Source organism: Streptosporangium sp. NPDC002544 (assembly GCF_040295965.1).
In the GTDB taxonomy this organism is placed as follows: domain Bacteria; phylum Actinomycetota; class Actinomycetes; order Streptosporangiales; family Streptosporangiaceae; genus Streptosporangium.
Genome location: NZ_JBEOWJ010000020.1, coordinates 22,373 through 135,741 on the forward strand (window position 1 = coordinate 22,373; position 113,369 = coordinate 135,741).

Here is a 113,369-nt window from a genome sequence, read left to right on the forward strand (position 1 = left end):
GGCGAGGTCACCGACCCCGACGGCCGATCCATCACCATGACCGTCGAAGTCGAACACGACCCCACCGCCACCGGCCAAGGCAGCGGAGCCATCTGGACGGGAACCAGCACCACGGCCGTCCCCTCCGGTAACTACACCGGCGTCGCCGTCCCCTCGGGCAAACTCACCAACGGCTGGAAAGTCCGCTGGCGCGCCCGCGCCACCGCAGCCGGCGTCAACGGCGCCTGGACCACCTGGCACGCCTTGACCATCGCCGTCTCCAGCGTCGCTCCGGCCGCCGCGCGAACCGGAGTGGCCCTGACCTCGGACCCGAACACCAGCGGCCCGTTCGACTACCAGCGCATGAGCCCCGCGGACTGCAACGCGGAGCGGCGCAAGTCACCGCGCCCCTGGCATGGATTCGGATGGACTGTCCTGCGGCCCTACACCGGTTGCTACAGCCGGATCGCCGGATGGGGCGACTGGGAAGTCGACCAGCTCACCGGGATCCCGACGTCGGAGTGCCCGAAGACCGAAGGCGTCAGGATGACGGTCAACGTCATCATGTACACCAACCTCGGCACCAAGAAGGGCGAGCCCGTCGTCTACGGGGAGAACGACCGCGAACTGCAGGCCAGGGACATCAGCATCTGGATCGACATCACCGAGCTCATCGTCATGGACTCCAACTGCAACCAGACGAACATGCTCGACGGGCGCAACATCACAGTCAGAGTGGAGGCCGTGGGCTCCGACAACGCCGACTGCAACCAGATCAAGGGCCCTGAAGACGGGAAGCGGCTCGCTCCCATCGGGGACTTCAAGCGAAGCGGCCGGACCGCCTGGATCTTCCGATCCGAGGGCACCAGGTGGGGCAACTGCACCCTGCGACCCAAGCTCTACCCCGGCGTGAGCATCGACTTCCTCGATCCGGAGCCGTTCAAGCTCTGGCATCACCTCGGAACCGAGCAGATCCCCACCCGCCCGAAGGGCGACTTCCCGTTCGTCGCCCGCTGCGACAGCATCCGCCTCTCCTATCCGGTGCCCAAGGCCAATGGGCAGCCCGGAAACGACTGGATCGGCTACTCCGGCGGGTGCCGAATTCTGGGTGCGGACCGCGTCTACACCATGTACGCGGACGACCCGTTCCGCAGTGAGGTGGCGAGGCACATCAGGGACGCCTTCCAAAACCCGCAGGCGACCGATCCGAAGCTGGACCGGAACGGCAATCCGATCACCAAGAGCTTCCCCGGCAACTATGACGTGATACCCAGACCGCCCCTGACCAGGCGGGCGAGAAACGGGCGCGCACCCGACGGCCCTCTCCTCAACTCGAAGAACCGCACGCAGATGACCTGGTACTGCCCGAACCTCCCCGGGGCCGGCCCGGGCAAGCAGTGCGACGAGTATCCGTTCGCCTCCACCAACCAGGCGATCGGTGTCGAAGGCCAGCTCATCAACAACGTCTGGACGCCCACCTTCAACGCCTCACTTCGTCAGGTGAGCACCGACCACAACCAAGCCGCAGGACGCGACCTGGCGGCCTTCTACGCCCGCTACCGCGTCTTCACCTCTGGCCAGCTCGAAGGCGGCGCGGGCAACTGGCCGTCCAATGCCTTCTGGGTCAGAATCCGCAACGGCGCACCACCGTCATAACGTCATAGCCGGGAGAGGGCCTCGCCCTCTCCCGGCTCCTCCACCATCGGAAGGTGAGCATGCAGTCGCCGACGCACCTGCACGATCTCCTAGTTTCGACCATCTTCACCGAGGGACTCGATGACGAGATGGACCTCTGGACGCTGGGATTCAGCGCCCTCTGGGTCAAAGGAATGGATCGCGACGCCGTCGCCGAGGCCTTCTCCCTGGACCTCGTCACCAGCACGCCGAGCCACCTGAACGAATTGCTCGACAACAGTGAGGAAGGCGGGCCCACCTGGGTGGGCGAGGCCGGAGGGTGGACCTGCATCATTCCGGGGCCGACCGACGACGATTTCCTGCTGCCGTTGACGGCGGGCGGGCGGGAGGCGCTCTGCTTCAGTATGGATATGGGCGGCCATGACCATTTCAAGTATCTGAAGGACGGGGAGGTGGTTGTCGCCTTCCAGCCCACCTGGCCCGACCCCGTGCACGGGAGCGATCCGCACGCGCTCGACCACCTCATGGAAGGGCTGCGCTTCCAGACCAGCGGCGACGACGTCATCGAGGATCGCGTGGACGAGGGCGAGAGCATCAGCTCCGTCCTGACGCTGATCGGCCGGATCACGGGGACGGACATCGCCGCTGACTGGCTTGAGGCGACGCACTCGCTCATCTACCCTCGCTAGTGCGTTGACCACGATGGTTCGCCGGGTGCGGTGGTCAGGCTGCTCGGGATCGTGGTCGCCCCAGCGTTGCTGGCGTTCGCTGCGGATGCGGGCTCGTTCTTTGCGTTGAGCTTCCAGCAGTGCGGGGTCGCGCCGGTGGTGGTCGCGCCAGCGCAGGTATGCCTGTAGCTCGCGGGCCAGGACGGGGTGGTTGGCCGGGTCGCTGTTACCCAGGACGAAGCGGCGAAGCGGGCCGAAGTGTGGCTCGTCGGGTAACCCCGGCGCATTGCTGCGCCGGGGTCCCCTCAGAACCGGCCGTGCCCGCTTTCCAGGCAACCGGCTCAACCAAAGCGACTCCACGAAAGCCGGGGTACATCATCTTGGACCTGATGGCCGCTGTCGAGCTGAATGGTTCGCCGGACGAACGCTCGGCCGCCACCCTCGCATAGTTCGTAGACCGTGGCACGGCACCAACAGGTCCAGGCCACCGAGCGTGTCCGTTCAAACGTCGGGTACGGCTCTCGCCAATCCAGACGGAGGTGATCTCGCTGCGGCATCACAACATGCGGGCTCAGGCACTCGTCGAGCAGAGTCACGGCGTGTGCTCCGCGATGCCTCCGCATCGGTAGGACGCTTTGAGGAGCTCTTCGTACCGCTGGGCGACGCAGTGGGCGACGGTGATCGGGTTGTCCACGCCATAGACCCTGTACAAGCGGCGGCCCGTCTTCGCTGAGATCTTCCCCGTCCACCAGCGGTAGGCACGTCCGTCCGTCCAGACCAGGAGGTCGGTCCAGACGGAGACCAGGGCGACACCGTGGCCCTCATGGACGTCGGCCGAGACACCACAGTGTTCGAGGCCGATGCGCAGGCGTTCAGCAGCCAGGGCCGCCGGGCATCGTTGATGCCGGCCTTTTCCCGCCGAGGGTGCTCATAACTCCAGCTCCTCCTGGTCGCGGAGCTGTTGGGCGAGTTCGGTGACGTCGTTGGCGTCGATTGTCCGGTAGAGGCCCTTATTTATCTCTTCGTTAGTGAGGTGTCGGCCATTCCGGGTTGCCCACAAACGGCCCGCAGAGCTACGCCAAATGCACCATCCGGGAAATGCTACCTGGAGGTCTTCCAGAATCACGGGTGTTGACATGGAGTAAGCATCATTCCATTTGAGTGACGAGCCCACCGCGTTCCAGAGACGTCCAGGACGTTTCAAAGTTAGAGTCGAAAACGTCCTTGACGTCCTCACTCCCCGAGGTACACCGTGGCCAACGTCCCCTTACGCCGCGCCATTCTCGATGCGAAGCTGAGCAACCAGAACCTGGCGGATCGCTGCGAGGTGGATGTTAAGACGGTGGAACGCTGGTTGCAGGATGAGCGCGAGTCCCGCACCTCCGGCACCAGTTGGTGGCTGCCGAGGCATTAGGAGTTGATACGTCCGTGTTGTGGCCAGAGGCTATCCGTAACACCGTGAAAACCGGCCCGGATCGAGAGGTTCTGACCGTCTATCCGTACCGGTCGGCGTGTCCCAAGTCGATCTGGCGCAACCTGATCACCTCGGCCCGCAACGAGATCGTCTTCGCCGGGTACACCAACTACTTCCTGTGGCTGGAACACCCCAACCTCGCCAAGGTCCTCAAGCGCAAGGCCGAGCAGGGGTGCAAGATCCGGTTCCTCATCGGTGACCCGGACAGCGAGGTCACCCGCCGCCGGGAGGAGGTGGAGAACGTCCCGCTGACGGTCTCCACCCGCATTCGGATCACTCTCTCGGAGATCGAGCAGGTTCGGGACGTGCCCGGCATCGAGGCGCGCTTCGGAGACGAGCACATCGCGATGAGCGTCTTCCGCTTCGACTCCGAGATGCTCGTGACGCCGCACCTGGCCAAGCTGGTCGGCCACGACTCGCCGATGATGCACCTGCGCCGCTACCAGGACGACGGCCTGTTCGACCGGTTCGGCTACCACGCCTCGGAGCTGTGGAGTAACGGCCGGGACGTCTGGGCAGACGACCCGCGAGAGAGCGCGAGTTCTAGGTGACGAATTGGACGGCAGTCACCCTGAGCAGCGGTAGATCGCATGGCGGCGGGGTCGTGGAGACCTTTTCTCCGCTGTCTGAACCCCTGCTGTCTGAACCCTGAGCAGAACTCCGGGTTTCCGGCACTCTGTGCTTATCGAGATCCATGGATAGGATTCGCGTGGATCATGAGATGCCTTGATCGCCCCTGGTTGGAGTTGCCGTGATTTCGAAAGAGCGGACCCCGCGGAGTTCGATCGGCGCGCCGGGTTTTCCGTTGATCGGCTCGCTGGTGGTCATTGGACTGCTGCTCCTGTACGGGGCAAGCTTTCCCAGTGGCGGCCCTCTGTGGGTGCTGCCTGTTCTCCTGGCGTTCTTCGTACTAGGTGTGATCTGGTTCGTGCGCCTCGCCGTGGAGGTTTTCAATCCGGAAGGTCGGCCTGGTGTCAAACGAAACCTGTTGCGCTGGGCAGCACCGGCGATCGTCGGAATTCTGGTGTTCGGGCTGGCTGCCATGGGCCCGGGGAGATTCAGATTCTCTCTGTCCGAGGAGGACTTCGAGAAGGTCGCACGGTCAGCGGTAGCGGGAAGCGGCGACTGGAGGATGGATGCCGCGACGCTCGGGCTGTTCGAGATCTCCTGGGCCGAACGGCATGAGGGCACGGTGCGCTTCGCGCTGGCGGGCGGAGGAAACGGCATTCACGCCCATGGCTTCATCTGGAGCCCGAACGGGGAACCTCCGTTGCCGGAAGAAGAGGAATACGAACCCGACGTCGAGCACTACTACGGCCCCTGGTACCTGTGGAGTGAGAACTTCTGAATCCTGAGTGACCAACTGGGTGACAACGACCCCGGACGAGGCCGGACACCGGTGGATCGCCGTGGACGGTACGCCCAGGTCAGGGACGGTATACGCCCTGGTCACGCCCCTGCTCGGATCGCCTTACAAGCGAGATGTCACTGGTTCGAACCCAGTAGTGCCCACCAGCCAAAACGCCCCGTATCCGATCTTCGGAACGGGGCGTGAGTGACTAAGGGGTCGCGCAGATAGACGCAGGCTCCCCTGGCAGAACGTCTTCCGTCGCCTCGGCCGGCTGCTACGGACGCCGCGCCATCGTCGCGATCCAGGCTACGGCAGGGACGGTCTCTCGGGCGCGCTAAATCTAGTGGCCCGGAGGAAGCGGGCGCCCCACTCCTGGACATGCGCGGCGAACTCCGGCGGCCCCAGCACCTCGAACTCGGCGCCCACGTTGCCCAGCGCCTGGGTCGGCCAATCGAGGGAGGTCGAAGTCATGGTGAGCCGGCAGGTGTCGTGGTCGAGCGGTTCGACGGTGCCCCACTGACCGACCGCCTGCCGTACCCGGGTCGCGGGGGCGTGGACGAGCGCCTCGACCTGGTACGGGGCCGGGGCGTCGCTCGCTGCCTGGACGAAGGCCGCGGCGTCCTCGGCCGGGAGCGGACGCGGCCGGAAGCGCGTGCCGGTCGCGGTCGGCTCGATCAACCTGTCGAGGCGGAAACTGCGCCAGTCGTGCCGGGACAGGTCGTAGGCGACCAGGTACCAGCGTCCGCCGAGTGCGACGACGCGGTGCGGCTCGACCTCGCGGTCGGTGGGTGCGGAGCCTCTGGCCGTGTAGCCGAACCGCAGCCGCTCCTGGTCCCGGCAAGCCTGGGCGACCGCGGTGAGCACCCCCGCCGTGACGACCGGCCCGGACACGGCGATGGAGAGGGTCATCGCCCGCAGGGCGTCCACCCTGGCCCGCAGCCGGGGCGGCAGGACCCGTACCACCTTGGTGAGCGCGCGCAGCGACGCCTCCTGCATCCCGGCGATCCCGCTCTGTGCCGCGTCGCCGATGCCCACCGCGAGGGCCACCGCCTCCTCGTCGTCCAGCAGCAGCGGCGGCAGGATGGCACCGGGCGCGAGCTGGTAGCCGCCGTCGGTGCCCCGGGCCGCGCCGACCGGGTAGCCGAGCTCGCGCAGCCGGTCAACGTCACGGCGCAGCGTCCGCTCGGAGACCCCGAGCCGCTCGGCCAATTCCAGGCCGGGCCAGTGGCGGTGGGTCTGCAGCAGCGAGAGCAGTCTGAGGGTCCGTGAGCTGGTGTTCGCCATACCGCCATCCTCGCCCACCTTCCGGTCAAAAAGTGACCGGAAGCCTCTTTAGAGTCGATCTCGAAGGCCGTACCGACATAAGGACCAAGAAATGATCACCCGTGAGATCCAGTTGGCCGCGCAGATCGCCGGCGCACCGGCACTCGGCAACTTCACCGTCGCCACGACCGAGGTGGACGGCGAGGTTCTGGTGCGCACTGACCAGGTAGGGCTCGCCGCGACCTATCTGGAGTTGATGCGCGCGGACTGCACCATCCCGGTACCGGCCTGGCAGCCGGGCCAGCGGGTGGGCGTGGCCGCCATCGGCACCGTCATCCGGTCCGACAGCCCCGAGCTCGCGGTTGGCGACCTGGTCCAGTCGATGACCGGCTGGAGCGAGTACTCGGCGGGCCCAGCCGCCCAGTACATCAAGCTTGATCCCATCGCGGACCCCGGCTACTACCTCGGTCAGGGGCCGACCGCCTACTACGGGATGGCCGATGTGGCGGCCGTCGGCGAGGGCGACGTGGTGTTCGTCTCCGGTGCGGCGGGCGGGGTCGGCTCGCTGGCCGGGCAGATCGCCAAGTGCCTGGGCGCGGCGCGGGTGATCGGCAGCGCCGGCAGCCCGGCCAAGGTCGACTATCTGGTGAACGAGCTCGGCTACCACGCCGCCTTCGACTATCACGACGGCTCGGCGGCCGACCGGCTCCGAGAGCTCGCGCCCGAGGGCATTTCGGTGTTCTTCGACGTCGTGGGCGGCGAGCAGTATCAGGCCGCGCTGCAGACGGCCAGGCCCGGCGCCCGCTTCGCGCTGTGCGGCTCACTGTCCAGCCAGCTCGGCGATGCGGCGGAGCGTTTCCCCAAGCCCGATCACGCCGCGGCCCAGGCCCGGGGCATCGAGCTGCTGCCGTTCTCCTGCTACCACACCCCCGACCAGATCGCCGCCTGGCGGGAACACTTCAGCACCTGGCTGGGCGAGGGCCGCTTCGTCTACCCGCAGACGGTCGTCAAGGGCGGGATCGAGGACGTGCCGCAGGCGTTCTTGTCCCTGCTCCAGGGGTCCTACCGGGGCAATGTCTCGGTGCGGCTGTCGTGACAACCCTCTCGAGCAGGGCCCTGAACCGGGCCCTGCTGGGCCGCCAGTTCCTGCTGGCCCGCACCGATCACACCCCGCTGGAGGTGATCGGGCGCCTGGTCGCGCTGCAGGCGCAAGAGCCCAACTGGCCCTATGTCGGGCTGTGGAGCAGGATCCACGGCTTCACCCACTCCCAGCTCACCACACTGCTGCAGGATCGGAAGGTGGTCCGCTCCGGCCTGCTCCGCAGCACCCAGCACCTCGCCGCGGCCGACGACTTCCGCCGGCTGCGGCCGCTGCTGCAGCCTGTGCTCGACCGCACCGCCCGCTCGGCGTACTTTGCCCGCAACAGCGCGGGCCTGGACACCGCCTCGCTGGTCGCCACCGGGCTTGAACTGCTGGCGGGCGGAACGACACCGCGAAAGGAGCTGGCCCGACGGCTGGCCGAACACCACCCAGGCCGCGACGGGCGCATCCTCGCCGGAGAGGTCGAGCTCAGAGCCCCCCTCATCCACAGCCCGGCCACCGGCACATGGGGCTCCTGGGGCACCCGGTCGGCCGTCTCTGTCACGCCCGCCGAGACCTGGCTCGGCCAGCCCATGGCCCCGGCGACCGCCAAGGACCTGATCCGCCGCTATCTGGCAGCGTTCGGCCCAGCCGGGACCATGGACATACAGGCCTGGTCCGGGCTGACCCGCCTCGGCGAGATCGTCTCCGACATGCGCGCCGAACTGCGCCACTACCACGACCACGACGGCAGGGAACTGATCGACCTGGCCAACGCGGAACTGCCCGATCCCGACACGCCCGCGCCCGTGCGACTGCTGCCCGCCTTCGACAACGCCCTGCTCGGCCACGCCGACCGGACCCGCATCATCAGCCATGAGGACCGAAAGCGCGTGATGCCCGGCCAGGCACAGGTACGGCCCACCTTCCTCGTGGGCGGCCACGTGCACGGAAGCTGGTCCCTCGAAGGCGACACCCTGCGCCTCACTCCGTTCCGCCCGCTGTCCGCGATCGATCGGGCGGCCTTGGAGCAGGAGACGGAGCGCCTGCTGCTGTTCGTGGGAGGCGAGAATGTGTCCTACAGCAGCCCGATCGCGATCAGGTCGTCCTGAGCATCCACCCCGGCATCGACCGCTGGACCCAAGCCAGGCAAGGTAAGCACGGGTCAACAGAGCACAAGCTGCGGCGTCATCGCAATCGCCCGAAGGAGTTCCCAAACTCCACGTTGGCGGTCTCGCGGCCAACGCAGGGCAGCGTGACCAGGTCCTCCGGCGTCGGGTACTTCGCGAATAACGAAGACATCAGCGCGGATAGGTGGGGACTTACGGGCGTCGCCTCGGGCGGCTGTCCCAGCGGTGGGTTGTCCAGGATCGTCTGCTCAGCTCGTCCGCCTTGCCCGCCGGCCACCGGTCAACGTCTTCCACCGACGGGTCACGCAGCTTGCGCGCACCCACCGTGCGGGGATCACATGCTTGTCGGCGAACGTCGTGTACATCTTCACCGTGGTCGCCGAGCGCCCGGCCAGGCCGTGCTGCAGCCAGTACTTCACAGCGTCAGCCACTGTGTAGTGGGCCGGAGCGATGGCCAGGCCGTCGTCGTAGTCGCGGTGATCTCTTTGAGCTTGTCCTTGGCTTCGGTCGAGGATCGCCCCCAGCGCCCCGCGCACCATGTGGACGTCCTCTGCCAGGAGGACCTTCAGGCTGCGATCGCCCTCCCCCCGGACCTCGGCGACCCTGCTCCTCCGGGAGGCGATTCGTGAGCCTTCGCGCGTGGTTCACCTTTCGACCGTCGCCGATACATGTTGGCGTCATTTGATCTAAGGACCTTGATCAGGCGTCGGTTCCGTGGTGCCGTGAAAGTGCGAGGCGTGCTCACATCGGCGCGGAGAACGTCGCCGACGCCCCACCACGCCGGCGCGTCGTCAGGTCATGGAGCCAGTCCTTCGAGAAAGCGGAAGAATGCGAAAGCTGTCGTCATTCACGTCCACCGCGAGGGCATCGAAGTCAGCGACCGTGTCAGAGAGGAGCACATCCTCCCCTACGTTCTTCACGCGCAAGCGTTCCCGGCTCGGGATCGTGCTCAGCGCCACCGCTCTGGGGGTCGTGATCCCCGCGTCGGCGGCCTATGCGGCTCCGCCGCAAAACCTGCCTCAGTCGGCCGGAGGGTACGAGGCTTCGTTCTCGCCGGCCTACGACTACGACGGCGACGGCTGCTACGCCACCCCCGCCATCGGGCCGGACGGGACCCTCGCTTCGGGGCTGAACCCGACCGGCGCGGTCAACGGCAACTGCCGTGACCAGTCGGACCTGGACAACTCGCAGACCTACGCCCGTTCCAAGTGCAACAACGGCTGGTGCGCCGTCGTGTACGCCAGCTACTTTGAGAAGGACCAGGCTCTGCCCGGCATCAGCCTCGGCGGCCACCGTCACGACTGGGAGCATGTCATCTCCTGGGTCAACCAGGCGTCCAACCAGGTGGAGTACCTTTCGACCACGCAACACAGCAGCGTCGTGACCTATACGCGCTCGCAGGTGCGCTTCGACGGGTCGCACCCCAAGGTCGTCTATCACAAGGACGGGGTGTCCACGCACTTCTTCCGGCTCGCCAACGGCAATGACGAGCCGCCGGAGAACCACTACCACAACTGGCGCTATCCCCCGCTCGTGGACTGGAACGGCTGGCCCAGCACCTGGTTGCGCGACAGGCTGATGAACGCGGACTTCGGCGCCGCGACCATCAAGATCAATGACGGCAGGTTCGGGGACCTCCTCTCGCGCGCCAAGCCGAGTGGCATCCCCTTCGACCCCTGGGCCTGACGAGCCCTCCTACCAGGGCATCCGCGGCTCGGCCGCCTGATCGGCCGACCCGGTGAGCGCTCGTGGTGGCCGCACCGGCTGTTCCCGCCTTGTGACAGATGATCAAAACGAGGTGATAGGTTCCGCCTTTCCACGCAACGTGTTCACTCATGCGATCCAGTGGACGTTTTCCACCCGGCCTCGCCGGTCTGAAGCATGAGGATCGCTTTGACCGATTGACCTGCGCGAAGAGGGCAAGGGTGATTGTGTCCATGATGGATGCCGTGGTTCCGGTGTTCTGATGTGCCCCGAGTTCTGTGAGTCAGGGTATGAGCAGGACACGGCCGAGCTGGGAGCGGCTCTCCATGATCCGGTGCGCTTCGGCCGCCTCGTCGAGCGGCAGCCGGGCGTGCAGCGCGGCGCGCAGTCTGCCCTCAACCGCGTGCCGCGCGACCTGGTCCATGTCCTCGCGTGCCTGCTGCGGCGCGGCCGCGCGCCAGGCGAGCAGCGAGAACCCGGCCACCGATCTCATCGCGAACAGGCTGGTCAGCGGGATGTCGGTGGCCTCGCCGCTGGCCGCTCCGTAGACGACGGCTCGGCCGAACGGCGTCAGAAGGTCGAGGCTGCGCAGCAGGATGCGGCCGCCGACGGAGTCCAGGACGACGTCGACTCCTCCTGGCGCGGCCTCGCGCACCTGTTCTGGCCAGTCCTCCGCGGAGTAGTCGACGGCCACGTCGGCGCCGAGTGTGCGGGTGAAGTCCAGCTTGGCGGGGGAGCCGGCCGTGGCGATCACGGTGCCGGCGCCAGCGATCTTGGCGAGTTGCACGGCCAGATGGCCGATGCCTCCAGCGGCGGCGTGGACGAGTACGGTCTCGCCGGGTGACAGCCGGGCGGCGCGCAACGTGCCCAGCGCCACGGGGGCGCCCATCGGCAGCATGCTCGCGGTGGCGTCGTCGATTCCCTCCGGCACGGGCGCGAGCCACCCGGCGTCGGCGAGGACGTGGTCGGCGAAGGCGTCCTCGGCCAGCGTGGCGACCCGCCGGCCGGTGAGGGCGGGGTCGACGCCCGGCCCCACCGCGTCGACCGTGCCGACCACGTCGCCGGTGAGCACGGCGGGCAGTTCGCGCCGATAGATTCCGCCGGTGTCCGGCCCCTGACGGAACTTCACGTCGACGAAGTTGGCGCCGATCGCCTCGGCGCGGATGCGCACCTGGCCGGGGCCCGGGCTTGGGGTCTCCGTCTCCTCCATGGTGAGCACCTCGGGGCCGCCGTAGGCGTGGTAACGGATTCGGCGCATGTCGTCCTCCCGTATCGAGGGTAAAGTGGACCTGCGGTCAAGTTCGGTGCGAGCGTACTTGACCGCTGGTCCAGTTGTCCATGGGAAAGAGGAGCCGATGATCGAGGAGCGTCGCGAACGCGCTGACGCGGCACGCAACCGTCGCGCCATCCTGCGTGCCACCGAGGACCTTCTCGCCCGGCACCGGCCCGAGCAGATCTCCATGGAACAGGTCGCCGCCGCGGCCGGGGTCGGTAAGGGCACGGTGTTCCACCGTTTCGGCAGCCGGATGGGGCTGATGGTCGCGCTGATGCAGGAGCGGGCCTACGCCCTGGAGGAGGCCGTGGCGAGCGGACCTCCGCCGCTGGGGCCCGGTGTCCCGCCCGAGGAGCGACTGATGGCCTTTCTGGACGCGATCGTCGATGTCGTCGGCCGCAACAAGGGGCTCCTCGCGGCGCTCGGCCACGCCGCTACGGCGGCGCCCAGGCCGGAGTGGAAGGAGCACGGCGAGCACCGGGACGAAGACGGCGACCACCCCGTATACCGGTTCTGGCACGGTCACACCAGTGCGCTGATCGCCGCGCGGCGCCCCGACCTGGACGGGGAGTTGCTGGCTCACATCCTGCTGGGCAGCCTCCAGAGCGAGCCGGTTCTGCGGCTGCTGGAGCGCGGAGAGGCGACGCGGCTGGCCGCGTCGCTGCGCGTCATGGCCTCTGGGATGCTCGCCGCCCCCGACCTCGCCTGAGGCCGAACCGGTCGAGAGGCCGGGTGCTCACCGGCGTCGGACAGTGGGGCGCCTACGGTCCTGTCATCGCAGGCCGGGGGGTGGCGAGATGAGCAACGGGTGGCGCGGCTGAAGCCGTGGGAGGTCGGTGACGAGCCGCGGGCTGTCGTCGAACAGACCGCTACCGAAGAAGCAGCGCCGGACCCGCCGGCCGGGCCGTAAACGGCTGGGGGGCCACCTCGCGTTACACCGATCATCCGGCGGTGAGGACTCGTTCCAGGCCTTGTTCAAGGACGGTGTCCAGCGGGATCCAAGCCGGAGACAAGTGATGATCGGTAACTTGCCCGGAATGAGAAAACGATCTTCTGCCCTCGTCGTATTGGCCACGGCCGCCCTGCTCGCTGCTCCCACCGCCGCCCTGGCCGCGGCGAACTCGCCGGCGGCGGCTCCGGCGGCCGCGTCGGCTTCCGGGACCAAGACCCTCTCCTTCCGGGGGATGAACCTGAAGATTCCCGCCACCTGGAAGGTGTACGACTACACGGACCGGGTCCTGGTGGCGACCGGTAGCTGCAAGATTCCCGAGCCCTTCGCCCCGAACTGCCGGGGGTTCTGGCTGTACGGCCCGAAGGTGATCGCCTACGGCGCCGAGGGCCGCCGTTACACCGGTGAGAAGCCGTTCGTCCCGGCCAGTGGGGCGCCGGCGGGCTGCCCCTTCGAGTACGGAAGCATCCAGGTGATCGGCAAGGCCACCTCGACGGGGCTGCGCCAGGTCGGGCGCGGGCACAAGGCGAAGTACACCGCCTGGGCCGGCCGGTGCGTGAAGCAGAGTAGCGGCCGGCAGACGGAGAGTTTCACCCAGCGGGAGTGGTTCCTGCCCGAGTCGAAGATCGTCGTAGTGGACGTATGGGGCGACCAGAAGCTGCCGGGCCTGCTGAAGGACGCCGCTTGGAACTGACCAGAGAACAGGGAGCGGTCCGTACCTCCTGCTCCCCGCCGGGCCCGCTCTCCCACTCCCCGTCGCCTGAGGCCGAACCGATCGAGAAGCCGGTGCTCACCGGCGTCGGCCAGTGGGTCCTACGGTCCTGTCATCGCAGGCCGGGGGCGAGTCACCGTCATCGCCGCCGGTATCACTCGCGCTCCGTACGGAACGACTCGCTGCAGGGCTCGTCACGCGTCCCTTCGGGCAGGTCCTAGTCCCGAGGGCGGCCGTCGTGGGAAATCACCAGTACCTGCTCCGGATTGGCATAGGTGTTCGCGTACCTCAAGAGTGAATCCAGAGCACCCGAACCGGAGTTTTCGGATGGGATGGGAAGCGGGATTTCCTCCTGGTAGCTATGGAAAAGATCCTGGTCACCCAGATTCTGGAGGGCATGGTTCCTCCAGCCGGGAACGGGGTTGTCCGCCCTGGCTTGCAATCCCATGACTGAATATCCCCGCGGAGTAAAGACGCGGTGCAATCCCGCGACAGTGGCGCCGGTACCGAATCCGCACATCAAATAGCGAATTTCTGGCCAATTCGCACGGACTTCCCGCAAAAGCTGCGACCCCCATAGCTCCACGCACCTCACCAAATCCGCGTTGGTGAACTGCCTCGGCCAGAACCAACCCTCCTGCTCGCGCTGAAGGCAAAGCTCGTGAGCCTCCTTGAGGCTCATGATCGTCTGCACCTCGCCACGGAATCCGCGCCTCATGAGATGATCGTGACCGGAGGCATCCGTGATGGCGACGGTCGGCAGTCCTCTTTCCCTTCCGAGCAGATCCAGGGCAAGCGCGGTTGACGAACCGGAGATCTCAACGAATCCTCGGACATCTTTCGGAACCTCTTCAAGGAAGAGCTCGTACGTCAGGTATTTGAGGCTTCCCGATTCGCACATGCCACCCCAAAGCACGGCCGGACCATTCTCGTCGGGTCGGGTGAGGGCGAAAGGTGCATTCATGGCGTTCATGCGGGGACGACCGAGCCTCGGACATAATGGTGGTCAAAGAAATCCACGTACAGGTACTCGGGGTAGGACACCATCTGATCCCGCCCCAGGAGGATGGCACGCATGATCTCGCTCACCATCATCCCGGCTGCGGTGGTGGCTCCGATCACGCACGTGGGAGCGTGCCCGCGCCCGGCGAAGCAGGCATCCCAATGCTTCTGTACGACATAGTCGCCGAGCCTGGGGATGATCTTGGGTAAATCGATGCGCCCATCCGGAAGCATGTAGAGATCCTGGTAAGGAGGTGCTTCGGGCTGGAAAACATGCAAAGCGGCCCCGAAGCCCAGCATCAAGCCGGTCATGATGACGACCCGCTGCTCCCTGCATGCTTGGTGCAGCCATTCTTTCGCCCTGAGGCCGGCGATGTCGATGACTTCCACGACGTAATCCACCGGTTTTCCGTCGAACCCCGAAAGCAAGGAGTCGATATTGCTTTCCGTCACGCCCTCCGCCGCTTTACGGATTCGCAGCTCCGGGTTGATGTCCTGGCACATTCTCCCGACGACCTCGATCTTTGGCTGACCGACGGTGCTGTCAAAGCTGCCGATCTGGCGATTGGAATTGTGCACTTCGTAAACGTCGAAATCTGCGAGTGTCACCCAACCGAAGCCGAGGCGGGCCAGATCCACCGCGCACTGCCCACCGGCGCCGCCCACTCCGGCCACGAGAACATGGGTGTCCGCGACCCTCTTCATCGATTCTTCGTCCAGAATCCCCAGGTTGCGCTGAAACCTGGGATTGACCTTGGAGCCTTCCACCGGAAACCTCACTTCATTTCTGCATGCAAACGTAATAATTCTCGCCGAAGTAGTCGTCGCCATCCGCGACCAGGGGGCGCGAGAAACCCAGGCGTCGCAGGGTGTCCACCAGCTCGTCCACCTCGAAGAATGTCACCATCTCATTGGGGTCGGTGGTCAGTTTCTGAGCGCAGGTCGAATGATGGGCCAGCGCGGCCTGGAGATCCTCGGTGAAACGCCCCTCCGCCTGCCACTCCGCGATGGAGTGTCGAAGCACCTTCTGCAGGTCGGGCCGGCGTTTCGGACCGGTGGCGATCATCACGCCCCCCGGCTTCAAGTGGGAGAAAACCTCGTGCAGCGCCGATTCGACGTCTTGGACGTAGAAAAGGACGTTGTTGAGCAGGACCGCGTCCGCGTCGGAAACAACCCGGGCGGGAAAGCGCTCCACGCTTCCCTCCATGACCGTCCATCGGTCGCGGGCCTCGCCCGACGCGGCCGCCTTCTTGTCATGAGCCCGCTGAAGCATGGCGGAGTTGTTGTCGAAGCCGATGACCCGGTGGCCGCGGTCAATCAGTGCCTGGCTGACCAGGCCGGTTCCACACCCGGCGTCGGTCACGATCCGACGGCCCTCCGTGTCGCGAAGGATCTTGCTGAGCATCCGCTGATAACAGTTCAGCTCGGGAATCATTTGGTCATAACTCTTGGCGAACTCGGTCCAGATGTTATCGTTCATACCGCTTTCAATTCCCTCGAATCCTTGTTCATGGGCAACGGAGAGGATTCCACTCGCGGCGAAACAAAACAGTTAACGCGGAGATCGGAACCAACGCTTAAGTGATTTCGGCGTACCGGTCGGCAGGAGGATCGTCTGCGGGTATGCGGGGGCGCAGCTTCGTGATCGCATGCGGCATCAGGGACAGGGTCTGCGCCCGGCTGCTGTAGGTCAGAAAAAGGGTGTCGTCACGGTGGGCGGGGGGAAACGAGCCGGAATAGCAGAGCACCGTGTTCGCGAAACCATAGGCGTCCACGAGGCTTTGCCTGACCGCGTTCTTCGAGAACACGATCCCCGTGTCCCAGTCGCTTCTGAACAGGTCCAAGGTGAGTATCTTGGCCAGCGGAAGCAGGAGGCCGGGGATTTCCCTTCCCCGCCAGCTCGGATGCACCCAGTGTCCGCCATAGTGCGCCACCCTGCCGGATATGATGGGTGTCTCCGCCGGCAGAACGAGGTCCAGCGACTGTTCCATCCCGAGGGGTGGCGGATCGAACCACAGCCGCATGGAGCTTATGTAACGGCTGAAGTCCGCCGTGTATATCATTCGCACGGCGATGCACGCGACCGTCGATCCGCCGCGGTCCCTGATATCCAACCAGTAGCTGTTCTGGGCGGAGACGGGACTGTGCGCCGGGTCAAAAGTCGGATTGATGCCGTCGGCGTGAACCGCAGTCCGCATGTGGCGGACCCAACTTGAAATATCCGTATGGTATTCTAGAGTCAGGCCCCGTCGATTCAGCCAGCCTTCGGACTCGTTCAGGAACTCGTTCAATGTGGCGGCGACGGCAGCCGAACTGCGACCTATCTCAAGAACCTGACCCACCAAGATTCCAACCTCCGACCGGGGTATGGCTCGACGGACTGCTTTCGCTGGGCAGGTCAACGTTCCATGTGCTCCCGCCGGGCTCCGTGACCTGGCGGGGACGGTGAGGTTTCCTTGCCGGGGTCACGTACCACGGCAGGACCGTCATGAACTTCCTGCGGGCTTCGGCCTGCTCCATGGCCGAAGCCCGCGGTGCGCATGTCATCGAATGCCGGGAGACATTGTGAAGGTGCCTGTCCGGCACCGCATGGTCTTCCGGCATGGGAGCTCGCTGAAACACATTCTTTTCCACGCGGCGAATCCCAGGTCTCCCCTGATTCGCTTGATGATGATCGTTTCCAGGGCCTGTCTGGTTCTTCGTGCAGGAAAGCCATCATCGTTCTCTTTCTTGCAATAATTGATTTACCTGCCGCGATGGTCTGATCTGCATTGGAATTTCGATCGGCTTTGCCGTGGCGTGAAACCGGTCACTTCGCGGCAAGATTGTCCAGCCCTGGTTGAGGAATACTTGGAGTCTTCTTGAGGGAGCTCCGTATGCCCTGGTCATAGGGGGACAGGCGAGGCGGAACCACGGACGGGGTGGGGGTTGTTAGACGTGCCTCCCCCTCGTACCGTGAAGATCTGATGATCTATCCGTACCGGTCGATCTGGCGCGATCCGATCACCTCGGTCCGCAACGAGATCGTGTTCGCCGGATACACCGACTACCTGCCGGGACTGCGTTCTCCCTGTTCAACGGCCTGTTCGCGAGAGGTTTGGAGCTGGATGTGGCAACGATGATCGTGTACGAGACGCACTCGATCACGACCGACAACGAGGTCGGAATCGCGACCGGCTGGTTACCGGGAGAGCTGTCGTCGCGAGGCCGTGAGCTGGCTCGGGAGCTTGGTGAACGCCGCCGCCATGATGGCTTGGCCGCGGTGTTCACCTCTGATCTTCGTCGTGCCGTGCAGACCGCGGAGCTCGCTTTCGCGGGCACCGACATTCCGATCTATCAGGATGAACGGCTGCGCGAATGCGACTACGGCGAGTGGAACGGAATGCCCGTGGCGCGGCTGGCCGTCGAAAGATCCCGGCATATCGACGTGCCGTGGCCGGGCGGGCAGAGCTACCGGCAGGTCGTCGAGCACACCCGTGATTTCCTGACGGATCTTGCCGGGCCATGGGACGGCAGGAGGGTGCTGGTGATCGCACACTCGGCCAACCGGTGGGCGCTGGACCATCTGCTCGGCGGGCGGACACTGGAGGATCTGGTGGACGAGGAGTTCGCCTGGCGGGAGGGCTGGGTCTACGAGTTGCCCGGGAGATGGTGAGGCGAAGCCGCGCCGCGTCTCACGGACTCCCGTCCTTTCGATGATCTTTCGCGTGTCGCCCGGCACCCTCCGGAGACACGCCGGAGGGATCACCGGTGTCCTTCCTGCGGTGTGTCATCCCAGGCCGGGATGTTGAGTATCGCGTCCATGCGCCGTAACTCGTCGCGGTGCAGCGCGCTCAGGCGGGTCAGGACCTGTTCTCCCTCCGGTGTCAGCGACACCCGCACCGCCCTGCCGTCACTCGGGTGCGCGCTCCGCTCCACGAGGCCCTGTGCCTGTGCCCGATTGACCAGTTCGACCACGCTGTGGTGGCGTAGCTGGAGAGAGTCGGCGAGCTCTCGCACGGTCGCCCACCCGCGGCCGGGAAACCCCTTCAGCGCCAGCATCAGCTGGTACTGCTGCGGGGTGAGGCCGTTCCTCCGTGCTGTCTCCTCGCTGAAACGTAGATAGCGGCGGATCTCAAAACGGAACCGGGCCAACACCTCGAAATCCCGCTTCGTCAGGGGTTCGAGTCCCGCCCCGTCGTCCTCGGCCGCCGCCGCGTCATGACGCGGCGGCTTCTCGGTCTCACGATCCGCCATGTCACAAATATATCGTGATACGACATGTTTGTGCCGCGGCCGTACGTCCGGGCCACCCTCCTGGAACGTACCTCGTGGAGATCGTCGGCCTGTCGCGGGCAAGTCGCCGAGTTCCATGTGCGGGCGCGGTGATGCAGGTGATGCAGGCGTGATCCGGGTGAGAGGGAGGCCGGATCTGCTCGGCGAAAAGGTGCATATCAGACACTTTGTATCGCGCTACGATAGAAAGGTCCGAACAGGGAGGTAGTTAGGCCGCGCCTGACGGACAGGCACCTCTGGGAGGTGTGTCGTGCCCAGTGACCGTGAACGCGAGGCGGCGCGCGAGATCCAGCGCCGGTTACCGGTCGAGGACCCGGGCTTCGCACGGCCCTTTGCCGCCGACGCGCGGCACCCGCACCGCGCGCCGTCCGGCCTGATCCGGGGGAGTCGCCCGATATCGCCGGTACTCGGGATGACGCTCCAGATGATCCCGCCCGGTGATGAGATCACTGATCGGCGCCGATCTGGGAGGCGTGGCACCGGGTGCGGCGAGCGGGATCCGCGAATCGGTCATCGATCCAAGAGGTCTTTGGAACGGCGGGACCCAGGGGAGACGTAGGAGGATGAAATGATCACTACCGTCATCTATGTGCTGATCGCGATCATGGTGCTGGGTGCGATATGGCTGAAGGCCGGTGTGCGGATCGTCAAACAGTTCGAGCGGGGCGTCGTCTTCCGGTTCGGACAGGTCCGCCCCGAGCTCCGCGCTCCCGGACTCGCCCTGATAATGCCGGTCGCCGACCGTCTGCAGAAGGTCAACATGCAGGTCATCACCATGCCGGTGCCCGCCCAGGACGCCATCACCCGGGACAACGTGACGGTTCACGTGGACGCCGTCATCTACTTCCGGGTCGTCGACCCGGTGCGCGTGGTGGTCGGTGTCCAGGACTACGAATCCGCCATTCGCCAGGTCGCGCTGGCCTCGCTGCGGTCGATCATCGGCAAGAGCGAGCTGGACGATCTGCTGTCCAATCGGGAGCGGCTCAACCAGGGCCTGGAGCTGATGATCGACAGTCCGGCTGTGGGCTGGGGCGTGCACATCGACCGCGTCGAGATCAAGGACGTGGTGCTCCCCGAGTCGATGAAGCGGTCCATGTCGCGACAGGCCGAAGCGGAACGTGAGCGGCGCTCCCGCATCATCACCGCCGAGGGCGAGTTGCAGGCCTCGAAGAAGCTGGCCCAAGCCGCCGAGACGATGGCCCTGCACCCCGCCGCACTGCAGCTACGCCTACTCCAGACCGTCGTCGAAGTCGCCGCCGAGAAGAACTCCACCCTGGTGTTGCCCTTCCCGGTCGAACTGCTTCGCTTCCTGGAACGGGCAACACCTCCCGAGTCCGGCCAGGCCGCCGCGCACTTCAGCCCGGCGCTGTCCGGGGGCTTGCCGGCACCGGTCGGCCAGCACCTTCCAGGCACCCGCATCCCCAACCAGGTCGCCCCCAACGCCGCGGAAGCCGGCCGGTAGGCCGTACCCGACTTCGCCACCGGGCGCCGCCCCCGAAGCGCCGGTCATCGGGGGCAGATGGAGGGCTCGCGGTCGTCAGTTCTGGTCGAGGTGGACGGCCTGGGCGATGTAGTCGCGCAGGGCCGTTTCGTTCATCCCGTCCAGCGTCTTGATCTTGATGTGCCGGGTCTTCTTGCCGACTCCCTCCAGCAGCCCGTGGGCGTCCTCGAACTCCGCGCCCCGCTCGAAGGCGAAGGTGAGGTGGGTCTTGCTCTGGCTGATGACCGCGAGGTTCCTCGTCGCGCGCCAGGCGGGGGAGCCGTGGGTGAGGCACTCGACGGCGTCCGGGGCGCAGTCGGCCATCAGCTTCCGCAGGGCCGCGACGATCTCCTGATACTTCGGCTGAAGTTTGGTCTCGACGTAGGCGTCGACCTCGGTGCTGCTCATGATCTGCGTCTCCCTTACTGCGCGGTCGAGAAGTTCATGTGGGTGGCCTCCCGGAGGTGGCCGGCGAACCGGTCGTCGAAGGCGAACCCGGGCTCGGTGAGGAAGCGCCGGGAGATGGCCAGGTCTTTCACGGGGAGGTCGATGAACGGCATCGGAACCCCCGTTCTCGATTTCAGTACTGGACCGTGCAGTACTGATTTGGAGGTATGAAAGAAGTGCCGGCCGTCTCCGCCGGGAGCGCGGCGACGATCCGTGCTCACGCCTGATAGTGATCACTGATCGCGACCCCGCGGATGGATGCCTGCAGTTCGGCCTCCTCCTCGTCGCCGAGCGCCGCCATGGCCGAGGGAAAGGTCGCCGACAGATCCACCATGATGTCGAGGACCACCTCATCCAGGAGCTCGTCGAGGGCCGACGGTCCCACCTTGGATCGCGCGCCGGCCAGTCGCGGCCCGTTGACCATGGCCCGGGCGACCTGGCGTAGTTCCTCGGGAGTAAGGATCACCTGCGGGTCCCAGGGGCGGCTCTGGTCGAAACGTTGCTCGTCGAACTCCTCGATCTTCAGCTTGACGGTCGGCCTGCGGTCGGGAGGCAGGGGGGCGTCAGGCCGCAGGACGATCCCCTCGGCCAGGTTGTCCGGCACGCCGGGCAGGCCGAGTGCCTGCGGCACCCGGCTGGGGAACCGGACCGGCAGGGCATCGAGCTCCGACCGGGTCCCTCTGCCGAGAATCGGCACAACGTCGAGCTCGGCGTCGGCGGCGATCGAGGCGACGTCCGCGTACGGCAGGAAGACGCCGGGATCTCCGGGATCCCGGTGGCGCAGCACGTCGAAAAGGGCAAAACGGATTTCCGGGCTGTACCAGACCCCCGTTTGAACCGGAGTGATGCCCGGCATCGGCGAGACGTCGGGGTGGGGGTAGTGGCCTCCGTACAGCTCGCCGTAGACGCGTACGGCCGCGCCGCCCCGAGCCAGGGCGGCCTTCGCGGCCTTTTCGAGGTGACCGCGCAGAAGTTGCCAGCCGAAGAACGGCTCGTCGTCGCGCAGCCATGCCTTGCGCTTGCCCACGAGCGTGTTCCGGCCGTCGTGGGCGATCACCATTTGAGCTCCGTGCACCTTCTCGGTCGCCACCCAGGGGCCGCCGACAACCGCCCCGCCGGACCGCTCGGTCGTAGGGATCTTGGGGTATGCCAGGTGTCGCATTGGAGCAGTATGACCAAGACGAGCTCAGAGGGCACCCGATATACCGAGCCGAACGGCGGCTCGGGATCGCGGGCGCCGTACGGGATGACGGACGCCGGCTGCTTCCGCAGGCGTGACCGCGTAGACCCCCGCCCGCTCCGCCGTACGCGCGGATGACGAGGAGCCGGCGGGGGTCGTCGTTCAGCCGCCGGCGGTCAGGTGCGTGTCAGGCGGCCCTCGCCAGCTTCGGCCGGGTGATGCCGAGATGGTCGCGGAGCGTCGTCGTCGCGTACTCGGTCCGGAAGAGCCCACGTCGCTGCAGGACGGGGATGACCTGGTCGACGAACGCGTCGAGCTGCCGGGTGTGCTGTGGGACGAGGACGTTGAAGCCGTCGGCCGCGCCACCGCGGAACCAGGCCTCCAGCTCGTCGGCGATCTGCTCGGGGGTGCCGACCGGGGTCCAGTGGATGACACCGAGGCTGCGGTACACCGTGTTGGCGAAGCGGCGCAGGCTCACACCCTCCTCCAGCGCCCACGCCCTGAGCCGTACCAGCCGGGTGACACCGCCCTGGTAGCCCTCGACGGCGGGGAAGTCGTCGACGGGCACCGGACCTTCGGGGTCGGCGGCGCTGAGGTCGAGCCCCAGTTCCCGACCGAGCCGCGCGATGTTGCCGCCGTCGTCCAGGATCAGTTCCTCGAGCTCGCCGTGGACGCGGCGGGCCTCGGCCTCGGTCGAGCCGACGTAGGGGACGACGCCCGGCAGGACGGCGAGATCGGTGGACGGGCGGCTGCCGGCCACGACGCGGGCCTTGAGGTCGTCGTAGAGCAGCGCGCCCGCCGGAATGTCGCTGGAACCGGCGAACACGGCCTCGGCGAACCGCCCGGCGAGCGCCCGCCCGGACTCCGAGGCCCCTGCCTGCACGATGACCGGGCGCCCCTGCGGGCTGCCGGCGATGTCGAGGGCGCCGGCGACGTCGAAGTGGTTCCCGTGATGCTCGACGGGCTCGCCCGCCGCGTCCCACAGGGCGTTCAGCACGGCGATGAACTCTCCGGCCCGCTCGTACCGCAGCTCGTGCTCGGTGTGCCTGTCCCAGCCGAACTGCCGGGCCACGGCGTCACCGGTGGAGGTGACGAGGTTGACCCCGGCCCGGCCGCCGCTCAGCTGGTCGAGCGCCGCGACCTTGCGGGCGACCGCGTAGGGATCGTTGTACGTCGTCGACAACGTCCCGATGAGCCCGATGTGCTCGGTGTGCGGGGCGACGCCGGCGAGCATCGTGAACGGGTCGAGCGGCCAGGCCAGCTCGTTCTGCCCGGACCCGCTCTGGGGGAAGGTCATCATGTCGGCCAGGAACACCGAGTCGAACAGGCCGCGTTCGGCGGCCCGGACGAGCTCGACGTAGTAGTCGAGATCGTGGACGCGGTGCGGAGTGCTGTCGGGGTGCCGCCACGCGGCGGTGTGGAACCCGACGCCGCGCAGGTTCAGGTTGATGCGCATGTGCCGCTGATCGCTCATGGTCAGTCTCTCAGGGTGGGAAGGGCGTAGGTGCCGCGCAGGCCGGGACCGCCGGGCCGGCCGGAGGGGAGGGCGGCCGACAGCGTCGCGACGGTCGCGGCGAGCGCGTCGAGATCGGGCCGGCCGCCGACCACCAGGTCGATCCCGTCGATGCCGGACGCAAGCGGTTCGGCTGGGGCGAGGTCGTTCAGCGCCAGCGAGGTGAGCACGACGGGTGTGCGTCCGGCGGCCGCGCGGACCCGGTCCCCGAGCGCGGCCCGGGAGACGAGGGCGACATCGGCGACCGCGCCGGCCAGCTCGACGTCGGCATCGTCGTCCAGCACGGCGAGATCGTCGAGACCGGGCCGGCGTCGCAGGTCTTCGGCGCGCCCGGGCACGACTACACCGCCGAGCTCGTCCGCGTCGCACCGACACTGGAGGGAGCGCGCCTGCGGGCCGTACGCGGCGGTGGCGAACCTGTGGTTCGCGCCGAGAACCTCGTGAAGACGTTCGCGTCGCGCGGGTTCGGACGCCGGCCGGGCGCACGCCGGGCGGTCGACGACGTCACGCTGAGCGTCGCCCGCGGGACGACGCTCGGGATCGTCGGCGAGTCCGGCTCCGGCAAGAGCACGACCGCGCGGATGCTGCTCCGGCTTGAGCGACCGGACTCCGGCTCGGTGGAGCTGGCCGGGCGCGACGTCACCCGGCTGCGGGGCGAGGAACTGCGCCAGGTGCGGCGGCGCATCCAGCTCGTGCAGCAGGACCCCTACTCCTCGCTCGACCCGCGCCGCACGGTCGGCGACAACATCGCGACCTCGCTCGACGCGTTCGGCATCGGCACGCCGGCCGAGCGACGTGCCCGCGTCGCCGCGCTGATCGCCGACGTCGCGCTGCCGATGGACGTCATCGACCGCAGACCCCGGGAGCTGTCCGGTGGCCAGCGCCAGCGGGTCGCCATCGCGCGTGCCCTGGCGGTCGGCCCCGAGATCGTCGTGCTGGACGAGCCGGTCTCCGCGCTGGACGTGTCGGTGCAGGACCAGGTGCTGCGGTTGCTCCTGCGGCTGCAGCAGGAACACGACCTCACCTACCTGTTCATCTCCCACAACCTCGCCGTGGTGCGCCAGTTCTGCGACGAGGTGGTGGTCATGCAGGCAGGCCGCGTCGTGGAGGCGGGTCCCGCGGACACGATCCTCGAACGCGCACGACACCCGTACACCAAGGCACTCGTGAGCGCGGTGCCCCGGCCCAGGGGACTCGTCTAGATGTACTGACCTGAGAGGTCAGGTACGCGGCTGGCGGGTGGGTGGCCGCCGGTGCGGAAACCTGTTTCCCGCCCGGGGCGGTTTCAGTATGCTCGCCACGAATCACACGCTGCCGCGACATCGCGGTGTGCGCCTTGACGAGTGAGGGGAGCCGGCCGTGCGTCACAGCACCGCTGTTGTCATTCCCCGGTCACGGTATGAGGTGATCCTGGTGTCTTCGTTGGTGCCCGGTGCCGGCCGCGCGGCCGGCACCGGACGTCCGTGACGAACGTCTGACCCCTGTCTGTCCGACGCCGATGCGGTCACGCCGCATCGGGGGTCTTTTCGTCCGGGAAGCGCGCTGTCCTCTGTGGAGCGTCCCGAAGGGCCATAGGCCGTGCGTACCAACCTGAACCATCGCCTCACCGACCAGCTGACCGGCGTCCGTAATCTGGGCATCCTCGCCCATGTCGATGCGGGCAAGACCACCATCACCGAACGGATCCTGTACATCACCGGCGCCACCTACAAGCGTGGCGAGGTACATGACGGGACGACCGTCACCGACTTCGACTCCCAGGAACGCGATCGCGGGATCACCATCTTCGCCGCGGCGGTGAGCTGCGCCTGGGACGGCCATCGGATCAATCTGATCGACACACCGGGTCACGTCGACTTCTCCGACGAGGTGGAGCGCTCGCTGCGGGTGCTCGACGGCGCGATCGCAGTGTTCGACGGTGTCGCCGGAGTCGAACCGCAGAGCGAGTCGGTGTGGCGGCAGGCCGACCGGTACGGAGTGCCCCGGATCGCCTTCGTCAACAAGCTGGATCGCGCCGGTGCCGACCTCGACACGGCGGTCGAGTCGATCCGCGAGCGGTTGCGGGTGGTCCCGCTGGTGGTCCAGCTGCCGATCGGACGCGAGGACGGGTTCACCGGAGTGGTGGATCTGCTGCGCATGCGATCGCTGGTCTGGACCGGCGACCGCGACACGCCCAGGGAGGGCACGGTGCCGGACACCCTGCGAGAGGAGGCGTACCGGCGCCGCCGGCTGCTGGAGGAGGCGGTGGCCGAACTGCACCCGATCGCGCTGGAGGAGTTCTGCGCGGAGTCGGCGATCTCCGCGCAGACCCTCGCCGTCGCGCTGCGCGACCTGGCCCGTACGGGGGAGGGTGTGCCGGTGCTGTGCGGATCGGCCTACCGCAACCGCGGGATCGAACCGCTGCTGGACGCCGTCACGGCCTACCTGCCCTCGCCGACGAACGTGCCCGCGGTACGCGGCACCTGGGACGGCGCGGTGCGGGAGCGGGCCGCCGACCCGGCGGCGCCGTTCGCCGCGCTGGCTTTCAAGGTGAGTTCGACCGCCACCGGGCGGCTGACCTACCTGCGGGTGTACTCGGGGACGATCAGCAGGGGAGACGCGGTGCTGGACGCCGGCGCGCGGCGCACCGAGCGGGTCGGCCGCATCCTGCGGGTACAGGCCGACCGGCACACGGAGGTGGACCTGGCGGTGGCCGGGGACATCGTCGCGGTGGTCGGGTTGAAGGCGGTCCGCACCGGTGCCACCCTGTGCGCCCCCGCGGAGCCGTTGCTCCTCGAACCGCCGAGTGTGGCCGATCCGGTGGTCTCCATGGCGGTCGAGGCCCGGAGGAGCACCGATACCGACCGCTTCGCGTCGGCGCTGGCCCGGCTGGCCGAGGAGGATCCCTCGCTGGTGGTCAGAACCGACCCCGAGACCGGCCAGACGGTGCTGTCGGGGATGGGGGAACTGCATCTGGAGGTCGCGGTGGAGAAGATCCGCCGTGCCCACGGGCTCGATGTCAGCGCCGGCCGGCCACAGGTGGCCTACCGGGAGACGGTCGTCCGCGGGGTGTCCGGGCTGCTGTACCGGCACGTCAAGCAGGAGGGAGGCGCCGGTCAGTTCGCCCACGTCGTCCTTGACGTGGAGCCGCTGGACGCCACCGGCGGCGCGGCGGACTTCGTGTTCCACTCGACCGTCGTCGGTGGACGGGTACCGCGGGAGTACGTCCGGGCGGTGGAGGCCGGTTGCCGGGACGCCCTGGTCGAGGGGCCACTCGGCGGGCATCCGGTGACCGGCCTGCGGGTCACGCTGACCGACGGAGCCACCCACGCCAAGGACTCCTCGGAGATGGCGTTCCGGACGGCAGGCCGGCTCGCGCTGCGGGAGGCGCTGCGGACCGGCGTGATGGCGTTGCTGGAACCGCTGGCCGAGGTCACGGTCACCGTGCCGGACGACGCCGTCGGCGGGGTGCTGGGCGATCTGTCGGCACGGCGCGGCCGGGTCTCCGGCTCGACCGCGCGGGCAGGCACAGTGGTGATCACCGCGACCGTGCCGCTGGCCGAGCTGTTCGGCTACGCGACCCGGCTGCGCAGCCGCACCCAGGGCAGGGGAACCTTCACCACCCGGCCCAGCGGGTACGCCCCGGTGCCGAGCACGGTGTCATACGGGACGCCGTCCCGGTAGAGCCCGGGGGTGGCCCCGCCCGCACACGGGCGGGGCCACCCCCGGATCCTGGATCAGGCGGCCCCGCTGGTGCACTTCATGAACACCTACGGCCGGGGAGAGGTCATGTTCGGCACCGACCGGCCGCGCCCTCGCGCAGGTCGAGCGGCTCGGCCTGAACGATGAGGCCCGGGCGGCTTCCCCAGGGGAGCCGTCCGGCGCGCCTTCCGGCCGCGCCGGTGGCGGAAGGCTGACGGACGGGTCTTCGGGGGGAATCGTTGACATGCAGCCAATTGGCTGCCTATATTTTTTTTGGCAGCCAGATGGCTGCATGTTTGGGGTGGCATGAGATGGACGAGGTTTTCAAGGCGCTGGCCGATGCCAGCCGCCGCCGGCTGCTCGACAGTTTGAACGCCCGCAACGGGCAGAGCCTGCGTGAGCTGTGTGCCGGGCTGGACATGGCCCGGCAGTCGGTCAGCAAGCACCTGGCGGTGCTGGAGGCGGCCGACCTGGTGACCACGGTGCGGAGTGGCCGGGAGAAGTTGCACTACCTCAACGCCGCGCCGATCAACGCCATCGCCGAGCGCTGGATCGACCGGTACGACCGTGGCCGGGTGCGCGCGCTCGCCGACCTGAAGAGAGCATTGGAGCAGGAACCGATGGGCAACCCCGAGTTCGTCTACACGACCTACATCAGCACCACGCCGGAACGGCTCTGGCAGGCGCTGACCGACCCCGCCTTCACCCGTCGCTACTGGGGGGTCGGCTTCGAGTCGGACTGGAAGGTGGGATCGACGATGACCTGGGAGGAGCGCGGGGTGAAGATCGCCGACCCCGAGCAGGTCGTTCTCGAATCCGACCCCTACCGCCGGCTGGCCTACTCCTGGCACACCTTCACCCCGGAGTTCGCCGAGGTCTGGGAGCTGGGTGCGGAGGTCGCCGCCCAGTGGGCCAAGGAGCGCAGGTCGAAGGTGACCTTCGACATCGAACCGCTCGGCCGGATGGTCAAGCTGACCGTCGTCCACGACGGCTTCGACCCCGGCAGCACCCTGCTGGAGGGCGTCGGCGAGGGCTGGCCGCACATCCTGTCCGGCCTCAAGACGCTGCTGGAGACCGGCGAGCCCCTCCCCGGCGAGGGTGACTGATTCAGCGGGTCTCCGCCCGGCGTGCGCGGGCCGCCAGGGTCAGTACCTCGTCGAGTGGCCACTGGTCGTAGGCGTGCTCGCCGTACTTACCCGCGACCACCCGGCCGTCGGGGGCGATCAGGAAGTCGGCGGGAAGTCCGAGCCGCCCGCCGCGCGGCCGGATGGACGGTAGGCGCTCCTGCCCGCGGGCGACCGTCCAGATGCCGCGTACGACGGCCAGGACGATCGTCGCCCAGACCCGGGGGTCGAGCAGCGCGCGGGGCGCCTGTTCCACGCCGAACTCCGCGTACAGCTTCTTGTCCGGGTCGGCGACGACGGCGAACGGCAGGCCCGTGGCGTGCTCGGCCAGTTCCTCGGCGGGGGAGTGGAACACCACCACCTCGCGGATTCCGGCGGCCTCGATCTCGGCGTGCCGGGTGACGAAGGAGCGCAGGTGCAGGTTGCAGACCGGGCAGCCGGCGAAGCGCCGGAACTGCAGGTGAACGAGACGGTCCCGGTCCGGGACGGGGGCCGCGGGGCCGGTGACGGAGGACAGTTCGCGGGCGGAGACGGTGGAGCCAGGCTGGAGACGCATCGGAACTCCCTCGTAGGCGTACGGTATATACCTACGATTGTAGGCGTATGCCGTACACTTTCAACCGCCATGCCACGCCCGCGTTCGCTCACCCAGGACCAGATCGCCGCCGCCGCCCTCGCCGTCATCGACCGCGACGGCCTCGCGGCCCTGTCGATGCGCGCGGTCGCCGCGGAGCTCGGCATGAGCGCGATGGCGCTCTACCGCTATGTCGGCGACCGCCAGGAAGTGGAGGGGCTCGTGGTCGAGCTGGTGCTCGGCGGCGTCGACGTCTCACCGCCGCCGGGGACGTCATGGCGCGAACGGGTCACCACACTGGTCGGCAGGTTGCGCGACCAGGTGGGCGCGCACCCGCACGTCGTGCCGCTGACGATGACTCATCGGCACCGTTCCGCGGGGGTGCTGCGCTGGTCGGAGGCGGTGCTCGGCATCCTCACCGAGGCCGGCCTGGCGGGTGCGGACCGGGTCATCGCGCTGCGCGGCCTGCTGAGCTACGTGATCGGCGCGGTCCAGCTGGAGCATCTGGGCCCGCTGTCGGGCGCGGGCACGACCGTCATCGCCGGGCTCGCCCCTGCCGACTTCCCGTATATGGCCGAGACGGCGGGTCACGCGCGTCTCGTCGGCGCCGACGAGGAGTTCTACGGTGGCCTCGCCATCGTGCTGCGTGGAATGTGCGATACCTGATCCGAGTGGGTGGCGGGTGCGCGAGAGGCTGAGGGGGCCGTCCATCCGCCGCGTGTGTCCCGGCCCAGGCCGTGCCCGCGGTGGCCTTCGACAGCGGGGCGGTTTCGCGGGATTGTCGGAGCGCTCTGATAGACGTGGCCCATGGGTGTGAGTGTTGGTGAATTCCTGGAGATGCTCGACAGGCTTCCCGAGGTTCAGCAGAGCGACTCCGGCAGCTGGACCTCGTTGAAGGTCCGAGGCAAGGGTTTCGGCTACATCTGGGGAGACACGGAGACCGTGGGTCTCAAGGCGACGATCGATGAGCAGATCGCGCTGGTGGCGGAGCGGCCGGAGGTGTTCGAGGTCCAGTTCACCGCGGGCCGGTTCGGCTGGATCGTGGTGCATCTCGCGAAGATCGATCCAGATGAGCTGTTCGAGCTGGTCACCGAGGCGTGGTGCCTGACGGCCCCCAAGCGGCTGGTCGACGCGCACGAGGCCGGGCGGTAGTTCTGCGACATGTCGGGGGCCGGCCTGTGATGGGGCTTGATCGACTCGATGTGCCGGTCGAGGTGCTGGATTTCGTGGCCGAACAGCTCGGCATCACCGGTCCGTCGCAGGTGAAGAAGTACACCGAGCGGACCGAGACCCGGTTCGACCATCAGTGGGAGATCCGCCGGGTACGCGGATGGAAGGCGAGCTGTACCACCGTTACGAACGCGGCCTGGAAAACCAGTTCGGCGTTCTCGGACTCGTCCTGAACTGCGTCGTTCTGTGGACCACGGTCTACCTGGACGCCGAGGTCCGCCAACTGCGCGCCCAGGGCTACCCGGTCCGGGAGGAGGACATGGCCCGGCTGTCGCCGTTCGTCAACCGACACCTCGGGGTGCACGGCGGCTCCGCCATCGCCCGCGCCGACCTCGCAGACGCCGTGCTCCGCGTCCTGCCCGACCCAGGCACCCACCGCCACACCGTCGACGTGGCCTACTGATCAGCGTGGGCGGCTGAGGGCGGCCTCGGCCAGATCCGTCCATTTCTCGGCCGAGGAGTGGGGCACGACCACCCAGTCCTTTATCGTCCTGCCCTGCCCCGAGGGGTCAAACAGGGACGCCCCGGCCAGCTGGAGCGCGGCTGTGTGTTCGGGGGTGTCCCTGACCAGCCGGAACACCATCGCGCCGTCGCGCTGCAGGCTCGCGAACACCTTCCCCGCCTGATCTTTGAGCGCGGGACTCCCCATCATCCTGGAGATCCCTACACCCAGGTCGGCCAGCTCGGCGCCGACCTGCTTGAAATCCTCTTCCGCGCTCATCGTCAGTCGGTCCCAAACTCCATGGCGGCGTGGTCGGGGCTCTTCCCGCGTGACGCGATCGCCTCGGCCCCGCCTTCCGGCAGCACGGCGATCAGGCTAGTCGTCCTGGCGGCACCGATCAAGGCCGGATGCGGGGTGCCGACCATGCCGAGCCCGGCGTACCTCTCCAGCTTGGCGCGGGAGTCGGCGATGTCGAGGTGCGTATGGTCGGCTGGCCGATGCGGTCGACGGGGCCGAACACGGAGTCAGGGGTCGGAGAACAACGGACCGGAAACGTACGTTAAGGGGCAACAGCGCAGTTCAGTGGCAGTGTGAGGATGGTTGAGCGCATCGCGGTAACCGTACGTTTCGATGTGGAAAGTACTCGATTGCGCCACAGCCTGGCCCCCGCGCAGCCCCTACCGTACGTTTCCGGTCCGTTGTGAACCGATCCAGCTTTCATGGAGGCTCTGATGTGCCTCCTGACGCGCGGCTGAGCGAACCGCGCCGCCTGCCGGCACGTCTACCGATCATGAGGATGCTTCCAGCCGCACTGCTCATCGTGCTCGCGACGGCCTGCGGTTCCACCCGAGCACCGGTCACTGCCGACGAGTTCACGGACCGCGCCCATGAGGTCGCCGAACGCTGGCAGAGTTCGGCGGAGAGAGAGCCCTGGATCGTGGGGTTCGTCCCGCTGCGGAACCTGACCTTGGAGCCCGATTGGGAACACATGCCCCGCTGGGTCGGACAGAGCATGATCAACAGCGCCTGGAAGCTGGAGACCGAGCTTCCGGTCGAGGTGCCCGCCCCGGCCAAGCTACGCTGGGCCGATGAGAGCACGCTAAGCGTGGCGGTGCTGACGGCCACAGCCGCCTACGCCGGGCTCAGCAAGCCCAAGTCCTTCGTCGACGAGAAGTGCCCGGCCAAGGGCTGCCGGCCACTGCGCGTGATCGCGGTGGCGCGGGGCAAGGCCACGATGCCCAGCAGTCGGGGGGACGTGCAGGTACCGACGTGGGACTTCACCGTGAAGGGCGTGCCGGAACCGTTCCGGCGGGTGGCGGTGGACCCCGCCGCGATGGGCGGACCGCCCCGACCACTGGACGACGGGATCCAGGAGGTGCACACCTACGAGGTGCGCACGCCGACTGAGCTCCAGTTGAGTTACGTGCACGGCACTTGCGACACGACGTACGGCTCGCGCGCCCATGAGACGCCCGAGGCAGTGGTCGTGGACGTCGACGTCCGGCGCGACGACAACGTGGAGGTCTGCAACGCGATGGGGAAGACGGACCGGATCGGCGTCACGCTGCGCGAGCCCTTGGGCCGCCGGGTGGTGCTGGACTCCAGCAGCGGGGTGCCCCTGCTGCCGCAGAGCGACATCCGCCTGGTCGAGTTCCAGAACTATGACCCGCGCCGCTCCTAGCCCGGCGACACGTACTTGCGGGGCTGCAGCGTGTGGCTCTGCGGTCGAGCTATTCGCAGCGTGACTCGCAGAAGGTGACGAGCGACCGAGGCGAACCTGGCGCAACGCCCGAGCCCAGCCCACGACGAACTTCGCCGCCAGCTCGCCGATCAGAGGCTGGACCGGTTACCCGACCAAGGTCGCATGACGGGCCACTAGCAGCGGCGTGCACCTCGCACTGCCTGCGACGTGGTCGGATCATGGAAGAGAGGGGGATGTCCACCGCCCTACGATGGCTGCATGTCAGAGCGCGAGCGCCCTTCGTCCTCCTCTGCCGTTCATCGGCACCAGCGGACTCCTGATCGGGAACAGTTGGAGAAGGCGAGTGCGGTGTTCGCCCTGCTGTCCGATCCCACGCGACTGCATCTGTTGTGGCTGTTGGCCGCGGGGGAGGCGGACGTGACCGACCTGGCTACGGCCAGTGGCGCGGCCCGGCCCGCTGTCAGCCAGCATCTGGCCAAACTCCGTCTGGCGAACCTGGTGCAGTTCAGGAAGGAGGGCCGCCGCGTGGTGTACTCGCTGCGCGACGGGCACCTGCGCAGCCTTGTGGTGGAGGCGCTGAACCATGCCGACCATAAGGTGACCGGCGAACCCTGGCACTCCTGAGGCCCGAACGGGGAATTCCTCCGCCCTCCCTACTGTTCAACGCGTGCATAACTGCGCACATAAGCACGTTGAAGGCCGCTGTGGCCTGAGAGGGCGGGGTCATGTTCTTCGTACTACGTAATCGCACCTACCGGCACCTGTTCGCCGCGCAGGCCATCGCCCTGGTGGGCACCGGGCTGGCGACCGTGGCGCTGAGCCTGCTCGCCTACGACCTGGCCGGGGCGAGCGCCTCCGCGGTGCTCGGTACCGCTCTGGCCATCAAGATGGTCGCCTTTGTCGGCATAGCCCCAGTGATCAGCGCTCTCGCCGACCGCATCCCGCGCCGGACCCTGCTGGTGGCCGCCGACCTCATCCGCGGCGGCGTCGCGCTGGCCCTGCCGTTCGTCACCGAGGTGTGGCAGATCTACGTCCTGATCTTCCTCCTTCAGGCCGCCTCGGCGGCCTTCACCCCGACCTTCCAGGCGACCATCCCCGAGGTGCTGCCGGCCGAGCGTGACTACACCCGGGCGCTGTCGCTGTCTCGGCTCGCCTACGACATGGAGAGCCTGTTCAGCCCCGTGCTCGCGGCCGGGCTGCTGACCCTGATCAGCTACAACTGGCTGTTCTTCGGAACCGTCCTGGGGTTCTTGGCCTCGGCCGCGCTGGTCGTATCCGTCGTCCTGCCCAGGCCGACACCGGCCCGGCGCAGCGGCGGCGCCTTCGCCAAGGCCACCTACGGCGCCCGGCTCTTTGGGGCCACGCCGCAGCTGCGCGCCCTGCTCGCCCTGAACATGAGCGTCGCGGCCGCCGGCGCCATGGTCATCGTCAATACCGTCGTCCTGGTCCGCGATCACCTGGACCGCACCGCAGGTGACGTCTCGATCGCACTCGGCGCGTTCGGGGCCGGATCGATGGCCGTCGCCCTGCTGCTGCCCCGCGTGCTGGACAGGCTCAGTGACCGCAGGGTGATGCTGCCCGCGGCTGTCGCTCTCTTCGTGGTCCTGGGCGCGTTCACCGTCGGCCTGGCGGCAGGCGTCCTGTCGTGGTCATGGCTGCTGATCGCATGGGCGCTGCTGGGCGCCGCGACATCCGCGGCGCTTACTCCGACCGGTCGCCTGATCCGGCGCGCCGTGCCGTCCGCCGACCTGCCGGCCGCCTTCGCGGCGCAGTTCTCCCTCTCCCACGCGGCCTGGCTGCTCACCTATCCACTGGCCGGGTGGTTGGCCTTCAGCGTCGGGATGGTCGCGGCCGCCGCCGTACTTTCCGCGATCGGTTCCGTCGCCACCGCAGCGGCCTGGGCTCTTTGGCCCACTGAGGCGGCAGTCCGCTCCGCCGCCGCGCCCAGCCACCAGCTCACCCGAAGTGACACCGAGGAGGAGCATCAGCTGGCCGCTTGATGGGGTGTCGGTAAGAAATGTGTCCTGCGCCCCAACAAGCCCCGTGATCTCGCGGACCGGCTGGCCGGCCCATGGCTTTATGCCGTGGGTGCCGTGACGTTCCTCAACGGAAGTATCGGTCCACACCGGCCCGGGACGCCGCATGTTCGTGGCCCGCGCCGAGGAACGCGGCAGTGCCTCGCGAGCCGCCCATGCTCCCGTCAGTTGTCGATCCCCGCCCCGCCTCTGTTGCCGGGAGCCCTGTTGTCGCTGATGCCGCCACCGATACCGACCTTGCCGCGGCCGCCGCCGATGCCGACGCCGTCACGGCCGATGTTGCCGTGGTCGCCGCCGTGACCGCGCCGGGCGCGGCACCTCTCGGGGTGCCTGTGCTTGTGGCAGGGCTTCTGGGCGGAGGTGAGAATGGTCGAGGCGTTCGAGGTCACGGTGTCCGCGATGGCGGACGGAGCCGGCGTCGTCATGGGGGCGAGGAGGACGGAGGCCGTCATCGTCCCGGCTGCGAGAGCGTTCCTGACCTTGATCATCGAATCTCCTCGCGGGTGGAGATCTCCAGCTCTGGCTCTGGGAGAAAGCGTGGTCGGGCATGGTGTCCGGCGGTCGGCACGGCAGGGAACCTGTTCCCACGGTAAGCAGAGGGACCCGAGGCGGTCGGTCACAGGACTTCAAAACCTCGGGGCGGTCCGATGGCCCGCCGGTGGTGGACGGGAACCGGAAGGGGGTTTCCCGTCACGCCGGGTTATGATTCCCCGCTCGGGGCTGATCCTGCGGACAAGTGAGTCGCTTCCATGTACTATGCGATTCGCCGTAGTTACTCGCTAGTAGCGTCGTTGCTGACGCAAGCTCCTGCCGGTCTTCGAGGTCAGGAAGGTGTTCATGTTCGACGGCTCGCTCGTCGCGGGTGCGGCTGCCGGCCCCCGCCGGGCCGGGTCAGGTGCGCATGAGCGACAGCCGCGAAAGGAATCAGTCATGCCCACGCTCGACCGTCAGGACGACGTCTTCATCCTCGACATCGGGGATACCGAGAACCGTTTCCACCCCGACTGGATCGCCTCCGTCAACGCCGCGCTGGACGAGGTGGAGAAGGCGGAGGGGCCCCGTGCCCTGGTGACCGTCGCGACCGGCAAGTTCTTCTCCAACGGCCTGGACCTGGACTGGCTGTTCGCCCATGCCGACCGGCACCAGGACTATGTGGTCGGCGTCCACGAGCTCCTGGCGCGGATGCTGGCCCTGCCGGTGGTCACCGTGGCCGCCCTGCAGGGGCACACCTTCGCGGCCGGCGCCATGTTCTCCCTGGCCCACGACTTCCGCGTGATGCGCGCCGACCGGGGCTACTGGTGCCTGCCGGAAGCCGACATCAACATCCCGTTCACCCCGGGTATGTCCGCGCTGATCCAGGCTCGGCTGACCCCACAGACCGCGCACGAGGCGATGACCACCGCACGTCGCTACGGCGGCCATGACGCCCTGGCCGCCGCCATCGTCGACCGCGCGGTGGCCGAGGACGCCGTGCGGCAGACCGCCATGGAGATCGCTCGCGCCCAGACGGCCAAGAGCGGCCCCACCCTCGGCACCATCAAGGCCCGCATGTACGGGCCCGCCATGGAGAGGCTGCTGGAGAAGGACAACCCCCTCGGCTGAGCGGTCGAGGTCCAGCGGCCGGCGGCCGGACGCTCACCGAGGAGGGCGTCGTCCAGGCCCGCCGTAGCACGGGTATCGCCGGCAGGCGGGGACCCTCCGGCCGGAGGGTCCCCGCCCGAGCGGTTCTCAGCGCTTGTTCACCCGCAGGGACACGATCGTGCCCGGGGGGAGGGTGGCGGTGGAGGTGACCCCCGCGGGCTGCCACGGCCCCACGTTGTAGACGTATCCGACGGCCGGGTTGACGTGGAGGACGGTCACGGCGACCTGATGCTCTCCGGTGCCGCTCGCGCAGTAGCTGGAAACCGTCGATCCCGCTACCTGGGTGGTGCAGTTGTCCGGGATCGCGTGGGCGGTGGAGGCCGTGCTCATCAGAATGGCGGTGGTGAGCAGTGCGGTGCTGGAAAGGGCCGTGGCCCACTTCCTTGGTTTCACGTGTGCTTCCTCCGTGCTTCTCGGTGCGGCGGAAGTGTCCCGCAAGGTTTCCTTTAGGAAACTTTCCTATAGAAAAAGATACCTGCCTGCGAGAATGCGTCAATAGTCACCTGTGACGCTGCTGTCCCCCTCAGTGCGGGACACCGGCTCCGAAAGCGGTGTGCCGGGTGGACGAGGCCACGACCCGGCCCGCGACGACGACGTGGCGGGGCGGCGAGTGCCGGGTCAGGGCCTCACGAAGGGTCCGCCCCTCAAGGACGACGAGGTCGGCGGGAGCCCCGGGTTCCAGACGGTGGGCGGGCAGGCCGACGACCCGCGCGGCATCGACGGTCACCATGTCGTACAGCCGTTCCAGGGCGGCGTCGGTGCGGGCGTCGAGCAGGTGCGCGGCCAGGAACGCCACCTCCAGCAGGTTGTGCCGCCCGAACGGGTAGTAGGCGTCCTCGATGTCGTCCTGCCCCAGCGCGACCGGAACCCCGGCGCCGGCCAGTTCGAAGACCGGTAGATGGAGCGGTCCGGTGTGCGGGTCGCTGACGAAACCGAGCCCCGCCGCACGGCACAGTCCGGCCAGGCGCCGCAGGTACGGCTCGGGGTAGAGCGCCATCGCCCGCGCGTGCTGGGCGCTGCCACGCCCGATCATGTTCCGCTCCAGCAGCTCCCGCGCGAGCATCTCGGTCGTCCGCAGCCCCGGGTCTCCGGCGTCGTCGACCAGCATGGCGACGCGCAGCCCGTGCCGCCGTGCGAGATCGACCATGCGTCGTACGTGCTCGGCGGCGTCGGCGTCGGTCCACTCGATCCACGGGATGCCGCCCACCACGTCGGCGCCGAGCCGTACGGCCTCGGTGACCAGTTCCTCGGTGCCTGGCTCGCGGAGCAGGCCGTCCTGCGGGAACGCCACCACCCGCACGTCGACCACGCCGCGGAACTCCTCGCGCAGCGCCAGCAGCGCCTCCACCCCGGTCAGCCCCGCCGCCGGATCGATGTCGGCGAATGCCTGCACGGCCCGGACACCGTGCCGCACGGACTCCACCAGCACCGGCCGGGCCCGCTCCAGGACGGCCTCCCGCGTCTGACCGGCCTTGACGGCGGCGGCCGTCTCGATGGCTCCCATCGCGGCCCCCATGGTGCCGTCGGTGTACTCCGACAGCGCGACGGGACCGGCCGCGTCGAGGGTGTGCGCCTTGCACAGGTGCAGGTGGGCGTCCACGAAGGGCTCGGTGACCAGGGCGCCGTCGGCATCGATGGTCACCTCGGCCGCCGGGCCGAGATCGGGGTCGTCCTCGGCGACGAGGCTGAGCAGCCCGCCTGTCGCCGCCAGCGACCACCTGCCGGGACGGCCACGGAGGGAGGCGTTGCGGATGAGGAGATCTGGGGTGTCCATACGACAGCACGGTAGAAGCGCACCCACGAGCTCCGGGACGGCCAGACCTGCCAAGCCGCGTATCGCGAAGCGACAGGTGTGGGTGACGGTCGAACCGTCCCCGTCGGCCTCAGTCTACGGGGGTCACGTCGCGGATGATCCGGCCCACCAGGTAGAGCGCCGGGTCCACGTCCATCGCAACGCGGCGGGGGGAGTCCCAGTACTCCTGGTTCCGCTCCTGGAAGCTCTCCGGACCGTCGTACGAGAGCACCCAGATGAACTGGTTCCGCTCGTGATCCAGCCAGGCGCCGTGGACCTCGAACCCGAATTCGCGGCGGAGCGGCACGACCTGCGAGTGCCACTTCTCCACCCACTCCTCCAGCAGGCCCTCCTGGATCGTGTAGATGCGATGCTGAAAGGTCCTGGCCATGTCGTCGCCTTCCGTGTCGGGTCGGATACGGGGCCGCCTGTGATGAAGATCGTACGACTACCGAGCCGGATCACGCGCGGGACCACTCCGGCCCGGTCCAGACCCGACGCGAGGTCGGGAGCGGAAGATCGGCTTACGCCGGCTCCGCCGGCCCGCCCTCGGCGGGTGCCGGTGTCAGCGGCCGAGCCGGTCCAGGTTCTCCAGCAGGGTCTGGACATGCAGGGTCTCGACGTGGTCGGTGCCGAAGACGAAGGTGATGCCCCGATCCTTCACCCCGTGCCGGAGCACCTCAGGGGACCCGCGCGTACACGCTGCACTATCGGGTGCGGATGGGACCGGTTCACCGAGCGGTGCGATAGCGGTTCCCGGCGGTCTCCTCACCCCTGATTCGTGAGCGGGAGGCGGAGGATGAAGCGCGCGCCGCGGGTGGGCGGGGCTTCTACGTGCAGGGTCCCGTGGTGGGCGTGGGCGATGTCGCGGGCGATGGCCAGGCCGAGGCCGGTGCCTCCTGTGTCGCGGCTGCGGGCGGTGTCCAGCCGGGCGAAACGCTGGAAGATGTTCTCGCGTTCTGACGCTGGGACTCCCGGGCCGTCGTCGGTGACGGTGAGCTCGGCGCTGTCACCGCTGCGGCGCAGCCCGACCTCGACGCGGCCTACCGCGTGGCGCTGGGCGTTGTCGAGCAGGTTGGTCAGTATCCGGCCGATCTGCCCGGGGACGGCGTCGACCATCACGCCGGGTTCGAGCCGGAGCCGCACCGGGTGCAGATCGTGCATGCGGCGGGGCACCTCGGTCTCGATCAGCCGTGCCAGGTCGACGTTCTCCAGCGCGGAGGCCTGGTCGGCCCCTTGCCTGGCCAGTTGGAGGAGGTCGGTGGTGATGGCCTGCAATCGGTCCACATCGCCCAAGGTGTGTTCGAGCAGTTCGCCGAGGTCGGTCTCCTCGGGGTGGAGTTGCGCCTCCTCCAGCTGGGCTCGTAGCCCGGCCAGCGGGGTGCGCAGCTCGTGGGAGGCGTCGGCGGTGAAGCACCGCTGCCGTTCGAGGGACTCCCGCAGCCCCGCCTGCAGGTGTTGCAGCTCCTGGACGCGGGTGTGCTCCACCTCGTAGAGGCGGGCTCGTACCAGGGCCTGGGAGATCAGCCCGCTGAGCGCCGTGAGCAGCGTACGCTCCTCGCCGGGGAAGTGGTGGGGCCGGTCGAAGGAGATCACGCAGCACCCCCGGTACTGGCCGGGCACGAGCAGCGGCAGGATCGCCCAGGCGTGCTTCTCCGAGTCGTCGACGCTCCTGCGGGCCATCCAGCGGGTGAGGTTCGGATAGCGCTTGTCGTGCTCGGCCCTGGAGGTGATGAAGACCGGGGCACGCGATCGCAGGGCGTCGGAGAGGGGGGACGGCTCCATGAGCACCTGGTCCTCCAGCCGGTCAAGGATGTCCGCGGCGTGGTTGAAGGCTCCGGCCACGTGCAGGCGATCGTGGTCGACGGTCAGCACGATCAGTCCCGCCGCGCCGAACGGCGGCAGCACCCGCTCGGCGATGACCCGCACCAGGTCACGGGCGGTCACGGCGTCGCCGAGGGCTCGGGTCAGCTCCTGGACCCAGGCGGTTCGCTCGGCGGCGGCCTGCTCGGCGGCCTCGCGCTCGGCGTCGCGCAGGCGCTTGTCGGTGACGTCGGCGAGATAGAGGGTCAGGCCGTCGGGCACCGGCACCAGTCGCACGTGGTACCAGCGACTGTCGGTCGGCCACTGCACGTCGAGAGTGGCGGGCTCCCGCTCGGCGGCGGCCCGGTGGCACGCCGCCCGCAGGTCGGGCGACTTTCCTGTCGGCAGGTCCCACAGCACCTGACCGTAGGGGTCGGTGACCCCCAGGAGGCGCTCGGCGTCGAGGTTGACGAAGGTGATCCGCCAGTCGCGGTCCACCGCGAGGAAGGCGTCGCTCATGTAGCGCAGCGCGTGGCTGACCGACTCGCGGGCGATACGGCTCTCCGTGGTGTCCCAGACCGTGCCGATCATGTGTGTCGGCTCGCCGGCCTCATCCAGCACCAACCGGCCGCGTTCCTGCACCCAGCCCGTGGTTCCGTCCGGGCGGCGGGCACGATACTCGATCTCGAACAGTCCCCTGGTGCGGACGGCCTCCTCGGTTGCGGTCATCACCCGGGGATAGTCATCTGGGTGAATGAGGTTGACCCAGTAGTCAATGGTGTGGGGGCCGCTGTCCACATCGATCCCCATCACGGTTAGGCCGGCCTCGTCCCAGCGCAGTTCGCCGGTCAGGATGTTCCAGTCCCAAGATCCGATCCTGGTCGCCTTCAGCGCCTGCCGGAGATGAGAGTCGGTGGAGAGGTCCTGCCGCCGCGGGTATCCGCTGTCTGAGTCGGTGCCGGATCCGGCCAGCCGCTGGGCCAGCCAGTCGGCCAGCGATCGCAGGAACGCCCGCTGGCGGCCGGTGGGCTTGGCGGGCCCGCAGGATAGTACGGACAGTACGCCGACCGGCGCGTCGCGGACGCGCAGCGGCACGGCCGTCAGGGTCGCGGTGGGCGGTATGGCCGCGGACGTCTCCTCAGCGCTCTCGCGCCCGGCGTCTGGGGCGACGGACGTGCACACGGGCGCTCCGTCGCGCAGCGCCCGGACGATGACGTCCCGGATCTCCTCCCCCCACGTCTGCAACTGGGCGGGAGGCACCCCGGAGGCCACCAGCAGGCGCGGCCCTCCGCGGACGACCCGCGCTCCGGACCAGTGCACCATCCCGCTCAACCCACGCAGTTCGGCGACCGCCTGGTCCAGCGCGTACTTCAGCACCTCGATCTCGCCGAGGCCGACGGAGGCGAGCGCGAGAGTACGCAGCCGCTGGTCCTCCTCGGAATCGGCGCCCCAGGTTTCGTTCCTCGCCATCCTCTTGCCCCCCAACTGTCACAACAGAGGCACGGCGTCGGACAGATGTTCTTTGCGCTCCCGACAGCGGACGAACTATTTTCCGAATTTATCATAGTAACGACTGATTTTCGGAAAAAAGCAAAGCCTCTGGCGAGCGGAGACCCGGCCAGTTCCGACCTTGCCATTTCAAGACGGATTTTTTGCGAATCCATCATTGACACTCCCAGCGGCGAGCCTGCGAGTCGGATCAGACGTCTCATGGAAGCGCAGCGTTTGCCTCCTTAAGCGCCTAAGAGATGGTGAATCGCCCGATCCATTCGGTAGCCTGCGCGCCCGACTTGTGCTCTTTGCAGACGGCTTCCCGATGAGGAGAAATTCGACTTCTTATTGTTCGACCGGCACGCGGCATTGATCCATGGTTATGGTGAGATCGGCCTCCATCCGGTGGATGGATGACGCACGATCCCGTCGTCGTCTCCGCATTGGAGAAGAAGGCGATCGGGCTTCGGGCGACGGCGGTCCCGTTCGAGGAATTTCTTGTGGGCGTATGAAATCTCGCCTCACTGGCCATCCTGTTGGTCTTCGCTGAGAGTGAGGTCGATGTCGGTCGTGCTGTCGCTTTCCGCCAGGTCGTCGGTGCTCTCCCGATCCTTGAACCCTCAGCCTCCACCCCGCGCTCGTCGGTATCTCCAGCATCCGGTAGTCAAGGTGCCCACACATCGGAGGGAAGGCCCTGGCGAACCTTCCCCTTCCAGGGGCCACCTGGGTCTGCGGCTCAGCTGGGTGCTGCGGCCTCGATCGCCTGCTTCATCTCCACTGCGCCGTGTTCCATGCGAATGCGGATCTCGGCGGCCTGCCCGTGTGGCAGCACGTTGGTAGTCCAGATCAGCCGACCCGCTCCGGCACCCTCCGGGCGAACTTCAAACGAGGCGTGGTGGTGTTCGAGCGGGGGCCTGGCGCCTTCGACAACGGAATAGGCCAGGCGGCGGGAATCATCATCGATCGCGACAATCAGCTCGCGGATGACGTGTCCATCGGGAAAGGTCAGGAACCGCTGGTCGCCCTCCAGCCGGGTGTCGATGACACGGCCCGGCAGCAGGCGCTCGTGCACGGCTCCGACGTCGCGCAGCACATCCCAGATGTGCTCAGGGGACGCGTCGATGACGATCTCGTGGCGGATGGAGGCCATGACGTCGAAAACTCCTCTTGGGATGGGATAGGTCCCTCGCCGGCAGGCAAGGACCGCGACCCATGGCTGGCATCTTCTTCAGCTGCCCTGGGCACCACGCCCGGCGCAGGCCAGAACAGCCGTATCCGTCCTGTGACGGCTGCGAACCTGTACTCGCGTTCAGCTCTGTACGGCCCTCGGCACACCGACACCAACCACCGGCGATGCGGCCGCCGCGGACACCTCGCCGCGGAAGCGGGCCTCGTGATAGCCGCGCACGGTGCGACGGGTCTGTTCCTGAGCTGTCGTGGTCATGGCTGCTGTCCGATCTGGCGCAGGTGATCGGCGAGGCGATGCTGGTTGGCGGCCAGCCGCAGGCACAGGTCGCGCAGCACGACCAGTTCTTCGGGAGCGAACCCGTTGAACATCGCCCGCATGGCAAGCTGCGACGGCCTGCGGAACGCCTCCATCCACGCCCGCCCGGCAGGTGTGATCTCGGCCAGAACCGAACGTCGATCCTTCGGGTCGGGGACCCGGCGGGCCAGCCCGTCGTGCTCCAGAGTGTCGACCAAGCCGGTGACATTGCGGGAGCTGACCCCGGCGGCCCGGGCCAACTCGCCGATGCTGATGCCCTGCTCGCTGCTGTTGAGGCGGATCAGCAGGTCGAGCGCGCCCGCGCTGACCCCCCGTCCCTGGGAGCCGTGGGCGCGCATGCGCTCGACGGCGTGGTTGGCGGTGCGGACGGCGGCGCCTGCCTCGAAGGTGAGCAGGTCTCCGTCGTCATCGGTGAACTGGGTCATCGCGGCCCTGACCCGAGGGTCGTAGAGGAAGCCGTCAGGGTCGCTCTCGTAGATTGTTACGTCCTTCATTATGAAGGAGGATAATAGTACGTGCTTCCAGTCTTTGCTATCCGTTGCTTGCCGCCCCTCTCGTGTAGATCGACAAGGGCCGCCACCGTGCCTTGCTCAGGTCAAGGTTTTTCCTTCATGTCGTTCTGGGAGTTCTCGTCGGTGGACGGCCGGACGGCGCCGTGGGTCAGGCCGTCGGATATCAGCTGGAGCAGATCCTCGCCGAGGGCGGCGGCCCGGCGCAGCGAAGCCTCGAATTCCGCCAGCTTCCGGAACGCCTCGCCGTACCCGCGCTGCTCCTCGATCGGCAGCAGCGGGAGTTCCGCGCGGCGTACGTCCACCTGGGCGCGGCTGCCCACGGTGGTGTAGTTGCGCAGGTTGACCGAGCCGCTCAGGAAGCCCGCCACGAAATGGGGGTCGAGCAGGGCCGGGTCGGGGCGGAGCAGGGAGAGGCGGAGGCCGAGGAGGGGGCCGCCCTCCCCGGCGACCCGCGCCACCGGACGCCGCGCGACGCCCGGCACCAGCACGTCACCGGGCCGCACGATGATCTCGTGCTGCACGGCGATGTCCGGCGTGGTCGCGGTCGGCGGGGTGCCGTCGACGACGTCCTCGGCGGTGAGGACGGTCAGCCCGTCCGCGACCTCGGACGGCTCGCCGGGTCTGGCCGGGCTCTGGTGGTGGATCGTCAGCATGCCGCGCCGCAGGAGTTCGGCGAGCGGGACCATCGGGAGGTCCTTCGGTCCCCGGGCCGACTCGACGGTCGGCACCAGCTCCGCGGCGAGGCGGAGGAGGTCGGCCACCCGGTTCCGCTGCCCGGTGACGCGCTCGGGCGACAGGTCCGCAGGCGGCGGCGCGAGGTATCGGGCGGGGGTGAGGTCGACGTCGTCGTCGAGCAGTTCGACGGCGGGGACGGCCCGGCTCACGCCCGGTTCATCGATGTCCGCACCGGCCTCGAAGCGTTCCCAGGCATCCGCGGCGACCCGCGCGAAGTCCTCCGGCCGGTCGGAGGTGTCGACCATCAGGACATGGCCGGGCGTACGGGAGTCCGCCGGTCTGCGCAGCACCCACAGGGCCAGGGCGACCGCCATGTTGGGGATGCTGCCGAGCGGGAGCGTGATCACCGCGCTGAGTGCTCCCCGGCGGATCAGCTGGGCGCGGATGCGGCGGCCGGATCTGCGGCCGGCGACGGCGGGCGGCATGAGCATGACGGCGGTGCCGCCGGGTTTCAGATGGCAGAGGGCGTGCTGGATCCAGGCGAGTTCCGACTCCATCCGGGGCGGTAGACCGTACTCCCAGCGGGGGTCGGCGGTCAGCTCCTCGTATCCCCAGGCGCGGTCGTTGAACGGCGGGTTGCACACGACCGCGTCCACCAGCGTGCCGGGGAACGCGTCCTGGCGGAGTGAGTCGCCATGCGAGACGCGTACGGTGGCGGCGTGCAGCGCGAGATGCGCGGCGGTCAGCCGGGCGGTCGCCGCGTCGGCGTCCTGGCCGAGGAGCAGGTGTACATCGCGGTCGCGCAGTGCCTTCAGCAGCGCTCCCGAGCCGCAGGCCGGGTCGAGGATGACCTCGGGGGAGGGGCCGCAGAGCTGCGCCATGAGCCGGGCGACCGGCTCGGGGGTGGCGTACATCCGCTTGGTGTGCAGTTCGAAGTAGCGCTCGCGCAGGAAGGCGAAGGTCCTCTTCGTGCCGTTCTCGACGGCGAGGGCGGCCACCCGGCGCAGCAGCGGCAGCCGGTCCCGGATGAGGCATTCCGGCGGCAACGGGCTCCGCATCGGCCCGGCGCACGCTTCTCGGACGCGGTCGGGAAGCACGGCGGCCACGGCCGCGTCGTCGGCGGCGGAGAGGGCCGTCCAGTCGCCGCCCTCCCGGTCCAGGTAGACCAGGAAGGCGCCGAGGTCGGCGATCAGGTCGGCGAGATCCTCCTCCGGCACGCCCGCGCGCAGGTCCTGCCAGAGCCACTCGCGCGCCGGGAGCACCCTGCCCTCGCTGTGGCCGAGCAGCCACTCCTTGATCTCGCCGAGGGAGAAGGCGGGGCTGGTCGCGGTGCCGCCGACGGGCTGGGGGAAGTCGTCGTGCCGGCGGCGCCAGTTGCTCACCGCGGCCCGGCCCACATCACCCAGCCGGGCGATGTCCGCCGCGGTCACCTGGACGTCCCTGTCCACCTGGTCCTCCGTGTCGGTCGCGGTCGCCCGGACGTCCTTGTCCACCGGCTCCCCATTATCCGCCGTGGTCACCCGGACGTCCCTGTCCATCCGGTCCTCCGGCCGGCCGGGCATCCCGGTTCATCGGCTCTTTCATCGATTACCTCCAGCGTGGAAACCTGGTCCTTCAGGGCTGGGAGGAAACGCGGCACGGCGCCGCGCTTCTGGTCGGGTCGCGTAACCATAACCGTCGGCTCGCTGGAGCAGACGCACATGGCGGTGGCCGATGCCCTGCACGGTGCCGTGCCCGGTGGTGATGTTGAAGCTGCCGGTGGAGCGGACCGCGACGCGGCCGGTGTGGACGCCCGCTTTCTTGCCGCTCGGTACGACGGCGCGGACCAGGTCGCCGGTGGCGAACCCCTTGACCTGCTTGATCCGAGGTAACCGTAGCCGGGGGAATCCGTACTTGTCGGTGCGGGTGCGGCAGTAGGTGCCGCGCCCGGTCGCTCGGACGACCAGGACCGTCGACGGCCAGACGATGACGACCTCCAACTCGCCGACGTGCAGCGCGTCCAGGGTGTGGGACTTCGATGCGCCAGTACGAGACCGGTTCCACTTCGTGCGGCCACCGGAGGCGGCGTGTACGGGCAGCCCGGTGGCGTCCAGGGCCCGCCACAGCGCCCACCGGGTGGCGTTGATCGCCGCGGCGTCCCGTAAGGGAGCCTTCGCCTGCTTGAGGATTGTCGCCAGGAGCGCGGGCTTGGCCTTCAAGAACTCCTCGACCGAGGTGGCGTTCTTGGTCTGATTACAGCCGATGCAGGCCAGGGCGAGGTTGCTGATCCGGTCGGAGCCGCCCCGGCTGCGCGGGTGGATGTGGTCGATGTTCAGCGGCACACCGGTCGCTCCGCAGTAGGCGCACGCCCGGCCCCACTTGGTCAGCAGGTACTCGCGCACCTCGTACCCGGCCAGGGTGCCCTGCTGGTACTCCACCCCTTCCAGCGGCCTGCCGGCCGACAGGGCGTGGGTGTCGAACGCGACCCGCTCCACCTGGACGGCCCGCACCGGCGCCCAGCGGGTCAGCCGCGACACCCACGACAGGGTGGTGTCGACGCGGTGGCGCAGCGACGGCGCCGGCCACCCCTGCGGCCGGGTGCGATTGTTGAAGCGGGGGGCGCGGTAGCGCAGGTTCCGCGACCGGCGGCTGCGCCGGTAGGCGGCCCGCGCGGCGAGCCGGTCGCGGATCGCCGCGCCCCGATGGTCGAGCTGGATCGCATACTTCCCGGCCCGGCTGCCGCCGTGTTCGGTGAACACCGCGATGCCGGTGTGCTTGCTACCGGGGTCGATGCCGACCGTGACGCCTTGGACGGCGGAGTCGGCGGCGGCGCGGTCGCGCAACCGGATGACGAACGGGGTATGGCGGTGAACCACGGCCCGGCCGGATGCCAGCAGGCGGCGGGCACGGGCCGGATGGCACGGGTCAAGCGGGTGGCCGCGGGCGTCGAGGACGAACACGGCCGGGTGAACCTCACGGCTGGCTCCCTCAGGCGCCGTGGCGCCCTCGGGGTGACGCCGGTGCGGGCGGGTGCCGCCCGGACCGGTCTCCCCTCGCCCATGTTCCACGCCGGTGCCCGGCATGGCCGGGAGTCCGCAGGCCGTTTCGTCCCCACCCTCGGGGTTGTCTGCTCCTGCGGATTCCAGAGCGGCAGGCTGAGGAAGCACCTGCCGGTGGGTCTGCTCACCTACGTGAAACGTAGTCATCGAAATGCACCTCCTTGAGCTGATGACTCAGGCTGGTCAACGCGGGGCTTCAAGGCGCATCACCGCACCTCAAGCCCCCTCCTTCAGGAGAGGGTCGTTGACATCGGTCTCGGTCTGCCCGGTCGTCCCGTTCATCGGTTCTTCGGGCTCGGTGTCCGTGTCGATTGGAACGTACCTGAGTGTGTCACCTCCATGCAGCGTCCTCAAAGATATTGGTCGATTCCATCAACACGTGTTTTACTGAACTTCATTGGACACTAAAAATCATCATCATGGAAGGAACCGATGACTCGTGATCACCCCCACCACGCGCATCGACCGGTTCCAGGCCCCCACGTCACGCGGCAGACGGCGCCTTCGCTCAGGGCGGGCCATGCACCTGCTGGACATCGAGAACCTGACAGGGGCCAGTCGCCCCACCACCCCTGAGGTCGCCGAGGTCATGGTCCTCTACCGGCGTATCGTCCCGATCGGCCCGATGGACCAGTTCGTCGTCGCGGTCAACCACGGCGCGCTCGTCGCGGTCGGGATCGCCTTCCACGGTGTGCAGTTGCTGGCCCGTTCCGGCCCCGACGGTGCGGACCAGGCCCTGGCCGAGGCCGCCCGGGGCGACCGGATGGACCAGCGGTTCGACCGGGTCGTGATCGGCTCGGGCGACGGCTACTTCGCCGACCTGGCCTGCTGGCTCGCCGAGTGCGGTGTGCACGTCACCGTCGTCTCCCAGCGTGAGTCACTCAGCCGCCGCCTGCGCGCCGAGGTGTCCGCCGTCATCACGCTGGAACCGCCGGTGGCACAGGTGGCCTGACCTTCGGGAGCGTCGTCACGACTGGGGCGCGGCCGATTCCAGGATCTTCGCGATTCTGCCGACGTCGGCCTCGGTGGTGCGCCAGTTGCTGAACGCGGCACGCAACGCGGGCACCCCGGCGTAGACCGTCGGGGTGAGGAAGGCCTCGCCGGACTCGGTGATCGAGTCGACCACCTCCCCGATCCGTTCGGGGGAGGGAGCGGAGGCGAGGGTGAAGCAGACCACGTTGAGCCGTACCGGGGCGAGCAGTCGGTAGGCGGCCATCGAGGCGATCCGCTCGCCGAGCCCGGCGGCGAGGGCGATGTCGCGGCGGACGATCTCCGCGTGCCCCTCGCGCCCGTAGGCGGCCAGCGTGAACCAGGCCGGTAGCGCACGCAGGCGCCGCGAGTTCTGCGGGGTCAGGTGCGCGAAGTCGGGCTCCTCGCTCAGCGGGGTGAGATAGGCCGCCGAGTTCAAAAAGACGCGGGCCTGCAGGTCGCGGCGGCGGGTGAACTGGATCGCGCTGTCGTAGGGCACGTTCAGCCACTTGTGCAGGTCCGCGCAGACCGAGTCGGCCTCGCCGAGGCCCGCGACGAGGTGGGCGTGCTCGGGGGAGAGCGCGGCGAAGGCGCCGAAGGCGGCGTCCACGTGCAGCCAGAAGGGATGACGCTCGCGCAGGGCGGCGATGGCGCGCAGGTCGTCGAAGTCGACGGTGTTCACCGTGCCGGCATTGGCGACCACGATCGCCGGTGCGCCGTCCAGTCGGTCGAGTTCCTCGGCGAGCAGGGCCACGTCCACCGCCTCCCGCCCCGGCAGGACGCCGACGCGCCGGATCGCCGACCGTCCCAGTCCGAGCATGGACAGCGACTTGACGATGCTGGAGTGCGGGCTCGCCGACAGCACCGTCACCGGCCCGAGCGCGGCCGCGCCCGCCTCGGCCACCGACACGCCGCGCAGTTCGCCCAGCCACTCCCTGGCGATCGCCAGGCCCGCGAAGTTGGACATGGTCGCGCCGCTGACGAACGTCCCCTCGTGCTCCGGCGGCAGGCCGAAGAGGTCACGCAGCCAGGCGACCGTCTCCCGTTCGAGGTCCGGGGCGAGGGAGTCCAGGCCGGAGGTGGGGTTCTGGTCGAGGGTGCCGGTCAGCCAGTCGCCCGCCAGCGCGGCGGGTGTCGCGCCACCCGTGACGAAGCCCAGGTAGCGGGGGCCCGCGCTGGCCGCGAAGCCCGGTTCCCAGCGTCGCGCGAACAGCTCCATCGCCCCCTCCAGGCCGATCCCCGTCTCCGGCAGGGACTCGGGCGCCGGTCGCACCGGCGTCCGCGCCGCCGGGCGGTCGTCGAGCCCGGCGAGGAGACGCACGGCGTACGCGCGGGTGGCCTCCATCAGTTCGGGTACGCGGGCGCGATCGGCTCCCAGGGGCCCGCGGATGTGATCGGCCTCCGGCACCCCGGACAGGTGGTCGCCCCCGCCGCCGGACGGTCCGGGCTGCTGGTCGCCGTTGGTGTTCGTTGGTCCGGGCCGGGGGTCGCCGCCGAGGTGCGGAGGGCCGGGAATGGGAGCGGTGCCCGCGTCGGGTCTGGTGTTCATGCTTCGACGCTAGGAAGCGGAGCATGTTCGCGTCGTGGTCCAATCACGGCAAACTGGACCAGTGCTCAAGGACGTTCTGGCAGGATGGCGGCGATTCGGCGGCCCCCTCGCGGGTGCGCTGGCCACCGCGCTGCGCGAGGCGGTGCTCGACGGGCGCGTACGCGTCGGGGACCGGCTGCCCTCGGAGCGGCGCCTGGCCGGTGAGCTCGGAGTGAGCCGGGGAACGGTCGTCGCCGCCCTGTCCCGGCTGCGCGAGGAGGGCTGGCTCGTCACCGAGCACGGCAGCGGCAGCAGGGTGCGGCTGCCGCGGAACCTCGGTGAGCGCTACGCGCCCCTGTCGGTGGACGGCCGGGGCTCGCTCCTCGACCTGCGGCGCGCCGTCCCCGCCGCCCCGCGCGCGATCGTCACCGACGCCGTCACCCGCGCGCTCGGCAGGTCGGCGGGGCTGCTGCTGGAGAGCGGCGAGCCCGGACCCGGCCTGCCCGAGCTGCGCGAGCTGATCGCCCGGCGTCACACCGGAGAGGGATCGGCCACCCGCCCCGAACAGATCCTGGTCACCTCGGGAGCCCGTGCCGCGCTGGCGCTGCTCGTCACCCATCTCGGCCCGCGCAGAATCGTGGTGGAGAACCCCACCTTCTTCGACACCCTCGCCACGCTCAGGCGCTTCGGCATCCGTACCGTCCCCGCGCGGGTCACCGCGGCGGGATGGGACGGCGACCAGCTCGCCACCGCGTTCCGCGAGGCCGCGGGGGGAGCCGCCCTGCTGACCCCCGACTTCCAGAACCCGACCGGGGTGCTGATGGGTTCCGAGGACCGCCGGAAGGTCGCGGAGCTGGCGGCCAGGTACGGGGTGACCGTGATCGTGGACGAGACCGTGCGCGACCTGGACCTGCGCGACCATCCGGTGCCCGAGCCCCGGATCGGCCGGGCCGTCACGATCGGTTCCCTGAGCAAGACCGTGTGGGGAGGGTTGCGGGTGGGATGGATCCGGGGTCCGGCCGCGCTGATCCGTGAACTCCTCCTCGACCCGATCAGCGGTCTGTACGCCCCGCCGCCCATGGAGCAGCTCGTGGCCTGCGAGATCTTACCCCTCATGGGCCGCTTGCTGGGCCAGCGCAGGAGCGAGCTGCGGCGCCAGCGCGACCATCTGGCCGGAAGCCTGGACGGGGACGACGCCTGGAGCTTCTCCCTCCCGCAGGGCGGCCTGGCGCTCTGGCTGCGCCTGAACGGTGTGTCCGGTGAGGCACTCGCGGGGAAGGCGGCCGAGGCAGGGCTCAACCTGCTCCCGGGGCCGGTGTTCTCACCTGACGGCACCCGGGCCGACCGGCTGCGGGTGCCGTACACCGCCCCGATCGAGACCCTCGACCGGGTCGTCGAGCAGCTCAGGCGAGCCCACCGGTCCTGAAAGGCAGGTGTCGACGCCCGGTGCCTGCGGCGTGGTTCGGCTCCGGGATCGTCCTGCCGACCGGTGGCGGGGGCCGGTGCCTTTCGCGCGGCGCCCCGGCCAACCGGTGGCCGGTGCCTTCAGCGCGGCGGCCCGGCTAACGAGTTCCAACAGGCGTGGTGGGGGCGCAGGCGGTTTCACATGGTTGTCCGTCCTCGACTCGCAGGATGGGTGCGCCGGCGAGATGCCGTAGCGCGCTCCTCAGCGCCGCCCGTACCGGGGCGTCGAGATCGGCCGGCAGCCGGTCCTCGATCCCACAGGCCCACCGGCGTGCTGTTGCGGATCATCAGCGGCCTGCTCTCCCGCCGGGACGCGACCTGGTGGCGGCGGAGCGACTCCTCGCGGAAGACCTTGTTGGGAACCCTGCCGGTCACGACCAGTGCCACTCGATCGAGGCCGTGGCGCGGCGCTCGGCCAGCCATTCGGTGAACGCCACCCGCCCGGCCGCGGCCAGGGTCCGCTCGTCCGCCGACGAGGCCGCACGCCCCAGGATGACCCCGGCGAGGAAGGCGGTGCCATGGGCCGTCGGCCCGACGACGTCTCCGGGCGCGCCCTCCTGCAACGGTTCGGGCAGCTCGAAGGCGAAACGCTCGGCGATCGTGGTCTCCACCTCGCCTGCCGGACCCGCGAGCGCGGGGAGGAGGCCCTCCGGTGAGTCACCGCCGAGGTCCGCGAGGACCTGCTCCGGCCCGATGCTCCAGAGCGCACGCACCCGGTCGAAGCGCTCGGCGTGCGCGGCCAGGTAGGCCGGGCCGAGCTCGGCCTCCCTGCGGCGGCGGAAGCTCCGGCGCCTGGCGATATCGCCGATGTAGGCGTCGAACTGCTGGAGGGTCATCCCCATCTCGGCCGGCCAGTCCGGCGTCGTCGCGCGGTCGTGCAGGCCCCGCTCCCGGCGGAACTCCTCGGAAGCGGCCTGCAGGTCCTCGTCGCCGACCGGCGTGTCGTCGTGCTGGATCTCGTTCAGGATCAGGCACTGGTCGACGATCTCGTCGTGCGGCGTCGCGTCGCGGCGTGACAGTGAGTGGATCATGGTGAGTGCCTGGGCGACCGACAGGTGTATCTCGTCCACGCTGACCAGCCGGCCCGCCGCCCAGTGCGTGGAGTGGTCGATCAGCCAGGGGACGCCGTCGCCGGCCCGCGCGGTGAGCGCGATAGTCCCGCCTTCCGGGTCCTGGAGCAGCAGGTCGAAGTCGACCACCGAGGTGCCGGGACGCTCGTCGACGACGAGTTCCGCCTTCAGCTCGGGGTGGTCGGCCGCCCACGCGGCGGCCGTCTGACGGGCCTGCTGCACCTGTGCGTGGCCGCGAGGCAGGCCGCGCAGCAGCCGCACCCCGGAGGCGAGCGTCGTTCCGAGGTCGATCATCGAATACCTCCAGCGTGGAGATCCCGAGCCTTGGCTCCGGGAAATCAGGCTCGTCTCGTCATGAAGGCGCGGCGGAACGGGAATCCCGCTCCGCCGCGCCAGATCGATCAATATCCCGTCCGGCCGGCACGGGCCGGGAGAGCGGCGTGTGCCGCGCCTTCCCCTCTCCCGGCCCGGCCGGTTCGGCGCCCTTCCGAAAGGAAGGGCGCCGGGTCGCTTGTCAGCTGATGTACCTCCGGCGGGTCTGGCACGCCGGAAGAGGTTTCTCTCCCGGGCGCCCGATGTACCTTTCGGCACCCTCAGCCGGTGGAGCACCGCCCCGGGCGGGGTCTGATCCCACCCGGGGCGGTGAGCCGATCGTCAGCTGACCCACCACTCGCCGACCTGGCCCTTGCTGTTGCGCCAGGACACGGTCATCCGGCCGCCGGCGACCTCGTCCAGCTCGGCACCCTCGAACGGGATGTCGTCAATATTGATCCTGGACATGCTCGGTCCCCTCCGTGGACCGGGTGCGGCGTGCGGCGCCCGGTGTTCTCCGTTACGTCGAGGACGCTAGGTACCGGCTCTTGTGGTCATCTGAAAAATAACTTGGTAACCACTAGCCGCGCTGGTCACGACGGCGAACCGGCCCGTGGCGGGCCGTGGTGGGGCGGTGCGGCGAGGGTGACGCCGGAGTGGGCCGGAGCCCCGAGGGCGGGTGATCCTTACTCGTCCCCACCACAACTGTGTTCTCTTCTGTCACTCGCGTGAGCGCCCGTTTGGCGAACAGCGCGCCGACATTCTGGAATGATCGCGTAGATATCCTGTCGGACATCGAGACTGACGGACAGTGACTGATGCCCCCCATCGATCAAATCACCACCTTCGCATCCGACCAGCCGGTGTTGACGAGCCTCATCGGCGTGTTCGCTCTCGTCCTCCTGGTCGCGGCCTACTTCGCGCTCCGCGCCATCCAGCGAATGGCGGTTCGCTTCTTCCATTCTCATGTCGCGCCCCGTCCGGTGGAGGACATCCTCACCATCGTCGCCGCCAGCATCGCGACGGGTGTCTCCGCCCAGGGCATGTGGCGCTTCTCCGGTGACGTGCTCGGCTTCGACGGTCCGCTGCGGCTGCTGCTCTTCGCCTTCATAGAGGTCGCCGTCATCACCAGCGCGGTGCGGGCCCGCCGCAACATGCGGGAGAACTTCTCGGCAGGCATCGACGGCATCGCCGTGTGGGCGCTCACCGGCCTGACCGCGGTGCTGTCCAGCATGGACGCCCGCAGCATGGCCGAGGCCATCTTCCGGCTCGCCGCACCCCTGGTGGCGGCGTGGCTCTGGGAGCGCGGCATGGCGATCGAACGCCACCGGATCAGCGGGCGCTCGCGCATCAACTGGCGGCTCACCCCCGAGCGGGCGCTGGTCCGCATCGGGCTGGCCGAGGTCAGCGACCGTACGGCGAGTGAGGTCGACGCCCACCGCAGGCTGACCCGGGTCGCGCTGGCGGCCAAGCGCGCCCGCGCGCTCCGCGAGTCCGGGGCGTCCGACCGGAAGATGCGCGCGGCCCTCACCAAGCTGGACCGTGCCATGGACCGGGCGGTGGAGCACACCGGCCTGGCCGTCGACTCGGTACGCCAGGAGGCCCTGCTCTCCCAGATCGGCGCCCTCTACAACACCTCCGCGCTGATCGACCTGACCCCGCCGGTGCCGTGGGACCCGGAGCCTGAGCCGGTGCGTCCCGCGGTGGCCGCGGGGCGATCGGTCATCGACGATGACGATGACGAGGTCCAGGTGCTGGACGGCCCGCCGCCGGTCGTCGACACGGCACAGCGCGCGGCCCTGATGCGTGCCGCGCGGGAGTACTGGGACAAGCAGATCGAGCGGAAGTTCGTGCCCCGGGCGACGGACATCGCCCACGAGACCGGCGTCTCCCTGGCCACCGCCCGCGAGTACCGGGCGCTGTGGAAGCTGGAGCCCAAGGCTCACGCGTTGCTGGAGGCGGCCTTCCACGAGCACGGGATCATCGACACCGGCACCTTCCCCGCCATCGAGACCGAGCAGGTCCTGACCGTGAACGGCTCGTCCGCCGCTCGCTGACCTCGCGCGGAACGACGTACAGCACGACACACCGCACGACTCGCCACCGCCCTCCGTCCGCGTACCCCGGCCGGGGGGCGGTCCGCGTCGCGGGCCGCCCGCTCACATCGGCTCAGGCCGACTCACGGACGATGAGGTCGGTGGGCAGTATCACCGGCTCCACCTGCTCGGCGCCGTCGATCAGGGCGAGCAGCAGACGGACCGTCTCCTCGGCGACCTGCTCCAGGGGCTGGCGGATGGTGGTGAGCGGCGGATGGGTGGTGAGTGCCACCGCCGAGTCGTCGAAGCCGCCCACCGCGACGTCCTCGGGCACCCGCCGCCCGGCGGCGCGCAGCGCGGAGAGCGCGCCCGCGGCCATCAGGTCGGAGGCGACGAACACCGCGTCGATGTCGGGGGCACGTTCCAGCAGCCGGGCCATCGCGCTCTCCCCGCCCAGCTGGGTGTAGTCGCCGTGCTCGATGAGCCTCCTGCTCGCCTTCCTGCCGAGGATGTCGGCGAAGCCCTCCAGCCGCAGCGCGCCGCCGGGGGTGTCGAGCGGGCCGGTGATGGTGGCGATCCGCCTGCGGCCCCGCTCGACCAGGTAGCGCGTCATCTGCCGGGCGCCCTCGCGGTCGTCCGCCGCCGCGTAGGGGATCACGTTCTCCCTGCCGATGACCGCCCCCTGGGCGACGGCGGCCACACCGATGTCCACCAGCGCGTCCACCAGCCTGTCGCCCGCGTGGGTGGAGACCAGGAAGACCCCGTCGGCGTGGCCGCCGCGCAGGTAGCGGACCACCCGGTCGCGGTCGCCGTCGTTCCCGGCGATCATCATCACCAGCGATATGTCCCGCTCGGCGAGCCGCCGGGTGGCGGTGCGCAGCAGCACGCTGTAGTTGGGGTCCTCGAACAGTCGCTCCTGCGGCTCCGACAGGACCATCACCACCGAACCGGTCCGCTGGGTGACCAGGCTGCGGGCGGCCCGGTTGAGCACGTAGCCGGTCTCGGCGATGGCCCGCTTGACCGCAGCGTGCGCCGCGGGGCTGACGTACCGGTCGTCGTTGAGCACCCGGGAGACCGTTCCCCGGGAGACCCCCGCCACCGCCGCGACGTCATGGATGGTCGGACGCTTCGCCATGCTCCCATTTTCCCCTCGACCGGCCGCGTACCGGACCCACCCAGGCCCGGTCGGGCCCGGCCACTAGCCTTTCACGGCCCCGCCGGCCAGGTCGGTCCGCCAGTAGCGCTGCATGGTGAGGAAGAGCGCGATCAGCGGGATGATCGACAGCAGGGTGCCGGTGAGGATCAGGTTGTACAGGGAGGGCTGGTTGGCACCGGCCGCGAGCAGCGTGTAGAGCCCGACGGTCAGCGGGAACCTCTGGTCGTCGCCCAGCATGATGAACGGCAGCAGGAAGTTGTTCCAGATCGCGACGAACTGGAACAGGAAGATGGTCACCATGCCCGGGATCATGAGGGGCAGCGCCACCCGGCGCAGCAGCAGCCAGTGCCCGGCGCCGTCGATGCGCCCGGCCTCCAGCAGGGCGTCGGGGACGGCGGCGGTGGCGTAGATGCGCGCCAGATAGATGCTGTACGGGTGCAGGATCTGCGGGAGCAGGACCGACCAGTAGGTGTCGGCGAGCCCGATCCGGGAGAAGAGCAGGTACTGCGGGATGGCCAGCACCACGGCGGGCACCAGGATGCCGCCGATCAGCAGGTTGAAGATCAGGTTCCGGCCCCGGAAGCGGTACTTGGCCAGCGTGTAGCCGGAGACCGCGGAGACGGCGGTGGAGAGCAGGGCGCCGCCGCCGGCGTACAGCAGCGTGTTGAGCATCCACAGCCAGAACACGCCGTCGCGGTAGGCGGCCAGGTCGGCGAGGTTGGCGAGCAGCCCGGTGCCGGGGGCGAAGGTCGAGGTGGAGAAGAGCTCCGCCTTCGACTTGGTGGCGGCCACCAGCACCCAGCTGACCGGCAGCAGGCAGTAGAGCGCGCCCAGCAGCAGGATCGCGGTCGGTGCGATCCCGTACGGGCGGCGTCGCGTGGCCGCCCTCCGGCGTCCCCTCGCGGTGAGGGTCGTGGTGGCCATCAGCTCTCCCCGAAGGCGCGGTCGCGGACGACGCGCAGGAAACCAAAGGACAGGACGAGGGAGATCGCCGCGATGACGATCGAGGTGGCGGCGGCCGAGTAGAGGTCGCCGGTGACGAAGGCGTCGCGGTAGACCTTCATGAGCGGGCTCCAGGTCGAGCTGATCGTGTTGGTCAGCGGCCGCAGCGTGGTCGGCTCGGTGAACACCTGGATCGTGGCGATGATGGAGAACACGGTGGTCAGGATGATCGCGGGCAGCAGGATCGGGATCTTGATCCGCAGCGCTATCTGGATCTCGCTCGCCCCGTCGATCCTGGCGGCCTCGTAGTAGGTCCTGGGTACGGCGCGCAGGGCGGTGTAGAGCACCAGCATGTTGAAGCCGACGCCGCCCCAGACCGCGATGTTCGCCATGGAGAGAACCACGGTGCCCGAGCCGAGCAGGTCGACGTCGAGCACCTGGCGGATCGGGCTGAGGGTCGGCAGGTAGAGGAAGCCCCACAGCAGGGTGGCGGCCACCCCGGGCACCGCGTACGGCAGGAAGACGGCGACCCTGGAGAAGCGCGCGAGCCGCACGTGCGCCGAGTCCAGCAGCAGCGCGAAGAGCAGGGCGAGCCCGAGCATGACGACGAGCACCAGCAGGCCGTAGCCGAGGACGCGCAGCCAGCCGGCCCACAACTCGCCGTCGGCGAGCGTCGCGGTGTAGTTGTCGAGGCCGGCGAAGACCTCGCGGCGCGAGCCCTTGCCCAGGCCGAGCCCGGAGACCTTGGTGCGCCGCAGGCTGAGGTAGGCCGTGTAGCCGATGGGGACGGCCATGAAGAGCGTGAACAGCGCCATGGCCGGTGCGAGGAAGAGGTAGGGGACGGCGCTCGCGGTGCGGGCGCCGCCGGGACGTCGGGTCATCGGGGTCATCGGGGTCATTGGGCGAGCTGGAATCCGGACTTCTGCATGTCGGCGACCGTCGCCTCCTGCATCTTGCCGATGGCGTCGGAGAACGCGGACTTGTCCTGTACGGCCTTGTCGAAGGCGTCCTTGAAGGCGTTGTACGTCACGTTGACGTTCGGCCCGAAGGTGAAGCCCCGCGCGGTGGCGGAGATCGCGGCGGCCTGCTGCCAGAAGTCGGGCTGGTTGGAGAAGTAGTCGGGGGCCTCGCCGAGCATGGTGCCGCCCTTGGCGGCGGCCGGGTAGACCGCGCCCTCCTTGACGAGCAGGCCGAGCGCCTCGGGGTCGGTGTTGAGCCAGGTCGCGAACTTCGCGGCGGCGGCCCGGTTGGGGGATTTGGCGGCGACCGCGGTGGAGGAGCCGCCCCAGAAGCCGCTGGCGTTCTCGCCGGCGCTCCACTGCGGCAGCGGGGCGATCGCCCACCTGCCCTTGGCCTTGGGGGCGTTGCTGGACAGCACACCCGGCGCCCAGACGGCCGAGGGCCAGGTCAGCAGCTTGCCGTCGTTGAGCGCCTTGTTCCACTCGGGGGTGAAGTACGGCTGGTCGTCGATGGCGCCCTCGGCGACGAGGCCGCCCCAGTAGTCGGCGACCTTCCTGGTGGCGTCGTCGTTGACCGCGACCTTCCAGGACTCGCCGCTGATCGACCACCACTGGGCGCCGGCCTGCTGGGCGAGGCCGACGAAGGCGCCGGGGTCCTTGCTGGAGAAGGTGCCCAGGAAGACCTTGGGGTCCTTCTTGCGTACGGTGCGGGCGGCCTCGGCGTACTCGTCCCATGTCTTGGGGACCTCGATGCCGTACTTGTCGAACAGGTCCTGGCGGTAGTAGAGCATCATCGGGCCGCTGTCCTGGGGAAGCGCGTAGACGGCGTCGGTGCCGAGCGTGACCAGCCCCCAGATGCCCGCGCCGAACTCGCCCTTCGCCTGCGCCACGTCGCCGGAGAGGTCGGCCACCGCGTCGGCGGCGACGAAGGAGGGCAGCATCTGGTACTCGGCCTGGACCAGGTCAGGGGGGTTTCCCGCCTTGGCCGCGGTCAGGAACTTGGCGGCCGCGTCGTCGCCGCCGGCCTGCTTGCTGACCGTGACCTGGATGTCGGGGTTGGCGCTGTTCCAGGCCGCCGCGATCTTGTCCATGTTGGGAACCCATGTCCAGTAGGTGAGCTTGACCGGCCCTGCGGGGGCCGAGCTCTGCGCGACCGGGGCGGCCGGCTCCTGGGCGGCGCCGGAACATCCGGCGGCCAGGGTGGCGGCGAGAGCCGCGGCCGCCACTGCGAGCCGGTTTCTCTGCATGCGTTCCTCCGTGTCAGGGATGCCGTGTCGGGGGGGTGCTGTATCGGGGGCTGTGCCGGGGGTGCTGTATCGCGGGGTGTCGCGCCGGGGCTCGGGGGCCTGCCATGCGGACATCTCTGTGAACGTTCACAGACTGAAATCCGAGGTGTCGCCCTGTCAATGCTCGTTACGCTCTTGTTAATCGCCTGTCCGTGCCGGTGTTCCTGCGGCGACTCTTCCCTGGGTGTCGGGTTTCGATTACTGTGCACGTTCACAGAGATGAGCCAAGGGGGAGCAGTTGCCTGGATATCCCGTCCTGCCGGAGGGCATCGCGTACGGAGGGGACTACAACCCCGAGCAGTGGCCGGAGGAGGTCTGGCACGAGGACGTCCGGTTGATGCGCGAGGCCGGGGTGAACCTGGTCAGCCTCGGCATCTTCGGCTGGAGCCTGCTGGAGCCGGAAGAAGGGGTCTACGACTTCGGCCGGCTGGATCGGATCATCGACCTGCTCGGCTCCTCGGGCATCAGGGTCGACCTCGCGACACCGACCTCCTCCCCGCCCACCTGGTTTCGGGCCGCCCACCCGAGCAGCCACCTGGTCGACCGCGCGGGCCATGTCATCGCCGGAGGCTCCCGGCACAGCTTCTGCCCCAGCTCCCCGGAGTACGCCGCCGCCTCGGAACGGATCGCCGGCCGGCTCGCCGCCCGCTACGCCGGGCACCGGGCGGTCGTCATGTGGCACGTCCACAACGAGTACGGCTGGGCGAACGCGCGCTGCTACTGCGAGACCTCGGCGGAGGCGTTCCGCGACTGGCTGCGCGAGCGGCACGGGGACGTGGCGGCGCTCAACGCGGCGTGGGGGACCACGTTCTGGGGGCTGACCTACGGCTCGTTCGACGAGGTGGAACCCCCGAGGCTCGCACCGGTCGGCCAGCTGACGGCCCTGCAGCTCGACTACGCGCGCTTCTCCGTCGACGCGCACATCGCCAACTTCCGCCGCGAGCGCGACGCCATCCGCCGCTTCAGCGACCTGCCGGTCACCACCAACTTCATGATCCCCAACTGCGAGCCGATGGACTACTGGCGGTGGGCGGGTGAGGTGGACGTCGTCTCCAACGACCACTACCTCGACGCCGGGCGGGCCGAGGGCCACATCGAGCTCGCCATGGCGGCGGACCTCACCCGCTCGGTGGCGGGCGGCCGGCCGTGGATGCTCATGGAGCACTCCACCGGCGCCGTCAACTGGCAGCCGCGCAACCTCGCCAAGCGGCCGGGGGAGATGCGGCGCAACAGCCTCGCCCACGTCGCCAGGGGATCGGACTCGGTGCTCTTCTTCCAGTGGCGTGCCTCCCGCTACGGCGCGGAGAAGTTCCACTCGGCGATGCTGCCGCACGCCGGGACCGACTCCGAGCTCTGGCGCGACGTGGTCGCCCTCGGCGCCGAGCTGCGCGAGCTGGCGCCGGTGCGCGGCTCCCGCATCGAGGCCGAGGTCGCGCTGGTGTGGGACTGGGAGTCGTACTGGGCGCTCGAACTGGAGTGGCGGCCCTCGGTGGACCTGAGGTTCCGCGAGCGGGTGGAGGCGTACTACGAGGCGCTCTGGCGCGAGCACGTCACCGTCGACTTCGTCCACCCCGCGGCCGACCTCTCGGCGTACCGAATGGTCGTCGTGCCGAGCTCCTACCTGCTCACCGAGGCCGCGGGCAAGAACCTGCACCGCCACGTGGAGGCCGGGGGCCACCTGGTCGTCTCCTGCTTCTCCGGGATCGTCGACGAGAACGACACGATCCACCCCGGTGCCTACCCCGGCGTGCTGCGCGACGTGCTCGGCCTGTCGGTGGAGGAGTTCCACCCGCTGCCGGAGAACGGCACGGTCGCCGTCGGCGACGACGGGCTGACCGGCCGGATCTGGTCCGAGCGGGTCCGCCTCGCCGGAGCGCGTACCGTGCGCGCCTTCACCGGCGGACCGGACGCGGGCCACCCCGCGGTGACCCGCCACGAGCTGGGAGCGGGCACCGCCTGGTACGTCGCCACGGCCCTCGACCCCCGCGTGGGCCAGGACACGGACGGAGACCTGCGCGCGATCCTCCGCGCGGTCCTCGACGCCGCGGGTGTGTCCCGCCCGCGCGGCCTGCCCGACACCCTCGAACTCCTGCGGCGGGGCCGCCACCTCTTCCTGGTCAACCACGGCGACGAGCCGGTCACCGTCCCTGGGGTGAGCGGGACCGGGGTTCTCGACGGTGCCGAGCACGCGGGTTCGGCGACGGTACCGGCCGGCGGCGTCACCGTCGTCGAGCTGGCACCGGACGCATGAGCTCCCCCGGTGCCGTGCCGGCCACCTGACCGCGGCACGTCACCGGGGGTCTTCGGGGGTTGTCCGCACCACTCCATCCCAGAGCGAGGACAGATGAAGAAGATCCTGGTGGCGCTGCTGCTCTGCGCCGCCGCAACGCTCACCCCCCTGGCGGCCCTGGCCGCCTCGACGGTCACCAACGGCGGCTTCGAGACGGGAAGCCCGACCTCCACGCCGACCGGCTGGAGCACCACCGTCGGCAGCGGTTCCGCCGCCGCCGACTTCACCGAGGCGGGCGGCCACGCCGGCTCCTACCGCCTGTCCCACTGGGCCTCCGGCGCGTACACCGTCGAGACCCACCAGACACTGACCGGCCTGACCGCCGGCACCTACACGCTCCGGGCCTGGGTCAGGTCGGGGGCCGCGAGCCAGAGCTGGATCGCGCTGCGAAACTGCGGTCCCGCCGAGAGGAGGACCTACCTGCCGGTCAGCTCGTCCGAATGGATCCAGATCGCGGTCACCCAGACCGTGACGGGCGGGCAGTGCACGGTGAGCCTCGGCTCCGCCGCCGCGGCGGGCGGCTGGGCCAACTTCGACGACGTCACCTTCGCCGCGGGGTCGGCGACGCTGGCGATCAAGGGCGCCGACACCTCCAGCCTGCCCAAGTCCGAGGCCCTCGGCGGGAAGTACTACAGCGCCACCGGCGCGCAGGGTGACGCGCTGGCCATCATGCGCTCGGCCGGGCTCAACTACGTCCGGCTGAAGGTCTGGGTCAACGCGGCCGACGGCTACAACGACAAGGCGCACGTGCTGGCCCTGGCGCGGCGGATCAAGGCCCAGGGCATGGGGCTGCTGATCGACTTCCACTACTCCGACACCTGGGCCGACCCCGGCAAGCAGTACAAGCCCGCCGCGTGGGCGGGGTACACGCTCGCCCAGCTCAAGACCGCCGTCTACAACCACACCTATGACGTGCTGAACGCGCTGAAGGCACAGGGCACGACCGCCGACATGGTCCAGGTCGGAAACGAGATCAACGACGGCATGCTCTGGGAGGAGGGCCGCAGCTCCAACTTCGGCAACCTCGCCCAGCTCCTCAACTCCGGCCACAGCGCGGTCAAGGCGGTCTCCGGCTCGACCAGGGTCGTGCTGCACGTGGCCGAGGGGGGCAACAACTCGCTCTTCCGCTGGTGGTTCGACAGCGCCGCCGCCCACGGCGTGAAGTACGACGTGATCGGCGTCTCCTACTACTCCTACTGGCACGGCACGCTCGGCGCGCTGCAGACCAACCTCAACGACATCGCCTCCAGGTACGGCAAGCCGGTCCTGGTCGTCGAGACCGCCTACCCCTTCACCACGGGCAACGACGACGGCCTCACCAACATCATCACCGCGGCGACGCCGTACCCCGGCTACCCGGCCTCCGCCGCGGGCCAGTCGGCGATGCTGCGCGACGTGATGAGCGTGGTGCAGGCCGTGCCGAACGGCCGGGGGCTGGGCGTCGTCTACTGGGAGCCGACCTGGACCGCGGTGCGCGGCAACGGCTGGGACCCGGCCGACGCGTCCTCGGGCAACGGGTGGGAGAACCAGGCACTGTTCGACTTCTCCGACAGGGCGCTGCCCGCGCTCACCCAGTTCACCCACCAGTGATACGTACGGCTCCCGCGGACGATGCCCGCGGGAGCCGTTGGAGGTGTTCCGTCTCAGGCCCTGACGGGCCCGCGCCAGGTCCGGGTCAGGGGCAGACCTGGAGCAGTCCGGATCAGACCGAGATCCGGCCGGCGCCGGCGCCGCCGGTCACGATCGACTTGACGCTGGAGGCGGTGTCGAGCGAGTAGGAGTAGGGGATGGCGGCGACGCTGCCGCCCGCGTCCCCGGCACCGGAGTTGACGAAGTGGTTGTTGCGGGCGACCAGGTTGGCGGCGGGAGAGGAGCCCTCGCCGCGGTGGTAGGGGTCGGGGGTGTTCTCGAAGTAGTTGCCCTCGACCAGGACGCCGGCGTTCTTCGTGGACGCCACGCCGTACCCGCCGCCGCTGCCGACGTTGCCGTAGTAGTTGTTGTAGACGTGCACCGGGTTGCCGAAGCGGACCCGCGGGTGGCGCTGGTTGGTGCCGTCGAACCAGTTGTGGTGATAGGTGACGCGCAGCTTGCCGGTGTCCTCACTGGCGTTGCCGTCGTCATGGCCGAGCAGCATGGTCTTGTCGTGGCTGGAGACCCGGTTCCAGGAGATCGTGACGTAGTCGCTGGCGCGCTTGACGTCCACGGCTCCGTCGTAGCCGTTGCTGAAGGAGTTGTGGTCGATCCAGACCCGGGTGGAGTACTGGACCTGGATGCCGTCGTCGTTCCAGTTGCGGAAGGTCAGGTTGCGGACGATGACGTTGGACGCCTCGGAGATGTTGAAACCGCAGCCGGAGATGACGGCGCCGGAGTTGCCGAGGATCGTCTTGTTGGAGGTGACCTTGAGCATCCCGGAGCAGGAGATCGTGCCCGACACCCGGATGACCGCCGCGCCGCTCGCCGAGAGCGCGCTGGTCAGCGCGGAGGCGCTGCTGACCGTGGTCGCCGGGGTGGTGCCGCCGCCGGTGGTGCCGCCGCCCTGGGTCGCCCAGCCGACCAGGCCGGTCTGGCCGCTCGGCGGAGGCGTCGTGGGAGTGGAGGTGGGGGTGACGGTCGGCGTCGGGTTCGAGCCGCCCGCGGGGACGAGCCGCCACTGCTTGGTCGCCACCGAGTCGCAGGAGTTCTGCTGTACGAGGGCGCCGGAGGAGGTGGAGTTGTCGGCGGTGTTGAGGCACTTGCCGCTGCCTGCGTTGACCACCCGGTAGTTCGACCCCGACTCGGTCAGGTTCCAGGTCTGGGAGGACGCGCCCGAACAGCTCTCCTGCTGGACGGCCTTGCCGGCGGAGGTACTGGCGTCCTTGACGCCCGCGCACCTGCCGCTGTGTGTGGCCTTGAGCTGGGTGCTGCCCCCGGACACGGCCCAGGTCTGCCCGGCGCCGCCGCAGCCGCTCTGGGTGAGCTGGACGCCGTCGGACGAGCTGCCGCCCGGAACGGTCAGGCAGAGGCCACTGCCGTCGTTCACCAGTGTGTAGTTTCCCGCGGCGGGAGCGGCGGCCGCGGCGGCGGAGACGCCCGCCACCGTTCCCGACAGGGCCAGGGCCGCGGCGGCGATGACCGCACCGGCCGTTTTCCTGTTGAATCTGTACAGCACAGTTGAGCTCCTTGCTGGTCCGGCAGGCCGGCGCGGCCTGCGTTTCGGAGTCCCCCCAGCGAGCACTCGCCGTTCACATATGCGATCCGCGGACATGTGAGCGAACAATCCACAAGCTAGGTAAGCGCTTTCCCGCTGTCAACCCGCCGGTGAAACTTTCATGACTGACGCTGTTGCCGGGCCGCTCGCCATCACGTTCCGTGACCGGCGGAGAAGGTGACGGCGCCCGGATGTCCTTTGGATCTTCCGCCTATCGCGGTCGGCCGGACCCCGCCTCGGTGTCGTCGCCGGTCACGGCGGCCTCGGGGGCAGGGCTTAGGGGCAGGGCCTAGTCGACCTCGGCGCTCCCGTTGACGCGGAGCTTGCGGCGGGCACGCTCGTAGAAGCTCGTGGTGCCGAGCCGGACCACCCACGCGGCGGCGCGCATCGCGGTGACGGTGAGCTCGTCCCCCGGCGACAGGTGCGCGCCCACCGCGCCGTCCACCTCCAGGGCCAGCCGGCCGCTCGCCGACAGCAGGCCGAGCACGACCCGCTCGTCCGCCGACAGCACGAGGGCCCGGTTGAACGACGAGTGCGCCGCGGCCGGGACCACGAGGAAGGCCTCGACCGTCGGCGACACGATGGGGCCGCCCGCGGAGAAGCTGTAGGCGGTCGACCCGGTGGGGGTCGCGACGATCACCGCGTCGGCCGCGTAACGCACGAAGGGATGCCCCTCCACGGTGATCGACATCGCGGACAGCCCGTGGCCCGGTATCCGCACCAGGGCGATGTCGTTGAACGCGGTCACCGAGGTGCCGTCGGGCAGGGTGGCCCGCACCGCCATCCGGGGTTCGACCGTGTAGGCGTTGTCGTCGATGGCCGACAGCGCGAAGGGCAGCTCTTCGACGTCGATCTCGGCGAGGAACCCCAGCTTGCCGAGGTTGACGCCGAGGATCGGAGTCCGCCGCCCCGAGATGAGCCGCATGGTGCGCAGCATCGTGCCGTCGCCGCCGAGGCTGACGAGCAGGTCGGCGCGGTCGACCAGGGTGGCGCCGTCGACGGACACCGCGCTGCAGTCGATGCGCCCGACCTCGTCGGGCAGCCCGAGCACCGTGACGCTGCGGGCGCGGGCCCACTCCACGATCGTGTCGATGGCCACCTTCGAATCGCGCTGCGGGTGCAGAACCAGCCCCACGGTCTTGACCATCCCCATGGCTCACACTGTACGGCGATTCGCCGTCGGTCCCGCGCGGTGAAACCCCGGCGCGCTGCCACCCGCCCGCGGCCCGGTGCTCGCCGGGGCCCGGGGGAACAGGGGGTGTTCCAAACTGAACACACAGTGAAATGCCAGGAAAGATGGGTAGCCTGCCTGGGCATGAAGTGGCAGCGTAAGGCCAACGACGCCCTTGTCAGGCTTACCGGATTCCAGCTTAACCGGGTAGGAAAAATCGGTTCGTCGGCGGATGCGGGGGCCCCGGCCGCGGAGGAGCCGTTCGGTCCGCCCGCCGACCCGAAAGTCGACCGGCTGCTGGTGGCGCCGGTCTTCGTCCTCTCGCCGGTGAGGTCCGGCTCCACGCTCCTGCGGGCGATGCTCAACGCCCACTCCATGCTGCACGCCCCGCACGAGCCGCACGTGCGGAGGCTGAGGGTGGAGTTCGGCACCTCGCTGGCGGAGCGGGCGATGAAGGCGCTCGGCCACAACCGGGCCGACCTGGAACACCTGCTGTGGGATCGGGTGCTCCACCGCGAGCTGGTCAGGAGCGGCAAGACGTTCTTCGTGGACAAGACACCGGCCAATGCCTTCGCCTACCGGCGCGTCGCCGCGTGCTGGCCGGACGCCAGATTCGTCTTCCTGCTGCGCCACCCGGCGTCCATCGCCAGGTCGTGGTACGAGGCGGGGGCGGGCAGGCGGACGCCGGAGGAGGCGGCACTCGACGCCCTGCGTTACATGAAGGCGGTGCAGCGGGCGCGGGGGGCACTCAGCGGGTGCACCGTGCGTTACGAGGACCTGACCGCCGACCCCGAGGCCGAGGCACGCCGCGTCTGCGACTTTCTGGGAGTTCCCTGGGAGCCGGAGATGCTGGCCTACGGCGAGCAGACCGTGCTGGAGAAGGGGCTCGGCGACTGGAAGGACAAGATCCGGTCGGGGCGGGTGCAGCCCGGGCGCGACCTGCCGGGGCCGGAGGAGATACCCGACTCGCTCCGGCCGATGTGCGAGAGCTGGGGATATCTGCCGCCCGTCCCGGAGCCCACATGACGGCGCCGGAGACCACGAGGATCCGCTACCTGCTGCTGCACGCGTACGGCATGGGCGGGACGATCCGCACGGTGATCAACCAGGCGAACGCGATGGCCGCGGCCGGCCATGAGGTCGAGATCGTCAGCGTGGTACGGCGGAAGGAGAGACCCCAGTTCGAGATCGACCCGCGCATCCGTCTCCTGACGCTGTCGGACCAGCGTGAGGGCAGGCCCGTCGACTCCATGGGGCGGCGGGTGTGGCGGTGGATCCGAGGCAGGATCGTGCCCGCCGGCGAGTTCGCGGCCTCCTACTTCACCGAACGCGTGGAGCGGGCCGTCATCGACTACGTCTCCGCGCTCACCGGCGGCGTCCTGGTGACCACCCGCCCCGCCCTGAACCTCATCTCGGCCCGCCGTGCTCCCGCGAGCGTCGTCAAGGTCGGGCAGGAGCACATGAACCTGGCCACCCACTCCGAGGCGGTCCGCTCGGAGATCGGCCGCCATTACGGCAAGCTGGACGCGGTGGTCGTGCTCACCGAGACCGACAGGAGGGAGTACCAGGCGCTCCTGCCCGCCACGCGCGTCGAGCGCGTCCCCAACGCGGTCTCCTCCGTGCGCCGGACACCCTCCAGGAAAGACGACAGGCTCGTGGTCGCGGCCGGGCGGCTGGTCGGGCAGAAGGGCTTCGACCTGCTGATTCCCGCGTTCCGGCAGGTTGTGGACCGTCACCCGGACTGGCGGCTGCGCATCTACGGCACCGGCAAGAAGAAGGGGCAGTTGCGCGCGCTCCTGAAGGAGCACCGGCTGGGGGACAACGTCACCCTGATGGGACGGACCGATCGTCTCGACGAGGAACTGGCCAGGGCCTCCTTCTACGTCCTCAGCTCGCGGTTCGAGGGGTTGCCGATGGTGATGATCGAGGCGATGACCCACGGGCTGCCCGTGGTGGCCTTCGACTGCCCGACCGGCCCGGCCGACGTGCTCACCCCCGAGGTCGACGGGCTGCTCGTCCCTCCCCGCGACATCGACGCGTTGGCGGCGGCGATGGTCCGGCTCATCGAGGACGGGGAACTGCGGCGGCGGATGGGAGCGGCCGCGGCCGTCGCCGCGCACGACTACACCCCCGAAGCGGTCATGCCGCGCTGGGAGAAACTGTTCGCCGAACTGCTGGACCGGGGACCGAAACAGTCAGGCTGACCTGATCCGCTGGCTTCCCTCGCTTCTCGTGAGTTTAGCGAAAAATCCATTCTTTAGTGCCTGCCGGCGCCCTGCTGCGAGGGTGCCTGCGGGATGAAGGTGACCTCCGTGCCGCGGGCCCTGTCAATCGTGGGTGCTTCCTGGCATTTTCCCTGTTCTGTTGGTGAATGACGGGTGCGTGGCTGAGATGAGAAATATCAGCCGGCCTGGCAGGCGGGGGAATCGAGGCGGATCCGCGGCCTGCCGGGACCCTGGTGCGGGCCTGGGCGGCGTCGAGAATAAGACATTCAATATTTTTCGGGCATTTGACGATGGAGTCTTTGTTTATTGTTGGCTCGATCGTATTCAATGCTTGACAATATATTTAAGGGCAACCCAAAATTGAGGCGTCCATGATGGCGGGTCGAATTCGGATCCGCGCATCGGGAGGTCAGCATTTTGCCGTTTCTGTCGCGGTTGACTGACGTTTCCTCCTGGTTGATTCATGTCTTCGCTTCCCCTGTTGGTACGAGCACGGATCGGTGGTGTGTGTTGTGACGGAGTTCGAGGCTGGCCGGTCGCAGCTGAGTCTGAGTACGGACGCCGCGCGTAACCTGGCGACGACGACCAAGTCGACTCCCCAGATGCAGGAGATCACCTCGCGGTGGCTGCTGCGGATGCTTCCCTGGACGCAGGTGTCGGGTGGCACCTACCGCGTCAACCGGAGGCTGACCTACACGATCGGCGACGGGCGGGTGAGCTTCACCAACGCCGGATCGCAGGTGGCGGTCATCCCCGCCGAGCTGTGCGAGCTGCCCCTGCTGCGCGGGTTCGACGACTCCGACACCCTCGACGCGCTGGCGGGCCGGTTCGTCCAGCGGGAGTTCCGGGCCGGTGACGTGCTCGCGGAGTCGGGGCAGCCGGCCGACGAGGTGGTGCTCATCGCGCACGGCAAGGTCAACAAGGTCGGCACCGGGCCGTACGGCGACGAGATCGTGCTGACGGTGCTGGCCGCGGGTGACCACTTCGGCGACGAGACGCTGGTCGGCACGGACGGCGAGTGGTCGTTCACCGCGAGGGCGGTCACCAGCGGCACGGCGATGGTCCTGCCCCGGCACGCGTTCCTGGAGCTGGCCGAGCGTTCCGAGGAGCTCCAGGCCCATCTGCGGCGGCGGGAGACCGCCACCAGCGGGCCGCAGAACAAGTACGGCGAGGCCGCCGTCGAGGTGGCCGCCGGGCATGCGGGAGAGGCCGACCTGCCGGGCACGTTCGTCGACTACGAGCTCAGCCCGCGCGAGTACCAGCTGAGCGTCGCGCAGACGGTCCTGCGGGTGCACAGCCGGGTGGCCGACCTCTACAACGACCCGATGGACCAGGTCGAGCAGCAGCTCCGGCTGACGATCGAGGTGCTGCGCGAGCGGCAGGAGCACGAGCTGATCAACAACCGCGAGTTCGGGCTGCTGCACAACGCCGACCTCAAGCAGCGGATTCACACCCGCAGCGGGCCGCCCACCCCCGACGACCTCGACGAGCTGCTCAGCCGCCGCCGGAGCACGAGCTTCTTCCTGGCACACCCGCACGCCATCGCCGCCTTCGGCCGCGAGTGCAACGCGCGCGGGCTCTACCCGCAGGGCGTCGACGTCGGCGGTAGCGGAGTGCCCGCCTGGCGTGGCGTCCCCATCTTCTCCTGCAGCAAGATCCCCATCACCGGCACCCGCACCACGTCGATCCTGGCCCTGCGCGTCGGCGAGGACAACCAGGGCGTCATCGGCCTGCACCAGACCGGCATCCCCGACGAGTACCAGCCCAGCCTGTCGGTCCGGTTCATGGGCATCAGCGAGAAGGCGATCATCTCCTACCTGGTCAGCGCCTACTACTCCGCGGCCGTCCTGGTGCCCGACGCGCTCGGCATCCTGGAAGACGTCGAGATCGGCCACTGAGGCCGGAGTCTCCGGTCCTGACGGACGCGTTTCCCGCGGGCCCGCCCGGGCCCGGCACCTCGGCCGTTCTGGCCGCATCGCTTCTTGGAACGGCCGAGTTAGGAAGAGCAAGGATGACGACCACTGAGATGAGGACGGACGGGCGGTCCGCGGACGAGGTGCTCACCTGGAGCCGGAACATGGTCGAGGCGACCCTGCGCCCGGCGATCGACAAGCTGTCGGCCCCGATGAGGCGCATCGCCGGTTATCACTTCGGCTGGTGGGACGAGCAGGGCCGGCCGTCCGCGACCGGTGGGGGCAAGGCGCTCCGTCCCGCGCTGGCCCTGCTGTCGGCCGAGGCCGTCGGGGGTGCCGCGGCCCTGGCGCTTCGACCGGCGGCGGCGGTCGAGCTGGTGCACGACTTCTCCCTGCTGCACGACGACGTGATGGACGGTGACCGGACCCGCCGTCACCGTCCCACGGCCTGGGCCGTCTTCGGTGTCAGCCCGGCCATCCTGGCCGGTGACGCGCTGCTGACGCTGGCCTTCGACGTGCTCGCGACCGGCGGGCACGCGATCACCGCCGAGGCGACCCGGGTCTTCGGCACCGCGGTTCAGGAACTGCTTGAGGGCCAGAGCGCGGACGTCGCGTTCGAGGAACGTCACGACGTCGGGCCGGCCGAGTGCCTGGGCATGGCGGCCGGCAAGACCGGTGCCCTGCTGGGGTGCGCCTGCGGGCTCGGCGCCCTGTTCGGGGGTGGCGGCCCAGAGCAGGTCGAGCATTTCACCGCCTTCGGCAGGGACCTGGGGTTGGCGTTCCAGCTCGTCGACGACCTGCTGGGCATCTGGGGAGATCCCGAGGTGACAGGCAAGCCGGCCCACTCGGATCTGCGTAGCCGGAAGAAGTCCATCCCGGTCGTCGCCGCCCTGACCTCGGGCACCCCTGCCGGACATGAGCTGGCCGGTCTCTACCACCGGGAGCGGCCGCTCTCCGGCACCGACCTGGTCCGCGCGGCCGAACTCGTCGAGACCGCGGGTGGGCGGGCCTGGACCCAGCTGGAAGCCGATGAGCTGCTCGCGCGGGCACTGCGTCACCTGGGGGCCGCGGGCGCGCTGCCCCGGCCCGCCGCCGAGCTGGCCGCACTCGCCCGTCTCGTCACCCGCCGCGACCGCTGATCGAAACCGTCACGTGACCGTGCCGGAGCCGTGCCACGGTTCCGGCACGGTCGTGGCCGCCGGTCGGCGCCGCTACCGGGCGGCTTCCCTCCGGTCGTCGTGCCCGCTCACCTGCTCAGGAGGTGGGGGGATCAACCGGTGACACCACTCACAGACCACGGGCCGGGCCGGCACCGTCAGGAGACGACGGCGGAGGCCCGGGTCGCCCCGGGCCTCCGCGTCGACTGCCGTCAGCTGGGACTACCGGCGGTAGTAGTGGCTGTACACGCGTACCCGGTCGGACCGGCTCCTGCTCTCGGAGAGGTCGTCGGTCCCGTCGAAGATCGCGCGGTACTCACCGCTCTTGGTGGCGCGGGCCTTGGCACGGAACGTGCCCTTCCAGCCGGTGTCGGCGGAGGTCACGAACTTCCAGGCGCTGGAGCCGCGCTTGCGGAAGTAGATCTCCACCTCCTCGCCCCGCACGTCCTTCCAGCTGCGGTCGTTGACCTGGAGGCGACCGGTGAAGTAGACCCAGCGGCCCTTGCGGACGGACTCGGGACTGGCGGAGAACCGGTAGACGCGGGTCTCGGCCTTCTCCTTCTTCTCGTGCTTGACGGAGAAGTTGACCTCGTCGGTGACCTTCTTGCCGTCCTTGTCGTACGCGTCGGCGATGGCGACCCAGCGGCCCTCGAAGTCGGAGGCGTCGAAGCTGGTCGTGAAACGCCACAGGTCGCCCTGGTGGAAGATCCGGGGCTCGCGCGCGTCCTGGGTGCGCAGCTGGTCGGAGACCGGCTTGAGGCGCAGTTCGACGCGCTCGGCCTCGGTGGTGCGGACCTCGATGGTGACCCTCGTGTCGTCGTCACCCTGCACGACGACCGGATTGGGGTTGACGCTGTCGATGCGCACACTGAGGGCGGCTCGCTCCGCGGAGGCCGTTCCGGCGGACATGAGCAGCGAGCCGCTCACGGCTGCGGACAGCAGGCCGATGGCGATTCGTTTCATCAAGATTATTTCCTTTTCTCCCCGTTGGCGTAGGCGGTCGGGAGTGACCGTCTCCTCCCCATAAGACGGCTCAGAAGTAAGTGATGTTGCCCAAAGTCCCAAAAAAAGTAGCTTTAAGTCTCCGTAAGGTAATGTTTCTCGGCGGGAATGGGCAGGTCAATGGCCGGTCGCCGCCGCCAGAAAAGTTTTTTCCACAAAAAGAGATATGTCCGATTTGCCGGGAATAAAGGCTGGGGTGGCGTGCGGTGCCCGCTCGGGGTGGCTCGACGCTAGATCGGACATATCGGACATGACGTCGCGGCCGCCGAGGGCGGATAACGTTTACGCATGAGTGCCACCATCGTCGCCAAGGATCTGGCCGCCGGACACGGCGACCGAGCGCTTTTCACCGGGCTCGACCTGGTGGTCGCCCCGGGCGACGTCGTCGGCCTGGTCGGGGTGAACGGCGCGGGGAAGTCCACCCTGATGCGGATCCTCGCCGGGCTGCTGCCTCCCGAGCACGGCTCCGTACGGCTCAGCCCGCCCTCGGCGTCGGTCGGCTACCTGCCGCAGGAGCGCGAGCGCCGGGCGGACGAGACGGTCGCGGGCTTCCTGGCCCGCCGCACCGGGGTGGCCGCCGCGCAGCGCGCGCTGGACGCCGCGACCCAGGGGCTGGTCGAGGGCCGTCCGGGTGCCGACGACGAGTACGCCGCGGGTCTGGAGCGCTGGCTGGCCCTGGGCGGTGCCGACCTGGAGGACCGCGCGGGGGAGGTGGTCGCCGAACTCGGCCTCGCCGTGGAGCTCGACCGGCCGATGACGGCGCTCTCCGGGGGGCAGGCGGCGCGGGCGGGCATGGCCTCCCTGCTGCTCAGCCGCTACGACGTCTTCCTGCTGGACGAGCCCACCAACGATCTCGACCTGGAGGGGCTGGAGCGGCTCGAACGCTTCGTCACCGGTCTGCGCGCCGGGACCGTCCTGGTCAGCCACGACCGCGAGTTCCTGGCCAGGACCGTGAATCGGGTCGTCGAGCTCGATCTCGTCCAGCGGTTGATCCGTCTGCACGGCGGCGGCTACGAGGCGTACCTCGCCGAGCGTGAGGTCGCCCGCCGGCACGCTCGCGACGAGTACGAGGAGTACGCCGGTACCGTCGCGGCCCTCAAGCAACGCGCCGGGATCCAGCGTGCCTGGATGGAGAAGGGTGTCAGGAACGCGCGGCGCAAGGCGACGGACAATGACAAGATCGGCCGTAACCTCCGTGCCGAGACGACCGAGAAGCAGGCCGCGAAGGCCCGCCAGACCGAGCGGATGATCGAGCGGCTGGAGGAGGTCGAGGAGCCCCGCAAGGAGTGGGAGCTCCGGATGGAGATCGCGGTCGCCCCCCGCTCCGGAGCCGTCGTCGCGACGCTGCGCGAGGCCGTGGTCCGGCGTGGCGCGTTCGCTCTCGGCCCGGTGAACCTGCAGATCGGCTGGGCCGACCGGGTGGCGGTCACCGGTGCCAACGGCTCGGGCAAGTCCACGCTGCTCGCCGCGCTCCTGGGCCGGATCCCGCTTCAGGAGGGAGGTGCCTCACTCGGTCCCGGCGTGGTCGTCGGCGAGGTGGACCAGGCGCGCGGGCTGTTCCTCGGTGACGAGCCCCTGGTGGACGCCTTCGGGGCCGCCGTGCCCGACATGACCCCCGCCGACGTCCGTACGCTGCTGGCCAAGTTCGGGCTGCGCGCCGCGCATGTGCCGCGCCCGGCCGTCACCCTGTCGCCGGGGGAGCGGACCAGGGCGGCGCTGGCGCTGCTCCAGGCGCGCGGGGTGAACCTGCTCGTACTCGACGAGCCGACCAACCACCTGGATCTGGCCGCGATCGAACAGCTGGAGTCCGCGCTCGCCTCCTATCCCGGTACGCTGCTGCTGGTCACCCACGACCGCCGGATGCTGGACGCGGTGCACACCACCCGGCGCATCCACGTCGACGCCGGTCGGATCACCGAGAGCTGAACGGGACGGCTACCGGCACCTTGACTCTTGACGTAACTTTCGCAAGTTTACGCAAGTAATTGCTTCCCTTGCCTTATAGTTTCATCATGACGCGACGGCTTGCAGAAGTGGCCAAGAAGGTCGGGATGAGCGAGGCGACGGTCAGCCGCGTGCTCAACGGGAAGCCCGGGGTGTCCGAGGCGACCCGCGAGGCCGTTCTCACCGCGCTCGACGTGCTCGGCTACGAGCGGCCGACCCAGCTGCGGGGTGACCGGGCGAGGCTGGTCGGGCTCGTCCTCCCCGAGCTGCAGAATCCCATCTTCCCCGCTTTCGCCGAGGTGGTCGGCGGGGCGCTGGCCCAGCAGGGGTTCACCTCCGTGTTGTGCACCCGCACGCTGGGCGGCGTCTCCGAGGCGGAGTACGTCGACCTGCTGCTCCAGCAGCAGGTGTCGGGTGTGGTGTTCGCCGGAGGTCTGTTCGCCCAGGCGGACGCCTCGCACGAGCACTACGAGCTGCTGCGGGAGCGGCGCCTGCCGACCGTGCTGGTGAACGCCGCGGTCGCGCATCTCGCCTTCCCGCAGGTCTCCTGCGACGACGTGGCCGCCGCCGAGATGGCGCTGGGCCATCTGCGGTCGCTGGGCCACGAGCGGATCGGCATGGTGCTCGGCCCCCCCGATCACGTGCCCTCGCGGCGCAAGCTGGACGCGGCGGGGCTCGATCCGGAGTTCGTGGAGCACACCATGTTCTCCCTGGAAGGCGGGCACGCGGCGACCGCGCGGCTGATCCGCAAGGGCGTGACCGGCGTCATCTGCGCCAGCGACGTGATGGCCCTGGGGGCGATCAGGGCGGCCCGCAGGGCGGGGCTCTCCGTGCCCGGGGACGTCTCGGTGATCGGCTATGACGACTCCGCGCTGATGAACTGCACGGACCCGCCGCTGACGACGCTGCGTCAGCCGATCGACGCGATGGGGCGCGCGGTCGTCGACCTCCTCGCGGCCCAGATCGACAAGGCGCTGGTCCCGGCCGACGAGCTGCTGTTCGAGCCCGAACTGGTGGTCAGGGCCTCGACCGGCCCGGTGAAACGCTGAAGGAACTCGCTGTTTCCACAATCATTTGTCGCTGACTTCCTTATTTGCGTTAGAGCATTGCGGAAACATGCTTTAAAGCAGGGGTTTAATGTTCAAGAATTCCTGAAATTTGCAGCTCAGGTGTTGGCCTCCACTACCGGTCAGCCCATTGACGGGCGATGTGCTCACTCTGGGACGTCGTGGGGCTTGTCCGGCACTTTGGTGGTTACTGAGCCATCTACGGGCCGCCCTTTTACCGTTTTGGTCGCGCTGCGTAGTTGCTGATCTCTTAAGGTGATCGCAGCGGGTGTGGAAGATCCATTACTTGCTCATCCCCCCGAAGACTCCGTCATTCGGAAGGAAGAGACCTTGCGTAAGAGATTCACCGCACTCACCTCGGCGGGGGCGGGCGCCTTGCTGTTCATCCTGGCGGCGCCGGCGGTGGCGGCCCCCAGCGCCGACACCATCGTCACGTTCACCGTGACGGCGGGAAGCCTGGACATCACCGCGCCGGCCGGTCCGACCAACATCGGCTCCGCCGCTCCCGCCGGCACGGTCACCGGGCAGATCGGCCCGGTGTCGGTCTCCGACACCCGCGGCGGGGCCACCTCGCTCTGGACCGCGTCGGTGTTCGCGACGGACTTCACCGTCGACGACCTGACCGTTCCCTTCGCCGCGGTGCAGTACTGGTCCGGCCCGGCGACCGCCACCACCGGCGGCGGTACCTTCACCCCCGGCCAGCTCACGGCAGGCGACGCCGTCACTCTGACCGGTACGACGGAGACCGCCGTGACGGCCTTCGGTCACACGGGGGGCACCGGCGGTAGCACGGCCACCTGGAACCCCACGTTGATCGTCAACGTCCCCATCACGGCCGAGCTGGGCGCCTACAGCGGGACGGTGACACATCAGGTGGCGTAACCGGCTCGCTGGAGCGTTCATACCGACGCTGCTGGCCGCGCTGTTCTCCGGCGCGGCCGGCGCGAGCCCGGTCACCACCGACCCCCGGGGCACGATCGGCATCCGCCTCCTCGAGGCGCCGGTCAGCCACCGCAACGACCCGCGCGCGCTCTCCTACATCGTCGACCATCTCCGTCCGGGCACCACCATCCAGCGAAAACTGGAGGTTTCCAACACCTCCAAGAGGACCCAGCACATCCGCCTGTATCCGGCCAGTGCCGACATCGTGCGGAACACTTTCAGCGCGCCGCCGGGACAGGTCCAGAACGAGCTGGCGAGCTGGATATCACTCGACCGCCCCTCGATCGACGTGGCACCGGGCGGCAAGGAGGTCGCGCAGGTAAAGATCACAGTGCCGCCCGCCGCCTCGCGCGGCGAGCGGTACGGCGTCGTCTGGGCGGAGAGCGTGGCCGAACCCGACGTCACCAACCCCGTGCGCGTCATCAATCGTGTCGGGATCCGCGTCTACCTCGACGTCGGGAACGGTGGCGACCCGCCTTCGGACTTCCGGGTCGAGAATCTGACCCCCAAGCGCGGCACGGACGGCAGCCCGCAGGTGGCGGCACTGGTCCGTAACACCGGTGAGCGGACGCTGGACATGAGCGGGACGCTGTCGCTGTCGGAGGGACCGAGTGGCCTGCAGACCGGCCCCTTCCCCGCCGACCTGGGAGTCACGCTGCTTCCGGGGGCCGCCGCTCCGGTGATCGTGACCCTGGACCCGCAGGTGCCCGCAGGGCCCTGGAAGGCGAAGCTGACCCTGATGAGCGGCATGGTGAAACGGGCGGTCACCGCCACCATCACCTTCCCCGCGACGGGCACGGGCCCGCCTGTCAGGCCCGACCAGGACTACCTGCCCATGGTGGGGCTGATCGCGGGACTGGTCGTGCTGCCCGCGACGGCACTCGGATTCATGGTGCGCCGCAGGCGCCGGACCGCCTCCCCGGTGAGCTGACGCTCTCACCGGGGAGGGCGGCTCCGGCCGTCGGTCACTTCGAGACGTAGAGGACCTTCCAGGTGCCCTCGTACAGGCAGTTCAGCGAGGGCTTGGAAGCCTTGGCCTCCGAGCAGACCTTCAGCTCGACCTGGTAGAGGTCGCGCTGGGTGAACGCGAACGACTTCGGAGTGCCGTACGAGCAGTCGACGACACTGCGGTGCTTGAACGGCAGGTTCCCGTCCGCGGTCCGGTAGGTGAGGCGGAAGACCGCCCAGCCGCAGGAGGGCCCCTTGGTCAGGTCGTAGACCTTGCCGGAGATCCGGCCCGTCGCGGCGGCCGGGATGTCGGCGTGGTCCTCGCCGGTGACCGTCAGCGAGCCGTGTGTCTTGGCCTTCCGGCCGGGAGCGTACCGGACGCCCCATTGGATGGTGCCCTGGGTGGCGCTCTGCGCGGCCGTCGTGTCCTCGGTGGGGCCGGTCGCGGCCTGGGCGGCCACCGGGGTGATCGATATGAGAGCGGCGGCGAGGGCGAGTGCTGTCAGGGAACGGGTGATCGTCATGGGAGGGGTTCCTTTCCGGCTGCGATGCCCACAGTCTGAGATGGGCTGCTTTCAACCGGGTTGACCACCATCTGCAAACGAGTATCAGCCGCCTATCAGGGGGAAGGGGAACCGGCAGGAGGTAGGCACATGGAAGCGCTGGGAATCGACATCGGCGGGTCGGGAATCAAGGGTGCGCCGGTGGACGTCGCCGCGGGGCGGCTGACGCGAGAGCGGTTGCGCATTCCCACACCGAAGCCCGCCAAGCCCAGAGCGGTGGCCGAAGTGGTGGTGCGGATCGTCCGGCACTTCGACTGGGACGGGCCGGTGGGCGTGACCTTTCCTGGAGTCGTGGTCGACGGGGTCGCCGGCTCGGCCGCCAACGTGGACAAGGACTGGATCGGCACGAACGTGCGAGAGCTGTTCTCCGCGGAGACCGGCCTGCCGACAACGGTGCTCAACGACGCCGACGCGGCAGGCCTGGCCGAGGTGGGGGCAGGGGCGGCCAAGGGCAGATCGGGGGTGGTCATGCTGCTGACCTTCGGCACCGGGATCGGCAGTGCCCTGCTCATGGACGGTCGTCTGGTGCCCAACACCGAGCTCGGCCACCTGGAGATCAGGGGCAAGGAGGCGGAGAAGCATGCCTCCGCCCACGCGCGGGAGGCACACGACCTCGGCTGGGACGAGTGGGCCGACCGGGTGACCGAGTATCTCGAACACCTTGAGGTGCTTTTCTCTCCCTCGCTGTTCGTCATCGGCGGAGGGATCAGCAAGAAGGCCGACAGGTTCCTGCCCCGGATCAAGATACGCACCCCGATCGTCCCCGCGGCTCTCCAGAACGAGGCGGGCATCGTGGGCGCGGCCATGGCGGCCTTGCGAAAGCAGCAGAACCGGCCCGCCTAGCCGGCCGCGGTGACGCCGCTGTCAGAACGCGAGCGCCGGTGGGCCGGGCGCCCGTCGGTGAACGCCGGTGAGGCGGATGAGGTCTCTGCGGGGTTGGGCGGGCCTCGGTCCGCTGAGCGCCGCTGCCGCCGACGCCTGCCGAGCGGGGCTGATCACGCTGTTTCGGCGCTGAGGGTCTGTGCCACGGGCCGCCGGGCCGCCAGGCGTGCGGGCAGGGCGGTGAGTGCCGCCGTCGCCAGGAGAATCGCGAGTGCGGCGCCGAGCAGCCAGGAGGAGGGGGGGTCCGCCGAATTCCTGGCGGCGAAGAGCGAGAGCAGGCCGATGCCCAGAGGGAGGCCGATGATGGCGCCGGGCAGGCTGGGCAGGAGCTGGGCGGTGGACAGTCCCGCGGCGATCTGTCCGGGGGTGGCACCGAGCGTACGTGCGATGGCCATGTTCGCCCGGGCCTCCATGGCAGTGGTCCAGGTGAGCGTGATGGTGTTCACGACGGCGAGTGCGATCAGCAGGATGGTGACGGCGAGCATCAGCCGGCGGTCGTGCTCGCCCCGCAGGTTGGGCAGGGCGGAGGAGCCATCCAGGCCGTAGCCCCTCTCCGGCTGGGCGTGGAGGGTCAGCAGGGCGACGATCGCGATCACTGTGGTGGCGGTGGAGCATGCCTGCAGCACGGCGCGGCCCGGTCGGCGGGCGGTCAGCCGCAGCCCGAGCAGCAGCGGCGTGGGCAGCAGCGCGGACAGCGCGGTGAGCCAGGGTCGGTGACGGGGCTGGTGCGCGGTGGCGGACAGCGCCGTGACGGTCGCCGTACGCATGGCCCGCAGCGTGGGACGCAACGTGGACAGCACCGCCACCGCCACGGCGAGGACGGTCGCCGTGGCAACGGTGGCGCCGCCAGGCCCGACCGCGTCGCCGATCCGGCTGGCGGTGGGGCTGGCGATGGCGGGCACGGTCAGGCGGGCGATCACCAGCCCCAGCGCGTCGCCGACCAGCGCCAGCGCCAGGTACTCGGTGAGCAGGACGGTGGCGATCAGACCCGGGGCGGCGCCGACGGCCTTGAGCAGCCCGGCCCGGCGCGTCTGCTGGACGGCGCGTCCCGCGGCCAGTGCCGCCACTCCGGTGATGGCCAGGAAGCTGAGCAGCCAGCTACCGACGACCAGGATCGGCTGGCTGTCCCTGAGGATGACCATGTCCTGTTCGGCGGTGAACTGCCAGGAGTGGAAGTTGGTCCTGATGGTGGAGTCGCGGTGGGCGTCGCGGAAGTCCTCGGTGGCGGCGGGGTCGCTCAGCCTGAGGTCTAGGGCCATGGTCACCGGGAGATCTTGGGACGACGCCAGGGCCCGGGCATCTGATCGGGTCATCCAGGCCAGGCCGGTGTAGTCGCTGGGGCCGCCGTACGGGCCGATCTGCGCCGCCCAGGGGTAGATGGAGGTGGCCGCGGCGACGGCGATCCCGACGACGGGGTACGACCGGCCGGCGATGGTGACGTGGTCGCCGACGCCGATGCCCAGCGCGGTGGCGAAGCCGCGTTCGAGGACCGTGCCGCCGGAGCGTACCCACTGACCCGAGGTCACCAGCGGCCGGTTGACCGTGCCGGGCGTCTCGGCGAAGCCGTGCACCACCACTGGGGACGACGTGGAATCGCGCGTGGTGAGGTCGGCGTAGACGATGCGATAGGGGCCATGGTGGGCGATCACTTCGGGAGCGTTCGCCAGCGAGGCCAGGGCCGAGGTCACGGCGGGGCCCGTGTCGCCGGAGAGTGCCACCACGTCCGGCCCGGCGGTGGCCGCGCGGGTCTGTTCGTACAGCGCGTCGCTCACGCCGCGCAGGGACAGGCCCAGGGCCATCGTGGCGGTGGCCACGGTCACCGCGAGCAGGAGCATCACGGCCTGGACCTTGTGCCGCCGCATGTCAGCCAGCACCAGACGCACGACGAGCACGATGGAGCCCATGACGTTCAGCCCTCCAGCCTGATCAGGCCGCCGAGCCACCCGGTGCCGGTGCCGGCCAGCCGGGTGTCGTCGACGAACATCCCGTCACGCATCGAGATCAGCCGGTCCGCGGTGGATGCGACCCGTTCGTCGTGCGTGACGATCACGAGGGTCTGCCCCGTGGCACGCAGATCTTCGAAGATCCTCAGCACATCGAGGGTCGCCGCGGTGTCGAGGTTGCCGGTCGGCTCGTCGGCCAGGACGACCAGCGGGTCGTTGGCCAGCGCACGGGCGATGGCGACCCGCTGACGCTGCCCACCGGACAGCTGCGACGGCAGATGCCGGGCACGGTCGGCGAGCCCGACCCGTTCCAGCAGCAGGCTCGCGCGGCGCCTGGCCTGGCGGCGCGAGCACCCGGCCAGCAGCACGGGCAGCTCCACGTTCTCGGCCGCCGACAGCTCCTCCACCAGATGGAAGGCCTGGAAGACGAACCCCACCGACCGGCGCCGCATGCGCGCCAGAGCCCGCTCGCTCAGCGTGTCGACGCGCTGCCCGGCCAGCCACACCTCTCCATCGGTAGGCCGCTCCAGACCACCCAGCAGGTGCAGCAGAGTGGATTTCCCGCAGCCGCTGGGCCCCATCACCGCCAGCATCTGTCCCTGCGGCACCTCCAGGTCGACCTCGTCCACCGCGCGGACCCGGCTCTGCCCCTGACCATGCGTCTTCATCAGGCCGCAGGTCCGGACCGCGGCACTTGACACGTTCATCCACCCTCGACTTCGTCATCGACCTCGGACCAGGACCGCTCACAGGCATCCAGCCAGCGCAGGTCCGCCTGCAACCGCAGCACGACCCCTTCCAGCAGCAGGCCGGCGCCCGACCCCGCCGGCTCGGCCAGCGCCGCCTGCTGCGCCTCACGCAAGCGGCGCAGCAACTCACGGCGCTGCGCCGCCACCAGCTCCACCGGGTCGGCCAGCCGGGCCGCGGCGGCAGCGGCGAGCTTGAGATGAAACTCCGCCAGGTCCGGTTTCGGCCAGCCCACCTCGGCCAGCCAGGCGGCCACCCGCTGCTGCCCGGCCGGCGTCAGCGCGTAGACCTTGCGCTCCGGCCGTTCGGGCAGGCCGTCCGCCCGCTCACCGGCGACCAGCCCCGCTCGCTCCAACCGGGCCAACGTCACATAGATCTGACCGCGGTTCATCGACTCGCCCAGCGGGCCAAGACTCCGCCGCAGCCGAGCGTGCAGGTGGTACCCGTGTGACGGCTCCTTGGCGAGCATCGCCAGCACTGCGTCCTGCATGTCGCCCCCTAACGGTTGGCCAATAGATAGCGGTTACCCATTAGAGGTGTCAAAACGGGACACCTGACGATCTCCTGGACCGGCTCGCCGTCAGCTGAGGGATGGAGGGAAAGGCCGAGGTGATGGGGCGGGCCGGTGGACCCGTCCCGGCGAGGATTCATACTCAACCGGTGAGGCGCCGGTCAGACCGGTGCGGCCCGGTTCGAGGCCGGCCGCCCAGCGCTTGTCGCGGTGCTGGTCGAGTACTTGAGGACACCGCGGTCGTACACGGGACCTGCGGAGCGCCCGGTGCCGGGAAAGTGGCACGCCGGGTTTCGGTGGCTCACGCCGCCGTCGAACGTCAGGTGGCGAGGAGGCCGCGGGCTTCCGCGAGGAGTTCGAAGGAGCGCAGCCAGGCCTTCCGGTCCGGGGAGGCCGAGACGGTGATCAGCTCGTCAGCCTGGAAGTTCTCGGCGAAGCGGTCGAGATAGTCCGTCACCTCGGTAGGGGTCCCGATGGCGGAGTAAGTGGCCATCTGGAGGATCTGCTGCCCAGCGGGGGAGGCGAGGATGCCGTCCGCCTCCTCCGGCGTGAACTTCCGGCCCCGGCCGAGCAGCAGGCTGACCCGGCTGCGCTTCATGGCCAGGAACTGCTCCTGCGCCTCGGCCGTGGTGTCGGCCGCGAGGACGTTGACGCCGGCGATGACGTACGGGCGATCCAGCTGCCGGGACGGCTTGAACTCGCGCCGGTAGAGCGCGACGGCGTCCTGGAGCGCGTTCGGCGCGAAGTGGGAGGCGAAGGCGTACGGCAGCCCGAGTGCGGCGGCGAGCCTGGCTCCGAACAGGGAGGAGCCGAGGATGTACAGCGGCACGTTGGTGCCCTTGCCCGGCGTCGCGTCGACGCCCGGGATCCGGGACTCGCCGGTCAGGTATCCCTGCAGTTCCAAGACGTCCTGCGGGAAGTCGTCCGCGGCCATCGGGCCGCGGCGCAGGGCCCGTGCGGTCTGCTGGTCACTGCCCGGCGCCCGGCCGAGACCCAGGTCGATGCGCCCCGGATGCAGCGTTTCGAGGGTTCCGTACTGCTCGGCGATGGTCAGCGGGGAGTGGTTGGGGAGCATGACGCCGCCGGCTCCGAGGCGGATCGTCCGGGTGTGCGCGGCCACGTGGGCGATGAGGACGCTGGTCGCCGAGGACGCGATGGTGGGCATGTTGTGGTGCTCCGCGTACCAGATCCGCCGGTAGCCCCACTCCTCCGCGCGCTGGGCCAGGGTCACGCTGGCCCGCAGGCTGTCGGCGGCCGTCTCTCCCTCGCCGATGTGCGCCAGATCAAGGATGGAGAGTGGAAGAGCCATGGAGAGCAAGCCTTTCATCGCGGGGAGGGAGGAGCGTGCACCCCTTCGAGTTCTGTGCAACGGCGCCGGTGCTGCGGTTATTTCAGCGCCGCTCGCCGGGACGGCACCGGAATCCACCGTGGTGGGGGTGAACGGCCCTCAGCTCACCACCCCCTTCAGCCTGGCCTTGACCTTCCCCGCATGCGGCGTGTCCTCCGCGAACGGCTTCCAGGTCCGTGTTGCGGTGCCGGTACTCGGGAACGCGCTTTCCGGAGGCGATCTGGAGGCGAGATCCGCGGCGCCTCGGAGTTCGTCCACAGGTGGCCGGTACGCACCATTTTGGACCGGTCGCGGACAGGGCTCTGAAACTTTCATCGGGTTCGAAACCCGTTCGGTGAGGTCAGGGGCCAGGGCGGTCCTAATTCAGGGGCTCCGACGTGCAACAAGCTGTACACACGGGTGAAACATCCGGACTATGGGAGCGCTCCCACCATCGTCCTGGAGATGATCACGCATGAGAGTCAATTCGCGTCGCCACGCCTGGCGTAATCGGGCGGCGACCACGGCGGCACTGCTGGTGGCCGCCGCCGGCCTTGCCACCGGGCAAGCCGCCACCGCGCACGCCGCAGTCGCCTGCGACGTCGCCTACACGACCAACGACTGGCAGGGCGGCTTCACCGCAAGCGTGACCGTCAAGAACCTGGGTGACCCGCTGACCGGCTGGACCCTCGGGTTCAGCTTCCCGACGACCACCCAGCAGCTCACCCAGGGCTGGAGCGCCACCTGGGCGCAGAGCGGCCAGGCCGTCACCGCCAAGAACCTGGACTGGAACGGCAACCTGGCCACCGGCGCCTCGACCAGCATCGGCTTCAACGGCAACTGGTCCGGTACCAACCCCAAGCCGACCTCCTTCACGATCAACGGCGTGGCCTGCGGCGGGACCACCCCCGGCAACCAGCCGCCCACGGTCAGCCTGACCAGCCCCGCCTCGGGCGCCTCCTACCAGGCCGGCGCCGCCGTGCCGCTCACGGCGACCGCGAGCGACGACGGCGCGGTCAGCAAGGTCGAGTTCTACGTCGACGGCACGCTGGTCAACACCGACACCACCGCCCCCTACTCCTACTCCGCCACGGGTCTGGCGGCCGGCTCCCACACCGCCAAGGCCAAGGCGTACGACAACGCCACCCCGGCGCTCTCCACCGAGACCGCCGCGGTCCCCTTCACCGTGGCCGGCACCTCGACCCCGTCGATCGTCGCCTCCCCGACCTCCGTCAGTGTCCCCGAGGGGGGCTCCGCGACCGTCGGCTTCCGGCTCAGCCAGGCACCGACCGGCAACGTCACGGTCAACCTGAGCAAGACCGGTGACAGCGACATCACCATCTCGCCCTCCACGCTGACCTTCACCACCGCCAACTGGAACACGGCGCAGAACGTGACGGTCTCGGCGGCCCAGGACGCCGACCAGACCAACGGCACCGCCACCATCACGGCCGCCGCCAGTGGCTACACCAGCGCCACGGTCACCGCCACCGAGGCCGACGACGACGGCAACCCGCCGGTCGGCCACGTCGACAACCCGTACACCGACGCCACCGGTTACGTGAACCCCGACTGGTCGGCCAAGGCCGCCGCCGAGCCGGGCGGCAACGCGGTCGCCAAGATCTCCACCGGTGTGTGGCTGGACCGCATCGCCGCCATCGCCGGCTCCTCCTCGGCCATGGGCCTCCGCGCCCACCTGGACGAGGCGCTCCGCCAGGACGCGGCCAACGGCAGCAAGCCGCTGACGATCCAGTTCGTCATCTACAACCTGCCCAACCGCGACTGCTCGGCGCTGGCCTCCAACGGTGAGCTGCTCATTTCCCAGAACGGCCTGAACCGCTACAAGACCGAGTACATCGACCCGATCGCCGCGATCATGGCCGAGCCCAAGTACGCGGCCCTGCGGATCGTGTCGATCATCGAGATCGACTCGCTGCCCAACCTGGTCACCAACCTCAACCTGGCCAAGTGCCAGGAGGCCAAGGACAGTGGCGCCTACGTCAACGGCGTCCGTTACGCCCTGGACAAGCTGCACGCGATCAACAACGTCTACACCTACATCGACGCCGGTCACCATGGCTGGCTCGGCTGGGACACCAACTTCGGCCCGTCCGCCGACCTGTTCGCGACCACCGTCGCCGGCACCGTCAAGGGCTTCGACAGCGTGGACGGCTTCATCACCAACACCGCCAACTACTCGGCGCTGAAGGAGCCCCACTTCAACATCGGCACCACGGTCAACGGCCAGACCGTCCGCCAGTCCACCTGGGTCGACTGGAACTTCTACGTCGACGAGCTGTCCTTCGCCCAGGCCTTCCGGAACACGCTGATCCAGAAGGGCTTCAAGTCGAACATCGGCATGCTGATCGACACCTCCCGCAACGGCTGGGGAGGCTCGGCCCGTCCGGCCGCCGCCAGCACCTCCACCGTGCTGAACACCTTCGTCAACGAGTCGAAGGTGGACCGCCGGATCCACGCCGGCAACTGGTGCAACCAGAGCGGTGCCGGTCTGGGCGAGCGCCCGCAGGCCAGCCCCGCCGCCGGTCTGGACGCCTACGTCTGGATCAAGCCCCCGGGTGAGTCCGACGGCTCCAGCAAGGAGATCCCGAACAACGAGGGCAAGGGCTTCGACCGGATGTGCGACCCGACCTACGGCGGCAACGAGCGCAACGGCAACAACATGAGCGGCGCCCTGGCCGACGCGCCGGTCTCCGGCCAATGGTTCTCCGCCCAGTTCCGCCAGCTGCTGCAGAACGCCTACCCGGCGCTCCCGTAGTCAGCTGATCCCGGGTCCCGCCCCCGCAGGACCCGACCTGCGAAGCTCCGCCGCCCCCGCAGGGGGCGGCGGAGCCGTTCTCTTTTCCGGCGGGGCGAATATTGGGATGCGGGGAAGCGGCGGGTCGGGCAGCATGAACGGTTGGGGCTTCACGTGGGGGCCTTCGAAGGGCACGCGTGAGCCGTCAGGCGCGGGCCGAAAGTATCCTGGGTTTCAGTATGGGAACGCCTCCTTTGACATCTCCGCTCTCCGAGCTGCACACGCGCCTGCCCGAGCTCACGCTCCGTGACCAGCGGCGGCTACGACGCAGGCTCGACGGGGCTCGCAAGGTCAGAAACCGGGCCGCGCAGCAGAAGATCACCGTCGAGATCACCGCCGACATCGAGCGGGCCGAGCGCCGGGTCGCGCGACGCCGCGCCGGCGTCCCCACGGTCACCTATCCGGAGGCGTTGCCGGTCAGCCAGCGCAGGGACGACATCCTGGAGGCGATCCGCGACAACCAGGTCGTGATCGTCGCCGGTGAGACCGGCTCGGGCAAGACCACCCAGTTACCGAAGATCTGCCTGGAGCTCGGCCGGGGCGTCAGGGGGCTGATCGGGCACACCCAGCCCCGCCGCATCGCCGCCCGTACCGTGGCCGAGCGCGTCGCCGAAGAGCTCGACACCCCGCTCGGCGACGCCGTGGGCTACAAGGTGCGCTTCACCGACCAGGTGAGCGACGGCACGCTCGTCAAGGTCATGACGGACGGCATCCTGCTGGCCGAGCTGCAGAACGACCGCGACCTCGACCAGTACGACACGCTGATCGTCGACGAGGCGCACGAGCGCAGCCTCAACATCGACTTCATCCTGGGCTACCTCAAGCAACTCCTGCCGCGCCGCCCCGACCTGAAGGTGATCATCACCTCGGCGACCATCGACCCCGAGCGCTTCTCCAAGCACTTCGGCGACGCGCCGATCGTGGAGGTCTCCGGCCGGACCTACCCCGTTGAGGTGCGTTACCGGCCGATCGCCGAGGACGACGACCAGATCCAGGCGATCGGCAACGCCGTCGACGAGCTGTGCGCCGAGGGACCCGGCGACATCCTGGTCTTCCTCAGCGGCGAGCGGGAGATCCGCGACACCGCCGAGGCGCTCGCCAAGCGCAAGGACGCCGAGATCCTGCCGCTGTACGCCAGGCTGTCCGCCGCTGAGCAGCACAAGGTCTTCCAGCGGCACACCAGGCGCAGGGTCGTGCTGGCCACCAACGTGGCCGAGACCTCGCTGACCGTGCCCGGCATCAAGTACGTGGTCGACCCCGGATTCGCCCGCATCTCCCGCTACAGCCACCGCACCAAGGTCCAGCGCCTCCCCATCGAGGCGATCTCCCAGGCCTCGGCCAACCAGCGCAAGGGCCGCTGCGGCCGGGTCTCCGACGGCATCTGCATCCGGCTGTACGAGGAGGACGACTTCGTCACCCGGCCGGAGTTCACCGACCCGGAGATCCTCCGTACCAACCTCGCCTCGGTCATCCTGCAGATGACCTCGATCGGCCTGGGCGACATCGGGGCCTTCCCGTTCGTCGAGCCGCCCGACCAGCGCCAGGTCAGGGACGGCTACGACCTGCTCCAGGAGTTGGGCGCCTTCGACCAGGGGCGGCAGATGACCCCGCTCGGCCGCAAGCTGGCCGGGCTGCCGGTCGACCCGCGACTGGCCCGCATGGTGCTGGAGGCCGACCACAACGGCTGCGTCCGCGAGGTCATGGTCATCGCCTCCGCCCTGTCGATCCAGGACCCGCGCGAGCGCCCGGCCGACAAGCAGCAGGCCGCCGACGACAAGCACCGCCGGTTCGCCGACAAGGAGTCCGACTTCGTCTCGTACCTGAACCTGTGGAACTACCTGCAGGAGCAGCAGAAGGAGCTCTCCTCCAGCGCGTTCCGGCGGCTGTGCAAGGCGGAGTTCCTCAATTACCTGCGGGTCCGCGAGTGGCAGGACGTCTACGGCCAGCTACGCCAGATGTCGAAGACCCTCGGTGTCGCCCTCAACAGCACCCCCGGCGACGAGCAGAAGATCCACATCTCCCTGCTCTCCGGCCTGCTCTCCCACGTCGGCGTCAAGGACATCGACAAGAAGACCGCGGAGCCCGGCGCCCGCCGCGGCACGAACGAGCCGCGCCGGCCGATGACCGAGTACGTGGGCGCGCGCAACGCCCGGTTCGCGATCTTCCCGGGTTCCGCGCTCGCCAAGAAGCAGCCGCTCTGGGTGATGTCCGCCGAGCTGGTGGAGACCTCCCGGCTCTGGGCCCGGGTCAACGCCAAGATCGAACCCGAGTGGGTCGAGCCGCTCGCCGCGCACCTGATCAAACGCACCTACTCCGAGCCGCACTGGGAGAAGAAACAGGGCTCGGTGATGGCGTATGAGAAGGTCACCTTGTACGGGGTGCCGATCGTGGCCCAGCGCAAGGTCAACTACGGCCGCATCGACCCCGAGCTGAGCCGGGAGCTGTTCATCCGGCACGCCCTGGTCGAGGGCGACTGGGAGACCCACCACGCCTTCTTCGCCGAGAACCGCAAGCTCCTCGAAGAGGTCGAGGAACTGGAGGAGCGAGCCAGGCGCCGCGACATCCTCGTCGACGACGAGACCCTGTTCGACTTCTACGACCAGCGCGTTCCCGCCGACGTCGTCTCCGGGCGGCACTTCGACTCCTGGTGGAAGAAGGTCCGCGCCGACCAGCCCGACCTGCTCAGCTTCGAGAAGTCGATGCTGATCAGCGAGTCGGCCGGCGACGTCAGCCGGCGCGACTACCCCGACGTGTGGCGCCAGGGCGGCCTGCGCTTCCCGCTGACGTACCAGTTCGAGCCCGGCACCGACGCCGACGGCGTCACCGCGCACATCCCGCTCGCGCTGCTCAACCAGGTCAACGTCGAGGGGTTCGACTGGCAGATCCCCGGGCTGCGCGAGGAGTTGCTCACCGCGCTCATCCGCAGCCTGCCCAAGAACATCCGGCGCAACTTCGTCCCCGCCCCCAACTACGCCAAGAAGATCCTCCAGCGGGCCGAGCCCACCCAGGAGCCGCTGCTCGCGGTGCTGGAGCGCGAGCTGCTCAACCTGACCGGTTTTCAGGTGACCCGCGAGGACTGGCAGCCCGGCCTGGTCCCCGACCACCTCAAGATCACCTTTCGGGTGACCGACGGCCGTAGGCAGAAGCTGGCCGAGAGCAAGGACCTGGCCGATCTCAAGCGGCGCCTCGCCCCCAAACTCCGCCAGACCCTCTCCAAGGCCGCCGACGGCCTGGAGAAATCCGGCCTGACGGGGTGGACCGTGGGCGCGCTGCCCAAGACGTTCGAGCAGCGCAGGATGAAGGCCTATCCGGCACTCGCCGACGAGGGCGCCACCGTGGCGGTACGGATGTTCGAGACCGAGGCCGAGCAGCGCCGGGCCATGTGGGAGGGCACCCGCAGGCTGCTGCTGCTCAACACCCCGTCCCCGGCCAAATGGGTGCTCGGCCGCCTCGGCAACCAGTCCAAGCTCGCCCTGAGCCGGAGCCCGCACGCCGGTGCCGTCGCCCTGTTCGACGACTGCATCGCCTGCGCCGCCGACCACCTGATGAACGAGTACGGCGGGCCGGTCTGGGAGGAGTCCGCCTTCACCGCCCTGCACGAGGCGGTCCGCGCCGAACTCTTCGACACCACGGCCGAGGTGGTCGCTCGCGTCGAGAGCATCCTCAAGGTCTGGCACACCGTCTCGACGCTGCTGCCCGAGTCCCGCTCGACGCCCGCGATCGAGGACATCCGCGACCAGGTGGCCAACCTGGTCTACCCGGGCTTTGTCACCGAGACCGGTTACAAGCGCCTGCCCGACCTGCTCCGCTATCTCAAGGGAGCCGAGCGGCGGCTGGAGAAGGTGCACGAGGACGCGTTCCGCGACGGGGAGCGGATGGGCAAGGTGCATGACATCGAGGACGACTATCACGAGCTGGTCGAGAAGCTCCCCCCGGCCCGCCGCTCCGACGACGACGTCCGGCAGATCCGCTGGATGATCGAGGAGCTCAGGGTCAGCTACTTCGCCCAGACCCTCGGCACCCCGTACTCGATCTCCGACAAGCGCATCCGCAAGGCGATGGAGAAGCTCTGAGCCGGTTCCCCCGCCTGGGCGGGGGAACGGCTGCCGGGGCATCGAGATGGAGGAGAGCCGAGCCGGTCGGCGGTGGGCACTCCTCCCCCGGGAGAGGAGTGCCCGAAATCGTCGCCCGGGTGGCCTGCGCTCCTGGCGAGCGGCGGTTCACGGTTTGTGGAACCGCCGGACGCGGGGCCGGCTCCTCTCAGGCGGCTCCGGCCAGGCCCCGGATGGCCAGGCCCAGGCCGAGTACGACGACGACGGCGGCGGTGCCGACCGGGGCGAGAGACGACAGGCGGGCAGCCATGCCGTGTCCCCTCGTCGCCATCCGGTCGAGTCGTCCCGCCAGCTTGACCAGGAGCAGGCCGGTGGCGGTCAGGGTGCTCGCCATGCCGATGCCGTAGGCGAACACCAGCGCGATCCCGAACCAGGTGCGGCCAAGCCCGATGGCGCCGAGCAGGACGACGAGCGCGGAAGGGCTGGGCACCAGGCCTCCAGCCACCCCCATCCCCACCAGCCCGCGCCGCGAGCGGGTGGCCTCGGTCTGCGCGGGCCGCTCCCGTTCCAGCACCGCCGTCCGGACGACTCCACGGCCCGGATCGGCGTGGCCGTGCCCGTAGCCGGATCTCTGGTCGTGCCCTTCGGCGGAGGGCACATGCCCGTGCCCGTGCCCGTGCCCGTGCCCGTGCCCGTGCCCGTGTCCGTGCCCGTGGCCGGAGGGCTCGCCGCTGCGGTGGGCGCGCCAGGCCGATCGCAGGAGGCCGGCGCCGATGACGGTGATCAGCAGGCCGCTGGCCAGGCCGAGCCAGCCGAGCACGGACTCTCCGGTGAGGGCGGAGAAGGCGCTCAGCAGCAGGCCGACGACGAGAACACCCAGCGTGTGGGTGGCCGTCACGGTGGCGCCGACGACCAGCGCGTCACGTGGGCGGCCGCTGCGGCCGGCGAGGTAGGCGGCCATGATGGTCTTGCCGTGACCGGGGATGAGCGCGTGGCCGGCGCCGAGGACCGCGGCCAGCGCCACGGAGAGCAGGCCCAGCGGCACGGTCAGCGACGCGGTGCCGATCAGCTTGGTGAACAGGCGGTCCAGCGCGGCCAGTGCGTCTGCGACGGGTCCGCCGGACACCAGCGGTATCGCGGTCGCCGCCGAGCCGGTTCCCGGCGTCACGCCCAGTTTCACCGCCCGCTGGTCCAGTGGGTCGGCCAGCAGGTCGCCGGGGTAGGACCGCAGTTCCCGGCTCACACTCGTGCCGGGCACCGAAGGGCGCACCAGCCGTAGCCCCGCGGCGGACACCGCGGTGATCTCCCGCCAGCCCAGCCGGTCGGCCAGGAAGCCGTCGCTGAATTCGACCGTCCCGCTCCCCTCGGACGTCACCGAGGTCCCGGAGCCGGAGGCCGCGGCGGCGGTGGGTGCCTGGAGCGGTTTCGCGGCGGCGTGCAGGCGGCATGTCAGGCGGCTGGTCTGCAGACCGCCCTGACCGGGCTCGTAGGCGAAGACGGCCTCGGAGAGCTGCCACACCGTCGCGGTCCCGTTCACCGTCAGACGCTGTGCGGTGGCGAGTTCGCCACACCGGGCGGTGCCGTACGCCGACCGTTCGGCGTCCGAGACCGTTCCTGAGCGGTCGGCGTCCACCGCGGGGCGGGCCTGCAGGGTGGGCAGCTCGGCGCTGTCCACGACCGCCAGGTTCTCCACCCGGTCCGGGGTGATCCGCAGGCCGTTGTAGTGGTTGACGGTGAAGTTGCCCAGTGGGTGCGTCACCTCCGCGTTGGAGGGCGCGGCGCCTGCGGCGAGTGTCGCGCACATCGCCAGGCCGCAGGCGGCGGTAGTGACCGCGAGCATCAAGAGAACCTCGCTAGGGCAGGGAGATCGGCGGAGAAGGTGGGGTCGGCGTCGCGGGCTCGGGCGGCGGAGCGCCTGGACTCCTCGGTGCGGCCGAGCGAGCGTTCGATCTCGGCGCGGTGGTGATGGAACAGGGCGTTGCGCCAGCCGGTGGCGGTGGCCTTACGCGCGTACGGCAGGGCCTCCCGGTCACGGCCGTCGCGGTGCAGGGCCCAGGCCAGGGCGTCGGCGGCGACCACGTTGGGGTTGCGGGCGTATTCGGCCTCGGCGTGTTCGACGGCCCGTGCGGGAGAGCCGTGGTCGGCCTCGAACTCGGCCCAGGTCAGGTCGTCCTTGACCCCGGCCGCTTCCATCAGGGTCCGCTGCGCGCGCAGCAGCGCCCACTGCTCGGCGGGATCCCTGCCCGCCGCGACCAGCACCTCGGCGTACTCGATCACGTACTGGGCCAGGGGCAGGCGCCCGACAACGGTGGCGTAGAGGTCGGCGGCCTCAGCCGGCCGGCCGTCGAGCGCGGCCGCTCTGGCCGTTCCGGCCAGAGCGGCGGTGAAGTCGGGGGCGGCCTTCAGCGCGAGGCGGTACTGCTCGGTGGCGCCGCGCGGATCACCGGAGCGCAGGGCCAGCTCGCCCAGGTAGTGACGGCAGTAGGCGATGTCGTCGGGGGAGAAGGCGTCGTCAAGGGCGTGCTCCAGCATGCGGCGTGCCGTCGTGCGATCCCCGCGGAGTTCGGCGTCGTAGGAGGCCCGGGTGAAGGCCGCGACACCGGGGCGCAACTCCATCATCCTGCTGATCGCCCGGGTGGCTTCGTCGTAGCGGCCGAGCTGGGTGTAGGCGTCGGCCAGCACCGCCTGGGCGCCTTGGCCGTAGGGATTGGCGGTCTGTGACAGCTTGGCCAGTCGTACGGCCTCGGTGAAGTCGTGCCGACCGGCGGCGAGCGCTGCCTGGCCGGTCAGCGCGGCGAAATTGCCGGGGCTCAGCGCGGCGGAGCGGGCCAGCGCCTGCTCGGCCTTCGGATAGAAGGACGGGTCGGCGCTCAGGCGTGCCTGCTGGACGTAGGCGGAGCCGAGCCGCGCCCAGGCCTGGTGGTCATCGGGCAGCCGCCGCAGCCGGGCGGTCAGCGCCTGGATCGCGCTCTTGAGGGAGCCGGCCGAGACCGGGATCTCGGCCGACTGCCGGGGCGGTGCGGTGGCGGGCGACGGCGTTCGATCGCCGGGGATCAGGGCCGCCCCCGCGGTCAGTGCCGTCGCCAGGCCCAGCACGCCCACGGCGATCCGTGCTCTTACGGATGTCTTCATGGTGGTTACCCCCAGGGCCGGGTGCGGGACCCGGGCAGGCCGGGTCCCGTACCGTCGGATCAGCTCGCGTTGACCGACGTGTTGCCGGGCAGCGGGATGTAGGGGAACCAGGTGCCGAACGGCTTGTCGTTCCGGTCCACCTTGTCGCCGGCGGCCAGCGCGTCGACGAGCTTGCCGCTCTGGGCGGCGCCGGCCATCGCCTGCAGGGCGATGTCGATCACGTCGTCCCCGAGGCGGCGGCCGTTCGGGAAGCCCTGCAGGTCGCCGGCGAGCACGCCGAGCCGGTTCGGGTTCGCGGCGGGCGCGACGGCCATGTTCAGCCGCAGCATCTCCGCCGGGCGCAACCTGCCCGCGTCCTTGTTGAGACTCTGCGAGTTGAGGTCGGCCTTGATCGGGCCGTTGGCCTTGGCGATGCCGGTCAGGAAGATCTCGACCAGGTCGGCCCGGGGGGTCTTCGGCGCCTTGAGGCCGTAGATGGCCTCAAGGAGCTTGGGCACCTCCGGGTTGGTGACGCGCTTGACGACGGCCGGGACGTCGGCGTCCTTGTGCGGGGGCAGCGCGTTGAAGGCGTCCTTCAGTCCGGCCGGGACCACGACCTCGTTGACCAGTGGCTGGCCCAGCCGGGAGACCTGTACGTAGCCCTGGGGGCTCCACTTGTCCACGGTGGACCAGACGCCGATGACCGGGTTGCGGTCGGCGTCGCCCTTCAGGGCGACCTCGTCCTTGGGCACCTGCAGGGCCAGGCTGTGCACGTTGTAGCCCCCGAGGGTGTCCTGGCCGACCTCGGACAGGTCGCCGCCGTAGAGCAGGTCGAAGACCCGCAGGTCGGCGAAGAACGCCTCGTCGGCCTGGCCGGCGAATGCCTTCCCGCCGCCGGACAGGTTCTTGATCGACTGGGTGCGCAGCGAGGCGTAGTCGGGCATCGAGGCCGGGCCGGTGTTGCTCGGGGCCACCACGCCGTCCTTGACCAGGGTCCGCGTTCCTCGATGGGTGATCTTCTTGAGCGTGTAGCGCTGCCGGAACAGCAGGTTCTTGTCGTTCAGCGAGGTGACGGGGCCGTTGTCGTACAGGAAGGTGCCCGTGCCGCGCCTGTCCTCGTCACGGAACGTCCACTGGTAGACGGTGTCGGGCTGTGCGTCGCCATCACTGTCGATCTTGATGTTGTAGCGTGACCCGGCGTCGAACTGGTAGAAGTTCGGCCCGCCGTTCGGCTCCTCGAACGGGATGAAGTTCGCCATCAGGGTGACGGTGTCGGGCCTGTCCGGGCTGACGAACGCGTACACGTCGGTGTTGTCGTTGCGCGGGTCACCCGCGATCATGGGCGCCTCGCGGTGCGAGGACGCCGCGCCGGTCTCTGCTCTGAGCAGGGCGAGGGAGGAGGCGGTGAGTACTCCCGCGACGCCGATGCCGATCAGGGCGCGCCGACTGATTCGGAGCTCCATGTTTCGTTGGTCCTTTCGGCCGCCGGTCACGCCTGTGACCGGCACATGAGGGCTGGGGGAGGCATCCGGTCGGGTCCTTCTCCCCTGCGCCGTATTCGTCGCCGGACCGCCCTCGGATTGGTCGATTTTCTCGGGCCGTGGACCATCTCTGTTTTCGCTGGTTGAGGCACTTGTATGCCACTGGTTCGGCGTACTGGCCCACGCCGCGCTGTCGACGATGCGAACGGTGGCGTTGTGGGCTGAGCCGACAACACGACCACCCCGCCAGGGCGGTCGGCGGGGTGGTCGTAAGGGGGGCTGCCGTGCTCAGGCGGCGGGCAGGTCGACCAGGAGCAGGGGCCGGGTGGTGGGCTGGGTCGAGCCGCCTTCGGGCTCGATGGTGACGCCGAGCTGGGTGGTGGCGGCGAAGGGGGTGGTGACGACGAGCGGGGTACGGCCGGAGTCGTCGGGGCGTATCAGCCCGGCCGAGTGGATGCCCGTGGGGCCGATCTGCCAGAGCTGGTAGGTACGGCTGTCGGGCAGGGCGGCCAACCCGCTGGCCAGGAACACCATTTCTCCCTCGGCGCGGGAGAACACCACGGTGGCGGTGCCGCCCCGCTGCGCGGTCGCGGTGAGGGTACGGGCATCAGGCGCGGCCAGGACGGCGGAGATCCGCCGGTCGCGCTGCTGGATCTGCTCCAGCTGATCCTGGGCGCGGACGGCGAACAGGCCCAGCGAAACGGCGGCGGCCAGTCCGGCCGCGGCCAGTCCGACGGCCAGGCGGGGCCACCACGGGGCCTTCCTCCTCCTCGCATCGGGTGCGTACGCGATGAGGGAGGGCGGCAGCTGACGGACCTGATCTATCTGGGTCATCACCCGCTCGCGCAGTCCCGGCGGCGGGTCGGTGGCCGTGGCATGGCCGAGCCTGGCGGCGGTCTCGGCCATGCCACGCACCTCTCGCGCGCACTCGGCGCAGCGGCCGAGGTGCTCCTCGAAGCGCAGCCGGTCGGCAGGGTCGTCGATGGCGTCCAGGGCGTAGGCGCCGGCCAGGGCGTGCGGGTCGTGACCGCTCTCGATGCTGTTCATCGTTCCACCCCCAGGCAGTCGCGTATGCGGATCAGCCCGTCACGCATCCGGGTCTTCACCGTGGCCAGCGGCACCTTCAGCAGCTCGGCGACTTCACGATAGGAATATCCACCGTAGTAGGCGAAAGTGACGGATTGGCGTTGCAGCTCGGTGAGCCCGTCAAGGCAGCGGCGCAGCCGTTCGCGTTCCAGGCGGGCCCCCACCGACTCGGCGACCTCGTCGAAAGGACGATGCACCTCCAGCCTGGCCACCCGGTCCTCGCGGTCGACGGCGCTCTGGACGGCGCGGACGCGATCGACGGCGCGGCGGTGGGCGATCGTCATGACCCAGGCCATCGCCGAGCCGCGGGCGCGTTCGTAGCGAGCGGCGCTGCGCCACACCTCGACGAGGACCTCCTGGGCGACCTCCTCGCTCTGCGCGGGGTCGCGCAGCACGCGCAGGACCAGCCCGTAGACGGGGCCGGCGACCAGGTCGTAGATCCGTTCAAAGGCGGCGCGATCTCCTCGCGCCACGTGTTCGAGCAGGTCTTCCAGCCCGCTCTGGAGGGAATGGCGGTCCTGCCTCGGCCTCAGCGCCCATCTAGACCTCATGCCGCCCTCCCCGCCATGAGCAAAGCACGTTTCGCCGCTTCTTTGAAGCGGAACGGCACGTGGATCGATCGGCGTCCCATGCGGTGCCACCGGCACATCGGACGGGAGCGAGACGTGTTCACCGGCTGGTGGCCCCATCGTGCCGTATCCCGGTGCCGACGCCTCGCTGGGTGGGGCAGGCCGAGTCGGTGTCGTTACAGGAAGATCGAGGTGTCCAGGTCGAAGTCGACGGGGGAGGGGATCCGGAGCGGCTTGCCCATCTCGGTGTGCGTCATGGTCCGGTAGCTGCCGTCCTCGGGATCGCTGAGGACGGTCACCGCGGGCGGTGAGGCGACGGGGTCGACGATCAGCATGATCGGGATGCCGCAGCCCGCGTAGATCCGGGGCTTCGTGGCGCGGTCCATCTCCATGGAGCCGGGCGAGACGATCTCCGCCACCAGGATCAGCCCCGAGGAGAGGATCTCCCGATCGCCCCAGAGCGGAGCGTCCACGGGGACCAGGCAGTAATCGGGGACGATGGTGTCTCGTGGACCTTCGACGCAGATGTCGACATCACCGGAGAAGCTCTCCCAGTCGTTCTTGTCCTCCACCGGGATCAGGGCTCTGCTGAGGCATCTTGCTATACGCGCGTGCCGGGGGGTCGCGGAAGAACTCACGATCAGGTTCCCGTCGATGACTTCGGCCCGTAGGCCACGGATAGGGGGAAGGGACTCGAAGATCTCCCTCGGGGTGCGAGGTAGTGGACGGTCCTCAGGTGCGGCGGGCTGAGCGGGCGGCTGGGGCGCGGTGCGCGGTGCGGATCGCTGAGACGCTGTCATCACCATCGGCCTGTATCCCTTCGTGTCCGAAAATGCACTCTCAGTGTTCCATGGGATGTCGTCGGTCATGAGAGAAATGCGCGGCGACCATGGATCGGCTGTGGGCTGCGGCACGGCCGGGAGTGATGCCGGTGTCGCGGGACCTCGCTGACCTTCCGCCACCGAAATGCGGGCCGATGTTTCGGTCTTCAGGTGGGGAAGGACGTCAAAGGAAGATCGAGGTGTCCAGGTCGAAGTCGACGGGGGAGGGGATCCGGAGGGGTTTGCCCAGCTGGACGCGTGTGACGGTCCGGTAGGCGCCGTCCTCGGGATCGCTGAGAATCGTTGCCGTCCCAGGGGTGGCGATCGGGTCGATGAGCAGCATGATCGGCACCCCGCCCGTGGCGTAGATGCGGGGTTTGTCGTCGCGGTCGGTTCGGGCGCTCCCCGGGGAGACGACCTCGGTGACCATGATCAAACCGGAGGAGCGCAGCTCCAAGGCACCCCAACGCGGGCAGTCCGCAGGGGCGATGACGAAGTCGGGGATGAGGCTGTCTCGGGGGCCGTCGATGCAGATGTTCACTCCGCCCACGTGTGCGCGCCAGTCGCGCTCCATGACGACCGGCTGCAACGCGTAGGAGAGGAGCGTCGCGCTCCAGCTGTGCTCGGGGGTGCCCACGGGGCTCACGATCAGACTCCCGTCGATGACTTCGGCGCGGAAGCCGGGGGTGGGGGGCAGCGCTTCGAGAAGATCTCGCGCCGTGCGAGCGGGCGGCGGATCCTTCGGGGAAACATGGTGTGAGGGACGTCCCCGTGTCGTTGTCGCCATCGACTTATCCCCCTCCGTGTTCGAGCAAGCACCCTAAGTGTCGCACGGACTCTCTTTGGATCCTGGACACATGCCCTCCGGTTATGGATCAGCTTGGCGGGGCGTTGGCGGAGGGGCGGGTGGTGCCGGTGTTCGGGCGCGTTCGTGTGAGGGGGCTCGCTCTGGAGTGGTCCCCGGGTGTCCGTTTTGCCGGGGCGGGCTACGATCGGACGGGCTTGGGAAGGGGGCGGCGTGGTCAAGGCGCTGGTGTTCGATGTGGGTGAGACGCTGATCGACGAGACGCGGATCTGGTCGCGCTGGGCCGACCGGCTCGGCGTCACCCGGTTCACCATGCTCGGCGTGCTGGGCGGCATGGCCGCGCTCGACCGGTCGTTCGAGGACGCGTTCCGGCTGCTACGGCCCGGGTTCGACGTCGAGGCCGAGCAGGAGGCGTGGAAGCGGGACGACCCCGCCGGGCTCCGGGTGAACTTCGACGCCGACGACCTCTATCCGGACGTACGGCCCGGCCTGGCCGCGTTACGCGGGCTCGGATACGAGCTGATCATCGCGGGCAACCAGCCGCCGCAGGCATATGACGCGCTGGCCGCGATGGATCTGCCCGTCGACGCGATCCACACCTCCGACGGCTGGGGGGTGTCCAAGCCCGATCCGGGCTTCTTCGCGAAGGTCGTCGCGGTGTCGGGGCGCGAGGCCGGCGAGATTCTCTACGTGGGCGACCGGCTCGACAACGACGTCCGGCCCGCCCGTGCGGCCGGAATGTGGACCGCCCTGATCCGCCGGGGCCCGTGGGGTCACCTGCACGCCGCCCGCCCCGAGGCGGCCGAGGCCGACCACGTCATCGACGACTTCCCCGGCCTCGTCGCGGCACTGGGAGGCAGGGCCGCCGGTTGATCGCGGACCGCTCGCGGAGTAGGGGGCGGGGTCGTGCACATCAGGCCATGTGCCTACGCGGAATCGGCTACCCGGTCGTGGATACTTCGCGGAGCCAGGCACATGGCTTCGACGGCGTCCTCGGTGAGGACACCGCGAAGGACCTCCCTAACGAGCCGGATCAGTCGGGTTCGATGTGGATGGCGCGTTCCTCGGCTGACAGGTCTCCGCTGTCGGGGCCGACGTCCCGGGCGTACTCCTCGGATGTCTCGTCCGGGCCGAGGCCCTCATCCGGCGCCACCAGGCGGTCCTCCTCGCGTGGGGGCCGCCGTTCGTGGTTCGGGGCCTCACGCCAGAGACGTTCGTCAAGCGTGTCCTGATGTCCGGGATCGTCCGGAAGGATCTCGTGGTGAAGGCCGAGGTCATCGGTCCACTCCTCGACTTCGACCGCCTGCTCGTCGCTTAGACCTTTACGGTCCGGGGGCATTTGACTCATATTGCGGCCCTACCCGTTTTACGCCCGAAAACCCACAGGTCAGAGCATGGCTCGGCGGCCGCCGAGCCATGCCGTGCCAGGCGGGTACGGTCACCCGTCGCCGAGCCAGACGAGGTCGGAGCCGAGCCGGTACGCCGCGCTCCGCGCGCTCGTCCACCGGCCGAATCCCCGGGGTGTGCCGACGGTGGCCGCGTCGCCGCCCGGCAGGGCCAGCCCGTAGGCCACCAACCGCGCCATGATCTCCTCTCCCTCTCCCTCTCCCTCGGCCTCCCGGACCAGCGCGAACACGCGGGGCAGTCCCCCGGCCAGCGCCCGAACCTCCTCCCTGCCGAGAGTCGAATCGGACTGCCAGGACAAACCGCCTCCGCCTCCTCCGGTCTCGCCGCGCCACGAGACCATGCCGTGGTAAACAGTCGGGTAGTCGGAACCGTCGAAGTGCTCCATCTCGGGTGCTTCCTTCCGGCATCGGGGCCGGGGCGGGCGTGGCCTCCAAGCGAAGCCCGCCCCGGTCTCCTTCTCTTTCCTGGTGTTCGTACGACCACGGGCTCTCCGGTTGACCGGTAGCTGCCGAACCGTGCACTTATTGTGACTGTCTCCTTACTCTGGGTATAGTTGCATGCACGACACGTGCTCCACAAGTTGTCCAACTTGATTGTTTGAGCTGGCATCCGGTTTGCGTGGATCTGCTCAGAAAGTCAGAAAGGGGGAGCATGGCTGCTCCAAAGTGGGTCACGTTGCGTTCTCAGTGGCTTGGCCAGCAACTCCGAGAGTTGCGCGAGGCCAACGATCTGCTCCTCAAGGACGTGGCCGAGTATCTGCAGCGCGATCCGGGCACCGTCAGCCGCTTCGAGTCCGGTGGCTATCCCATCCGGCGCCCGGACCTGCTGGCCCTCCTCGACCTGTACGGCGTGGCCGACGGCAGGCGACGCGAGAGCTTGATGAAGCTCAGCCAGGAGGTCTGGCAGAAGGGCTGGTGGGACGGGTACGCCAACGAGGTCGTTGGCTGGCTTATCGACTATGTGTGGTTGGAGTCGCGGGCCCAGGAGATCCGTACGTTCGACAACACTTTGCTGCCAGGTCTGTTCCAGACCGAGGATTATGCGCGTGCGGTGATCGCAGCCGCCGATTTTGATGTTGAGGCCGGGCAGAGATCGCGCTGGCTCGAACTTCGCATGGCTCGCCAGGGGATTCTCCAGGGTGATGCTCCGCCGCGACTGTCGGCGATCATCGACGAGGCGGTACTACGCAGAGAGGTCGGCGGTTCGCAATGCCTGGCCGCTCAGCTCCGTCGTCTGGCTGAGTACGCCGCTCGGCCGAACATCGAGATTCGAGTGTTGCCGTTCAGCGCCGGAGCACACGCCAGTCCGACCGGCGCGTTTCGGATCCTGACGATAGAGAAGCCATTTCCCGAGGTTGCTTATGCGGATACCCCGAAGGGCGCAATTTACGTGGAATCGCCTGATACCGAGCGCTTGGTGCAGGCGTACGATGAGTTGCAAAAGCTCTCGCTCGGGCCTGAGGAGTCCGTAAAGGTCATTTCCAAACTGTCAGAGGAGCGGTCGCGGTGAACATGATGGAAAGACGTGGGATGCCCAGCTCGGAGGAGTTGGACCAGGTGGCCTGGCGCATCAGCACGAAGAGCGAGAACGGCGGCGGAAACTGCGTGGAGGCCGGGCCGTTGGCTGATGGTAGTGGGCGGGTGGCGGTGCGGCACAGTCATCGGCCTGATGGTGAGGTGATCGTCTATACCCGCGCGGAGTGGGAGGCGTTCGTCGGTGGTGTCAAGGACGGGGAATTCGACTTCGCCGGCACTTGATTCTCTGGCGCAAACCGTACATATTCCCCGACGGCAGAATGAGGTGCGGTGAACGCGATGCAGGAGCACAGTAAGCCCAGCTCCGGTGAACTGGCCGGTGTGGCCTGGCGCATCAGCACGAAGAGCGACAACGGCGGCGGAAGTTGCGTGGAGGCCGGGCCGTTGGCCGATGGTAGTGGGCGGGTGGCGGTGCGGCACAGTCATCGGCCTGATGGTGAGGTGATCGTCTATACCCGCGCCGAGTGGGAGGCGTTCGTCGGCGGCGTCAAGGACGGGGAATTCGACTTCTCCGGCACCTCGGGCTGAGGCGAGGGGCCTGAACGTGATGACGGCCCGTCAGGTCCGGCCCGTCGGTCATTCGTCCGACAGGTAGACGGCACGCCCTTCGCGCCGGGCGAGGCGGGCGGTGTGCAGGCGGGTGGCGGCGTTCTCCCCAAGGAGGGTGGCGGCGGTGTGCCACGGGAGGAACGCCACCTCGTCAAGCTCCTCGACCTCCGGGCTGATCTGGCCGGGATCGCTCAGCACGCCGCCGTCGAACACGAAGTGGATCAGCGAGCGGGGGCGTTCCCCCGACGGGGGACTCCAATGGACCACGAGGAGTTCACCCACCTCGACGGGCACGCCGAGCTCCTCGGTCACCTCGCGCCTCGCGCACGCGTGGGGCGCCTCGCCCTCTTCCACGACTCCACCGGGGAAATCCCAGGTCGGCCGGTAATTGGGCTTGACCAGCAGCACCCGGTCCTCGGGGTCGGTGATCAGCAGGCAGGCGCAGGTGAACACGGTGGGCAGGGTGGCGTACCAGGTGACGGGGTCGAGGTAGGGCTTGCTCACCCTTCCCACGCTACCGCCGCGAGCCGTCCGTCCCGGGCAAGGCCCGCCGAGCCGTCACCGGTCGTCCGCATCCGGACAGGCGGCTCTCCCCGTGGACGGGCTCTCGCTCAGCCGAGCTTCTTGACCAGCACCTCGAACTCCAGGTCGTCCCTGGTCGGCAGGCCGAAGCTCTCGTCGCCGTAGGGGAACGGGGCCGTCTCGCCGGTGCGGACGTAGCCCCGGCGCACGTACCAGGCCAGCAGTTCCTCGCGGACCGAGATCACCGTCATGCGCATCTCGTCCACCCCCCACTCGTCGCGGGCGAGACGCTCGGCCTCGGCGAGGACCGCCTTACCGAGGCCGCTGCCCTGCAGCGTGGGGCGTACCGCGAACATCCCGAAGTACGCGTGTCCGCCCTGGTGCTCCACCTGGCAGCAGGCGATGATCTCGCCCTCCGACTCCGCGACCAGCATGCGGCCGTCCGGGTTTTCCACCGCGGCGGTCACGCCCCGGGCATCGGTCCGCTGCCCGCCCAGCAGATGCGCCTCGCTCGTCCAACCGGCCAGGCTCGCCTCTCCCCGGTACGCGGACTCGACCAGGGAGACCAGGGTGGGGATGTCCGTGACGGTGGCGGCACGGAAGGTCGCTCGCGCGGTCCGCGAAGGGCTGTTCATGCGTGCGGGGTCCTCTTCAGCAATCGGTGGATCATGCGGATGCCGGGACATCCGGTGCCGTGAGCCAAATCTAGCGGGACGGTTCTCCCCGGCCTACCGCCGCCGTATCAGTGCAGCGTGACGAAGTCGACGCCGTACCCCCAAAGCCCGACACCGGACTGAGTGACGGCCTCTGCCGTCCAGTCGCGGCTCTCCAGCTGCCGGAGCAGGCGTTCGCCGGTGGCGGGATCCGACGGGTACCGGACGTGCTCGGCGGGTGGTTTGCTTGCTCCATGGACGAGGTGCAGATCACTAAATATCTGGATAGATTGGGCGTGTCCCGGCTCGCGGAGCCGGATGCTCGGAGCCTGCGGGCCTTGCAGTTCGCGCACCTGAGGACGGTGCCGTTCGAGAACCTGAGCATCCATCTCGGCGAGCCGATCTCGCTCGACTCCGACGCGCTGTTCGACAAGATCGTCAACCGCCGTCGCGGCGGTTTCTGTTACGAGCTGAACGGGTTGTTCGCCGAGTTGCTGACCGCGCTCGGCTACCGGGTGACGCTGCTGGCCGCCCGGGTCTTCGGCGGCGGCGCGCCGGGGCCGCTCTTCGACCACCTGGCACTCCGCGTCGATCTCGACGAGCCGTGGCTGGTCGACGTCGGGTTCGGCGACTTCTCCGACGAGCCGCTGCGGCTCCACGAGCGCGCGGAGCAGAAGGACGGCGGGGGCGTGTTCCGGATCGCGCCCGCCCCCGGCGACCACGGTGACCACGGCGACCTCGACATCACGCACAATGGCGACCCGGGTTACCGGCTGACCGCCCGGCCCTACGAGCTGGCGGACTTCGTCCCGACCTGCTGGTGGCAGGCGACCTCCCCGCAGTCGCACTTCACCAGGTCACCTGTCTGCTCGATGCGCACGGCCCGGGGCCGGACCACGCTCAGGGACCGCAAACTGATCCACAGCGTGGACGGCGAGCGCACCGAACGCGTCCTGGACGAGACCGAACTCCTCCCCGCCTACCTCGACTCCTTCGGGATCGCCCTCGACCGGGTCCCCTCCGCTACTCCGCCGTCATAGCTGCCCTGGCCAGGTTGAACCTGGCTGAGCTTCTGCCCACGGAATGACCTGGAGTGCGGTTCTCCACCGGGATACGGCCCGGTCAGGCCGTGGTGAGGGAGCGGTCGCGGTTGACGAGGGCGGCGTAGGGGCCGCCGGCGGCGAGGAGATCGTCGTGGCTGCCGCGTTCGACGATGCGGCCCCGGTCGAGGACCACGATCTGGTCGGCGTCGCGGATCGTCGACAGGCGGTGGGCGATCGTGATGGTGGTCCGGCCGCACGGGGATCGTCGGTCAGGCGAGTTTTTCGTGCCGTTCGACACTTCTGGTCTGTTCGGTCATGGAACTCTTTTCCGAAGTTTGCTCGAACAAGAGGTCACTGTGCTGGTCAGACCCCTCCTCGGGCAGTTGATCCGCCGGGGAGCGCACCCGGTGGGGACAGGGGCGGCCCGAGCTCGAACGCGCCGCCGCCGGTCGCTCATCAACTTTCCTGACAGCGGATTGTTGATCTATCCGAAAGTGATCTATAACGTCATTTAGCGTGACTCGTCCCCCCAAGTTGCTTAAAGTACTGATCGCCGCAGTTGTGCTGATCCCTATCGGCCTCGCCTCCCTGCCCGCCTCCGCCGACCCCGCCCCGGACCCGGAGCACCCCTGGCGCCTGGAACACTGGCCCCAGACCCAGCCCTGGCAGCAGGACGCCCCCGAGGCCTCGGCCGCGCGGCGCGCCGAGCCCGTCACCCCGGCACCGATCGACCCGCAGAACTGGAAGAACCCGGACCACATGACGTGGGCCGACTACCGCAAACCCCCCGGCACCAACTGGGCCGACCCCGCGGTCAAGGGTTCCAAGCGCACCTTCCGCGGCGCGCTCGTCCTGGCCGACTATCCCAACCAGCCGTTCGTGGTCACCCAGCCCAAGGGCTCGACGGTCTTCAGGAACCCCAGCGCCGAGGCCCACGACATTCCCCGCGACCAGGTCGCCGGCTTCTACCGGGACTTCCTCAACACCCCCAACGACCTCAACCGGGGCCACACCATCCACGAGTACTGGATGGAGGACTCCGGGGGGCGTTACGGCGTGGAGCTGACCGCGTTCGGCCCCTACCAGATGCCGGGCAAGTCACACGAGTACGCCATGGAGTTCCAGGGAGGCACCGCCTGCCCGGCCGGTGACGCCTGCAACCGCAACATCAGGACCGACGCGCGGGCGGCGTGGATCGGCGACGTCGGCCAGGAGGTTCCGGCGGGCTTCGACTTCGTCTTCTACCTGAGCGCGGGACAGGATGAGTCGGCCACCTGGCAGGAGTTCGGCCCGATCAAGTTCCCCACCAAGGAGGCGGTGACCGACGACTTCGGCCCGCCCGACCCGGCCCTGCCCAACTGGGCCAGAACCCGCTACGTGGAGTGGACCTCCTGGGCCTCGGCCGCCTCCATCTGGCCCAACGCCGGGGGCGGGTCCTCCACCCAGGCGGAGAGCTCGGGGCAGGGCGTCTACGCCCACGAGCTCAGCCACATTCTCGGCATCGGCGACAACTACAACAACCCGTTCGGGGTACCGCCGCGCCGGGCGTACACCGGGATCTGGGAGATGCTCAGCCGGGGCAGCTTCAACGGCCCGGGTGGCCCGCACAGCCGCTGGCTGATCCCGCCCACCTCGGGCGGCTCCATGGGAGCCCAGCACATGCTCCGCAACAAGATCAAGCTTGAGATGGTGGACGAGAACAACGTGCTGCGCCTGTCCCGTGAGGCGCTAGCCGAGTCCGGGGTCGTCGTGGCGGAGGTGACCGCCCGGGTGATCCAGCCGGGACCGGCCGGTCTGTCCGGGGTCAACATCGCCTTCGGTGACGGCGACCGCAGCCCGGCCTGCGACGTGCGCACCGACCCGTTCTGCGACGGCGGCGGATACCACAACTACACGCTCGAGGTCGTGGACAGGATGGGCGCCGACTCCTTCACGCCCGACTCGGGTGTGCTGCTGGCCAAGACCAAGAACGCCGACCAGGCGCCCTTCGAGTGGGTGATCGACGCCAACCCGCAGGACATCGGCATGACCGACTACGTCCTGCCGGACGGCACCGCCGTGCCCATCACGATCGGCGACTACCGCCAGTTGTCGGACGCCCTGTTCCACGCGGGCACCGGCTCGGGCTCCGAGTTCGAGTACGTGGACGAGGCCAACCGGCTCCACTTCTACGTCCTGGATCTCAAGCGCGACCGCAAGGGCGTGCTCTCCTACACGGTGGCGATCCGCTCACTGGACGGCGCCGGCCCGAACAAGCGCGGGGTGAAGGTGCTCCCGTCCGTCGGCCTCCCGTCCGGCGACGGCTTTTCCACCTGCCGCTTCCCGCTGTTCAACACCGGCAGGGCCGCCCAGGCCGCCGGGCAGCACCCCGAGGATGTGAGCGCCTATCTCAAGAGTGACGTCTACCGGCTGTCGGCGAAGGTCGAGGGCCGAGGCTGGACCGCCTCGCTGCCCAACGAGCTCGCGACCGCGGGCTCGGGCAAGAGCACGCTGGTCGCCGTCAACGCCCTGCGGGCGGCGGGCGGCAACCACGTCGCGAAGGTGACCCTGACCGCCACCTCGGAGAGCGATCCCACCAAGACCGCCAAGGCGACCTGTCAGGTGCTGGGGCGCTGAGGCCCGGACCGTGTCACCCCCGGCGGGGGTGACACGGAAGGTGTTCGGAGTGAGGGCGCGCGGGGCGTTCCTCGTGGAGAATGGAGCTGATCGTCCGGTGGCCGGGTCACCCGGCCACCGGACGGTCATTCGCAGGGCGTGTCGTGCTCTTCCTACGAGGGGTGTGAATGGCCGGGCCGTCGAACGTGCCTGATCGGCGTGGCTCCAGACCGCCGAGACGCCGGATCCCGCTGGCGGCGCCCGCGGTGGCGGGGATCGCCGCGGCCGTGGCCAGCGTCCTGGCGACCTCGCTGGACGTGTGGGAGCTGCCCACCGAGGCCAAGATCGGCGCCACCGCGGTCGCCGGTCTCCTGGTCGGACTGCTCACCTGGGCGACGACCGGCAGGCAGGCCGAGGAACCGAGCACGGCCGCCACGGTGCCGTGGCGCCCGCCGGACCAGTGGCCGCCGGTCTCCGCACACTTCACCGGCCGTACCGAGTCGCTGGCCGAGCTGCGTGAGGTCTTCGCCGCGCGCCGCCGCTCCAGGGACCACGCGGAGAACGCCTCGCCGCTGGTCGTCTCGGTGTACGGCAGGGGCGGGGTGGGCAAGTCCGTGCTCACCGCCAGGTTCGGCCACGAGATCGCCGGAAGCTTTCCCGACGGCCGCCTCTACGCGGACCTGCGCGGTGAGGTGGAGGCTCCGGTCGGTCCGGAGGAGGTGCTGATCGGCTTCCTGCGCGCGCTCGGCGTCCGGCTCACCACCGACCCCGGAGGTCTCGCCGAGCTCCGCGCGCTCTGGCTGACCTGGACCAAGGGCAGGCGCATCCTCATCTGCCTGGACAACGCCCGGGACGGCGACCAGGTCAAGGACCTGATCCCGGCCGAGCCGGGGTGCGCGGTCCTGATCACCTCCAGGCAGCCGCTGTTCCTGCTCAACACCTACGACAAGCGGCTGTCGGTGTTCAGCGAGGCGCAGGGCGTCGAGCTGCTGGCCCGGCTGGCCGGGGACGACCGGGTCGCCGCCGACCTGGAGTCGGCCCAGGAGATCGTACGGATGTGCGACCATCTGCCGCTGGCCATCAGCATCTGCGGCGGACGCCTGGCCACCCGGGAGAACTGGACGCTGCGCCGGCTCGCCGACCGGCTGCGGGACGAGCGCCGCCGCCTGGACCAGCTTGAGATCGCCCGCAGGCTGGACAAGAGCGTGCGGGCCTCCCTCCAGCTGAGCTACGACGACTGCACCGGCCTGCAGCGCCGCCTGCTGCGCCTGCTCAGCCTGCTGAGCGCTCCCGACGTGCCCGGCTGGGTGGCGGGGGAGCTGCTCGCCACCTCGGAACCCGAGGGCGCCGACCAGCTGGAGGCGCTCATCGACGCCCAGCTCGCCGAGTGCTCGGGTACCGACTTCTCCGGGACGATGCGCTACCGGCTGCACGACCTCGTCCGGATCTTCGCCCGTGAGCTGGCGTTCTCCGACGACGACGAGAGTCACCGCCGGGCCGCCATCGAGCGGGTCCTGTCCGGCTACCGCCGCCGCGCGGAGACGGCGGCCGTGGCCCGCTGGCCACAGGACTGGGGGCGCAGGGTCAGGCCCGCCGGGCCGGAAGCGGCGACGCGGGCCCAGGTCTCGGCGGCCGACTGGCTCAACGCCGAGCGGCTGACCCTGGTCGCCGTGATCGGCCAGGCCAGGAGCATGCAGATGTGGGAGCTGGCCTGGGGGCTCGGCCGGGCCTTCTGCTCGCTCTGCCACTCGTTGCGGGCCTACTGGTCCGACTGGCGGGCGGTCGCCGAGATCCTGTGCGAGGCCGCGGAGCGGATGGACGACCGGCGGGCACTGGGCATCGCGCTGCTGGACCGGGCGGCGGTGGCGGGCGGCCAGGGCGGCCACCACAGCGCCGCGGCGGACGCCGAACGGGCTCTGGAGATCTTCACCGACCTCGGCGAGTCCTGGTGGGCGGCGCGGGCGATGCGCACGGTCGGCATGACCCTGTTCAACAACGGCAACCTGGACCGGGGACAGGGCTACCTGATCGGCGCGGTCACCGCCTTCAAGGGCGAGGAGGACCGCTGGTGGACGGCCAGGACCCGGCGCAACCTCGCGGAGCTCAGGCTCGCCCAGCGCAGGCCCGAGGAGGCGCGCGAACTGCTGGAGGAGGCCCTGGAGGTGTTCGAGCGCGACCGCAACCGCTACTCGGAGGCGCAGACGCTGCGCGCCTACGGGGAGGTGCTCGGTGTGACGGCCAGGGGATCGCACGCCGCCGGTGACAGCCGCGCCGCCGAGGAGGCATTCGCCAGGGCCGGTTTCAGCCTGGACCGGGCGGCCGAGATGTTCCGGCTCCGCGGCGAGCTGTGGGAGGAGGCCAGGTGCCTGCGCGCGGCAGGGGAGGTCGGCAACCCGGCCAACGCGCTCCGCGAGCTCACCTACGTGCGCCGGGCCACCGAGATGCTGACCGCGCTCGGCGACTCGTGGGGCGTCGCCAGGGCCGAGCTGTCGGCGGGACGCGCCCACGGGCGGCTCGGCCGCACGCGAGAGGCACAGGAGTCGCTGCTGCGGGCGGTGCGCGACTTCGAGGAGCTGGGTGACCGCTGGTGGATGGCCAGGAGCCTGCGCCACCTGGGGGAGGCGTATCTGGAGGCGGGTGAGCGGCAGGCCGCGGTGGACGCCCTGCGCCAGGCCCAGGACATCTACCGCAGCCTCGGCAACCAGGCGGGGATGGGCCGCACCCTGGAACTCCTGCGCCGTGCGGAGGGCTGAGCGTCCCCCTTCACGCCTGGCCGAGAGTGCGGCCAGAGGCCTCAGGGGTCGGCGGTCGTCAGCAGGTGCCTGGCGGCGCCGCGGGCCTCGTCGATGCTCTTGTGGAACAACTCCCTGATCTGCCGGGCCTGCTCGGTCAGGCGTTCCAGGTCGGGGACGGCCAGCGCGTCCTCCGCCGTCTCGGCGACCAGTGCCTCGTACTGCGGGGTCCGTTCGGCGAGCACCTGAAGCTGCCGGTGGGCGAGGTAGAGGCCGTCGGCCTTGCGGACCTGCCTGGCGTACTCCTCCAGCGTGCGGATCCGCCTGGTCAGCGAGCTCTCGGCGGCCTTCAGCGCCCCGACATAGGGGGTGAACGCCTCGGCCACCTCCGGTGGGGGCGCGTCCGGTACGAGGCGGCGGTGCTCGGCCCTCAGTTTCGACAACCGCACCAGTTTCGTGGCGATCTGCCAGGTCTGCGCGGGCAGCGTCACCGCGTTGTCGATCGTGTCGAGCAGCCCTGCCCGGTTGATCTGGGAGTCGAGCACCGTCTTGGTGGCGTCCTGCGCGCGGCGGAGCAGGTCGCCGCAGTCGGCGTCGAGGTCCTCGGGCAGGACGAACCGGTCGCCGTGCTCCACGGCCAGCCGGACGCGCCGCCGCTCGCGCAGGCTCCGGGGGTCGTCGCTCAGGCTGCGCAGCACGGCGACGAAGATCAGGATGAGGGCGGCAAGTAAGCCGCCCGCAATACTCAGCACCGCCATGAGCAGCAGGAGCCCGGCGATCGCGAACGCCTTGACGAGATCGGGGCTCCTGGCTTCGGGGATGTGTCCCAGCCTGGCCGCGCGCAGCGCCTGCGGGCCGGCGCGCAGGACCGAGGAGATCGATTCGGGCAGAGCCGGATCGATCAGCAGATGCGGGGTGCGTCTCCTCGGATCCACGTGATCTCCTTGCGTCCGGACACAGGCGGGCACCTTCACTCTTCCTCATGGAGAAAAATGCGGTGCATTTACGGACGCGGTACATGGACATCGGCAATTACGGAAATAGGTCCTATGTGTTAACTGGCCATACGTAAAGGGGCGTATAAACTTGGCGGCGATGAACGACTTCACGCGTTGGATTGATCTTGAAGGTGCCGTCAACGTACGCGACCTCGGCGGGCTCGCCACGGTGGACGGCGGGACCACACGCTTCGGCCGCATCTACCGGGCCGACAACCTGCAGGGGCTGACCGAGCGGGACATTCAGCTGCTCGTCGCCGACCTGAAACTCCGCAACGTCGTCGACCTGCGCTCGGGTCCCGAGGTGCGCCTGGAGGGGCCGGGGCCGCTCACCGCGGTGCCGGAGGTGAGCATCCACCACCTCACCCTGTTCGCCGAGGGCGGCAGGTACACCGATGTCGAGGCCGACACCATCGAGGGCGACCGGGTGCTGCCCTGGACGGCGCGGGACGAGGAGGACCTCGCCGAGTTGCGGGTGACCGGCTACTACTACGCCTACCTCCGCGACCGTCCCGACTCGGTCCTGGCGGCCCTGCGCGCCATGGCCCGCGACGACGGCGCGGCCCTCGTGCACTGCGCGGCGGGCAAGGACCGCACCGGTGTCGTCAGCGCCCTCGCGCTGGAGGTCGCCGGTGCCACCCGTGAGGCGATCGTCGCCGACTACATCGCCACGGGTGACCGCCTGGAGGGCATCCTGGCCCGGCTGCGTTCCAGCGCCACCTACCGCGACGACCTCGACAACCGCCCGGCCGACGACCACCGGCCGAGGCCCGAGTACATCGAGCAGTTCCTGCACGTCCTGGACAACCGTTTCGGCGGCCCGCTCGAATGGCTCGGCTCGCACGGCTGGAGCGAGAGCGACTCCGGTCTCCTCCGCGCCCGCCTGCGCGACTGAGGACCCTTGTCAGGTCGCACGACCGGCCCGCGCCTCCAGTACGGAGGCGCGGCATCCGGATGTTGAGCGGTGGCGCGTCGTCAGGTCGTCAGAGGGTGACGACCCGGCGCTCGGCGGCCGAGCGCCGGGCCGCCTCCAGCACCGTGAGAGCCTCGACGACCTCCTCGGGGTCGACCGGTGGTGGAGCGCCCTGGCGCAGAGTGGCGGCCACGGCCCGGTAGAACCCGGCGTAGGCGCCGGGTTCGGTGGGGACGACGCGGTTGTCGTCGTCGGTGCCGAGGGTGCCCCACCGCTCCGGAGGCTCCGTACCGAAGCCGGGAGAGGCGGGGGTGAGACCGGCGCGCAACTGCTCCTCCTGCACGTCCAGCCCGTACTTCAGGTAGCCCGCCCGCGAGCCGAGCACCCGGAAGCGGGGGCCGAGCCGGGGGGCGACCGCGCCGGCCCACAGGTGGGAACGGGCCCCGCTCGAGTGGGAGAGGGCGATGAAGGTGTCGTCGTCGGCGTTCACCCCCGGGCGCCGCACGTCCGACTCGGCGTAGACGTCGACGACCGGGCCGAGCAGGCGCAGAACCTGGTCGACCAGGTGGCTGCCGAGGTCGTAGAGCAGCCCGGCGACCTCGTCGGTGCCGCCCGTCTCACGCCAGCCGCCCTTCGGTACCGGCCGCCAGCGCTCGAAGCGCGACTCCAGCCGGGTGATCTCGCCGAGCTCGCCCGCCGAGACCAGCCGCCCGAGTGTCAGGAAGTCGCCGTCCCAGCGCCGGTTCTGGAACACGGTCAGCATCAGGCCGCTCGCACGAGCCAGCTCCACCAGGCCGCGCGCCTGTCCGGCGGTCGCGGCCAGCGGCTTGTCCACCACGACCGGTAGGCCGGCCTTCAGGGCGGCCTCCGCCAGCGGAACGTGGGTGCGGTTGGGGGAGGCGATCACGACCAGGTCGACCGGGTCGGCGCCGTCCCACAGGGCGGCGGCGTCGCCGACCACCCGCGCGCCGTACTTCCCCGAGGCCTCGGCGGCCCGGCCGGGATCACCGGTGACCACCGCGGACAGCCGCATGCCGGGGGTCGCGGTGATCAGCGGGGCATGGAAGAACGCCCCCGCCACCCCGTACCCGACGAGGCCGACGCGCAGCTCAGTCACCGCGATGCTCGTCGCGTTCGGCCAGGAACGCCTCGAACTGGGCGGCGAGCTCGTCGCCGGTCGGCATCTCCGTGGACTCGGCCATCAGGCTCTCGCGCTCGGAGCCCGCGGCGAACGCGTCGTACTGCTGTTCCAGGCCGGTGATGGCGGTGGACAGTTCCTGGGAGGCCTCGATCTGCTCGGCGATCTCGGCGTCGGTCTTCCCGGCGGCCTCGCGCAGGCCGTCCAGCGGGAACACCAGCCCGGTGTTCTTGGTGACCGCCTCCAGCGCGGTCACCGCGGCCGAGGGGTATTCGGCCTGCGCCAGGTAGTGCGGAACGTGCACGGCGTAGCCGAGGGCGTCGTGCCCCTTGGCGCCGAGCCGGAACTCGATCAGCGCGGTCGCGCTGCCGGGCACCTGGACCTTGCCGAAGGCACTGGTCTGACCGGCGACGAGCTCGGGCCGGCTGGCGTGTCCGGTGACGCCCAGCGGGCGGGTGTGCGGGACGGCCATCGGGATGCCGTGGAAGGTCACCAGCCTGCCGACACCCAGCCGGGTGACCAGCGTTTCGACGGCAGAGGTGAACAGCTCCCACTCGCGGTCCGGTTCGGGGCCGCTGAGCAGCAGGAACGGTGTGTCCGTGCTGTCCTGGACGAGGCGCAGCGTGATCTCGGGGCTCTCCACGGACACCCAGCGGTCACTGTCGAAGGTCATGGTGGGCCGCCGGGAGCGGTAGTCGAGCAGGCGGTCCACGTCAAAGGTCGCCACGACCCGGTGCTCCAGCTCGTCGAGCAGATGGGTGATGGCGAGCCGTCCGGCGCCACCGGCGTCCACGAACCCGTCGAAGTGGTAGAGCAGCACCGGATCGGTCAGCTCAGGGACGTCTCCGCTGAGCCGGTAGAGATCCGTCGGGTCGAACACCGTTTTCCAGCCTTTCGTCGATCGTCTCTTCAGCTCAACCCACGGGGGGTCCGCTGAATTCCGGATGCCCTCGGCGGTCACAGGCACCCTATCGGGGCACAATGGGTCACATGCAGCCTGACCCTGAGCGTGGGGGGTTCGCAACCCGTCTGTTCGACCTGGCGAGAGCCGGTGAGACGGAGACGCTCCGTGCCTATGGCGAGGCCGGGGTTCCAGCCGGCCTCACCGACGACAAGGGTGACACGCTGCCGAGGCTCGCCGCCTGACACGGCCACGCCGAAACGGTCCGGGCACTCGCCTCGCTGGGCGCCGACCCGGGCAGGGCCGACGACCGGGGACGGACGCCGCCGGCGGGTGCGGTCTTCGAGAGGGCGCTCCTGCCGGCCGATACCGACCCGGATGCCGGAACTCCCTCGGCGACGGACGCGGCCCGGACGTTCGGCCAGGATGAATACCGGAAATGGTCCGGGCATTAACCTGAAAATTGCGATATCCAGGTGTTTACCGATGTATAGGAAAACTATCGCCCTTCGGCCATCCTGGAGGAGTGGGAACTACTACTACGCGTAGGTCAGGCCTACCGCTTCGCGTCCCCCCGTTACCCTGCCCCTTTCCCAGCGAGGTCAGCCCCCATGTCGAAAGGGTCAACGCCGAGACCCTCGACTGGCTGGTGGACACCGGCATCCTGGATGATGCCGAGACCGTGGAGCGCTATCGGCGGGCGAAGTACGGCTGGCTGGGGGCCCGTACGTACCCCTACGCCGAGCACCACACGCTCCGCCTGGTGACCGACTGGTGCGTGTGGCTGTTCGCCTTCGACGACGCCTTCTGCGAGTCGGGCCGCGGCGCAGGTGAGATAACCCGCGCCCTGCCCCGGCTGTTCACCGTCCTCGACGACCTGGAGGCCGGGCAGGAGGTCGACGAGGTCTTCGCCAGGACGCTCCTGGAGATCAAGGGCCGGATCGCCAGGTACGGAGACGACGACCAGCTCGACCGCTGGCGCTCCGTTACCAAGGACTACCTCTTCGCCCAGGTGTGGGAGGCCGCCAACTGCGAGGCCGACGTGGTTCCGCAGGTGGACGACTACCTCTTCATGCGGCGGCGCACCGGCGCCATGCTCACGGTCTTCGCCCTCATCGACGTCGCGAGCGGACGGGCCCTCACCCCCGAGGAGTGGCGCCACCCCGACGTCAAGGCGATCACCGAGAGCGCCAACGACGTCGTGGTCTGGGACAACGACCTCATCTCCTACGCCAAGGAGAGCGAGGGCGTCAACTCCCGCAACAACCTGGTGAGCGTGCTCGCCAGGCACCGGGGCTACTCCCGGCAGCAGGCGATGGAGGCGATCGGCGCCATGCGCAACCAGGCCATCGCCGACATGGTGGCGCTGCGCCCCTCCCTTGAGGCGCTCGGCTCCGAGGCGGTGCTCGCCTACGTGCGCGGCCTGGAGTTCTGGATCAGCGGCAGCGTCGACTACTCGCTGACCAGCTCCCGCTACACGACGGCCTGGCAGCAGGGGGGAGAGTCCGCCGGGTGACTCACCCGGAGAGCACCTGACCGTCCTCGTGGTCTCCGAGCGCGAGGACGATCAGCTCCTCCAGGTTCAGCTTCCTGCCCTGGGAGAAGGCCTTCTCGTGTGCCTCGTCGCCGAGGACGCGCCGGCACTCCTTGACGCAGCGGTCGTGCTCGGAGTTGAAGAACGGGGAGCCCATCTGCGGCATCCCGAAGGTCCGCCAGTTGGCCTGACCGCCGCCCATCAGCA

At 69.3% G+C, this 113,369-nt stretch carries 106 protein-coding genes and 1 pseudogene (1 of these 107 cut by a window edge); 49 read left to right on the forward strand and 58 right to left on the reverse strand.

Going from position 1 to position 113,369, the window contains the following annotated elements; translation table 11 throughout:
- The 5 genes from ABT061_RS27900 to ABT061_RS27920 all read left to right on the forward strand — a co-directional run.
- Positions 1–1,635, forward strand: a 1,635-nt coding sequence (locus ABT061_RS27900; RefSeq protein WP_350923387.1) for a NucA/NucB deoxyribonuclease domain-containing protein, incomplete at its 5' end; no start/stop codon positions are given.
- Positions 1,636–1,694: 59 nt separating this feature from the next.
- Complete coding sequence (locus ABT061_RS27905) at positions 1,695–2,303, forward strand: DUF6461 domain-containing protein (protein WP_350923684.1); 609 nt, start codon at positions 1,695–1,697, stop codon at positions 2,301–2,303.
- A 1,231-nt stretch (positions 2,304–3,534) separates the two neighbouring features.
- On the forward strand, positions 3,535–3,696 hold the full coding sequence (locus ABT061_RS27910) for a hypothetical protein (protein ID WP_350923390.1): 162 nt from the start codon (positions 3,535–3,537) through the stop codon (positions 3,694–3,696).
- A gap of 44 nt (positions 3,697–3,740) precedes the next feature.
- Positions 3,741–4,307, forward strand: coding sequence for a DUF5919 domain-containing protein (locus ABT061_RS27915; protein WP_350923392.1), 567 nt, complete (start codon positions 3,741–3,743; stop codon positions 4,305–4,307).
- Positions 4,308–4,507: 200 nt separating this feature from the next.
- Positions 4,508–5,104: a hypothetical protein gene (locus ABT061_RS27920; RefSeq protein ID WP_350923394.1), complete on the forward strand. Its 597-nt coding sequence runs from the start codon at positions 4,508–4,510 to the stop codon at positions 5,102–5,104.
- A 309-nt stretch (positions 5,105–5,413) separates the two neighbouring features.
- Here ABT061_RS27920 and ABT061_RS27925 read toward each other — a convergent pair whose 3' ends face one another.
- Positions 5,414–6,391 (reverse strand): helix-turn-helix transcriptional regulator, encoded by a 978-nt coding sequence (locus ABT061_RS27925; RefSeq protein ID WP_350923397.1) that lies wholly within the window; start codon positions 6,389–6,391, stop codon positions 5,414–5,416.
- Positions 6,392–6,482: 91 nt separating this feature from the next.
- On the opposite strand from ABT061_RS27925, the gene ABT061_RS27930 reads away from it, so the two are divergent.
- Both ABT061_RS27930 and ABT061_RS27935 read left to right on the forward strand, forming a co-directional pair.
- Entirely contained in the window at positions 6,483–7,466 is a 984-nt protein-coding gene (locus ABT061_RS27930) for a zinc-binding dehydrogenase (protein ID WP_350923399.1), read from the forward strand.
- Positions 7,463–8,563, forward strand: coding sequence for a winged helix DNA-binding domain-containing protein (locus ABT061_RS27935; RefSeq protein WP_350923401.1), 1,101 nt, complete (start codon positions 7,463–7,465; stop codon positions 8,561–8,563). Before ABT061_RS27930 ends, ABT061_RS27935 begins: the two co-directional genes overlap by 4 nt.
- Positions 8,564–8,829: 266 nt before the next feature.
- Here the strand turns inward: ABT061_RS27935 and ABT061_RS27940 are convergent, their stop codons facing one another.
- Complete coding sequence (locus ABT061_RS27940) at positions 8,830–9,120, reverse strand: hypothetical protein (protein WP_350923404.1); 291 nt, start codon at positions 9,118–9,120, stop codon at positions 8,830–8,832.
- A 343-nt stretch (positions 9,121–9,463) separates the two neighbouring features.
- On the opposite strand from ABT061_RS27940, the gene ABT061_RS27945 reads away from it, so the two are divergent.
- Entirely contained in the window at positions 9,464–10,267 is an 804-nt protein-coding gene (locus ABT061_RS27945; RefSeq protein WP_350923406.1) for an NPP1 family protein, read from the forward strand.
- 301 nt (positions 10,268–10,568) lie between these two features.
- Here ABT061_RS27945 and ABT061_RS27950 read toward each other — a convergent pair whose 3' ends face one another.
- Positions 10,569–11,543, reverse strand: coding sequence for a quinone oxidoreductase family protein (locus ABT061_RS27950; RefSeq protein ID WP_350923409.1), 975 nt, complete (start codon positions 11,541–11,543; stop codon positions 10,569–10,571).
- Between the two features lie 97 nt (positions 11,544–11,640).
- Between ABT061_RS27950 and ABT061_RS27955 the strand changes: the two genes are divergently transcribed.
- Positions 11,641–12,267: a TetR/AcrR family transcriptional regulator gene (locus ABT061_RS27955; RefSeq protein ID WP_350923411.1), complete on the forward strand. Its 627-nt coding sequence runs from the start codon at positions 11,641–11,643 to the stop codon at positions 12,265–12,267.
- Positions 12,268–12,595: 328 nt separating this feature from the next.
- Positions 12,596–13,201, forward strand: coding sequence for a hypothetical protein (locus ABT061_RS27960; protein WP_350923414.1), 606 nt, complete (start codon positions 12,596–12,598; stop codon positions 13,199–13,201).
- Between the two features lie 235 nt (positions 13,202–13,436).
- Here the strand turns inward: ABT061_RS27960 and ABT061_RS27965 are convergent, their stop codons facing one another.
- The 4 genes from ABT061_RS27965 to ABT061_RS27980 all read right to left on the reverse strand — a co-directional run bounded on the left by ABT061_RS27965 (position 13,437) and on the right by ABT061_RS27980 (position 16,563).
- Positions 13,437–14,192: a pyridoxal-phosphate dependent enzyme gene (locus tag ABT061_RS27965; protein ID WP_350923416.1), complete on the reverse strand. Its 756-nt coding sequence runs from the start codon at positions 14,190–14,192 to the stop codon at positions 13,437–13,439.
- Positions 14,189–14,989 (reverse strand): ThiF family adenylyltransferase, encoded by an 801-nt coding sequence (locus ABT061_RS27970; protein WP_350923418.1) that lies wholly within the window; start codon positions 14,987–14,989, stop codon positions 14,189–14,191. The genes ABT061_RS27965 and ABT061_RS27970 overlap by 4 nt, the downstream gene beginning before the upstream one ends.
- Before the next feature lie 13 nt (positions 14,990–15,002).
- Positions 15,003–15,701 (reverse strand): class I SAM-dependent methyltransferase, encoded by a 699-nt coding sequence (locus ABT061_RS27975; protein ID WP_350923420.1) that lies wholly within the window; start codon positions 15,699–15,701, stop codon positions 15,003–15,005.
- A gap of 97 nt (positions 15,702–15,798) precedes the next feature.
- Positions 15,799–16,563, reverse strand: a complete 765-nt coding sequence (locus ABT061_RS27980) for a hypothetical protein (RefSeq protein WP_350923422.1) — start codon at positions 16,561–16,563, stop codon at positions 15,799–15,801.
- Positions 16,564–17,339: 776 nt separating this feature from the next.
- Here ABT061_RS27980 and ABT061_RS27985 point away from each other — a divergent pair.
- Positions 17,340–17,876, forward strand: coding sequence for a histidine phosphatase family protein (locus ABT061_RS27985; RefSeq protein WP_350923686.1), 537 nt, complete (start codon positions 17,340–17,342; stop codon positions 17,874–17,876).
- Between the two features lie 89 nt (positions 17,877–17,965).
- On the opposite strand, the gene ABT061_RS27990 is transcribed toward ABT061_RS27985, so the two are convergent.
- Complete coding sequence (locus tag ABT061_RS27990; RefSeq protein ID WP_350923424.1) at positions 17,966–18,457, reverse strand: MarR family winged helix-turn-helix transcriptional regulator; 492 nt, start codon at positions 18,455–18,457, stop codon at positions 17,966–17,968.
- Between the two features lie 607 nt (positions 18,458–19,064).
- On the opposite strand from ABT061_RS27990, the gene ABT061_RS27995 reads away from it, so the two are divergent.
- Complete coding sequence (locus ABT061_RS27995; RefSeq protein WP_350923426.1) at positions 19,065–19,958, forward strand: slipin family protein; 894 nt, start codon at positions 19,065–19,067, stop codon at positions 19,956–19,958.
- A 75-nt stretch (positions 19,959–20,033) separates the two neighbouring features.
- Here ABT061_RS27995 and ABT061_RS28000 read toward each other — a convergent pair whose 3' ends face one another.
- The 5 genes from ABT061_RS28000 to ABT061_RS28020 all read right to left on the reverse strand — a co-directional run bounded on the left by ABT061_RS28000 (position 20,034) and on the right by ABT061_RS28020 (position 23,454).
- Positions 20,034–20,384, reverse strand: coding sequence for a DUF1801 domain-containing protein (locus tag ABT061_RS28000; RefSeq protein WP_350923428.1), 351 nt, complete (start codon positions 20,382–20,384; stop codon positions 20,034–20,036).
- Positions 20,385–20,398: 14 nt separating this feature from the next.
- Complete coding sequence (locus ABT061_RS28005; RefSeq protein ID WP_350923430.1) at positions 20,399–20,536, reverse strand: hypothetical protein; 138 nt, start codon at positions 20,534–20,536, stop codon at positions 20,399–20,401.
- 104 nt (positions 20,537–20,640) lie between these two features.
- Positions 20,641–21,585: an RNA ligase family protein gene (locus ABT061_RS28010; RefSeq protein ID WP_350923432.1), complete on the reverse strand. Its 945-nt coding sequence runs from the start codon at positions 21,583–21,585 to the stop codon at positions 20,641–20,643.
- A gap of 205 nt (positions 21,586–21,790) precedes the next feature.
- A complete protein-coding gene (locus tag ABT061_RS28015) occupies positions 21,791–23,077 on the reverse strand; it encodes an LLM class flavin-dependent oxidoreductase (protein ID WP_350923434.1) in 1,287 nt (428 codons plus the stop codon).
- 2 nt (positions 23,078–23,079) lie between these two features.
- Positions 23,080–23,454 carry a hypothetical protein gene (locus ABT061_RS28020; RefSeq protein ID WP_350923436.1) on the reverse strand — a complete coding sequence of 125 codons (375 nt, stop codon included), beginning with the start codon at positions 23,452–23,454 and terminating at the stop codon, positions 23,080–23,082.
- 102 nt (positions 23,455–23,556) lie between these two features.
- On the opposite strand from ABT061_RS28020, the gene ABT061_RS28025 reads away from it, so the two are divergent.
- The 3 genes from ABT061_RS28025 to ABT061_RS28035 all read left to right on the forward strand — a co-directional run bounded on the left by ABT061_RS28025 (position 23,557) and on the right by ABT061_RS28035 (position 27,903).
- A complete protein-coding gene (locus ABT061_RS28025) occupies positions 23,557–24,318 on the forward strand; it encodes an ATP-binding cassette domain-containing protein (RefSeq protein WP_350923439.1) in 762 nt (253 codons plus the stop codon).
- Between the two features lie 376 nt (positions 24,319–24,694).
- Positions 24,695–26,779, forward strand: a complete 2,085-nt coding sequence (fusA, locus tag ABT061_RS28030; protein WP_350923441.1) for an elongation factor G — start codon at positions 24,695–24,697, stop codon at positions 26,777–26,779.
- Between the two features lie 329 nt (positions 26,780–27,108).
- Entirely contained in the window at positions 27,109–27,903 is a 795-nt protein-coding gene (locus tag ABT061_RS28035; RefSeq protein ID WP_350923443.1) for an ArsR/SmtB family transcription factor, read from the forward strand.
- Between the two features lies 1 nt (position 27,904).
- Here the strand turns inward: ABT061_RS28035 and ABT061_RS28040 are convergent, their stop codons facing one another.
- Entirely contained in the window at positions 27,905–28,477 is a 573-nt protein-coding gene (locus ABT061_RS28040) for a peroxiredoxin-like family protein (RefSeq protein ID WP_350923446.1), read from the reverse strand.
- Positions 28,478–28,546: 69 nt separating this feature from the next.
- Here ABT061_RS28040 and ABT061_RS28045 point away from each other — a divergent pair, with 69 nt between their 5' ends.
- The 4 genes from ABT061_RS28045 (at position 28,547) to ABT061_RS28060 (ending at position 30,128) form a co-directional block, all read left to right on the forward strand.
- Positions 28,547–29,161, forward strand: a complete 615-nt coding sequence (locus tag ABT061_RS28045) for a TetR/AcrR family transcriptional regulator (protein ID WP_350923447.1) — start codon at positions 28,547–28,549, stop codon at positions 29,159–29,161.
- 141 nt (positions 29,162–29,302) lie between these two features.
- The gene (locus ABT061_RS28050) at positions 29,303–29,647 is read left to right on the forward strand and encodes an MmcQ/YjbR family DNA-binding protein (RefSeq protein WP_350923449.1); all 345 of its coding nucleotides are present in this window, start codon (positions 29,303–29,305) and stop codon (positions 29,645–29,647) included.
- 50 nt (positions 29,648–29,697) lie between these two features.
- A complete protein-coding gene (locus ABT061_RS28055; RefSeq protein ID WP_350923451.1) occupies positions 29,698–29,898 on the forward strand; it encodes a DUF4158 domain-containing protein in 201 nt (66 codons plus the stop codon).
- A complete protein-coding gene (locus ABT061_RS28060) occupies positions 29,826–30,128 on the forward strand; it encodes a Tn3 family transposase (protein ID WP_350923453.1) in 303 nt (100 codons plus the stop codon). The genes ABT061_RS28055 and ABT061_RS28060 overlap by 73 nt, the downstream gene beginning before the upstream one ends.
- On the opposite strand, the gene ABT061_RS28065 is transcribed toward ABT061_RS28060, so the two are convergent.
- Both ABT061_RS28065 and ABT061_RS28070 read right to left on the reverse strand, forming a co-directional pair.
- On the reverse strand, positions 30,129–30,446 hold the full coding sequence (locus ABT061_RS28065; RefSeq protein ID WP_350923455.1) for a hypothetical protein: 318 nt from the start codon (positions 30,444–30,446) through the stop codon (positions 30,129–30,131).
- A 2-nt stretch (positions 30,447–30,448) separates the two neighbouring features.
- Positions 30,449–30,699 (reverse strand): annotated as a pseudogene (locus tag ABT061_RS28070) (argininosuccinate synthase); the annotation flags it as partial.
- 258 nt (positions 30,700–30,957) lie between these two features.
- Here ABT061_RS28070 and ABT061_RS28075 point away from each other — a divergent pair.
- From ABT061_RS28075 to ABT061_RS28085, 3 genes are all read left to right on the forward strand, one after another.
- Positions 30,958–31,848, forward strand: coding sequence for a hypothetical protein (locus ABT061_RS28075; protein ID WP_350923457.1), 891 nt, complete (start codon positions 30,958–30,960; stop codon positions 31,846–31,848).
- 279 nt (positions 31,849–32,127) lie between these two features.
- Positions 32,128–32,493 (forward strand): ArsR/SmtB family transcription factor, encoded by a 366-nt coding sequence (locus tag ABT061_RS28080; protein WP_350923459.1) that lies wholly within the window; start codon positions 32,128–32,130, stop codon positions 32,491–32,493.
- 101 nt (positions 32,494–32,594) lie between these two features.
- Positions 32,595–33,869: an MFS transporter gene (locus tag ABT061_RS28085; protein WP_350923461.1), complete on the forward strand. Its 1,275-nt coding sequence runs from the start codon at positions 32,595–32,597 to the stop codon at positions 33,867–33,869.
- A 200-nt stretch (positions 33,870–34,069) separates the two neighbouring features.
- Here the strand turns inward: ABT061_RS28085 and ABT061_RS28090 are convergent, their stop codons facing one another.
- On the reverse strand, positions 34,070–34,393 hold the full coding sequence (locus tag ABT061_RS28090; RefSeq protein ID WP_350923463.1) for a hypothetical protein: 324 nt from the start codon (positions 34,391–34,393) through the stop codon (positions 34,070–34,072).
- Between the two features lie 442 nt (positions 34,394–34,835).
- Between ABT061_RS28090 and ABT061_RS28095 the strand changes: the two genes are divergently transcribed.
- Entirely contained in the window at positions 34,836–35,507 is a 672-nt protein-coding gene (locus tag ABT061_RS28095) for an enoyl-CoA hydratase-related protein (protein ID WP_350923465.1), read from the forward strand.
- Positions 35,508–35,633: 126 nt separating this feature from the next.
- On the opposite strand, the gene ABT061_RS28100 is transcribed toward ABT061_RS28095, so the two are convergent.
- The 9 genes from ABT061_RS28100 to iscB all read right to left on the reverse strand — a co-directional run bounded on the left by ABT061_RS28100 (position 35,634) and on the right by iscB (position 46,508).
- A complete protein-coding gene (locus tag ABT061_RS28100) occupies positions 35,634–35,939 on the reverse strand; it encodes a hypothetical protein (RefSeq protein WP_350923467.1) in 306 nt (101 codons plus the stop codon).
- Positions 35,940–36,069: 130 nt separating this feature from the next.
- Positions 36,070–37,320: an amidohydrolase family protein gene (locus ABT061_RS28105; protein ID WP_350923469.1), complete on the reverse strand. Its 1,251-nt coding sequence runs from the start codon at positions 37,318–37,320 to the stop codon at positions 36,070–36,072.
- A gap of 109 nt (positions 37,321–37,429) precedes the next feature.
- Positions 37,430–37,729 carry an NIPSNAP family protein gene (locus ABT061_RS28110; protein ID WP_350923471.1) on the reverse strand — a complete coding sequence of 100 codons (300 nt, stop codon included), beginning with the start codon at positions 37,727–37,729 and terminating at the stop codon, positions 37,430–37,432.
- 377 nt (positions 37,730–38,106) lie between these two features.
- Positions 38,107–40,611 (reverse strand): ATP-binding protein, encoded by a 2,505-nt coding sequence (locus tag ABT061_RS28115; protein WP_350923474.1) that lies wholly within the window; start codon positions 40,609–40,611, stop codon positions 38,107–38,109.
- 757 nt (positions 40,612–41,368) lie between these two features.
- Positions 41,369–41,782, reverse strand: a complete 414-nt coding sequence (locus tag ABT061_RS28120) for an SRPBCC family protein (RefSeq protein ID WP_350923476.1) — start codon at positions 41,780–41,782, stop codon at positions 41,369–41,371.
- 159 nt (positions 41,783–41,941) lie between these two features.
- Complete coding sequence (locus tag ABT061_RS28125) at positions 41,942–42,076, reverse strand: hypothetical protein (RefSeq protein ID WP_350923479.1); 135 nt, start codon at positions 42,074–42,076, stop codon at positions 41,942–41,944.
- A complete protein-coding gene (locus ABT061_RS28130; protein ID WP_350923481.1) occupies positions 42,073–42,630 on the reverse strand; it encodes a MarR family winged helix-turn-helix transcriptional regulator in 558 nt (185 codons plus the stop codon). The genes ABT061_RS28125 and ABT061_RS28130 overlap by 4 nt, the downstream gene beginning before the upstream one ends.
- A gap of 101 nt (positions 42,631–42,731) precedes the next feature.
- On the reverse strand, positions 42,732–44,861 hold the full coding sequence (locus ABT061_RS28135) for an N-6 DNA methylase (protein WP_350923483.1): 2,130 nt from the start codon (positions 44,859–44,861) through the stop codon (positions 42,732–42,734).
- Between the two features lie 42 nt (positions 44,862–44,903).
- Positions 44,904–46,508, reverse strand: coding sequence for an RNA-guided endonuclease IscB (iscB, locus tag ABT061_RS28140; RefSeq protein WP_350923486.1), 1,605 nt, complete (start codon positions 46,506–46,508; stop codon positions 44,904–44,906).
- A 292-nt stretch (positions 46,509–46,800) separates the two neighbouring features.
- Here iscB and ABT061_RS28145 point away from each other — a divergent pair, with 292 nt between their 5' ends.
- Complete coding sequence (locus ABT061_RS28145; protein ID WP_350923489.1) at positions 46,801–47,313, forward strand: NYN domain-containing protein; 513 nt, start codon at positions 46,801–46,803, stop codon at positions 47,311–47,313.
- Between the two features lie 15 nt (positions 47,314–47,328).
- Here ABT061_RS28145 and ABT061_RS28150 read toward each other — a convergent pair whose 3' ends face one another.
- On the reverse strand, positions 47,329–48,879 hold the full coding sequence (locus ABT061_RS28150; RefSeq protein WP_350923491.1) for a pyridoxal phosphate-dependent decarboxylase family protein: 1,551 nt from the start codon (positions 48,877–48,879) through the stop codon (positions 47,329–47,331).
- A gap of 61 nt (positions 48,880–48,940) precedes the next feature.
- Here ABT061_RS28150 and ABT061_RS28155 point away from each other — a divergent pair, with 61 nt between their 5' ends.
- Positions 48,941–50,284, forward strand: a complete 1,344-nt coding sequence (locus tag ABT061_RS28155; protein ID WP_350923493.1) for an aminotransferase-like domain-containing protein — start codon at positions 48,941–48,943, stop codon at positions 50,282–50,284.
- 409 nt (positions 50,285–50,693) lie between these two features.
- On the opposite strand, the gene ABT061_RS28160 is transcribed toward ABT061_RS28155, so the two are convergent.
- Positions 50,694–51,686: a TIGR04500 family putative peptide maturation system protein gene (locus ABT061_RS28160; protein ID WP_350923495.1), complete on the reverse strand. Its 993-nt coding sequence runs from the start codon at positions 51,684–51,686 to the stop codon at positions 50,694–50,696.
- A gap of 360 nt (positions 51,687–52,046) precedes the next feature.
- Complete coding sequence (locus ABT061_RS28165; RefSeq protein ID WP_350923497.1) at positions 52,047–52,172, reverse strand: hypothetical protein; 126 nt, start codon at positions 52,170–52,172, stop codon at positions 52,047–52,049.
- Positions 52,173–52,522: 350 nt separating this feature from the next.
- Here ABT061_RS28165 and ABT061_RS28170 point away from each other — a divergent pair, with 350 nt between their 5' ends.
- Positions 52,523–53,761 (forward strand): hypothetical protein, encoded by a 1,239-nt coding sequence (locus tag ABT061_RS28170; RefSeq protein WP_350923499.1) that lies wholly within the window; start codon positions 52,523–52,525, stop codon positions 53,759–53,761.
- Positions 53,762–53,873: 112 nt separating this feature from the next.
- On the opposite strand, the gene ABT061_RS28175 is transcribed toward ABT061_RS28170, so the two are convergent.
- From ABT061_RS28175 to ABT061_RS28190, 4 genes are all read right to left on the reverse strand, one after another.
- Complete coding sequence (locus tag ABT061_RS28175) at positions 53,874–54,875, reverse strand: LacI family DNA-binding transcriptional regulator (RefSeq protein ID WP_350923502.1); 1,002 nt, start codon at positions 54,873–54,875, stop codon at positions 53,874–53,876.
- Positions 54,876–54,938: 63 nt separating this feature from the next.
- On the reverse strand, positions 54,939–55,820 hold the full coding sequence (locus ABT061_RS28180; RefSeq protein ID WP_350923504.1) for a carbohydrate ABC transporter permease: 882 nt from the start codon (positions 55,818–55,820) through the stop codon (positions 54,939–54,941).
- Complete coding sequence (locus ABT061_RS28185; RefSeq protein ID WP_350923506.1) at positions 55,820–56,719, reverse strand: carbohydrate ABC transporter permease; 900 nt, start codon at positions 56,717–56,719, stop codon at positions 55,820–55,822. The genes ABT061_RS28180 and ABT061_RS28185 overlap by 1 nt, the downstream gene beginning before the upstream one ends.
- A gap of 14 nt (positions 56,720–56,733) precedes the next feature.
- Entirely contained in the window at positions 56,734–58,044 is a 1,311-nt protein-coding gene (locus ABT061_RS28190; protein WP_350923509.1) for an ABC transporter substrate-binding protein, read from the reverse strand.
- A 277-nt stretch (positions 58,045–58,321) separates the two neighbouring features.
- Between ABT061_RS28190 and ABT061_RS28195 the strand changes: the two genes are divergently transcribed.
- Positions 58,322–60,334 (forward strand): beta-galactosidase, encoded by a 2,013-nt coding sequence (locus tag ABT061_RS28195; protein WP_350923511.1) that lies wholly within the window; start codon positions 58,322–58,324, stop codon positions 60,332–60,334.
- A 93-nt stretch (positions 60,335–60,427) separates the two neighbouring features.
- Positions 60,428–61,963, forward strand: a complete 1,536-nt coding sequence (locus ABT061_RS28200) for a glycoside hydrolase family 53 protein (protein ID WP_350923513.1) — start codon at positions 60,428–60,430, stop codon at positions 61,961–61,963.
- A 112-nt stretch (positions 61,964–62,075) separates the two neighbouring features.
- On the opposite strand, the gene ABT061_RS28205 is transcribed toward ABT061_RS28200, so the two are convergent.
- Together ABT061_RS28205 and ABT061_RS28210 are read right to left on the reverse strand one after the other, a co-directional pair.
- Positions 62,076–63,521: a pectate lyase family protein gene (locus tag ABT061_RS28205; protein WP_350923515.1), complete on the reverse strand. Its 1,446-nt coding sequence runs from the start codon at positions 63,519–63,521 to the stop codon at positions 62,076–62,078.
- Positions 63,522–63,849: 328 nt separating this feature from the next.
- Positions 63,850–64,713, reverse strand: coding sequence for an NAD(+)/NADH kinase (locus ABT061_RS28210; RefSeq protein WP_350923517.1), 864 nt, complete (start codon positions 64,711–64,713; stop codon positions 63,850–63,852).
- A 162-nt stretch (positions 64,714–64,875) separates the two neighbouring features.
- Between ABT061_RS28210 and ABT061_RS28215 the strand changes: the two genes are divergently transcribed.
- From ABT061_RS28215 to ABT061_RS28230, 4 genes are all read left to right on the forward strand, one after another.
- On the forward strand, positions 64,876–65,757 hold the full coding sequence (locus ABT061_RS28215) for a sulfotransferase family protein (protein WP_350923519.1): 882 nt from the start codon (positions 64,876–64,878) through the stop codon (positions 65,755–65,757).
- On the forward strand, positions 65,754–66,935 hold the full coding sequence (locus ABT061_RS28220; RefSeq protein WP_350923521.1) for a glycosyltransferase family 4 protein: 1,182 nt from the start codon (positions 65,754–65,756) through the stop codon (positions 66,933–66,935). The genes ABT061_RS28215 and ABT061_RS28220 overlap by 4 nt, the downstream gene beginning before the upstream one ends.
- A gap of 533 nt (positions 66,936–67,468) precedes the next feature.
- Positions 67,469–68,854, forward strand: a complete 1,386-nt coding sequence (locus ABT061_RS28225; protein WP_350923524.1) for a family 2B encapsulin nanocompartment shell protein — start codon at positions 67,469–67,471, stop codon at positions 68,852–68,854.
- Between the two features lie 113 nt (positions 68,855–68,967).
- On the forward strand, positions 68,968–70,008 hold the full coding sequence (locus ABT061_RS28230; RefSeq protein ID WP_350923526.1) for a family 2 encapsulin nanocompartment cargo protein polyprenyl transferase: 1,041 nt from the start codon (positions 68,968–68,970) through the stop codon (positions 70,006–70,008).
- A gap of 240 nt (positions 70,009–70,248) precedes the next feature.
- On the opposite strand, the gene ABT061_RS28235 is transcribed toward ABT061_RS28230, so the two are convergent.
- Positions 70,249–70,989 carry a hypothetical protein gene (locus ABT061_RS28235; protein WP_350923528.1) on the reverse strand — a complete coding sequence of 247 codons (741 nt, stop codon included), beginning with the start codon at positions 70,987–70,989 and terminating at the stop codon, positions 70,249–70,251.
- 327 nt (positions 70,990–71,316) lie between these two features.
- Between ABT061_RS28235 and ABT061_RS28240 the strand changes: the two genes are divergently transcribed.
- The 4 genes from ABT061_RS28240 (at position 71,317) to ABT061_RS28255 (ending at position 75,912) form a co-directional block, all read left to right on the forward strand.
- Positions 71,317–72,954 carry an ABC-F family ATP-binding cassette domain-containing protein gene (locus tag ABT061_RS28240; RefSeq protein ID WP_350923531.1) on the forward strand — a complete coding sequence of 546 codons (1,638 nt, stop codon included), beginning with the start codon at positions 71,317–71,319 and terminating at the stop codon, positions 72,952–72,954.
- Between the two features lie 86 nt (positions 72,955–73,040).
- A complete protein-coding gene (locus ABT061_RS28245; RefSeq protein ID WP_030918816.1) occupies positions 73,041–74,021 on the forward strand; it encodes a LacI family DNA-binding transcriptional regulator in 981 nt (326 codons plus the stop codon).
- Between the two features lie 348 nt (positions 74,022–74,369).
- Positions 74,370–74,921: a hypothetical protein gene (locus tag ABT061_RS28250; RefSeq protein ID WP_350923533.1), complete on the forward strand. Its 552-nt coding sequence runs from the start codon at positions 74,370–74,372 to the stop codon at positions 74,919–74,921.
- A gap of 265 nt (positions 74,922–75,186) precedes the next feature.
- Positions 75,187–75,912 (forward strand): hypothetical protein, encoded by a 726-nt coding sequence (locus tag ABT061_RS28255; RefSeq protein ID WP_350923535.1) that lies wholly within the window; start codon positions 75,187–75,189, stop codon positions 75,910–75,912.
- Positions 75,913–75,946: 34 nt separating this feature from the next.
- Here ABT061_RS28255 and ABT061_RS28260 read toward each other — a convergent pair whose 3' ends face one another.
- Positions 75,947–76,453 (reverse strand): hypothetical protein, encoded by a 507-nt coding sequence (locus tag ABT061_RS28260; RefSeq protein WP_350923537.1) that lies wholly within the window; start codon positions 76,451–76,453, stop codon positions 75,947–75,949.
- A 129-nt stretch (positions 76,454–76,582) separates the two neighbouring features.
- Here ABT061_RS28260 and ppgK point away from each other — a divergent pair, with 129 nt between their 5' ends.
- Positions 76,583–77,335, forward strand: a complete 753-nt coding sequence (ppgK, locus tag ABT061_RS28265; RefSeq protein WP_350923540.1) for a polyphosphate--glucose phosphotransferase — start codon at positions 76,583–76,585, stop codon at positions 77,333–77,335.
- A gap of 152 nt (positions 77,336–77,487) precedes the next feature.
- On the opposite strand, the gene ABT061_RS28270 is transcribed toward ppgK, so the two are convergent.
- The 4 genes from ABT061_RS28270 to ABT061_RS28285 form a co-directional block, all read right to left on the reverse strand.
- Positions 77,488–79,278: an ABC transporter permease gene (locus tag ABT061_RS28270; RefSeq protein ID WP_350923542.1), complete on the reverse strand. Its 1,791-nt coding sequence runs from the start codon at positions 79,276–79,278 to the stop codon at positions 77,488–77,490.
- A gap of 5 nt (positions 79,279–79,283) precedes the next feature.
- Positions 79,284–80,024 (reverse strand): ABC transporter ATP-binding protein, encoded by a 741-nt coding sequence (locus tag ABT061_RS28275; RefSeq protein WP_350923544.1) that lies wholly within the window; start codon positions 80,022–80,024, stop codon positions 79,284–79,286.
- Positions 80,021–80,554, reverse strand: a complete 534-nt coding sequence (locus tag ABT061_RS28280) for a PadR family transcriptional regulator (RefSeq protein ID WP_350923546.1) — start codon at positions 80,552–80,554, stop codon at positions 80,021–80,023. Before ABT061_RS28280 ends, ABT061_RS28275 begins: the two co-directional genes overlap by 4 nt.
- 340 nt (positions 80,555–80,894) lie before the next feature.
- Positions 80,895–81,884 carry an LLM class flavin-dependent oxidoreductase gene (locus ABT061_RS28285; RefSeq protein WP_350923548.1) on the reverse strand — a complete coding sequence of 330 codons (990 nt, stop codon included), beginning with the start codon at positions 81,882–81,884 and terminating at the stop codon, positions 80,895–80,897.
- Positions 81,885–82,377: 493 nt separating this feature from the next.
- On the opposite strand from ABT061_RS28285, the gene ABT061_RS28290 reads away from it, so the two are divergent.
- Both ABT061_RS28290 and hrpA read left to right on the forward strand, forming a co-directional pair.
- A complete protein-coding gene (locus ABT061_RS28290) occupies positions 82,378–84,678 on the forward strand; it encodes a glycoside hydrolase family 6 protein (protein WP_350923550.1) in 2,301 nt (766 codons plus the stop codon).
- Positions 84,679–84,896: 218 nt separating this feature from the next.
- Positions 84,897–88,790 carry an ATP-dependent RNA helicase HrpA gene (gene hrpA / locus ABT061_RS28295; RefSeq protein WP_350923552.1) on the forward strand — a complete coding sequence of 1,298 codons (3,894 nt, stop codon included), beginning with the start codon at positions 84,897–84,899 and terminating at the stop codon, positions 88,788–88,790.
- 187 nt (positions 88,791–88,977) lie between these two features.
- Here hrpA and ABT061_RS28300 read toward each other — a convergent pair whose 3' ends face one another.
- The 7 genes from ABT061_RS28300 to ABT061_RS28330 all read right to left on the reverse strand — a co-directional run bounded on the left by ABT061_RS28300 (position 88,978) and on the right by ABT061_RS28330 (position 96,624).
- The gene (locus tag ABT061_RS28300) at positions 88,978–90,609 is read right to left on the reverse strand and encodes a nickel/cobalt transporter (protein ID WP_350923554.1); all 1,632 of its coding nucleotides are present in this window, start codon (positions 90,607–90,609) and stop codon (positions 88,978–88,980) included.
- A complete protein-coding gene (locus ABT061_RS28305) occupies positions 90,609–91,901 on the reverse strand; it encodes a tetratricopeptide repeat protein (protein WP_350923555.1) in 1,293 nt (430 codons plus the stop codon). Before ABT061_RS28305 ends, ABT061_RS28300 begins: the two co-directional genes overlap by 1 nt.
- Before the next feature lie 59 nt (positions 91,902–91,960).
- The gene (locus ABT061_RS28310) at positions 91,961–93,343 is read right to left on the reverse strand and encodes a DUF4331 domain-containing protein (protein ID WP_350923558.1); all 1,383 of its coding nucleotides are present in this window, start codon (positions 93,341–93,343) and stop codon (positions 91,961–91,963) included.
- Between the two features lie 306 nt (positions 93,344–93,649).
- On the reverse strand, positions 93,650–94,408 hold the full coding sequence (locus tag ABT061_RS28315) for an anti-sigma factor (protein ID WP_350923560.1): 759 nt from the start codon (positions 94,406–94,408) through the stop codon (positions 93,650–93,652).
- Positions 94,405–94,998, reverse strand: coding sequence for an ECF RNA polymerase sigma factor SigK (gene sigK, locus ABT061_RS28320; RefSeq protein ID WP_350923562.1), 594 nt, complete (start codon positions 94,996–94,998; stop codon positions 94,405–94,407). The genes ABT061_RS28315 and sigK overlap by 4 nt, the downstream gene beginning before the upstream one ends.
- A 194-nt stretch (positions 94,999–95,192) precedes the next feature.
- Positions 95,193–95,885 (reverse strand): Uma2 family endonuclease, encoded by a 693-nt coding sequence (locus ABT061_RS28325; protein ID WP_350923565.1) that lies wholly within the window; start codon positions 95,883–95,885, stop codon positions 95,193–95,195.
- A gap of 136 nt (positions 95,886–96,021) precedes the next feature.
- Entirely contained in the window at positions 96,022–96,624 is a 603-nt protein-coding gene (locus ABT061_RS28330; RefSeq protein ID WP_350923567.1) for a Uma2 family endonuclease, read from the reverse strand.
- Positions 96,625–96,855: 231 nt separating this feature from the next.
- On the opposite strand from ABT061_RS28330, the gene ABT061_RS28335 reads away from it, so the two are divergent.
- Entirely contained in the window at positions 96,856–97,515 is a 660-nt protein-coding gene (locus ABT061_RS28335; RefSeq protein ID WP_350923569.1) for an HAD family hydrolase, read from the forward strand.
- Positions 97,516–97,675: 160 nt separating this feature from the next.
- Here the strand turns inward: ABT061_RS28335 and ABT061_RS28340 are convergent, their stop codons facing one another.
- Positions 97,676–97,981 (reverse strand): DUF5709 domain-containing protein, encoded by a 306-nt coding sequence (locus tag ABT061_RS28340; protein ID WP_350923572.1) that lies wholly within the window; start codon positions 97,979–97,981, stop codon positions 97,676–97,678.
- A gap of 99 nt (positions 97,982–98,080) precedes the next feature.
- Positions 98,081–98,434, reverse strand: coding sequence for a hypothetical protein (locus ABT061_RS28345; protein ID WP_350923574.1), 354 nt, complete (start codon positions 98,432–98,434; stop codon positions 98,081–98,083).
- Positions 98,435–98,700: 266 nt separating this feature from the next.
- On the opposite strand from ABT061_RS28345, the gene ABT061_RS28350 reads away from it, so the two are divergent.
- The 3 genes from ABT061_RS28350 to ABT061_RS28360 are packed head-to-tail and all read left to right on the forward strand — an operon-like array spanning position 98,701 to position 100,112.
- Entirely contained in the window at positions 98,701–99,558 is an 858-nt protein-coding gene (locus ABT061_RS28350) for a helix-turn-helix domain-containing protein (protein ID WP_350923576.1), read from the forward strand.
- Between the two features lie 2 nt (positions 99,559–99,560).
- The gene (locus ABT061_RS28355) at positions 99,561–99,806 is read left to right on the forward strand and encodes a DUF397 domain-containing protein (protein WP_350923578.1); all 246 of its coding nucleotides are present in this window, start codon (positions 99,561–99,563) and stop codon (positions 99,804–99,806) included.
- A gap of 57 nt (positions 99,807–99,863) precedes the next feature.
- Entirely contained in the window at positions 99,864–100,112 is a 249-nt protein-coding gene (locus ABT061_RS28360; RefSeq protein WP_350923688.1) for a DUF397 domain-containing protein, read from the forward strand.
- Positions 100,113–100,160: 48 nt separating this feature from the next.
- Here ABT061_RS28360 and ABT061_RS28365 read toward each other — a convergent pair whose 3' ends face one another.
- From ABT061_RS28365 to ABT061_RS28375, 3 genes are all read right to left on the reverse strand, one after another.
- Positions 100,161–100,637, reverse strand: a complete 477-nt coding sequence (locus ABT061_RS28365) for an NUDIX domain-containing protein (RefSeq protein WP_350923579.1) — start codon at positions 100,635–100,637, stop codon at positions 100,161–100,163.
- Positions 100,638–100,744: 107 nt separating this feature from the next.
- Positions 100,745–101,290, reverse strand: a complete 546-nt coding sequence (locus tag ABT061_RS28370; protein WP_350923581.1) for a GNAT family N-acetyltransferase — start codon at positions 101,288–101,290, stop codon at positions 100,745–100,747.
- Positions 101,291–101,397: 107 nt separating this feature from the next.
- Positions 101,398–101,661: a hypothetical protein gene (locus ABT061_RS28375; RefSeq protein WP_350923583.1), complete on the reverse strand. Its 264-nt coding sequence runs from the start codon at positions 101,659–101,661 to the stop codon at positions 101,398–101,400.
- On the opposite strand from ABT061_RS28375, the gene ABT061_RS28380 reads away from it, so the two are divergent.
- Entirely contained in the window at positions 101,647–102,348 is a 702-nt protein-coding gene (locus tag ABT061_RS28380; protein ID WP_350923585.1) for an arylamine N-acetyltransferase family protein, read from the forward strand. The two genes, ABT061_RS28375 and ABT061_RS28380, sit on opposite strands and share 15 nt — an antisense overlap.
- 82 nt (positions 102,349–102,430) lie before the next feature.
- Here ABT061_RS28380 and ABT061_RS28385 read toward each other — a convergent pair whose 3' ends face one another.
- Entirely contained in the window at positions 102,431–102,649 is a 219-nt protein-coding gene (locus ABT061_RS28385; protein WP_350923690.1) for a hypothetical protein, read from the reverse strand.
- 218 nt (positions 102,650–102,867) lie between these two features.
- Between ABT061_RS28385 and ABT061_RS28390 the strand changes: the two genes are divergently transcribed.
- Entirely contained in the window at positions 102,868–104,967 is a 2,100-nt protein-coding gene (locus ABT061_RS28390; protein WP_350923587.1) for a M6 family metalloprotease domain-containing protein, read from the forward strand.
- A gap of 167 nt (positions 104,968–105,134) precedes the next feature.
- Positions 105,135–107,699, forward strand: coding sequence for a tetratricopeptide repeat protein (locus ABT061_RS28395; RefSeq protein ID WP_350923589.1), 2,565 nt, complete (start codon positions 105,135–105,137; stop codon positions 107,697–107,699).
- 41 nt (positions 107,700–107,740) lie between these two features.
- Here the strand turns inward: ABT061_RS28395 and ABT061_RS28400 are convergent, their stop codons facing one another.
- The gene (locus ABT061_RS28400; RefSeq protein ID WP_350923592.1) at positions 107,741–108,613 is read right to left on the reverse strand and encodes a hypothetical protein; all 873 of its coding nucleotides are present in this window, start codon (positions 108,611–108,613) and stop codon (positions 107,741–107,743) included.
- A 160-nt stretch (positions 108,614–108,773) separates the two neighbouring features.
- Here ABT061_RS28400 and ABT061_RS28405 point away from each other — a divergent pair, with 160 nt between their 5' ends.
- Complete coding sequence (locus tag ABT061_RS28405; RefSeq protein ID WP_350923594.1) at positions 108,774–109,571, forward strand: tyrosine-protein phosphatase; 798 nt, start codon at positions 108,774–108,776, stop codon at positions 109,569–109,571.
- Between the two features lie 88 nt (positions 109,572–109,659).
- On the opposite strand, the gene ABT061_RS28410 is transcribed toward ABT061_RS28405, so the two are convergent.
- Both ABT061_RS28410 and ABT061_RS28415 read right to left on the reverse strand, forming a co-directional pair.
- A complete protein-coding gene (locus tag ABT061_RS28410) occupies positions 109,660–110,706 on the reverse strand; it encodes a Gfo/Idh/MocA family oxidoreductase (protein WP_350923596.1) in 1,047 nt (348 codons plus the stop codon).
- Positions 110,699–111,607 carry a proteasome assembly chaperone family protein gene (locus tag ABT061_RS28415; protein ID WP_350923598.1) on the reverse strand — a complete coding sequence of 303 codons (909 nt, stop codon included), beginning with the start codon at positions 111,605–111,607 and terminating at the stop codon, positions 110,699–110,701. The genes ABT061_RS28410 and ABT061_RS28415 overlap by 8 nt, the downstream gene beginning before the upstream one ends.
- A 110-nt stretch (positions 111,608–111,717) precedes the next feature.
- Here ABT061_RS28415 and ABT061_RS28420 point away from each other — a divergent pair, with 110 nt between their 5' ends.
- On the forward strand, positions 111,718–111,873 hold the full coding sequence (locus tag ABT061_RS28420; RefSeq protein WP_350923600.1) for a hypothetical protein: 156 nt from the start codon (positions 111,718–111,720) through the stop codon (positions 111,871–111,873).
- Between the two features lie 281 nt (positions 111,874–112,154).
- Positions 112,155–113,144: a 4-epi-cubebol synthase gene (locus tag ABT061_RS28425; RefSeq protein WP_350923603.1), complete on the forward strand. Its 990-nt coding sequence runs from the start codon at positions 112,155–112,157 to the stop codon at positions 113,142–113,144.
- A 1-nt stretch (position 113,145) separates the two neighbouring features.
- Here ABT061_RS28425 and ABT061_RS28430 read toward each other — a convergent pair whose 3' ends face one another.
- On the reverse strand, positions 113,146–113,369 hold the final stretch of the coding sequence (locus ABT061_RS28430; RefSeq protein WP_350923605.1) for an ATP-binding protein. 1,891 nt of this gene lie beyond the right edge of the window; 224 of the gene's 2,115 nt are visible here — the last part of the coding sequence; its start codon lies off the right edge, out of view — the gene reads right to left on this strand; its stop codon occupies positions 113,146–113,148.

Coding starts and splice junctions, on each gene's coding strand:
- ABT061_RS27905 (WP_350923684.1), top strand. CDS start 1,695: ATGCAGTCGCCGACGCACCTGCACGATCTCCTAGTTTCGACCATCTTC.
- ABT061_RS27925 (WP_350923397.1), bottom strand. CDS start 6,391: ATGGCGAACACCAGCTCACGGACCCTCAGACTGCTCTCGCTGCTGCAG.
- ABT061_RS27930 (WP_350923399.1), top strand. CDS start 6,483: ATGATCACCCGTGAGATCCAGTTGGCCGCGCAGATCGCCGGCGCACCG.
- ABT061_RS27940 (WP_350923404.1), bottom strand. CDS start 9,120: ATGGTGCGCGGGGCGCTGGGGGCGATCCTCGACCGAAGCCAAGGACAA.
- ABT061_RS27950 (WP_350923409.1), bottom strand. CDS start 11,543: ATGCGCCGAATCCGTTACCACGCCTACGGCGGCCCCGAGGTGCTCACC.
- ABT061_RS27955 (WP_350923411.1), top strand. CDS start 11,641: ATGATCGAGGAGCGTCGCGAACGCGCTGACGCGGCACGCAACCGTCGC.
- ABT061_RS27960 (WP_350923414.1), top strand. CDS start 12,596: ATGAGAAAACGATCTTCTGCCCTCGTCGTATTGGCCACGGCCGCCCTG.
- ABT061_RS27965 (WP_350923416.1), bottom strand. CDS start 14,192: ATGAACGCCATGAATGCACCTTTCGCCCTCACCCGACCCGACGAGAAT.
- ABT061_RS27975 (WP_350923420.1), bottom strand. CDS start 15,701: ATGAACGATAACATCTGGACCGAGTTCGCCAAGAGTTATGACCAAATG.
- ABT061_RS27985 (WP_350923686.1), top strand. CDS start 17,340: ATGATCGTGTACGAGACGCACTCGATCACGACCGACAACGAGGTCGGA.
- ABT061_RS27990 (WP_350923424.1), bottom strand. CDS start 18,457: ATGGCGGATCGTGAGACCGAGAAGCCGCCGCGTCATGACGCGGCGGCG.
- ABT061_RS27995 (WP_350923426.1), top strand. CDS start 19,065: ATGATCACTACCGTCATCTATGTGCTGATCGCGATCATGGTGCTGGGT.
- ABT061_RS28000 (WP_350923428.1), bottom strand. CDS start 20,384: ATGAGCAGCACCGAGGTCGACGCCTACGTCGAGACCAAACTTCAGCCG.
- ABT061_RS28005 (WP_350923430.1), bottom strand. CDS start 20,536: ATGCCGTTCATCGACCTCCCCGTGAAAGACCTGGCCATCTCCCGGCGC.
- ABT061_RS28010 (WP_350923432.1), bottom strand. CDS start 21,585: ATGCGACACCTGGCATACCCCAAGATCCCTACGACCGAGCGGTCCGGC.
- ABT061_RS28015 (WP_350923434.1), bottom strand. CDS start 23,077: ATGAGCGATCAGCGGCACATGCGCATCAACCTGAACCTGCGCGGCGTC.
- ABT061_RS28035 (WP_350923443.1), top strand. CDS start 27,109: ATGGACGAGGTTTTCAAGGCGCTGGCCGATGCCAGCCGCCGCCGGCTG.
- ABT061_RS28040 (WP_350923446.1), bottom strand. CDS start 28,477: ATGCGTCTCCAGCCTGGCTCCACCGTCTCCGCCCGCGAACTGTCCTCC.
- ABT061_RS28045 (WP_350923447.1), top strand. CDS start 28,547: ATGCCACGCCCGCGTTCGCTCACCCAGGACCAGATCGCCGCCGCCGCC.
- ABT061_RS28050 (WP_350923449.1), top strand. CDS start 29,303: ATGGGTGTGAGTGTTGGTGAATTCCTGGAGATGCTCGACAGGCTTCCC.
- ABT061_RS28060 (WP_350923453.1), top strand. CDS start 29,826: ATGGAAGGCGAGCTGTACCACCGTTACGAACGCGGCCTGGAAAACCAG.
- ABT061_RS28065 (WP_350923455.1), bottom strand. CDS start 30,446: ATGAGCGCGGAAGAGGATTTCAAGCAGGTCGGCGCCGAGCTGGCCGAC.
- ABT061_RS28075 (WP_350923457.1), top strand. CDS start 30,958: ATGAGGATGCTTCCAGCCGCACTGCTCATCGTGCTCGCGACGGCCTGC.
- ABT061_RS28080 (WP_350923459.1), top strand. CDS start 32,128: ATGTCAGAGCGCGAGCGCCCTTCGTCCTCCTCTGCCGTTCATCGGCAC.
- ABT061_RS28085 (WP_350923461.1), top strand. CDS start 32,595: ATGTTCTTCGTACTACGTAATCGCACCTACCGGCACCTGTTCGCCGCG.
- ABT061_RS28090 (WP_350923463.1), bottom strand. CDS start 34,393: ATGATCAAGGTCAGGAACGCTCTCGCAGCCGGGACGATGACGGCCTCC.
- ABT061_RS28095 (WP_350923465.1), top strand. CDS start 34,836: ATGCCCACGCTCGACCGTCAGGACGACGTCTTCATCCTCGACATCGGG.
- ABT061_RS28105 (WP_350923469.1), bottom strand. CDS start 37,320: ATGGACACCCCAGATCTCCTCATCCGCAACGCCTCCCTCCGTGGCCGT.
- ABT061_RS28110 (WP_350923471.1), bottom strand. CDS start 37,729: ATGGCCAGGACCTTTCAGCATCGCATCTACACGATCCAGGAGGGCCTG.
- ABT061_RS28115 (WP_350923474.1), bottom strand. CDS start 40,611: ATGGCGAGGAACGAAACCTGGGGCGCCGATTCCGAGGAGGACCAGCGG.
- ABT061_RS28120 (WP_350923476.1), bottom strand. CDS start 41,782: ATGGCCTCCATCCGCCACGAGATCGTCATCGACGCGTCCCCTGAGCAC.
- ABT061_RS28125 (WP_350923479.1), bottom strand. CDS start 42,076: ATGACCACGACAGCTCAGGAACAGACCCGTCGCACCGTGCGCGGCTAT.
- ABT061_RS28130 (WP_350923481.1), bottom strand. CDS start 42,630: ATGAAGGACGTAACAATCTACGAGAGCGACCCTGACGGCTTCCTCTAC.
- ABT061_RS28135 (WP_350923483.1), bottom strand. CDS start 44,861: ATGGACAGGGACGTCCGGGTGACCACGGCGGATAATGGGGAGCCGGTG.
- iscB (WP_350923486.1), bottom strand. CDS start 46,508: ATGACTACGTTTCACGTAGGTGAGCAGACCCACCGGCAGGTGCTTCCT.
- ABT061_RS28150 (WP_350923491.1), bottom strand. CDS start 48,879: ATGAACACCAGACCCGACGCGGGCACCGCTCCCATTCCCGGCCCTCCG.
- ABT061_RS28160 (WP_350923495.1), bottom strand. CDS start 51,686: ATGATCGACCTCGGAACGACGCTCGCCTCCGGGGTGCGGCTGCTGCGC.
- ABT061_RS28165 (WP_350923497.1), bottom strand. CDS start 52,172: ATGTCCAGGATCAATATTGACGACATCCCGTTCGAGGGTGCCGAGCTG.
- ABT061_RS28170 (WP_350923499.1), top strand. CDS start 52,523: ATGCCCCCCATCGATCAAATCACCACCTTCGCATCCGACCAGCCGGTG.
- ABT061_RS28175 (WP_350923502.1), bottom strand. CDS start 54,875: ATGGCGAAGCGTCCGACCATCCATGACGTCGCGGCGGTGGCGGGGGTC.
- ABT061_RS28180 (WP_350923504.1), bottom strand. CDS start 55,820: ATGGCCACCACGACCCTCACCGCGAGGGGACGCCGGAGGGCGGCCACG.
- ABT061_RS28185 (WP_350923506.1), bottom strand. CDS start 56,719: ATGACCCGACGTCCCGGCGGCGCCCGCACCGCGAGCGCCGTCCCCTAC.
- ABT061_RS28190 (WP_350923509.1), bottom strand. CDS start 58,044: ATGCAGAGAAACCGGCTCGCAGTGGCGGCCGCGGCTCTCGCCGCCACC.
- ABT061_RS28200 (WP_350923513.1), top strand. CDS start 60,428: ATGAAGAAGATCCTGGTGGCGCTGCTGCTCTGCGCCGCCGCAACGCTC.
- ABT061_RS28210 (WP_350923517.1), bottom strand. CDS start 64,713: ATGGGGATGGTCAAGACCGTGGGGCTGGTTCTGCACCCGCAGCGCGAT.
- ABT061_RS28215 (WP_350923519.1), top strand. CDS start 64,876: ATGAAGTGGCAGCGTAAGGCCAACGACGCCCTTGTCAGGCTTACCGGA.
- ABT061_RS28220 (WP_350923521.1), top strand. CDS start 65,754: ATGACGGCGCCGGAGACCACGAGGATCCGCTACCTGCTGCTGCACGCG.
- ABT061_RS28230 (WP_350923526.1), top strand. CDS start 68,968: ATGACGACCACTGAGATGAGGACGGACGGGCGGTCCGCGGACGAGGTG.
- ABT061_RS28235 (WP_350923528.1), bottom strand. CDS start 70,989: ATGAAACGAATCGCCATCGGCCTGCTGTCCGCAGCCGTGAGCGGCTCG.
- ABT061_RS28240 (WP_350923531.1), top strand. CDS start 71,317: ATGAGTGCCACCATCGTCGCCAAGGATCTGGCCGCCGGACACGGCGAC.
- ABT061_RS28245 (WP_030918816.1), top strand. CDS start 73,041: ATGACGCGACGGCTTGCAGAAGTGGCCAAGAAGGTCGGGATGAGCGAG.
- ABT061_RS28260 (WP_350923537.1), bottom strand. CDS start 76,453: ATGACGATCACCCGTTCCCTGACAGCACTCGCCCTCGCCGCCGCTCTC.
- ppgK (WP_350923540.1), top strand. CDS start 76,583: ATGGAAGCGCTGGGAATCGACATCGGCGGGTCGGGAATCAAGGGTGCG.
- ABT061_RS28270 (WP_350923542.1), bottom strand. CDS start 79,278: ATGGGCTCCATCGTGCTCGTCGTGCGTCTGGTGCTGGCTGACATGCGG.
- ABT061_RS28275 (WP_350923544.1), bottom strand. CDS start 80,024: ATGAACGTGTCAAGTGCCGCGGTCCGGACCTGCGGCCTGATGAAGACG.
- ABT061_RS28280 (WP_350923546.1), bottom strand. CDS start 80,554: ATGCAGGACGCAGTGCTGGCGATGCTCGCCAAGGAGCCGTCACACGGG.
- ABT061_RS28285 (WP_350923548.1), bottom strand. CDS start 81,884: ATGGCTCTTCCACTCTCCATCCTTGATCTGGCGCACATCGGCGAGGGA.
- ABT061_RS28290 (WP_350923550.1), top strand. CDS start 82,378: ATGAGAGTCAATTCGCGTCGCCACGCCTGGCGTAATCGGGCGGCGACC.
- hrpA (WP_350923552.1), top strand. CDS start 84,897: ATGGGAACGCCTCCTTTGACATCTCCGCTCTCCGAGCTGCACACGCGC.
- ABT061_RS28300 (WP_350923554.1), bottom strand. CDS start 90,609: ATGCTCGCGGTCACTACCGCCGCCTGCGGCCTGGCGATGTGCGCGACA.
- ABT061_RS28305 (WP_350923555.1), bottom strand. CDS start 91,901: ATGAAGACATCCGTAAGAGCACGGATCGCCGTGGGCGTGCTGGGCCTG.
- ABT061_RS28310 (WP_350923558.1), bottom strand. CDS start 93,343: ATGGAGCTCCGAATCAGTCGGCGCGCCCTGATCGGCATCGGCGTCGCG.
- ABT061_RS28315 (WP_350923560.1), bottom strand. CDS start 94,408: ATGAACAGCATCGAGAGCGGTCACGACCCGCACGCCCTGGCCGGCGCC.
- sigK (WP_350923562.1), bottom strand. CDS start 94,998: ATGAGGTCTAGATGGGCGCTGAGGCCGAGGCAGGACCGCCATTCCCTC.
- ABT061_RS28325 (WP_350923565.1), bottom strand. CDS start 95,885: ATGACCGACGACATCCCATGGAACACTGAGAGTGCATTTTCGGACACG.
- ABT061_RS28330 (WP_350923567.1), bottom strand. CDS start 96,624: ATGGCGACAACGACACGGGGACGTCCCTCACACCATGTTTCCCCGAAG.
- ABT061_RS28340 (WP_350923572.1), bottom strand. CDS start 97,981: ATGCCCCCGGACCGTAAAGGTCTAAGCGACGAGCAGGCGGTCGAAGTC.
- ABT061_RS28345 (WP_350923574.1), bottom strand. CDS start 98,434: ATGGAGCACTTCGACGGTTCCGACTACCCGACTGTTTACCACGGCATG.
- ABT061_RS28350 (WP_350923576.1), top strand. CDS start 98,701: ATGGCTGCTCCAAAGTGGGTCACGTTGCGTTCTCAGTGGCTTGGCCAG.
- ABT061_RS28355 (WP_350923578.1), top strand. CDS start 99,561: ATGATGGAAAGACGTGGGATGCCCAGCTCGGAGGAGTTGGACCAGGTG.
- ABT061_RS28360 (WP_350923688.1), top strand. CDS start 99,864: ATGCAGGAGCACAGTAAGCCCAGCTCCGGTGAACTGGCCGGTGTGGCC.
- ABT061_RS28370 (WP_350923581.1), bottom strand. CDS start 101,290: ATGAACAGCCCTTCGCGGACCGCGCGAGCGACCTTCCGTGCCGCCACC.
- ABT061_RS28395 (WP_350923589.1), top strand. CDS start 105,135: ATGGCCGGGCCGTCGAACGTGCCTGATCGGCGTGGCTCCAGACCGCCG.
- ABT061_RS28405 (WP_350923594.1), top strand. CDS start 108,774: ATGAACGACTTCACGCGTTGGATTGATCTTGAAGGTGCCGTCAACGTA.
- ABT061_RS28420 (WP_350923600.1), top strand. CDS start 111,718: ATGCAGCCTGACCCTGAGCGTGGGGGGTTCGCAACCCGTCTGTTCGAC.